Annotated in this window: 70 protein-coding genes, 1 tRNA gene and 1 pseudogene (1 of these 72 cut by a window edge); 25 read left to right on the forward strand and 47 right to left on the reverse strand. The window is 60.6% G+C overall.

The annotated features are described in order from the left end of the window. From AOA60_RS07135 to hutC, 19 genes and pseudogenes are all read right to left on the reverse strand, one after another. Positions 1-796, reverse strand: the 5' portion of a protein-coding gene (locus tag AOA60_RS07135) for an amino acid ABC transporter permease (RefSeq protein WP_099583832.1). It extends 164 nt beyond the left edge of the window; the window shows 796 of its 960 coding nt (coding positions 1-796); it begins with the start codon at positions 794-796; its stop codon lies beyond the left edge, outside the window. A gap of 146 nt (positions 797-942) precedes the next feature. Beyond that, complete coding sequence (locus AOA60_RS07140; RefSeq protein ID WP_034109369.1) at positions 943-1,740, reverse strand: transporter substrate-binding domain-containing protein; 798 nt, start codon at positions 1,738-1,740, stop codon at positions 943-945. A gap of 218 nt (positions 1,741-1,958) precedes the next feature. After that, the gene (locus AOA60_RS07145) at positions 1,959-2,759 is read right to left on the reverse strand and encodes a transporter substrate-binding domain-containing protein (protein WP_099583833.1); all 801 of its coding nucleotides are present in this window, start codon (positions 2,757-2,759) and stop codon (positions 1,959-1,961) included. Between the two features lie 184 nt (positions 2,760-2,943). After that, positions 2,944-5,516: pseudogene (mdoH, locus tag AOA60_RS07150) on the reverse strand (glucans biosynthesis glucosyltransferase MdoH); the annotation flags it as partial. Continuing rightward, a complete protein-coding gene (locus AOA60_RS07155; protein WP_099583890.1) occupies positions 5,509-7,245 on the reverse strand; it encodes a glucan biosynthesis protein G in 1,737 nt (578 codons plus the stop codon). The pseudogene mdoH and the gene AOA60_RS07155, both read right to left, overlap by 8 nt. 267 nt (positions 7,246-7,512) lie before the next feature. After that, entirely contained in the window at positions 7,513-7,950 is a 438-nt protein-coding gene (gene dtd / locus AOA60_RS07160; RefSeq protein ID WP_099583836.1) for a D-aminoacyl-tRNA deacylase, read from the reverse strand. Further along, positions 7,947-8,918 carry a prolyl aminopeptidase gene (gene pip, locus AOA60_RS07165; protein WP_099583838.1) on the reverse strand — a complete coding sequence of 324 codons (972 nt, stop codon included), beginning with the start codon at positions 8,916-8,918 and terminating at the stop codon, positions 7,947-7,949. Before pip ends, dtd begins: the two co-directional genes overlap by 4 nt. 188 nt (positions 8,919-9,106) lie before the next feature. Continuing rightward, positions 9,107-9,907, reverse strand: coding sequence for an N-formylglutamate deformylase (gene hutG, locus AOA60_RS07170; protein ID WP_099583839.1), 801 nt, complete (start codon positions 9,905-9,907; stop codon positions 9,107-9,109). Positions 9,908-9,918: 11 nt separating this feature from the next. Then, on the reverse strand, positions 9,919-11,124 hold the full coding sequence (hutI, locus tag AOA60_RS07175) for an imidazolonepropionase (protein WP_099583841.1): 1,206 nt from the start codon (positions 11,122-11,124) through the stop codon (positions 9,919-9,921). A 15-nt stretch (positions 11,125-11,139) separates the two neighbouring features. Beyond that, entirely contained in the window at positions 11,140-12,549 is a 1,410-nt protein-coding gene (locus tag AOA60_RS07180) for an amino acid permease (RefSeq protein WP_099583843.1), read from the reverse strand. Positions 12,550-12,658: 109 nt separating this feature from the next. Then, positions 12,659-14,191: a histidine ammonia-lyase gene (hutH, locus tag AOA60_RS07185; RefSeq protein WP_099583844.1), complete on the reverse strand. Its 1,533-nt coding sequence runs from the start codon at positions 14,189-14,191 to the stop codon at positions 12,659-12,661. A gap of 41 nt (positions 14,192-14,232) precedes the next feature. Further along, positions 14,233-15,741, reverse strand: a complete 1,509-nt coding sequence (gene hutH, locus AOA60_RS07190) for a histidine ammonia-lyase (protein ID WP_099583845.1) — start codon at positions 15,739-15,741, stop codon at positions 14,233-14,235. Between the two features lie 136 nt (positions 15,742-15,877). Continuing rightward, positions 15,878-16,702, reverse strand: a complete 825-nt coding sequence (locus AOA60_RS07195; RefSeq protein ID WP_016972280.1) for a glycine betaine/L-proline ABC transporter ATP-binding protein — start codon at positions 16,700-16,702, stop codon at positions 15,878-15,880. Next, complete coding sequence (locus AOA60_RS07200) at positions 16,699-17,550, reverse strand: proline/glycine betaine ABC transporter permease (protein ID WP_053140441.1); 852 nt, start codon at positions 17,548-17,550, stop codon at positions 16,699-16,701. The genes AOA60_RS07195 and AOA60_RS07200 overlap by 4 nt, the downstream gene beginning before the upstream one ends. 71 nt (positions 17,551-17,621) lie before the next feature. Next, positions 17,622-18,587, reverse strand: coding sequence for an ABC transporter substrate-binding protein (locus tag AOA60_RS07205; protein WP_099583847.1), 966 nt, complete (start codon positions 18,585-18,587; stop codon positions 17,622-17,624). 68 nt (positions 18,588-18,655) lie between these two features. After that, positions 18,656-20,101: a cytosine permease gene (locus tag AOA60_RS07210; RefSeq protein WP_099583849.1), complete on the reverse strand. Its 1,446-nt coding sequence runs from the start codon at positions 20,099-20,101 to the stop codon at positions 18,656-18,658. 80 nt (positions 20,102-20,181) lie between these two features. Beyond that, the gene (gene hutU, locus AOA60_RS07215) at positions 20,182-21,867 is read right to left on the reverse strand and encodes a urocanate hydratase (protein ID WP_256592805.1); all 1,686 of its coding nucleotides are present in this window, start codon (positions 21,865-21,867) and stop codon (positions 20,182-20,184) included. 342 nt (positions 21,868-22,209) lie between these two features. Further along, complete coding sequence (locus AOA60_RS07220; RefSeq protein ID WP_099583852.1) at positions 22,210-22,770, reverse strand: HutD family protein; 561 nt, start codon at positions 22,768-22,770, stop codon at positions 22,210-22,212. After that, on the reverse strand, positions 22,767-23,477 hold the full coding sequence (hutC, locus tag AOA60_RS07225; RefSeq protein WP_244653868.1) for a histidine utilization repressor: 711 nt from the start codon (positions 23,475-23,477) through the stop codon (positions 22,767-22,769). The genes AOA60_RS07220 and hutC overlap by 4 nt, the downstream gene beginning before the upstream one ends. A gap of 147 nt (positions 23,478-23,624) precedes the next feature. On the opposite strand from hutC, the gene AOA60_RS07230 reads away from it, so the two are divergent. Beyond that, a complete protein-coding gene (locus AOA60_RS07230) occupies positions 23,625-24,989 on the forward strand; it encodes a formimidoylglutamate deiminase (protein WP_099583854.1) in 1,365 nt (454 codons plus the stop codon). Positions 24,990-25,045: 56 nt separating this feature from the next. On the opposite strand, the gene AOA60_RS07235 is transcribed toward AOA60_RS07230, so the two are convergent. From AOA60_RS07235 to AOA60_RS07260, 6 genes are all read right to left on the reverse strand, one after another. Next, a complete protein-coding gene (locus AOA60_RS07235) occupies positions 25,046-25,615 on the reverse strand; it encodes a lipocalin family protein (RefSeq protein ID WP_099583855.1) in 570 nt (189 codons plus the stop codon). A 30-nt stretch (positions 25,616-25,645) separates the two neighbouring features. Then, on the reverse strand, positions 25,646-25,900 hold the full coding sequence (locus tag AOA60_RS07240) for a hypothetical protein (protein WP_099583856.1): 255 nt from the start codon (positions 25,898-25,900) through the stop codon (positions 25,646-25,648). Positions 25,901-26,076: 176 nt separating this feature from the next. After that, positions 26,077-27,087: a class 1 fructose-bisphosphatase gene (locus AOA60_RS07245; RefSeq protein ID WP_003237460.1), complete on the reverse strand. Its 1,011-nt coding sequence runs from the start codon at positions 27,085-27,087 to the stop codon at positions 26,077-26,079. A gap of 109 nt (positions 27,088-27,196) precedes the next feature. Beyond that, positions 27,197-28,549 carry a DUF3999 domain-containing protein gene (locus AOA60_RS07250; protein ID WP_099583891.1) on the reverse strand — a complete coding sequence of 451 codons (1,353 nt, stop codon included), beginning with the start codon at positions 28,547-28,549 and terminating at the stop codon, positions 27,197-27,199. Next, positions 28,549-32,061: a DUF2339 domain-containing protein gene (locus AOA60_RS07255; RefSeq protein ID WP_099583857.1), complete on the reverse strand. Its 3,513-nt coding sequence runs from the start codon at positions 32,059-32,061 to the stop codon at positions 28,549-28,551. Before AOA60_RS07255 ends, AOA60_RS07250 begins: the two co-directional genes overlap by 1 nt. Positions 32,062-32,234: 173 nt before the next feature. Further along, the gene (locus AOA60_RS07260) at positions 32,235-34,685 is read right to left on the reverse strand and encodes a glycogen/starch/alpha-glucan phosphorylase (protein WP_099583858.1); all 2,451 of its coding nucleotides are present in this window, start codon (positions 34,683-34,685) and stop codon (positions 32,235-32,237) included. 239 nt (positions 34,686-34,924) lie between these two features. Here AOA60_RS07260 and AOA60_RS07265 point away from each other — a divergent pair, with 239 nt between their 5' ends. Further along, entirely contained in the window at positions 34,925-35,359 is a 435-nt protein-coding gene (locus AOA60_RS07265) for a YkgJ family cysteine cluster protein (protein WP_024072902.1), read from the forward strand. A 195-nt stretch (positions 35,360-35,554) separates the two neighbouring features. On the opposite strand, the gene typA is transcribed toward AOA60_RS07265, so the two are convergent. After that, entirely contained in the window at positions 35,555-37,375 is a 1,821-nt protein-coding gene (typA, locus tag AOA60_RS07270; protein ID WP_032890153.1) for a translational GTPase TypA, read from the reverse strand. A 139-nt stretch (positions 37,376-37,514) separates the two neighbouring features. Beyond that, positions 37,515-38,969, reverse strand: a complete 1,455-nt coding sequence (gene thiI, locus AOA60_RS07275; protein WP_099583859.1) for a tRNA uracil 4-sulfurtransferase ThiI — start codon at positions 38,967-38,969, stop codon at positions 37,515-37,517. Between the two features lie 334 nt (positions 38,970-39,303). On the opposite strand from thiI, the gene glnA reads away from it, so the two are divergent. The 4 genes from glnA to ntrC all read left to right on the forward strand — a co-directional run bounded on the left by glnA (position 39,304) and on the right by ntrC (position 44,159). Further along, positions 39,304-40,710 (forward strand): type I glutamate--ammonia ligase, encoded by a 1,407-nt coding sequence (glnA, locus tag AOA60_RS07285; protein WP_032890148.1) that lies wholly within the window; start codon positions 39,304-39,306, stop codon positions 40,708-40,710. Positions 40,711-40,851: 141 nt separating this feature from the next. Then, positions 40,852-41,388, forward strand: coding sequence for a chorismate mutase (locus tag AOA60_RS07290; RefSeq protein ID WP_099583860.1), 537 nt, complete (start codon positions 40,852-40,854; stop codon positions 41,386-41,388). A 252-nt stretch (positions 41,389-41,640) separates the two neighbouring features. Further along, positions 41,641-42,726 (forward strand): nitrogen regulation protein NR(II), encoded by a 1,086-nt coding sequence (gene glnL, locus AOA60_RS07295; protein WP_099583861.1) that lies wholly within the window; start codon positions 41,641-41,643, stop codon positions 42,724-42,726. After that, the gene (gene ntrC / locus AOA60_RS07300; protein ID WP_048723367.1) at positions 42,723-44,159 is read left to right on the forward strand and encodes a nitrogen regulation protein NR(I); all 1,437 of its coding nucleotides are present in this window, start codon (positions 42,723-42,725) and stop codon (positions 44,157-44,159) included. The genes glnL and ntrC overlap by 4 nt, the downstream gene beginning before the upstream one ends. A 374-nt stretch (positions 44,160-44,533) precedes the next feature. Here the strand turns inward: ntrC and AOA60_RS07310 are convergent, their stop codons facing one another. Then, positions 44,534-44,974, reverse strand: a complete 441-nt coding sequence (locus tag AOA60_RS07310; RefSeq protein ID WP_099583863.1) for a hypothetical protein — start codon at positions 44,972-44,974, stop codon at positions 44,534-44,536. Here AOA60_RS07310 and AOA60_RS07315 point away from each other — a divergent pair. After that, positions 44,973-45,428 carry a tRNA (cytidine(34)-2'-O)-methyltransferase gene (locus AOA60_RS07315; RefSeq protein WP_010563141.1) on the forward strand — a complete coding sequence of 152 codons (456 nt, stop codon included), beginning with the start codon at positions 44,973-44,975 and terminating at the stop codon, positions 45,426-45,428. The genes AOA60_RS07310 and AOA60_RS07315 overlap by 2 nt on opposite strands. A 126-nt stretch (positions 45,429-45,554) precedes the next feature. On the opposite strand, the gene secB is transcribed toward AOA60_RS07315, so the two are convergent. Genes secB through AOA60_RS07330 form a run of 3 tightly spaced genes read right to left on the reverse strand, consistent with a single transcriptional unit; the run spans position 45,555 to position 46,746 of the window. After that, positions 45,555-46,034 (reverse strand): protein-export chaperone SecB, encoded by a 480-nt coding sequence (secB, locus tag AOA60_RS07320; protein WP_014716520.1) that lies wholly within the window; start codon positions 46,032-46,034, stop codon positions 45,555-45,557. A 42-nt stretch (positions 46,035-46,076) separates the two neighbouring features. After that, complete coding sequence (grxC, locus tag AOA60_RS07325; protein ID WP_033896917.1) at positions 46,077-46,331, reverse strand: glutaredoxin 3; 255 nt, start codon at positions 46,329-46,331, stop codon at positions 46,077-46,079. 1 nt (position 46,332) lies between these two features. After that, positions 46,333-46,746, reverse strand: a complete 414-nt coding sequence (locus tag AOA60_RS07330) for a rhodanese-like domain-containing protein (RefSeq protein ID WP_032890134.1) — start codon at positions 46,744-46,746, stop codon at positions 46,333-46,335. A 151-nt stretch (positions 46,747-46,897) separates the two neighbouring features. Here AOA60_RS07330 and gpmI point away from each other — a divergent pair, with 151 nt between their 5' ends. The 5 genes from gpmI to AOA60_RS07355 all read left to right on the forward strand — a co-directional run bounded on the left by gpmI (position 46,898) and on the right by AOA60_RS07355 (position 53,474). Next, on the forward strand, positions 46,898-48,424 hold the full coding sequence (gene gpmI / locus AOA60_RS07335) for a 2,3-bisphosphoglycerate-independent phosphoglycerate mutase (protein WP_099583864.1): 1,527 nt from the start codon (positions 46,898-46,900) through the stop codon (positions 48,422-48,424). 259 nt (positions 48,425-48,683) lie between these two features. Continuing rightward, complete coding sequence (locus tag AOA60_RS07340) at positions 48,684-49,979, forward strand: murein hydrolase activator EnvC (RefSeq protein ID WP_099583865.1); 1,296 nt, start codon at positions 48,684-48,686, stop codon at positions 49,977-49,979. A 30-nt stretch (positions 49,980-50,009) separates the two neighbouring features. After that, complete coding sequence (locus AOA60_RS07345) at positions 50,010-51,338, forward strand: S41 family peptidase (protein ID WP_099583866.1); 1,329 nt, start codon at positions 50,010-50,012, stop codon at positions 51,336-51,338. 1 nt (position 51,339) lies between these two features. After that, the gene (locus AOA60_RS07350; protein WP_099583867.1) at positions 51,340-52,125 is read left to right on the forward strand and encodes a divergent polysaccharide deacetylase family protein; all 786 of its coding nucleotides are present in this window, start codon (positions 51,340-51,342) and stop codon (positions 52,123-52,125) included. A 71-nt stretch (positions 52,126-52,196) separates the two neighbouring features. Next, positions 52,197-53,474, forward strand: a complete 1,278-nt coding sequence (locus tag AOA60_RS07355; protein ID WP_256592806.1) for a Vps62-related protein — start codon at positions 52,197-52,199, stop codon at positions 53,472-53,474. On the opposite strand, the gene AOA60_RS07360 is transcribed toward AOA60_RS07355, so the two are convergent. From AOA60_RS07360 to AOA60_RS07390, 7 genes are all read right to left on the reverse strand, one after another. Next, entirely contained in the window at positions 53,455-54,210 is a 756-nt protein-coding gene (locus tag AOA60_RS07360; RefSeq protein ID WP_099583868.1) for an ABC transporter substrate-binding protein, read from the reverse strand. The two genes, AOA60_RS07355 and AOA60_RS07360, sit on opposite strands and share 20 nt — an antisense overlap. A gap of 66 nt (positions 54,211-54,276) precedes the next feature. Then, complete coding sequence (gene hisF, locus AOA60_RS07365; protein ID WP_003171107.1) at positions 54,277-55,047, reverse strand: imidazole glycerol phosphate synthase subunit HisF; 771 nt, start codon at positions 55,045-55,047, stop codon at positions 54,277-54,279. A 9-nt stretch (positions 55,048-55,056) separates the two neighbouring features. Then, positions 55,057-55,794: a 1-(5-phosphoribosyl)-5-[(5-phosphoribosylamino)methylideneamino]imidazole-4-carboxamide isomerase gene (hisA, locus tag AOA60_RS07370; protein WP_048723388.1), complete on the reverse strand. Its 738-nt coding sequence runs from the start codon at positions 55,792-55,794 to the stop codon at positions 55,057-55,059. Positions 55,795-55,833: 39 nt separating this feature from the next. After that, the gene (locus AOA60_RS07375; protein WP_028615366.1) at positions 55,834-56,091 is read right to left on the reverse strand and encodes a DUF2164 domain-containing protein; all 258 of its coding nucleotides are present in this window, start codon (positions 56,089-56,091) and stop codon (positions 55,834-55,836) included. Continuing rightward, positions 56,092-56,730: an imidazole glycerol phosphate synthase subunit HisH gene (hisH, locus tag AOA60_RS07380; RefSeq protein WP_099583869.1), complete on the reverse strand. Its 639-nt coding sequence runs from the start codon at positions 56,728-56,730 to the stop codon at positions 56,092-56,094. Further along, entirely contained in the window at positions 56,730-57,323 is a 594-nt protein-coding gene (gene hisB / locus AOA60_RS07385) for an imidazoleglycerol-phosphate dehydratase HisB (RefSeq protein WP_003218037.1), read from the reverse strand. The genes hisH and hisB overlap by 1 nt, the downstream gene beginning before the upstream one ends. A 215-nt stretch (positions 57,324-57,538) precedes the next feature. Beyond that, the gene (locus tag AOA60_RS07390) at positions 57,539-59,200 is read right to left on the reverse strand and encodes an OFA family MFS transporter (RefSeq protein ID WP_099583870.1); all 1,662 of its coding nucleotides are present in this window, start codon (positions 59,198-59,200) and stop codon (positions 57,539-57,541) included. A gap of 325 nt (positions 59,201-59,525) precedes the next feature. Between AOA60_RS07390 and AOA60_RS07395 the strand changes: the two genes are divergently transcribed. The 5 genes from AOA60_RS07395 (at position 59,526) to AOA60_RS07415 (ending at position 63,988) form a co-directional block, all read left to right on the forward strand. Further along, the gene (locus AOA60_RS07395; RefSeq protein WP_099583871.1) at positions 59,526-61,739 is read left to right on the forward strand and encodes an AsmA family protein; all 2,214 of its coding nucleotides are present in this window, start codon (positions 59,526-59,528) and stop codon (positions 61,737-61,739) included. After that, the gene (gene mutY, locus AOA60_RS07400; RefSeq protein ID WP_099583872.1) at positions 61,736-62,803 is read left to right on the forward strand and encodes an A/G-specific adenine glycosylase; all 1,068 of its coding nucleotides are present in this window, start codon (positions 61,736-61,738) and stop codon (positions 62,801-62,803) included. Before AOA60_RS07395 ends, mutY begins: the two co-directional genes overlap by 4 nt. After that, a complete protein-coding gene (locus AOA60_RS07405) occupies positions 62,800-63,072 on the forward strand; it encodes an oxidative damage protection protein (RefSeq protein WP_099583873.1) in 273 nt (90 codons plus the stop codon). Before mutY ends, AOA60_RS07405 begins: the two co-directional genes overlap by 4 nt. Before the next feature lie 103 nt (positions 63,073-63,175). Next, positions 63,176-63,251: transfer RNA gene (locus AOA60_RS07410), tRNA-Phe, on the forward strand. Between the two features lie 416 nt (positions 63,252-63,667). Further along, on the forward strand, positions 63,668-63,988 hold the full coding sequence (locus AOA60_RS07415; protein WP_099583874.1) for a hypothetical protein: 321 nt from the start codon (positions 63,668-63,670) through the stop codon (positions 63,986-63,988). Between the two features lie 53 nt (positions 63,989-64,041). Here AOA60_RS07415 and AOA60_RS07420 read toward each other — a convergent pair whose 3' ends face one another. The 4 genes from AOA60_RS07420 to AOA60_RS07435 form a co-directional block, all read right to left on the reverse strand. Then, a complete protein-coding gene (locus AOA60_RS07420; RefSeq protein ID WP_099583875.1) occupies positions 64,042-65,646 on the reverse strand; it encodes a glycosyltransferase family 39 protein in 1,605 nt (534 codons plus the stop codon). An 87-nt stretch (positions 65,647-65,733) separates the two neighbouring features. Next, entirely contained in the window at positions 65,734-66,699 is a 966-nt protein-coding gene (locus AOA60_RS07425) for an arsenic resistance protein (protein ID WP_099583876.1), read from the reverse strand. Positions 66,700-66,749: 50 nt separating this feature from the next. Continuing rightward, positions 66,750-67,028: a type II toxin-antitoxin system RelE/ParE family toxin gene (locus AOA60_RS07430; protein ID WP_099583877.1), complete on the reverse strand. Its 279-nt coding sequence runs from the start codon at positions 67,026-67,028 to the stop codon at positions 66,750-66,752. Next, positions 66,994-67,209, reverse strand: a complete 216-nt coding sequence (locus AOA60_RS07435; RefSeq protein WP_099583878.1) for an antitoxin — start codon at positions 67,207-67,209, stop codon at positions 66,994-66,996. The genes AOA60_RS07430 and AOA60_RS07435 overlap by 35 nt, the downstream gene beginning before the upstream one ends. 309 nt (positions 67,210-67,518) lie before the next feature. Here AOA60_RS07435 and AOA60_RS07440 point away from each other — a divergent pair, with 309 nt between their 5' ends. Beyond that, positions 67,519-67,932 carry a hypothetical protein gene (locus AOA60_RS07440; protein WP_099583879.1) on the forward strand — a complete coding sequence of 138 codons (414 nt, stop codon included), beginning with the start codon at positions 67,519-67,521 and terminating at the stop codon, positions 67,930-67,932. 72 nt (positions 67,933-68,004) lie between these two features. Here the strand turns inward: AOA60_RS07440 and gabP are convergent, their stop codons facing one another. Both gabP and AOA60_RS32185 read right to left on the reverse strand, forming a co-directional pair. Further along, entirely contained in the window at positions 68,005-69,396 is a 1,392-nt protein-coding gene (gabP, locus tag AOA60_RS07445) for a GABA permease (protein ID WP_099583880.1), read from the reverse strand. 82 nt (positions 69,397-69,478) lie between these two features. Beyond that, positions 69,479-69,832 carry a hypothetical protein gene (locus AOA60_RS32185; protein ID WP_143522392.1) on the reverse strand — a complete coding sequence of 118 codons (354 nt, stop codon included), beginning with the start codon at positions 69,830-69,832 and terminating at the stop codon, positions 69,479-69,481. A gap of 117 nt (positions 69,833-69,949) precedes the next feature. On the opposite strand from AOA60_RS32185, the gene AOA60_RS07450 reads away from it, so the two are divergent. From AOA60_RS07450 to AOA60_RS07470, 5 genes are all read left to right on the forward strand, one after another. After that, on the forward strand, positions 69,950-70,723 hold the full coding sequence (locus AOA60_RS07450; RefSeq protein ID WP_065925764.1) for an ABC transporter ATP-binding protein: 774 nt from the start codon (positions 69,950-69,952) through the stop codon (positions 70,721-70,723). 13 nt (positions 70,724-70,736) lie between these two features. Further along, positions 70,737-71,489, forward strand: coding sequence for an ABC transporter substrate-binding protein (locus AOA60_RS07455; protein WP_003187758.1), 753 nt, complete (start codon positions 70,737-70,739; stop codon positions 71,487-71,489). A gap of 74 nt (positions 71,490-71,563) precedes the next feature. Then, complete coding sequence (locus tag AOA60_RS07460) at positions 71,564-72,256, forward strand: ABC transporter permease (RefSeq protein ID WP_099583881.1); 693 nt, start codon at positions 71,564-71,566, stop codon at positions 72,254-72,256. Then, on the forward strand, positions 72,256-72,945 hold the full coding sequence (locus tag AOA60_RS07465) for an ABC transporter permease (protein WP_099583882.1): 690 nt from the start codon (positions 72,256-72,258) through the stop codon (positions 72,943-72,945). The genes AOA60_RS07460 and AOA60_RS07465 overlap by 1 nt, the downstream gene beginning before the upstream one ends. Next, complete coding sequence (locus AOA60_RS07470; protein WP_099583883.1) at positions 72,926-74,113, forward strand: methyltransferase; 1,188 nt, start codon at positions 72,926-72,928, stop codon at positions 74,111-74,113. The genes AOA60_RS07465 and AOA60_RS07470 overlap by 20 nt, the downstream gene beginning before the upstream one ends. Positions 74,114-74,354: 241 nt before the next feature. Here the strand turns inward: AOA60_RS07470 and bcsQ are convergent, their stop codons facing one another. Next, positions 74,355-75,314: a cellulose biosynthesis protein BcsQ gene (bcsQ, locus tag AOA60_RS07475; protein WP_099583884.1), complete on the reverse strand. Its 960-nt coding sequence runs from the start codon at positions 75,312-75,314 to the stop codon at positions 74,355-74,357. Between the two features lie 267 nt (positions 75,315-75,581). On the opposite strand from bcsQ, the gene lapG reads away from it, so the two are divergent. After that, positions 75,582-76,298 carry a cysteine protease LapG gene (lapG, locus tag AOA60_RS07480; RefSeq protein WP_099583885.1) on the forward strand — a complete coding sequence of 239 codons (717 nt, stop codon included), beginning with the start codon at positions 75,582-75,584 and terminating at the stop codon, positions 76,296-76,298. An 11-nt stretch (positions 76,299-76,309) separates the two neighbouring features. Continuing rightward, complete coding sequence (gene lapD, locus AOA60_RS07485) at positions 76,310-78,256, forward strand: cyclic di-GMP receptor LapD (RefSeq protein WP_099583886.1); 1,947 nt, start codon at positions 76,310-76,312, stop codon at positions 78,254-78,256. Between the two features lie 52 nt (positions 78,257-78,308). Here the strand turns inward: lapD and AOA60_RS07490 are convergent, their stop codons facing one another. Together AOA60_RS07490 and AOA60_RS07495 are read right to left on the reverse strand one after the other, a co-directional pair. Next, positions 78,309-78,647 carry a tryptophan synthase subunit beta gene (locus tag AOA60_RS07490; protein WP_099583887.1) on the reverse strand — a complete coding sequence of 113 codons (339 nt, stop codon included), beginning with the start codon at positions 78,645-78,647 and terminating at the stop codon, positions 78,309-78,311. A 124-nt stretch (positions 78,648-78,771) separates the two neighbouring features. After that, positions 78,772-82,956 (reverse strand): type I secretion C-terminal target domain-containing protein (locus AOA60_RS07495; protein ID WP_143522393.1); only part of this gene is annotated, 4,185 nt, incomplete at its 5' end.

Below are 82,956 nucleotides of genomic sequence, written 5' to 3' on the forward strand. Positions count from 1 at the left end.
CCGAGACCAGCGAGGTGTCTTTCACCAAGCTGATGAACTGCCCTGCCAGGGGCGGCAGTACGCGCTTGAAGGCTTGCGGCAGCACCACATGGCGCATCGACTGGCCGGCACTCAGGCCGAGCGAGCGTGCGGCTTCGTTCTGGCCACGGGTGATGGACTGCACACCCGCACGAACGATTTCCGCCACATAGGCGCCGGTGAACAAAGAGAGCGCGGCGATCCCGGCAAATTCACGGGACAGGTTAAGCACCGTGCCGATAAAGAAATAGAAAATGAAGATCTGCACCAACAATGGGGTGCCGCGTACCAGTTCGACGTAGATCGTCGACAGATCGCGCAAGGTCGGGTTGTTCGAAAGTCGGCACAAACCGGTAGCAAGGCCAATCGCCAAACCGAGAATCCCGGAGACAACAGACAGCCACAGCGTGGTCCACAAACCCCACATCAGCGGGCCCAGGGCCCAATGACGATTCACACCAATAACATCACCTTCGGCGACATCGTCGCCGCGTGACACTTGCAGACTGTTGTCGGCGACCGTCACTTTCTGCTCGGCGCCTGCGTCGTTGCGCAGGGTCACTTCGGCCACGTCACCTTTGCGGACCAGGTCAATGACGGTGGAGATATCCGCTGCCCGCTGGGCTTCTTCGGCCTGGTACGCGAAGTATTGCGGCACGCGGTTCCAGCGCCATTCGTAGGACATCAGCGAAGTGGCGTAGTACAAAGCGCCGGCCAGACCGACCAGCACGACCACGGTCAGCAGGTGCCACGGCCATTGGGCTTTTTTCTGTTTCATTTCAGGTTCCGGGTTATGTGTCGCCTGGCAGGCCGTCATCGGGGGCAAGCCCCCTCCCACATTTTGACCGCATTCTCATGTTGGAACTCGGTCACATGTGGGAGCGGGCTTGCTCGCGAAGGGCGCGACTCGGTACTTCGCCGAACTTATTCCATGTCCTTGAGCCACTCGGAGCTCTTGAACCACTTGTCATGGATGCGATCGTAGGTGCCGTCGTTCCTGATCTGGTGCAGGAAGTTGTTGATGAAGTTGATGCTATCGTAATCGCCTTTCTTCAGGCCAAACGCCAAGGGTTCGAAGGTGAAGGGTTCGTCCAGGAACACCAGCTTGCCGTTGCCGACTTTCTTCTCGGCAACCACGTTGTACGGTGCGTCATACACAAAGGCATCGGCCTTGCCGTTGACCACGTCCAGCACGCCTTCCTGCTCATTGTCGTAGCCGTGGTACTTGGCTTTGGAAATCAGCTTCTTGGCGACCATCTCACCGGTAGTGCCCAGCTTGGAGGTCAGGCGGTATTTTTCGTCGTTCAGGTCTTTGTAGGACTTGATGGTGCCTTCCAATTCCTTGCGGATCAGCAGGGTCTGGCCGACCACGATGAAGGGTTCGCTGAAGTTCAGGCGCAGGTTGCGCTCCTGGGTCAGGGTCATCCCGCTGCCGATCATGTCGAACTTGCCGGTGAGGAAGGCCGGGATAATGCCGTCATAGCCAGTGGAAACCAGCTCCAGCTTGACGCCCATGGACTTGGCCATGGCCTTGAGGATGTCGACTTCGAAGCCGATGATTTCACCGCGCTTGTCCGTCATTTCGAACGGCATGTAAGTCGGGTCCATGCCGACTTTCAGCGTGCCGCGCTTGACCGCATCATCAATGGCACCGGCCTGGGCCGCATTGGCAGCGACCAGCGCCGTGACGCCAAGCAGCAGCATCGATAGATACTTTTTCATCATCAAGTCCCCAAAACGATTCTTATAAGGTCGGCGCGCAAAACGGCTGCACCATTTCGGGGTGCGATCCTACCCCACTCGTTGCCTGTCACAAAGGTTTCACCAGTAATTGTTATCGGCGTATGTCGGATAAGCCCTACAGGCAGCAGTGAAGCGCTGGGATAGACAGGTGCGTGGGCCGTTTCACCAACGGATTGATGTGTAAGAAGGTATGACTTTCAGTCGATGTCCTCCACCCAGGCCGTGTCTTTGAACCACCGGTCATGCAGACGATCGTACGTCCCGTCCTGAGCAACCTGATTGAGGAAATGGTTGATCCAGTTGAGGCTGTCGAAGTCGCCTTTTCTCACACCAAACGCCAGGGGTTCAAAGGTAAACGGCTGCTCCAGGGACAGCAGCGCGCTGTTCTCGGGCCGGCTCAATGCGATCAGGTTGTAGGGCGCATCATGGATAAAGGCATCGGCCACGCCCTCTACCACCTGGCGTACGCCTTCTTCCGGCGTCGCAAAGCTGCTCAGCCGAGCGGCCCCCAGAAACCTCCGCGCTGCAGCCTCGCCGGTGGTGCCTTCGGTGGTAGCGATCCTGTAGCTGGCATCGTCCAGGTCCTCAACGCTGGTGACCTTGCCTGCCAAGCTCGGGTGCAGCAGCACGGTCTGGCCCACCACGATGAAGGAGTCGCTGAAATTCAGCGTCAGATTGCGCTGCTGGGTGACCGTCATGCCACTGCCTATCAAGTCGAATTTTTTCGCCTTCAACCCCGGCAACAGCGCGGTATAGGGCACTGAGACCAACTCAAGCTCCACCCCCAGCGCCTGGCTCATGACCTTGAGCAAGTCGATTTCAAAACCGACGATGCGCCCCTGTTTATCGGTCATTTCAAAGGGGATGTAGGTGGGCGTGGTGCCGACTTTCAGCACGCCACGCCGGACTGCGTCGTCAATTGCGCCCGCGTGTAACTGGCTGATGTGAATCAATGCGGCAGCGCCTATCAGCAATGCCGAACAATACCTTTTGAGCATGAATCCCCCGTGGCCGAGACATATTTGGGGGGCGATCCTAACCCAGTCGCGGGCACGCAAAAACGCCTCGAACGAGGGTCTTTTGTTTCGAAATAACAAGGGGTTAGAAAGACAAAGAAGATACGAAAAACGCTGTAGGACCAGCGTTTGAAACACCCCCGAGGTGTGCCCTCGGGGGTGTCTGAATCAGGCCGGTTGGGCCTGGGACGACAGCGGTTGCAACGGTAGCAACGGCGCGTGCGGGTCGGCCTTGATCGAGTCACGCCAAGCGGCGAGCCACTCGGCATGCCCTTCGCTCCAGACCTGCTCGTGCAGGCGGGCCAAGGCCACCGGGTCACTGAGCAAGGCCAGGCGCTCGCCGTTGTTGAGGCCGGCAGGGCCGACTTTCAACGCATGACGAACACGTTCGGTACGCAGGTACTCGATCGGCTCGGCCTCACGGTGACGCGAGGTCGCCAAGGCACAGGCCAGGGCGTTCTGCTGCGGGTCGACCACCGACCGCACAAACCCGTCATTGAGGGCGTGCCAGCGGTTTTCGTGGGTGTACTTCTCCGTCGACAGCAGCGCTTGCGGCGGGTTGTACTCCTCAGGGATCAGGAACAGGCTCTCGTCGCGGGACTTGAGGCCCAGCTTGACCCGGCTGGAGATCACCGACACCGGGATCGACAGCATCAGCGAACCCACGATCGGCACCAGCCACCACAGGAAGCTCGGGTTCAACCACACCACCAGTAGCGCCCACAGGAAGCCCAGCACAGTTTGCGGACCGTGGCGCTTGACCGCTTCGCTCCATGGCGTGGAGTCGTCGTCACGCTGCGGCGAGTTCCAGGTCGCAGCCCAGCCGAGGAACGCGGCAAGGACGAAACGGGTGTGGAAGATCATCCGCACCGGCGCCAGCAGCATGGAGAACAGCATCTCCAGCAGCATCGACAGGGTCACCTTGAACTTGCCGCCGAACTCTTTCGCGCCCTTGGCCCAGATCAGGATGATGCTCAGCAACTTGGGCAGGAACAGCAGCACGATGGTGGTGGAGAACAGCGCCACCGCCTTGTCCGGATGCCATTGCGGCCACAGTGGGTACAACTGGCGCGGAGCCATGAAGTACTGCGGCTCCATCAGTGTATTCACCGCCAGCAAGGCCGTGGACAGCACCAGGAACAGGAACCACAACGGCGCCGACAGGTACGACATCACCCCCGTCAGGAACACCGCGCGGTGCACCGGGTGCATGCCCTTGACCAGGAACAGGCGGAAGTTCATCAGGTTACCGTGGCACCAGCGACGGTCACGCTTGAGTTCATCCAGCAGGTTCGGCGGCAGTTCTTCGTAGCTGCCCGGCAGGTCATAGGCAATCCACACGCCCCAGCCGGCACGGCGCATCAGCGCGGCTTCAACGAAGTCGTGGGACAGGATCGAACCGGCGAACGCACCTTTACCCGGCAACGGCGCCAGGGCGCAGTGCTCGATGAACGGCTTCATGCGGATGATCGCGTTGTGGCCCCAGTAGTGGGATTCACCCAACTGCCAGAAGTGCAGGCCGGCGGTGAACAGCGGGCCGTACACGCGGGTTGCGAACTGCTGCATGCGCGCATACAGGGTGTCCATGCCCGACGCACGCGGCGCGGTCTGGATAATCCCGGCATCCGGCGTCGCTTCCATCAGGCGCACCAGGCTGGTCAGGCATTCGCCGCTCATCACGGAGTCCGCGTCGAGCACGACCATGTACTTATAGTCACCGCCCCAGCGACGGCAGAAGTCGTCGAGGTTGCCGCTCTTGCGCTTTACGCGGCGGCGACGGCGGCGATAGAAGATCTTGCCGAAGCCACTGGCTTCGCGGCACACGTCGAGCCAGGCTTGCTGTTCGGCGATGCAGATGTCGGCGTCATTACTGTCGCTGAGCACGAAGAAGTCGAAGCGGTCCAGGTCACCGGTAGCGGCCACCGATTCGAACGTCGCACGTAAACCGGCGAATACACGCGGCACGTCTTCGTTGCAGATCGGCATTACCAGCGCGGTACGGGCGTCTTTCGGAATCGGCTCATCACCGGCACTTTTACCGGAGATCCGGTATTTATCGTGACCGGTAAGCAGCTCCAGGAAGCCCATCAACGCCGTCCAGAAACCGGCCGACACCCAGCAGAACAAGATCCCGAACATGATCAGGATGCTGGTTTGCAGAGCGTAAGGCAGTACTTGGGTGGCGGTTTGCAGCAGGGTCTGGTTGCGGATTTCGTCGAAGTCGACCAGCGACCAGCCTTGGTACGGCATGATGCCTTTCATGTACCAGCCGGCAACGATGGTCTGGCCGAGCATCAGCACCAGCAGGATGTAGCGACGGATCGAACCCACGGTACGCCAGCGTGCAGCCGGCAATACGCGTTCATCCTTCGGCGGCGCCGGCGGGTTGCTGCGGCCAGTAATACGGCGCCAGCCGCGCACCAGGATATTGGTACGCCACGGCTCCGGCACCACGCGGGTGCGGCGGATCGGCGGCGTGGCCTTGAGGCACACGCGACCGCTGGCGTCGAGCGCCAGCATTTCGGCGTCTTGCAGCTCTTCGGCGGTGCTCAGGGTCAAGCGGCGGCCAACCGACGCCTGGGCGGCATCGACGGGCGCGTCAAAGGTTGCGGACGACAAACGCTCGTGCAACTCGGTGAAGGATGTGCAGCCCGCCAGTTCGGCGCGCTGCTCAGCGGTCATCGGGAGATGCGCCAGATACTCGGACAGAGTCTCTGGCGTGACTTGAGAATTACTCATCGGCAGGCAACTGATAGCTCAAGGTTTCGGTCAGGACTTGCTCGGTCTTGATCGGCTCCGGCGTGGCTGGGGCAGCTTCTGGCTGCTTGGCTTCCTTGTCCTTGGCGTCTTTCTTGGCCTGTTTCTCGTGTTGCTTGGCCAGGACCTTGTCAGCCTTGAGCACTTGGCTCGACACCTTCTCGGGCTCAGCCTGCGGGATGTCCTGGACCAGGGCCGCACGCATTTCGGTCGGTTTGCCCGCGTCCTTGATCTTCATGCGCAGGGTCAGGCGCCAGCCTTTGGTGTGTTCGTTGTAACGCACGCTGTTTTCTACCAGTTCAGCGTTGTCACCCACGCTCACCTGGCTGCGCACCGGGGCGTCCGGCAGCAGTTTCTTCAGGGACGGACCTTCGAAGTCCACCAGATAGGCAACGCTGCCATCGGGCTGACGGATCAGGTTGGATTGCTTCACGTCACCCGTGGAACGCAGGGTCTGCTTGACCCAGGCGCTGTCCGGCGAGTGGAACGCGGCGTCGTCCAGGGTCCAGTGCAGGCGGTAGGCGACTTCCAGCGGCTCGCCGACTTTCGGCAATTCAGCCGGGCTCCAGAAGGCAACAATGTTGTCGTTGGTTTCATCGGCGGTCGGGATCTCGACCAGATCGACGGAACCCTTGCCCCAGTCACCTTCAGGCTCGATCCAGGCGCTTGGGCGCTTGTCGTAGTTGTCGTCCAGGTCTTCGTAATGGCTGAAGTTGCGACCGCGTTGCAGCAGACCGAAACCACGCGGGTTCTCTACGGTGAAGTTGCTGACCGACAGGTGTTTAGGGTTGTTCAGTGGGCGCCAGATCCACTCGCCGTTGCCGGCATGGATCGACAGACCGCTGGAGTCGTGCAGTTCGCGACGGTAGTTGAGCACCTTGGACGGCTGGTTCGCGCCAAACAGGAACATGCTGGTCAGCGGGGCAACGCCCAGTTTGCTGACCTTGTCGCGCAGGAACATCTGGGATTTCACGTCGACTACAGTGTCGGTGCCCGGACGCAGGATCAGGCGATAGGCGCCGGTCGCACGTGGGGAATCGAGCAGGGCAAAGATCACCAGGTGCTTGTCACCCGGTTTTGGACGCTCGATCCAGAACTCGGTGAAACGCGGGAACTCTTCACCAGACGGCAGCGCGGTGTCGATCGCCATGCCACGGGCAGACAGGCCATACACCTGGTCCTTGCCGACGACACGGAAATAGCTCGCGCCGAGCATGGTCATGATTTCGTCTTGCTTGTCGCTCTTGTTGATCGGGAACAAGACACGGAAACCGGCATAACCCAGTTGTTCGGTGGCTTTAGGATCAAATTTCACATCGCCGAAATCGAAACGCGACGGGTCGTATTTGATTTCCTGGACGCTGTCAGCCGTGACTTCGTTGATTTTCACCGGTGTATCGAAGTGCATACCCTGGTGATAGAAGGACAGCTTGAACGGGGTGTTCTGATCGGCCCACTCGGCTTTTTCATTGCGGAAACGAATCTTCTGGTAGTCCGCGAATTTCATCTCGCGGAATTCGTTCGGCAGATTGCTGCGCGGAGCTTCGTATTTCTGCCCGGCCAGCTCTTTTGCCTTGGCCGACACATCATCCAGACTGAATGCCCACAGTTGACCCGCGCCGAACAGGCAAAACAGGGCAGAGCCCGTTACCAGTGCGTTTCGTAACCGTTTGGCAGACAATTTTGGTGCATTACAGGGACTAACAATCACGAGCAACCCTCGCCGAAAACAGATCAAAAAACCAACGGCCAGCTATCTATATGCCAGGTTGGCGAGCATTGTTCCGACTCCCCTGGGTCAAAATGATTCCCCAATGGATGTCGGACAAGTCTCTACCTAAGTCAAAAATGGACCAAACAACGCTGATCCCCGTAGCGCGCGATTATCTAGTAGCCCGCGACACAACGCATCAGGGGCAGCGAAGTATTTGTAGCGAAATCCTGCGTTTTTAGGCATTAAGCGTCGTTTTTAATACATTCACACCTGTAACAAAAATGTCACAGGGCCATCATTGACTAAATGCACCTGCATGTCGGCGCCAAAACGCCCCGACGCCACCTTGTCATGCAATTGTTGCGCTTGTAACAGCAAGTGATCAAAAAGCGCCGCTCCCAGGGCCGGCGGGGCCGCTGTGGAGAAGCTTGGCCGCAGCCCGCTCTTGGTATCCGCCGCCAACGTAAACTGCGACACCAGCAGCAAACCGCCGCCGATATCCTTGAGAGACAGGTTCATCTTGCCTTCGTCGTCGCTGAATACCCGGTAGTTGAGCAATTTGTGCAGCAACTTATCGGCGCTCTCCGGCGTATCTGAAGGCTCAACGGCCACCAGCACCAGCAAGCCCTGGTCGATGGCGCCGACAACCTCGCCCTCCACCTCGACACGGGCGCCACGCACCCGTTGCAACAAGCCCTTCATGCTTCTTCTGGCGGCAGATCAAGCAGGCGCCGTGCCATCTCGCCGGTCGCGCGGACCAACGCATCGGTAATGCCGGGCTCGGACGCCGCATGACCCGCTTCGCGAATCACCTGCAATTCACTGTTGGGCCAAGCCTGATGCAACTCCCACGCGTTATCCAACGTGCAGATCATATCGTAGCGGCCATGGATGATTACGCCAGGCAGATGGGCGATCTTGTGCATGTCGCGAATCAGTTGGTTGGGTTCCAGGAAGGAATTGTTGGTGAAGTAGTGGCACTCGATCCGGGCGATGGACAAGGCGCGCTGCGGTTCGGAAAAACGCTCCACATGCTGCGGGCTTGGGCACAGGCCCAGCATGCGCCCTTCCCAGCCGGACCAGGCTTTGGCCGCGTGCATCTGGGCGATCTGGTCGTTGCCGGTCAGGCGCTTGTGGTAGGCGGCGATCATGTCGTGACGCTCGTCCGCGGGGATCGGCGCAAGGTAGTCCTGCCAGTAGTCCGGGAACAAGCGGCTGGCGCCAGCCTGGTAGAACCATTCGATGTCCTGCGGACGCGCCAGGAAAATGCCGCGCACGATCAGGCCATGCACGCGCTCAGGGTGGGTTTGCGCGTAGGCCAGGGCCAACGTGGAGCCCCAGGAGCCGCCAAACAGCACCCATTTTTCTATACCCAGGTGCTCGCGGATACGCTCAAGGTCGGCGACCAGATCCCAGGTCGTATTGTTTTCCAGGCTGGCGCGGGGCGTGGAGCGCCCGCAACCGCGCTGGTCGAAGGTGACGATGTGGTAGAGATTGGGATCGAAATAGCAGCGACTCTGGGCGTCGCAACCGGAACCAGGGCCACCGTGAATGAAGACGACAGGCAGGCCTTCGGGGGAGCCACTTTCATCGACATACAGGGTGTGGGTGTCATCGACTGCCAGATCGTGCCGGGCGTAGGGTTTGATCTGCGGGTACCAAGTCTGCATTGCGCGCTCCGTAGGGGGTCGGGTTCATCCCTGGGGGGACGTCTTTTATTGTGCCGTCTGGCACTATAAACCCGAATTGTGCAATGAGCATGTCCTTGAGCGCTTAGACCTGTGTCAGCCCTTCGCCACGTACACAAAACCTGTAGGAACGGGCTTGCTCCCACATTGGTTTTGTGGAGTGTCCAGGTTCAGCTGTAGCGCTTTTGCCCCCAGTTCAGCAGACCTTCCAGCAGTTGCCTCAACACCACCCGCGTCGGCTCGGCCAGATCCGCGCGATACCTAAACGGCTCGACCTCTTCCATATAAGTGCTCTGGCATAACTCCAACTGCACCGCATGGATATCCTGCGCCGGGTCGCCGTAATGCCGGGTGATATGCCCGCCCTTGAAACGCCCGTTCAACACATGGCTGTACTGCGGATACTGCGTGCAGATGGCTTCCAGTTGGCTGGCCAGTTTCGGGTCACAGGCGGCGCCGTTGAAGGTGCCGAGGTTGAAGTCCGGCAGTTTGCCGTCGAACAGGTGCGGGATTACCGAGCGGATCGAGTGCGCATCGAACAGCAACGCGTAGCCGAACTCGGCCTTGAGCCGTGCCAGTTCCTCTTGCAGCGCCCGGTGATACGGGCCCCAGATTTTTTGCAGGTAGCTGGCGCGCTCTGCCTCGCTCGGCTCCAGGCCTTCACGGAACAACGGCACACCCTCGAACAGCGTGGCAGGGTACAGGCCGGTGGTGGCGCCGGCGTACAGGGGTTTGTCGTCGGACGGCCGGTTGAGGTCGATGACAAAGCGTGAGTACTGCGCCGAGAGCGTGCTGGCGCCCAGTTCCTCGGCAAAGTCGTACAGCGCGGGGATATGCCAGTCGGTGTCCGGCAAGCTTTTTGCCTCGTCGATCAACCCGGCTTCCACCGCAGGCGTCAGGCGCAGGCCGGCGTGGGGCATGCTGATCAGCAGCGGCGTGCGGCCTTGTTTGAAGTTCAGAACCTTATCCACAGCAGTGCTCCTTATACGGTGACGTCGACGCCATGGCGCACGACGCGTTTATCCAGGTCGCCGCCCAGCCAGTAGGCCAGGTCGGCGGGTCGATCGATCTGCCACGCCACAAAATCCGCCACCTTGCCCACTTCCAGCGAGCCATGGGTTTCGCCCATGCCCAGCGCAGTGGCCGCATGTTGGGTGGCGCCAGCCAGGGCTTCTTCGGGGGTCATGCGGAACAGGGTGCAGGCCATGTTCAGCATCAGGCGCACCGAGAGTGCCGGCGAGGTGCCGGGGTTGAGGTCGCTGGCGATGGCGATTTTCACGCCGTGTTTGCGCAGGACATCCATCGGCGGCAGTTGGGTTTCGCGCAGGAAGTAGAACGCCCCCGGCAGCAGCACGGCGACAGTGCCCGACGCAGCCATGGCGATGGCATCTGCTTCGGTCATGAACTCCAGATGGTCCGCCGACAACGCGTGATAACGCGCCGCCAGACTGGAGCCATGCAGCGACGACAGCTGCTCGGCATGCAGCTTTACTGGAAGGCCGAGTTGCTGGGCGACCTTGAACACCCGCTCCACCTGCTCGGTGGAAAACGCCAGGTATTCGCAAAAAGCATCCACGGCGTCTACCAGCCCTTCGTCTGCCAGCTTCGGTAGCATCTCGCTGCAGATATGCTCGATGTAATCGTCGGCGCGGTCCTTGTACTCCGGCGGCAGGGCATGGGCCGCCAGGCAGGTGGCGCGCACGCTGACCGGCAGTTCGTCGCCGAGGCGCCGGGCCACGCGCAGCATCTTGCGTTCGTTGGCCAGGTCCAGGCCGTAACCGGACTTGATCTCCACCGTGGTCACGCCGTCGCGCAGCAGGCTGCGCAGGCGTTTTTCAGCACTGGCAAACAGTTCATCTTCTGTCGCAGCGCGGGTGGCGCGCACGGTGCTGGCGATACCACCGCCCTTGGCCGCAATCTCGGCATAGCTCACGCCCTCAAGGCGCTGCTCGAATTCGCCACTGCGATTGCCACCAAACACCGTGTGGGTGTGGCAGTCGATCAGCCCGGGGGTGACCCACGCGCCTTGCAGGTCATGCACCTGGGCGTAGTCCGCCGTCGGCACTTGGCTGCGCGGGCCGATCCACTCGATGAGTGAGCCGGCAGTGACCAAGGCAGCATCCTTGATGATCGAGTAGTGACCACCAGCCATGGTTGCAACGTGGCAGTGTTGCCAAAGGGTTTTCATCAACGCCTCCCTAAGTTATCGATGAGACACAGCCGGGTCGTAATGGACCTTGGCCGCTTGCCCGGCGGCGGGCTTGACCCACAGCAGGTAGGCAACGACCAGCAGCACGATCCACACGGCGCCGACCAGCAAGGCTGCCTGGGTGTCCGGGAAGTAACCCAGCACACCAAATACAAACAGCATGAAGACGATGGCCGCCGCTGGCGCATAGGGCCAGAACGGCACCGGGAATTTCAGCTCGGCGACCTGTTCTTTGGTCATCGAGCGACGCATCGCGACCTGGGTGAACAGAATCATCAGCCATACCCACACCGTAGCGAAGGTGGCAATCGAGGCAATCACCAGGAACACGTTTTCCGGGATCAGGTAGTTGAGCAGCACGCCGCCGAGCAGCGCTGCGCCCATCACCACCACGGTCATCCACGGCACGCCCTGCCTGGACAGCTGGGCAAACCCCTTTGGCGCCTGCCCTTGTTGAGCCAGGCCGTACATCATGCGCCCGGCGCCGAAGATGTCACTGTTTATCGCCGAAACTGCCGCCGAGATCACCACAATGTTAAGGATGGTCGCCGCCGAGCCGATGCCCAGGTTGCTGAAGATCTGCACGAACGGGCTGCCCTGGCTGCCGATCTGCGGCCATGGGTAGATGGCCATCAGCACAAACAGGGTCAGCACGTAGAACAGCAGGATGCGCAGCGGCACAGCGTTGATCGCCTTGGGGATCACGCGCTGCGGATCTTTGGCCTCACCGGCGGTGATGCCGATGATTTCGATACCGCCGAACGCGAACATCACCACCGCGAACGAGGCGATCAGGCCACCGACGCCGTTGGGCATAAAGCCGCCGTGGGCCCAAAGATTGCTAAGCCCGCTGGCCTGGGTCTCGCCTGCCGAGTGGATGCCGAACAGCATGATGCCGAAACCGCCGAGGATCATCGCCACAATGGCGCCAACCTTGAGCAGCGACAGCCAGAACTCCATCTCGCCAAACACTTTGACGTTGCATAGGTTCAGGCCGCCGATCAAAAACACGATGCCAAGCACCCAGACCCAGCGCGCCACCTCGGGAAACCAGAAGCCCATATAAATGCCGAACGCGGTGACGTCGGCAAGGCAGACGATGATCATTTCAAACGCGTAGGTCCAGCCGAGGATAAACCCGGCCATTGGGCCCAGGTAGGTGCTGGCGTACTGGCCGAAAGAGCCGGACACCGGATTGTGCACGGCCATTTCACCGAGGGCGCGCATCACCATGAAGACCGCGGCGCCGCCAATCAGGTAGGCCAGCAGCACGGCGGGGCCGGCCATCTGGATGGCTGACGCGGAGCCGTAGAACAGCCCGGTGCCGATGGCCGACCCCAGTGCCATGAAGCGAATATGTCGGGCGCTGAGGCCGCGTTTCAAACCCTTTTCTTGCTGGTGCATTTCTCGTCCTTAATTATTTTTATCCTGAGAAAATTAAAATCCGCGCTCGGGACAACTGCTTTTTTGGGGTGAGCGGGTTGGCCCGCTCACCACAGAGAGCGAGTGTCGCTTACAGGCTCGGCAACAACTTCGCCGGCACCAGCTCATTCAGACAGCGGCTGGCGAGCAGTTCGCTGGCGGCGATGATGTCCGGGGCGAAGAAACGGTCCTTGTCGTAGAACGCCACTTTGGCGCGCAGAATATCCCGCGCTTTTTCCAGCTTTGGCGAGGTCTTCAGGCCTTCGCGCAGGTCCAGGCCCTGGCACGCGGCCAGCCACTCGACGGCGAGGATGCCACGGGTGTTCTCGGCCATTTCCCAGAGGCGCTTGCCCGCAGCGGGGGCCATGGACACGTGGTCTTCCTGGTTGGCGGACGTCGGGATGCTGTCGACGCTATGGGGATGGGCCAGCGCCTTGTTTTCGCTGGCGAGCGCAGCGGCCGTCACCTGGGCGATCATGAAGCCGGAGTTCACGCCGCCATTGCCCACCAAAAACGGCGGCAGTTGCGACATGTGCTTATCCATCATCAACGAGATACGGCGCTCACTGAGCGAGCCGATTTCGGCGATGGCCAACGCCATGTTGTCGGCGGCCATGGCGACCGGTTCGGCATGGAAGTTACCGCCGGAAATCACATCGCCTTCAGCCGCGAACACCAGCGGGTTGTCCGACACGGCGTTGGCTTCGACCACCAACACGTCGGCGGCCTGGCGGAACTGGGTCAGGCACGCGCCCATCACTTGTGGCTGGCAGCGCAGGGAATAGGGGTCTTGCACCTTGTCGCAGTTCTGGTGCGACTGGGACACCTGGCTACTGTCGCCGAGCAGGTCGCGGTAAGCGGCAGCCGAATCAATCTGCCCGCGTTGACCGCGAGCGGCGTGAATGCGGGCGTCGAACGGCGAGCGCGAGCCCAGCACCGCCTCTACAGTCAGGCCGCCACAGGCCAGGGCGCCGGCGAACAGATCTTCACCTTCGAACAGGCCGCGCAGGGCATAAGCGGTGGACACCTGGGTACCGTTGAGCAACGCCAGGCCTTCTTTGGCGGCGAGGGTCAGCGGCGTGAGGCCGGCAACTTTCAGCGCTTCGGTGGCTTCCAGCCATTCGCCTTTGTAGCGCGCCTTGCCTTCGCCCAGCAGCACCAGGGACATATGGGCCAGCGGCGCCAAGTCACCGGACGCACCGACCGAGCCTTTCAACGGAATATGCGGATAAACCTCGGCGTTGATCAGCGCGATCAGCGCGTCGATCACTTGCCGACGAATCCCGGAGAACCCACGGCTCAGGCTGTTGACCTTGAGCACCATGACCAGCCGCACCAGCGCATCGCTGATCGGCTCACCGACGCCGGCGGCGTGTGACAGCACCAGCGAACGCTGGAGGTTTTCCAGGTCTTCGCTGGCGATGCGGGTCGAGGCCAGCAGGCCGAAACCGGTGTTGATGCCATAGGCGGTGCGGTTCTCGGCGAGAATCTGCTCCACGCAGGCCACACTGGCTTCGATCTGGGCCGAGGCACTGTCATCCAGACTGAGCGTCACCGGCTGCTGGTAGATGGCCCGCAGTTGGGCAAGGCTCAGTTGGCCTGGAATCAGATTTAGCGCAGTCACGTTCGTACTCCTTGTAAATTATTTTTCGAATAAATAGGTGTTCAGTGCAAATTGGGTAACACGGTGTCTTTGAGCAGCTTGGCGGCGGCTTCGATGTCCGGTGCCAGCCAGCGGTCCTGCTCGTAAGCCGGAACCACTTCACGCAGCAATCGCCAGGCGCGGTTGGTGCCTGCGCCGAAACGCTGGCCCTTCAGGAATTCAAATGCCTGGGCCGCCAACAAGTATTCGATGGCGAGGATCTGGGTAACGTTGGCCAACAGTTGATGCAGCTTGAGCGCGGCGTTGGTGCCCATACTCAAGTGGTCTTCCTGCAGGCCCGAGGTGACAAAGTTGTCGAGCACCGCCGGCTGCGCCAGTTGACGGTTTTGCCCACACAGCGATGCGGCGACGTATTGCACGATCATCATCCCGGAGTTGACGCCTGGGTTGCTCACCAGGAAGGCCGGCAAGCCACTGACGTGGGGGTTGATCAAACGGTCCAGGCGGCGCTCGGCCACCGAGCCGATCTCGGCCATGGCGATGGCGAGCAGGTCAGCGGCCAAGGCGACGGACTGGCCGTGCGGGTTGGCCTGGGATACCACGCGGTAGCTGTCCGGCGTGCCGAGCAGCAACGGGTTGTCAGTGGCGCTGTTGAGCTCGGTCTCGATCTGGCGGGTGGCGTGCTCCATTTGGTCCCGCGCCGCGCCGTGGATCTGCGGGATCGAGCGGATGCTCAGGGCGTCCTGGGTGCGAATGCCTTTGCTGCTGGCGATCACTTCACTGCCGTCGAGCAACGCACGCAGGTTGAGGCCAACGCGCTGCATGCCGGGGTGCGGCTTGAGGGCGATGATTTCTTCATCGAAGGCGTCGATCTGACCGCGCTGGGCTTCGAAACTCATGGCACCGATCACATCGGCCCATTGCAGCAGGTGATGGGCATCAGCCAGGGCCAGGCAGCTCAGGCCGGTCATGCACGGCGTGCCGTTGACCAGGCACAGGCCGTCTTTGGCGCCGAGCACTACGGGTTGCAAGCCTTCAGCCTGCAAGGCGGCTTGTGCGGTCACGATCTGGCCGCGATACCTCACTGTGCCGACACCCAACAACGTCACGCCGATATGAGCCATATGGGTCAGGTAACCCACCGAACCCTGGGACGGCACTTGCGGCGTAATGCCGTGATTGAGCAGCGCGAGCAACGCCTGCACTACCTGCGGGTGCAGGCCGGACTTGCCGTGGCTGTAGTTGATGATGGCCGCGCAGATGATTGCGCGGGTCTGCTCATCGCTGAGCACCGGGCCGACACCGCAGGCGTGGCTCAGCAGGGTATTGCGCGACAGTTGGCTGAGTTGCTCGCCCGCAAGCGACACATTGCACAGCGCGCCCAGGCCGGTGTTCACGCCATAGGCGCGTTCGCCGCTGGTAACGATGCGCTGCACGATGGCCTGGGCATTGTCGATCCGTGCCCAGGCCTGGCCGGAGAGTTCGAGGACGGCGCCGTGGCGGGCGACGGCGACGACGTCCTGCCAGTGCAGGAGGGTGTCGGCGATGGTGATTTTTGTTGCCTGGGACATCTTCATACCTTCTTTAATGCTTGTGCAGCCTTACCGGCCCTATCGGGGGCAAGCCCCCTCCCACGTTTGGAATGCGATCCCCTGTGGGAGGGGGCTTGCCCCCGATAGGGCCAGCAGCCTCACCACCAAACCCGGATCAGACCACCGCCGCGCGCCGCTGAACAAACCGGTCCACATACTCATCCGCCGGCGAATGCAGGATTTCCCGAGGCGTGCCGACCTGGATCAGCTTGCCGTCCTTGAGGATCGCAATGCGGTTGCCGATGCGCACGGCCTCATCGAGGTCGTGGGTGATGAACACGATGGTTTTGTGCAGGGTCTTTTGCAGCTCCAGCAACTGGTCCTGCATCTCGGCACGGATCAGCGGGTCGAGGGCGCTGAAGGCTTCGTCCATCAGGATGATGTCGGTGTCGGCCGCCAAGGCGCGGGCCAGGCCCACACGTTGGCGCATACCGCCGGAGAGCTGGTGCGGGTATTTGTTTTCGTAGCCCTTGAGGCCCACGGTTTCGATCCAGTGCAGCGCACGTTCGGCGCACACCTGCTTGGTTTCGCCACGCACCTTGAGGCCGTAGGCGACGTTGTCGAGCACGCTTTTGTGGGGCAGCAGGCCGAAGCTCTGGAACACCATGCTGATCTTGTGCCGACGGAATTGACGCAGGGCGTCCATGTCCAGTTGCAGGATGTCTTCGCCGTCCACCAGGATCGCGCCGCTGGTGGGGTCGATCAGGCGGTTGAAGTGGCGCACCAGAGTCGACTTGCCGGAGCCCGACAGGCCCATGATCACGAAGATCTCACCGGTGCCGATGCTCAGCGACAGGTCGTTCACGCCGACCACGCAACCGGTCTCGGCCAGCACCTGGTCCTTGGTCTTGCCCTGCCCGACCATCGCCAGCGCGTCTTTGGAGCGGGCGCCGAAGATCTTGAAGACGTTTTTGACTTCGATTTTGCTGACAGTCGTCATTTGCTCGCCTCATGCCGTGGACGGCCATAGGCCTGGGTAATGCGGTCGATGACCACTGCAAGAATCACAATCGCCAGGCCCGCTTCAAGGCCACGGCCAACGTTGAGGGTCTGGATGCCGACCAGCACGTCTTCGCCCAAGCCACGGGCGCCGATCATCGAGGCAATCACCACCATCGACAACGCCATCATCGTGGTCTGGTTGATACCGGCCATGATGCTCGGCAGCGCCAACGGCAATTGCACACCAAACAGTTGCTGCCAGCGGTTGGCGCCGAAGGCGTTGATGGCTTCCATGACTTCGCCGTCAACCTGGCGAATGCCCAAGTCAGTCAGGCGAATCAGCGGCGGCGCGGCGTAGATCACTGTGGCGAAAATCGCCGGCACCTTGCCCAGGCCGAACAGCATCAGCACCGGGATCAGGTACACGAAGCTGGGCATGGTTTGCATGATGTCGAGCAGCGGCATCAACACCGAACGCAGGCGATTGCTGCGTGCCGAGAGGATGCCCAACGGAATGCCGATCAGCACCGAGATCACCGTGGCAACCATCATCAAGGCCAGGGTCTGCATCAGCTTGTCCCACAGGCCAACCGCGCCCACCAGGAACAGCAAACCGACGATTACCGCCGTGGTCACTACCTTGCGCGTGGCGTGCCAGGCGACCGCGCCGACGATCGCCAGCATCAGCCACCAGGGTGCTGCGCGCAGCAGGCCTTCGAGGTTGACGATGGCCCACAGCAGCGTGTCGGAAATCTGCCGGAACACATCACCGTAGTTGGTGACCAGTGAATCCACCCAACCGTTGACCCAGTCGGCAATGGAAAACGTAAAACTCTCAGGAAACATAGCGTGCTCTCGATCCAATGGGTTGTGGCCAGTCGCCCGGCCACCCCTGAGGGTAGCCGTGCACACTTGACCTACAAGGCCGCGTCGATTTTCTTGGCTGCGTCTTCGCTTACCCAGGCGTGCCAGACTTCAGGATGTTCCTTGAGGAAGATCTTCGCCAGTTTCGGCGACTCAATGCGTTCCTTGGCCATGCGCCCCAGGTTCTGGTTCAGCAGGTCGATGGGCAGGTTGACCTTTTCCAGCACAGCCACCAGTTCCGGGGCTTGTTCGTGGAAGGTCTTGGACAAGCCGACCTTGATGCTCACGCTTTTATCCACACCGGGTTTTTCTTCGAGCTTGACCAGGTCGACCTGGCCCATCAGCGGCGTCGGCGACCAGTAGTAGAACAGGATCGGCTCACCGCGCTTATAGCTCGACAGCACCGCCGCATCCAGCGCCGGGCCGGTGCCTGGGCGGAAGTTGGTGTAGGTGCTTTCCAGGCCGTAGCTTTTGAGCATTTCGCTGTTGTCCAGCTCACAGGTCCAGCCGGCCGGGCAGTTGTAGAAGCGGCCTTTGGACGGCTCTTCCTGGTCCTTAAACACCGAAGTGTACTTGGCCAGGTCGGCGATGTGCTTGAGGTCCGGCGCCTTGGCTTCCAGCTTGCGCTTGGCGTCGCCTTCGATCACATATCGCGGCACGTACCAACCCTCGATGGCACCCACCACAGGCGCGCCGACGCCGACGACTTTGCCGGCCTTCTCGGCCTTGTTCCAGACTTCGCTGCGGCCGACCCATTCTTCGGCAAACACTTGGATGTCGTTGCTGCTCAGGGCGTTTTCCATGGTGATGGAGTTGCCTGGCAGGCTGTCGGTTTTGCAGTCGTAGCCTTTTTCCAGGACGGTTTGCAGGATGTCGGTGAGCAACATGCCGCTTTCCCAGTTCAGGCCTGCGAATTTCACCGGTTTACCCGACTCACACCAACCGGCCGCCTGGGCGCCAGCGCTGGCCAACAAGCCTGCAGAGAACAACGTGGTCAGCAGGGTCTTATGCATTTTCATTGTGTGACGCTCCCAATCATGAAATGGATTACGGCAGTCAAAAGGCGTCCTGCCTTGTCCACGTCCCATCAGGCCTGTGCAGCCAGCCCGGTTGTTGTTGGTGTAGCGCCCTGCTCTACCGGCAGGATCAATTGATCGGGCACCGTGCCGTGCCATTTTTTCGCACACAGGTAATACAGCGCGGCGGGCAGTACCAGGCCGATGATCCAGGAAATATCCACACCCCCAAGGGCGCTCACCAGCGGGCCGGTGTAGAACTTGGTGGCGATAAATGGCATCTGCACCAGCACACCGAAGACATAGACGCTGATACCCAGTGGGTTCCAGCGCCCGTAGCGACCCTTTGGATCAGCCAGTGCTGGCACGTCATAGCGCTCGCGCGTGATGCAGTAGTAATCCACCAGGTTGATCGCGCTCCAGGGCGTAAAGAACGCCAGCAGGAACAGAATGAAAGACTTGAACGCACCGAGGAACGAATGCTGGCCGAGCAACGCGATCAGGGTCGCCGTACCGACGATGGCCACCACGAACACCAGACGCTGCAGACGCGTAACCTCCAGGCGACCGCGAAAGCCGCTGATGATAGTCGCGATGCACATGAAGCTGCCGTAGGAGTTCAGCGTGGAGATGGTGACCTTGCCGAACGCGATGCTGAAATACAGCAACGCAGCGGTAGCGCCACTGCCGCCCAGGCCGACGATGTACGCCACCTCGTGACCGGCGAATTGCCCGTTGGCCATGGCCGCGGCAAACACGCCGAGAATCATCGCCACCTGTGCGCCAATCACTGAACCTGCGCCGGCGGCAAGGAAGGTTTTCACCGAAGACGTGCTGCTCGGCAGATAGCGCGAGTAGTCCGCCACGTAAGGCCCGAATGCGATCTGCCAGGAGGCGGCGAGGGATACCGCGAGCAAGAAACTGCTCCAGCTGAAATGGCGGATTTGCAGCAACGCACCAATGTCAGCCTGGCCCATCAGGCGACTGAACAGGTAAACGAAGGCAATCACACCAATGACGCTGGCGACGCGCCCGATGAAGTGGATCACCCGATAACCCAGCACCGTGACCAGCACGATGACACTGGCGAAAAGCAGGATGCCGATGCTGTCGCTGACCCCGAACAACTGGCCCAGCGCCTGACCGGACAGAACGGTGCCGGTTGCGGTGAAACCCAGGTACATCAGGCACACCAACACGATCGGAATGGCCGCGCCATACACACCAAACTGCACGCGGCTGGAGATCATCTGCGGCAGGCCCAGTTTGGGCCCTTGCGCCGCATGCAACGCCATGACGCCACCGCCGATCAGTTGACCAATCAACAGACCGATCAACGACCAGAACACATCACCGCCCAGCACCACGGCCAAGGCCCCGGTAACGATGGCCGTGATTTGCAGGTTGGCACCCAGCCACAGGGTGAACTGGCTCAAGAGACGACCGTGTCTTTCCGCTTCCGGGATGTAGTCGATCGAACGTTTCTCGATCAACGGGGTGGTGTCGTTTGCAGCCATGTCGATTCAACCTCTGATGGATTGTTTTGGTGTGCAATACCGTTCAAATGTGGGAGGGGCTTGCCCCCTCCCACATGGGGTTATTTGATCATCGGGAGATTGAGGCCCTGCTCCTTGGCGCAGTCGATGGCGATCTGGTAACCGGCGTCTGCGTGACGCATCACGCCGGTGGCCGGGTCGTTGTGCAGCACGCGGGCAATCCGCTCGGCGGCTTCGTCGGTGCCGTCGCAGACGATCACCATGCCCGAATGCTGGGAGAAGCCCATGCCGACGCCACCACCGTGGTGCAGCGAGACCCAGGTCGCACCGCTGGCGGTGTTGAGCAAGGCATTGAGCAGCGGCCAGTCGGACACGGCGTCGGAACCGTCCTGCATGGATTCGGTTTCGCGGTTGGGACTTGCCACCGAGCCGGAGTCAAGGTGGTCACGGCCGATTACCACCGGCGCCGACAGCTCGCCGCGGCGCACCATTTCGTTGAAGGCCAGGCCGAGCTTGGCGCGCTGGCCCAGGCCGACCCAGCAGATACGCGCCGGCAGGCCCTGGAAGCTGATGCGTTCGCGGGCCATGTCCAGCCAGTTGTGCAGATGGGCGTCGTCCGGGATCAGCTCTTTGACCTTGGCGTCGGTCTTGTAGATGTCTTGCGGGTCGCCCGACAGCGCAGCCCAGCGGAACGGGCCGATGCCACGGCAGAACAGCGGGCGGATGTACGCCGGTACGAAACCTGGGAAGTCGAACGCGTTTTCCACGCCTTCTTCCTGGGCCATCTGGCGGATGTTGTTGCCGTAGTCGAAGGTCGGGATGCCTTGCTTCTGGAACTCCAGCATGGCTTTGACGTGGGCGGCCATCGACTGCTTGGCGGCCTTGATCACGGCAGCCGGCTCGGTCTTGGCGCGGGCGCGGTATTCGTCCCAGGTCCAGCCGGCGGGCAGGTAACCGTTGAGCGGGTCGTGGGCGCTGGTCTGGTCGGTGACCATGTCCGGGCGCACGCCGCGCTTGACCAGTTCAGGCAGGATTTCTGCCGCGTTACCCAGCAGGGCGATGGAAATCGCTTTGCCTTCCTGGGTGTACTTGGCGATACGGGCCAGGGCGTCGTCGAGGTCAGTGGCTTGCTCGTCGACATAACGGCTGGCCAGACGGAAATCGATGCTGACCTGCTGGCACTCGATGTTCAGCGAGCACGCGCCGGCCAGTGTTGCGGCCAGCGGCTGTGCGCCGCCCATGCCGCCGAGGCCGGCAGTCAGGACCCAACGGCCCTTGAGGTTACTGTCGTAATGTTGGCGACCGGCTTCGACGAAGGTTTCGTAGGTTCCTTGGACGATGCCCTGGCTGCCGATGTAGATCCAGCTGCCGGCGGTCATCTGGCCGTACATGGCCAGGCCCTTGGCATCCAGTTCGTTGAAGTGTTCCCAACTGGCCCAGTGCGGCACCAGGTTGGAGTTGGCGATCAACACACGCGGGGCGTTGCTGTGGGTTTTGAACACGCCGACCGGCTTGCCGGATTGCACCAGCAGCGTTTCGTCGTCGTTCAGGTTCGTGAGGCTCTCGACGATCTGGTCGTAGCACTCCCAGTTACGCGCAGCACGGCCAATACCGCCGTATACCACCAGTTCTTTCGGGTTCTCGGCCACTTGCGGGTCGAGGTTGTTCATCAGCATGCGCAGCGGCGCTTCGGTCAGCCAGCTTTTGGCGGTGAGCGTGTTACCGCGGGCGGCGCGGATTTCGACGTCACGGTATTTTGTAGGCCTAGTTTTCGAAAAATCGGTCACTGCTGGACTCCTCGGCATGGTGCGCGGACAGTGATGGTGCGAAGGAGAGTCTTACGCACACATCTTTACTTGTATGTACAAGCATATGCAATCGAGCGGCCAACTTGACGGGAGAGGTGTTGAGATTTTTTTAAAAAGCGCGTGCAAGCCTTGGAAATTAAGGCTTCGGGGCGTGTTGAAATTTCTTGCAGGGGGCTTTGGCAGCGAGTGCGGTTTGTCACGAGAGCATGGTTTTGCGCCACGCTGGGGCATTCGGTAACAAATTGGTGCGAGGGTTGGAAACAGATTTATGAGCGACACAAAAACAAATGTGGGAGGGGGCTTGCCCCCCTCCCATACTTTCTAACCGCGTGCGGTCAGTTCAATGATGCAACTGCGGCCACTGACCGAGATATCCAAAAGCCCAGTGTTACCGTCCACCTGCAGACAATCATGATGCCCGAGCTTCTCGCCCAGCACCCTCACCTCATCGGCAACACTGAACACCAACACCGTCTGCGCCGAACTGAAAAACCGCTGCACACCATCCACCCACTGCAGGCGGGCGTGGTAACGCTCCGGCGAATAGATCAGGTTGAAATCGCGAATCGGCCCGGTGATCAATCGGCACGACACCTGGCTGTCACCCTTGAACGCGAACGGTTGCAGCGGTAACAGGCCGCGCTGCTCTTCACCGTCCACCGTCAACACCATGCCCGCGCCCTTGATCACGGTGATCACGCGCTGGTAGCCGGCGAAGGTCGAGAAGCCACCGGACTCGGCGATATCGGCAATCGACAGGCGCCAGCCGAAGCCATCCAGGCCGTCGCCGGCATCACGGGTGATTTCTTCGGTGCTGCCACCGCCGTTTTTCCACGGCATGCGGACGTAATCGGCGGCGCGCCAGACGGTGACTGCACTCATTTGCTGAATCGTCCTTCGAGGCTGTGACGGGAACCGGGGTGAATCAACCGTGCGGCAGTCACCGGCTGGCGACCGGACCAGGTACGGCGGCGAATCAACAAGCAAGGTTCATTGGGTTCGATCTGCAACAGCTGGCATTCGGCAGCGTCAGCCAGGATCGCTTCAACCACGTGCTCGCCCTCGGTCAGCGGTGCGACCTGGTTGAGGTAGGCGTAGGGCGTTTGCTGGGTGAAATCCTGTTGCAGGTATTCCGGCGCGACCAGGGCGTTGACGAAACGGTCCTCGATTTGCACGGGAATGTCGTTCTCGAAATGCACGATCAACGAGTGAAACACGCGCCCGCCTTCACGCATTTCCAGGGCGACGGCGCGCTCGGAACCGGCGGCCTCTTCGCCCAGGTGGATGACTTGGCAAGTGTGTCGATGACCGCGGGAGGCGATCTCATCGGCAATGTTGTGCACTTCAAACAGCGCCGACTGGCTCTTGGGCTCGGCGACGAAGGTGCCGACGCCCTGCATGCGCACCAGCAAACCTTCTGCAGTCAGCTCGCGCAGGGCGCGGTTGATGGTCATGCGGCTGAAGCCCAGTTGGCTGACCAGTTCGCTCTCCGACGGCACGCGGTAATGGGGTGGCCAGTTGCCGTTGAGGATCTGCTGGCTGATCATCTGTTTGACGCGGGCATACAAGGGCGCCGGACTTTCGTCCATGTGGGCAGCCAGCGAAGACTTGGCGGGCGGAGTCGGCACAGGGAATCCTTGCAGGGGGAAAAGATGCATAGATTGCCGGAGTTTACCGAGCAGGCAAACGTCTGTATATGTATATACAAATAAACACACGACCGGAGTGCTCTGAACATGTCCGCTTTTTTTGCCGAACGCGCACTGCTGCCTAATGGATGGGCCAACGATGTACGTCTTGAAGTCAGCGCCGATGGCCTGCTGACACAGGTGGTGGCCAATGCCAATGCAGAGGGCGCCGAACGGCTGAAAGGCCCGGTTTTGGCGGGCATGCCCAACCTGCACTCCCATGCATTCCAACGCGCCATGGCGGGTTTGGCCGAAGTGGCCGGCAACCCGAACGATAGCTTCTGGACCTGGCGTGAGCTGATGTACCGCATGGTTGGCAAGATCAGCCCGGAGCAGCTGCACGTCATCGCACGCCAGCTGTATATCGAGATGCTCAAGGCCGGCTACACCTCGGTGGCCGAATTTCACTATGTGCATCACGCTGTCAGCGGCCAGCCTTATGCCGACCCCACGGAGTTGTCGCGGCAGATCAGCCTTGCGGCGGCCAGCAGCGGGATCGGCCTGACGCTGTTGCCGGTGCTTTACACCCACTCCGGTTTCGGCGGACAGGCGCCGAATGAAGGCCAGCGGCGCTTTATCAACAGCACCGAAAACTATCTGGACCTGCAAGCGCGCCTCAGCCCCATTCTGGCGACGCAGCCGGCGCAGCAACTGGGCCTGTGCTTCCACTCACTGCGCGCCGTGACGCCGCAACAAATCAATCAAGTATTGGCCGCCAGCGACAAGGCCTGCCCGATCCATATCCACATCGCCGAACAGCAAAAGGAAGTCGACGACTGCCTGGCCTGGAGCGGCAAGCGTCCGCTGCAATGGCTGTATGACAATGTCGACGTGGATGAGCGCTGGTGCCTGGTGCACGCCACTCACGCGGATGCGCAGGAGGTCACGCGCATGGCGGAAAGCCGGGCAATTGCCGGCTTGTGCCTGACTACCGAAGCCAACCTGGGCGACGGGATTTTCCCGGCGGTGGATTTCCTCGCCCAAGGCGGGCGCATGGGCATTGGCTCCGACAGCCATGTGTCACTGAGCGTGGTGGAAGAACTGCGCTGGCTGGAATACGGGCAGCGCCTGCGCGATCAACGGCGTAACCGCTTGTATCGCAATGACCAGCCGATGGTTGGCCGTACGCTGTTCGATGCGGCGCTGGACGGTGGCGCCCAGGCGCTTGGGCAGCCGATTGGTCGGCTGGAAGTGGGTAAGCGTGCGGATTGGATTGTGCTCGACGGCACAGATCCATACCTGGCCACGGCCAGCGAGGACGGCATTCTCAATCGCTGGCTGTTTGCCGGCGGTGATCGGCAGGTGCGGGATGTGTTGGTGAACGGTAAGTGGGTGGTGCGGGATGGGCATCATGCTGGCGAGGAAGAAAGCAGCCGGGCGTTTACGCAGGTCTTAAGGGATCTGCTCGGTTAAAAAATGTGGGAGGGGGGCAAGCCTCCTCCCACATTTCTAACAGTGGCGATCCTGGGTTACTGCGAAGTCTTCGCCATCTGCTTGTCCGACGTCCGGTAGATCAACCGCGTGGTGTCATAGCCCTGCTGTCGCGCCCTGCTCAGCAGGTCTTCGCGGGTGTCAGCGCTGACCGTTGGCGTGCGCGACAGGATCCACATGTAGCGCCGGCTCGGGCTGCCGACAATGGCGGTCTTGTAGTCATCGCTGACGTACAGCACCCAGTAATCGCCCTTGGCGACGCCCGGAAGCAGTGACGTGAACCAGTTGTTGAATTCCACCCAGAGCTTGTCAGTCTTGCCAGCTACTTGCGGCGTGGCTGTGCCCTTGGCTTCTTCCCACTTCCAATCAGTGGTCAGGCAGCGGTTGAACACCGACATGTCGCCATCGGGCAGCAAGCTGTAGCGGGCTTCGGACTGCGCGCAGTTGCGCTGAAAGTACATCGGCAATCGGGCCAACTCATACCAGGTGCCCTGGTAACGCTTGAGGTTGACGCTGCCGGCGGTCTTGGGTTGCAGATCATCGCCAGAATGGCTGGCACAGCCCGCCAAAAACAGGCTGGCACAAAGGCACAAAACAAAACGCATCATTCTTCTTCTCCCGCAGGCTCTCGCCCCGGTTTACTTCAGGCCTTGCCCGGAAAACATCAGAACTTTGTCACCGGCATATTGAACGCTGATAAAGCTGGTTTTATCGCCCCAGGTGCAGCTGGACATGCCCAGTGCGCCGGAACAATCGGTCGGTTTGCCCAACAACGATTCCACATCGGCCTTGGCCATGCCGGCCGACAACTTCGCGTAATTTTCCTGGTTGACCTTGCTGCAAGCGGCCAACAGCACGCAAAAAGCCAGCAAAGCGAGACGGCGTAACGACATGGAATAACTCCTGGAGGGACAAGGCAGCGTGGGTATCTGCCAGAAGCTTAGAAGGGAAAACAGGTGTCTGGTTCCCGACGAGCAAAAACAAAAAAGCCCCGAAAACGCTGAAACGTTTCGGGGCTTCTTTAAGGGTGAACCGGCTCACAACAACGCCGATCACTTATCGCCGCAGCTTACTTCTTGTGATAAGCCGTGACGCGCTCAACTTCTTCCTTCGAACCCAGGAACACCGCCACACGCTGGTGCAGGCCTTCCGGCTGGATGTCGAGGATACGCTGGTGGCCGTCGGTGGACGCGCCGCCCGCTTGTTCAACCAGGAACGACATCGGGTTGGCTTCGTACATCAAGCGCAGTTTGCCCGGCTTGGATGGCTCGCGGCTGTCACGTGGGTACATGAACAAGCCACCACGGGTCAGGATACGGTGCACGTCGGCAACCATCGCGGCAACCCAGCGCATGTTGAAGTTTTTCTTCAACGGGCCTTCTTCACCGGCCATCAACTCGCCCACGTAGCGGGTCACCGGCTCTTCCCAGTGACGCTGGTTGGACATGTTGATCGCGAATTCCTGGGTCGATGCAGGAATGGTGATGTCTTCGTGAGTCAGTACGAAACTGCCCATTTCGCGGTCCAGGGTGAAACCCTTGACGCCGTCGCCCAGGGTCAGCACCAGCATGGTCTGCGGGCCGTAGATCGCGTAACCGGCAGCGACCTGCTCGGTACCTGGCTGCAGGAAGGCCTTTTCGTTCAGGGCTTCGTTCTGGCTCAGGTATTCGTTCGGGCAACGCAGCACGGAGAAGATGGTGCCGACGGGTGCGTTGATGTCGATGTTGGACGAACCGTCCAGTGGGTCGAACACCAGCAGATAGGCGCCTTTCGGGTACTTACCCGGGATCTGGTAGGCATTGTCCATTTCTTCGGACGCCATGCCGGCCAGGTGACCGCCCCACTCGTTGGCTTCGAGCAGGATCTCGTTGGAGATAACGTCGAGCTTCTTCTGCACTTCGCCCTGCACGTTTTCAGTGCCCATGCTGCCCAGGACACCACCCAGTGCGCCTTTGGACACGGCATGGCTGATTTCCTTGCAAGCACGCGCAACCACTTCGATAAGGAAGCGCAGATCGGCAGGCGTGTTGTTGCTGCGGGTCTGCTCAATCAAATAGCGACTCAAGGTAACGCGGGACATGTAAGGCTCCGGAGAATGGGGGGCTTGAAAACCCGCGCAGTTTAACGCGAGTCGGGGCGTATTTCCTCCTATCAGAGGATTTAAACCCAATAGAGTTCATGGACTTTATTTAACGTGCCGCCGGTGGCTTGCGCAGCAAACTGTAGGCCATGCCACCGAGTGCCGCCACGCCGAGCAGCAAGACCGCCCAGAGTCCGAGTTTTTTCCAGTTCGGCCCGTCGTCGACAGCCGCTACCACCGCCGGCGACGCGACCGTCATTTCCCCGGCGACCTTGGCCTGCCCCAACGTGTCGAGGCGCTCCGCGCTGTAATCGGGGATCAGGGTCGACAGCGGCAAGTTTGCGGCCTTAACCGACGCATTGCCCAACGCCAGGCTGAACGGCGGCTCACCCCGTGCCAGGAACACCAACTGCGTAGCGCGCACCGCAAAGCCCAGCGCCGGGGCATCCACCCCCAACCCGCCACCGCGCTCGTCCACCTGCAATTTGAGTTCAGTCACGATCTGGCCCGGCAACTGCAATTCATCCTGCACCACGTCCTGGCCGTTTTGCCTCAGGCGGTACAGCAAGCCATTGCTCAACGGCTGCCACGTTTGTTTGGCATCGCTACGTCCCGACAAGGTCACCGGTGCCAGCGTGTTGGGCTGCTTCAGCTCGATGCGCAGGCGCTCGACACTCAGCCCCGTCGGCAACTGCCAGCTGTACTCCCCGGCCTTGAGTCGCGTGCCCGCCACTGGCTGCGACCACACCAGCGGCATTGGCAGACTGCTGCGCGTAGCGCTCACCAGTTTGGCCGAAGTCAGCAGCGGCGCCGCCTGCCCCTTCCACACCAGGCGCAGGTAGCGCGCCGGGCGCCCTGGCAGGCTGACGTCATGCTGCTCCACCCGTTCGTCGGCGAACGACAAGCGCGCCACTTGCCCCTCGCCCCAAGGCTCCCAACGTTGCAAATCATCGCTGGCTTCAATGCTGAAACGCTGGAAGCCCTCTTGCTCGCGGCTCCAGTCCAGGCTCAGTTGCTGCAACGGCGCCTTGATCGCACTGGCGTCCAGCACCCAGCCGCGCAACACCTGCTTGCCGGGTTTGGCGGCGGATGAAGGTTTGATTTCCACCAGGGTGCCTTCGCTGGTGGTTTTCATCACCACACCGGGCAGGGTTTCCTGAGTGTCGGCGGCGTACAGCGGAAACCACTTCACATCGGCGACGTTGCGACTTTCGGTGCGCTGGGAAGATTGACTCGACAGCGCATACGCCTGGGGCTCACCGGCGGCATTAAACACGCGCACGTCACTGAGGTCGGCCTGGCGTGCGTTGAGTTGCACAGCCAGCGGCAATTCAAGGCGATACCAGGGGCCGTTGCCGCTGACGCTCAGCGGCACACGGTGGGTGAAGTCAGCCGGACCTTCCTGAGCCGATGCCACCAACGCCGCACACATGCCCACCACGGCCACGCTCAACTTACCGATCAAGAGGATGCTCCTTCAGTTTCGATCACAGGTTCGGCCCGCTTGGGCGGCAGCGGCGCGAAATAACCCACCACCAGCAACAGCCCACCCACGCCGATAAACGACACGATCCGCGCCAGCCCGCCACGGTTGCTCAGTTCAACAAAAAACAGTTTGGCCACCACCACCGCAATCAACGCCGCGCCGATCAACCACACTTCGCGACGATGGCGCAGATGGCCGCCGATCATCAGGCCGAGCGCGATCAAGGTCCACACAATCGACAAGCCGGCTTGCACCAGCATCGACTCCAGCAATGCATCCAGCTGGAACGGCACGCCACCCCAGTGGTGCGCGGTGCGCATGACCAGCGCCGTGAAGAACGCAAACAGCGAGAGGCCCGCGACACCCTGGGCGACCGACTCGGCACGCGGCCCGCGTTGCGGTGCCACACTTCGGGACCACAGGTAAATACCCAGCAGCGCGAACAGCAGGCCCAGGTCCAGCGGGTTGAGCAGTGGCACATAAGGCAACGGATTGGCGGTGCCATCGCTGAAGGTATTCGCCAGCCAGAACCAGCCGAGCATCAGCACGGCCAATGGCAACGCGGCCAGGACTCGGTACTCCCTCGGGTACGCCGACACTGGCCACGGCCAGGTGCGCGGCGCCGCAGCCAGCACCAGGTACAGGCTTGGCAGGATCGCCCAGCCCAACCAGCGCCAGGCGTTGTATTCGGCCGACAGCCGCAACAGTCCATAGCGCAACTCCAACGCCAGCACGCCGATCAACATCCAGCAGCCGAGAACGTGGGCAATACTCAGCATCCTGGCCGCAACCACAGGCGCCAAACGGCGTAGCGAGATGAAATGCACCACAAATACCGCCAACCAGGCCAGCCAGCCGTACTGTGCCGCCGGGTGATAGTAAGCGTGGGCAGACACCAGCAACGCCACGCCCGCCGCTGGCATCAGCAAGGTGCACAGCACACCCAGGGATGCCCAGCGCAGTCGCGCCGCGAGCAGCGCCCAAATCGCCACGCTCAACGCCGCAAGACCCAGCAGGAAAGCCCCCAGCAACTCCTGCGCAACAAAGCGCAAGACTTCGCCGCCCAGCGCCAGTGTCCACCACGCCGCCCCCCACACCAGCAACAGGTCGGACAAGCGTTGCAGCTTCAGCACCGCGAACACCGGCGCATGGGGTTCACGTTGCAAGCGCCACGCGCCGATCAAGGCGGCCAGTCCCAACACCATCGGCGTCCAGAAACCACTGTGCGCCATCGGGCTCAAGCCTTCGCCGGTCAACGGTCCGAGCAATTGCGGCACCGCCAGCAGGAACGAACCACCACCGACCAATTGCAGCAGCAACCCGAACACAAAACTGACACGCTGTTGCAAGTACAGGCTCAGCCAGATGATCAACAACCCACTGGCCGCCCAGACGCCGCTGGCGCTTTCCCATGGCAGCACAAACAGCACCGCCAGATTGATCAGCACCAGACCGGCGAGCAGCACCACCGATAACCCACGTAACAGCCGCGCATCGCTGCGCACCATTTCGTCGCGTGCCGCGAGCAGCATGCCGCCAATCAAGGCCAGGCCGATCAGTGAGGCCGTGAGCAAACCACTCCAGCCCGCATTGAATACCGCCGCGCCCTCCCCGCCCTGCAAGCGCAGCAGGAACAACGCGCCGCCCAGCAATTGCACCGCGAACGCAGTGAACAGGAAGGTACGCGAACCGATGCGCAGGCCAATAAACAGGGTCGCCAGACCGGCAATGGCCCAACTGATCGCGGTACCTTGGGTCAGCAACAACAAAGGCGCCAGCAGGTACAAAAAGCTCAGGCCCAGGCACGCCAACACCGGCTGGCCTTTGCGCTCCCAGCCTGCCGCCTGTTCTGCCGATGCCTTGCGCAACTGAGCGAAGCTGAACAGCAACGCTGCGCCAAGCAACAGCGCACCCAGCGGCGCACCGGTAAGCAGGCTGTGTTCGCCAATGCGCAGCTCGCTGAGGAAGGCCAGCGCCGAGCCTAATTGCAGCAACAAGCCAAACGCCCGCGCCAGCGGCCGCTGCTGGCGCAAACCGAGCCAGAAAATCCCGGCGCCTTCCACGGCCCACGCCGCAGCCGTCCAACGCGCATCAAGCCCCAGCGGAATCGCCAGGCTGGCAAAGATCACGCCCAGGGCCAGGCAGGTTTCCGCCAGCAGCAACGCGCGCCCGCCACTGAGCAACCGCGCCAGGCCCATGTAAATGATGCCCAGGCCCAACGCGCTGAAAGCCGCAGCGAATTCCAGGTGCTGCACCAAGGCGAACTGCAAGCCAAAGCCCACCAGCGGCGGGCCAAACAGCATGCTGCCGTCAACGTAATCACCTTTGGCGGCCGACCAGCGCAACAACGCATCCCGGCCCTCGGGCGCGTCGCCCATCTCCAGCAATTTGCGGCGGGCGAACAACAGGCCGATGGCCAGGTACATCAGGAAGAACAGGATCAGGAACGGTTCGGTACTCCACAACAGTTCCGGTGTGTAGGAACGCATGCCCCAGGCGAAGCCGATGCCGAAGGTGCCGACAAAACCGATCAGGTTGAGCAAGCGCCAGGCCTTGAACCAGGCGATGGCGAGGATGCCGGTGTTGAGCAAGGCAAAATAGCTGAACAGCGCGACATGGTTGCCAGCGCCGGTGGACGTGAGGATCGGTGCCGCAAAACCGCCGAGGGCTGCCGCGCAGGCCAGGCCCAAGGCGTCCTGGGTAATCGCCAGGATTGCCGAGAACACCGTGACTGCCACCAACAGCCCCAACGCCGCGCTCGGGTCGATCAGCGGGTGCAGGCGCATCGCGGCAAACACGGTCAAGTACAGCACCGCGATGCCGGTGCCTTGCAGCATCAGCCCGTAATTGCTGTTGCGCAATCTCAGCCACCAGCCCAGGCCCAGCAGGCCGACAGCGGCGCCAGCCACACCGGCGTAACGCAGCTCGATCGGCACCACCATGCCTTCGGTGGCGTAGCGCAGCAGGAAGGCCAGGCCGAGGAACAACAGCACTACGCCGACACGCAGCACGGTGTTGCCGCCAAACAACCAATTGCGTGCGCCAGCGATGGCGCGCTCGATCAGGTTGGGGCCGCGAGGGATAGCAGGTTCTTTAGGTTGTGGGGTTGGAGCGGGCGCCCACACGTCAGCCGGCAGAGGCTGGCTCGGTTCGGCGACGATGGCGACAGGCGCCAATTCCGCCGGCAGTTCCCAAACAAGTTCGGGCGCCTTGGCGACGGGTGTCGGCTCAGAGATGGAGGGCTCGACAATCACAGGGCTGGTCGGCGCGGGCACTTCCAGTTGCCGCAGGCGATCACCCAGAGCGATCAACGCCTTCTGCGTGGTTTCCAGCTGACGCGCTTGCTGATCCGCTTGAGTCGCAAGCTTCGACAGGCGAATCGCCTGGCCAATGCCCAACCCCAGCAGTGCGCCGATGCCTGCGTCATAGAACGACTCATCGAGCGTCCAGCCGAGCACCAGGCCAATCAGCATGAAAATCCATTGCATGGTCGATATTCCCTAAGCAAACCGGCGCTCAGTATATCGACGCGGACCTAATGTGGGAGGGGGGCTTGCCCCCGATAGCGGTGTGCCAGTCGACATATTTAGCAACTGATGGTGCGCCATCGGGGGCAAGTCGAATCGTCGCACCGCCCCTCCCACATTTAGAACAACGGGGCTTAGTCGAGTGCTTTCCAGATTTCGGTCGCGTACTCCCTGATGGTACGGTCCGAAGAGAACCAACCCATCCGCGCCGTATTGAGCACCGCCGAACGCCACCACGCCTTGGAATCATGCCAATGCGCTTCGACTCGTGCCTGGGCGTCCCAGTAGGAATCGAAGTCGGCACACACCAGGAAGCGGTCGTAGTCGATCAGCCCGTCGATCAAGCCCACATAGCGGCCCGGATCATCCGGCGAGAACACCCCGCCACGGATCGCTTGCAGCACATCGTTGAGGCGATGGGACGCGGCGATGTCCAGCCCGGCGTTGAACTCACCCGCCTGCTTGCGCGCTTCCACCTGCTGCGCGCTGAGGCCGAAGATAAACATGTGGTCGGCGCCCACGCGCTCGTGCATTTCCACGTTGGCGCCGTCCATGGTGCCGATGGTCAGCGCGCCGTTGAGGCCGAACTTCATGTTGCTGGTGCCCGACGCTTCAAAGCCGGCCGTGGAGATCTGCTCCGACAAGTCCGCCGCCGGAATGATGCTTTCGGCCAGGCTGACGTTGTAGTTGGGCAGGAACACCACTTTGAGCAAACCGCGCACAGTCGGGTCATTGTTGACGGTGCGGGCGATGTCGTTGGTCAACTTGATGATCAACTTGGCCTGGTGATAACTGGCCGCCGCCTTGCCCGAGAAGATCTTCACGCGCGGCACCCAGTCGGTGCCCGGCTCGGCACGGATCGCCTGGTACAGCGCCACGGTGTGCAGCAGGTTGAGCAGTTGGCGTTTGTATTCGTGGATCCGTTTGACCTGCACGTCGAACATCGCAGCCGGATTCACCGAGATGCCCAGGCGCTCGTGGATGATCTCGGCCAGTGCACGCTTACTGTGCAAGCGCTGGTCGGCGAAGGCTTTGCGGAAGGTCTGTTTCTCGGCGAAGGTTTCCAACTCGCCCAGACGGGTTTCCATGGTGTCGAGAATGTCCGGCCCAAGGGCTTCCACCAGCATCTGGGTGAGCTTGGGGTTGGCCTGGTACAGCCAGCGGCGGAAGGTAATGCCGTTGGTTTTGTTGTTGATACGGTCCGGGTAGAGCTTGTGCAGTTCGGAGAACACCGTGCTGCGCATCAGTTGGGTGTGCAAACCCGACACGCCGTTGACGCTGTGGGAGCCGAGGAACGCGAGGTTACCCATGCGCACGCGGCGGCCGTTGTCTTCTTCGATCAGCGACACGGCGCGCAGCACGTCAAAGTCGTGGATGCCTTTGGCGCGCAGCGAGTCGATGTGCTGGGCGTTGATCAGGTAGATGATCTGCATGTGCCGGGGCAGCATGCGTTCCATCAGCCCTACAGGCCAGGTTTCCAAAGCCTCGGGCAACAAGGTGTGGTTGGTGTAGGACAAGGTTTCGACCGTGACCTGCCAAGCGGCGTCCCAGGCGATGTCGTGCAAGTCCACCAGTTGACGCATCAACTCGGCCACGGCAATGGACGGGTGGGTGTCGTTGAGCTGGATGGCGGCGTGTTCGCCCAGGCTCAGCACCGAGCCGTGCATGTTCTTGTGGCGGCGCAGCAGGTCTTGCAGGGAAGCGGAGACGAAGAAGTATTCCTGGCGCAGGCGCAGTTCCTGCCCTGCTTCGGTGCTGTCAGCCGGGTAAAGCACCCGGGAGATGCTTTCGGCACGGGCCACTTCGGCGACGGCGCCCAGGTGGTCACCGGCGTTGAAGCGCTCCAGATGCAGGTCTTCCACCGCCCGCGCACGCCACAGGCGCAGGGTGTTGACGCTGGCACCGCGCCAACCGACCACCGGCGTGTCGTAGGCCACGGCGCGCACGGTTTCGTTGGGCGTCCACACCTGGATCAGCTTGCCGGCGGCGTCCGGCAGGGTTTCCACGCTGCCGCCAAAGCCGATCGGGTAGATCACCTCGGCGCGCTCGAACTCCCACGGGTTGCCGAAATCCAGCCAACGTTCGGTCTGCTCCTGCTGCCAACCATCGACAATCGCCTGGCGGAACAGGCCGTGTTCATAGCGAATGCCATAACCGTGGCCGGCAATGCCCAGGGTCGACATGCTTTCCATAAAGCAGGCGGCCAGGCGGCCCAGGCCACCGTTGCCAAGCGCCGCGTCGGGCTCCAGCAGGCGGATGCGCTCAAGGTCGACGCCCAGTTCGCTGAGCGCCTCGCGGGCAATCTCCAGCACACCGAGGTTGCTCAGACTGTCGTAGAGCAAACGGCCGATGAGGAATTCAAGGGACAGGTAATACACCCGTTTCTGACCTTTGCGGTAGATACGCCGCGTGTGGTCCATCCAGTGGTCGACCATCTGGTCGCGTGCGGCCAGGGCAATGGCTTCGAACCAATCGTGGTCGAAGGCGTGATCCGGGTCCTTGCCCACCGCGTAGGTGAGTTTGGTCAAGACGGCATCGCGAAATGCGGCTACCTCTGCTTCTCGTGCAAGTGGTTCCTGAGACATCAAATGCGACCTCGGGCGAGATAGAAGGAGTTGCTAGAGCCTAGACGGTCTGACAGACGGTGACTGCTCTGGTTCGGCACTTTTTTAACGCATTTACCTTTGCAGGGTTTTGATGCATTGGCCGTGCCTGCTTTCGCCCAACGCACCGTTGGGGATGAAATACGCAAAATATTGTTCAAAAAACCACCAATCCCGGTATGATCCCGCGCCCGGATACAGCCCCACCTTTTGGAACCTTGATGAAGCCTCAACTGATCGCCGCCGCGGAACTAGACCGTCTTGAGACCTGGCAGAAATATTCCGCCCACATGTGCGGCGGTTGCGTGTCCAGCTGCTGCACGCTGCCGGTCGAAGTGAAGATCAAGGACCTGATCCGCATTGGCATCGTCGATGAGTTCGAACGCGGCGATCCGCCGAAGAACATCGCCAAGCGGTTGCAAAAGGAAGGTATCGTCGAGCGCTACAACAACAAATCCGAGATTTTTACCCTGCAGCGCATGAGCAACAACGACTGCCTGTATCTGGATCGTAAGACGCGCTTCTGCACTATTTATGACAAGCGCCCGGATACCTGCCGCAATCACCCGAAGATCGGGCCGCGTCCGGGGTATTGCGCGTATAAGCCGAAAGAAGTGGTGCGCGAGACCAAATTCAAGACCCTCGACAAGTTCTGATCCAAGATTTGTGGAGCTTTCTAGGGCCTCATCGGGGGCAAGCCCCCTCCCACCTTTGAATGTATTCACAGATCAAAATGTGGGAGGGGGGGCTTGCCCCCGATGGGGCCAGTACAGCCACCACAGAAACTGCAGACATAAAAAAACGCCCCCGGCCTTTCGACCGGGGGCGTTTTTCATTCAGCCTGAGTTAACTCAGTTCTTGGCTTTCTTGGCAGCGCGGGTACGCTCGCCTTCGTCCAGGATCTTCTTACGCAGGCGGATCGACTTAGGCGTAACTTCGCACAGCTCGTCGTCCTGGATGAATTCCAGGGCCTGTTCCAGGGTGAAGCGAACAGGTGGGACCAGAGCGATGGTTTCGTCTTTGCCCGAAGCACGCATGTTGTCGAGCTTCTTGCCTTTGGTTGGGTTGACGCCCATGTCGTTGTCACGGCTGTTCAGACCAACGATCTGACCGTTGTAGATCTCTTGACCGTGTTCAACAAACAGCTTGCCACGCGCCTGGAGGGTTTCCAGGGAGTAGGTCAGTGCCTTGCCGGTTTCTACCGATACCAGAACACCGTTCTGACGGCCGGACATGTCGCCGGACTTCATGGTGTCGTAGCGATCGAAGATCGAGGTCAGGATGCCAGCACCGTTGGTCAGGGTCAGGAACTGGTTACGGAAACCGATCAGACCACGAGCAGGGATGTTGTATTCCAGACGCACACGGCCTTTGCCATCCGGCACCATGTTGGTCAGGTCGCCTTTACGCAGACCCATCTCTTCCATCACCTTGCCCTGGGATTCTTCCGGGGTGTCGATGGTGACGTTTTCGAACGGTTCCTGCTTCACGCCGTCAACCTGACGGATGATCACTTCTGGACGACCAACGCCCATTTCGAAGCCTTCGCGACGCATGGTTTCGATCAGTACCGAGAGGTGCAGCTCACCACGGCCGGAAACCTTGAACTTGTCGGCCGAGTCGCCTTCTTCAACGCGCAGTGCAACGTTGTACAGCAGCTCTTTGTCCAGACGTTCCTTGATATTACGGGAAGTCACGAACTTGCCTTCTTTACCGCAGAAAGGCGAGTCGTTTACCTGGAAGGTCATGGAAACGGTTGGCTCGTCAACGGTCAGAGGCTTCATCGCCTCAACGTTGTCCGGCTGGCACAGGGTGTCGGAGATGAACAGGGAGTCCATGCCGCTGACGCAGACGATGTCGCCGGCGAAAGCTTCTTCAACGTCGATACGGTGCAGACCGTGGTGACCCATCAGCTTCAGGATACGACCGTTACGCTTCTTGCCGTCGGCGCCGATAGCAACAACCGGGGTGTTCGGCTTGACGCTACCACGAGCGATACGGCCAACGCCGATAACACCCAGGAAGCTGTTGTAGTCCAGTGCCGAGATTTGCATCTGGAACGGGCCATCACGGTCAACTTTTGGAGCCGGTACGTTGTCGACGATCGACTGGTACAGCGGGGTCATGTCTTCAGCCATGTCGGTGTGTTCCAGACCGGCAATGCCGTTCAGGGCCGAGGCGTAGACGACTTTGAAGTCCAGCTGTTCTTCGGTAGCACCCAGGTTGTCGAACAGGTCGAAGATCTGGTCCAGAACCCAGTCCGGACGCGCGCCTGGACGGTCAACCTTGTTGATGCACACGATCGGACGCAGGCCGGCTTCGAAAGCCTTCTTGGTCACGAAACGGGTTTGCGGCATAGGGCCGTCCTGGGCATCAACCAGCAGCAGAACGGAGTCAACCATCGACATTACGCGTTCTACTTCGCCGCCGAAGTCGGCGTGGCCCGGGGTATCCACGATGTTGATGTGGTAGCCGTTCCAGTTGATAGCGGTGTTTTTTGCCAGGATGGTAATACCGCGCTCTTTTTCCTGGTCGTTGGAGTCCATCACGCGCTCGTCGTTGAGCTCGTTGCGCTCCAGGGTGCCGGATTGACGCAGGAGTTTGTCTACCAGGGTGGTTTTACCATGGTCAACGTGAGCAATGATGGCGATGTTACGTAGATTTTCGATCACTTGTGTATCTCGATCAGAGGATTCGGTGTGCTGACAGGTCGTGGCAGCGATTAACAGTAGAGTCAGGCCTTGCCGTTACAGCTTGACGGCAGAGTCGGGGGGCCGGTGACGCAGGCCACAGGCAAACAGCCCCGGGCTCTTAGCTCGGTCGATAAACGCGCACATTGGCATGCCCCTCACTGAGCAAATGGTGGGCATGCAGGCGACTCATCACGCCTTTGTCGCAATACAGCAGGTACTGACGGCTGTCATCCAGTTCCTTGAAACGCGCGTTCAATGCATAGAACGGCAGCGTTTGTACGTCGATGCCAGGAATCTCCAGCGGCTCATCTTCAGCGGCATCCGGGTGACGGATGTCGACAACGATCTGACCGGCCAGGGCTTCACTGACTTCTTCGATCTGCACATCCTGGCCCAATTCGTCGATCACTCGATCGATCGGGACCAGCTTGGCGTTCTGGAGCGCACGCTCCAGAACGGCCATATCAAACTGTTGTTCTTCATACTCCACGCGGTTGCGCTTGGCGTGGGTCTTGGGGTTCACCGAGATGACCCCGCAGTATTCAGGCATATGCTTGGCGAAGTCGGCGGTGCCGATTTCTTCTGCCAAATCGATGATGTCCTGCTTGTGGCTGGCGATCAGCGGGCGCAATACCAGCTTCTCGGTGACGCAGTCGATCAGCGACAGGTTCGGCAGCGTCTGGCTGGAAACCTGGGAAATCGCTTCGCCGGTCACCAGGGCGTCGATCTGCAACTGATCGGCAATCCGGGACGCAGCGCGCAACATCATACGCTTCAATACTACGCCCATATGACTGTTATCGACTTTACCGAGAATTTCGCCCAGCACTTCCTCGAACGGTACGCTCACAAATAGCACGCGCTGGGAGCTGCCGTACTTCTTCCAGATAAAGTGCGCGACTTCCATCACGCCCAGTTCGTGTGCACGCCCGCCCAGGTTAAAGAAGCAGAAGTGACTCATCAGGCCGCGACGCATGATCTGGTAAGCCGCCACCGTGGAATCGAAACCGCCGGACATCAATACCAGGGTCTGTTCCAGGGCGCCCAGCGGGTAGCCGCCGATGCTGTTGTGCTGGCTGTGGATCACAAACAACCGTTGGTCGCGAATTTCCATGCGCACTTCAATTTCTGGCGCTTTCAAGGAAATTCCGGCGGCGCCACACTCGCGACGCAGCTTGCTGCCGACGTATTTCTCTACATCCATGGAGCTGAATGGGTGCTTGCCGGCGCGCTTGCAGCGCACCGAAAAAATCTTGCCCTCGATCTCATTGCCGAAGTGCTGCTTGCACTTCTCGGTGATGTCGTCGAAGTCGCCCAGCGGGTACTCGTCCACCTGCAGGAAATGCGCGATGCCCGGCATGCAGCTCAGGCGCTCGGTCATGTCCTTCAAGGCTTTGGCGTCGGTGACACGGGTTTCCAGTTCGAGGTTGTCCCACACACCGTTCACTACCATAGCCGGGTCCAGATCGCGGAGCACGGCACGGATGTTCTTGGCCAACTGACGGATGAAACGCGTCCGTACCGGTCGGCTTTTAATGGTGATCTCGGGGAAGACTTTAACGATTAATTTCATGGAAACAGCGCGCGCCGGGCCTGCTGAAAAAGGGGGGCGCGGATTATAGCGGAAATCGCTCAAGGTTTAACCAGTTAATATGCACAGCACTCAACTCGCACTAAAGCGGTGCATTTGCGAGCGCATGCGCAACATTGCGGTGCGCTAATTTCGGGCTTTTGTCGCAATGCACCTTTATAGGGGCGTTTTTGGAGCAGAAAACCCATGTTGGCGCACTGGCATGCAATTTGCTCTCTTGTGAGGCAGGTTGCCATGGCGGACTATCCGCGCCGGCATCACCCACATTCTAAGGGCTAACTCCACTACCCCAGCCCGAAGCCACCCGGAGGACACTATGTCGAAGTCGGTTCAACTCATCAAAGATCATGACGTTAAATGGATTGATCTGCGCTTCACGGACACCAAAGGCACACAGCACCACGTGACCATGCCGGCTCGCGATGCGCTGGATGATGCTTTCTTCGAAGAAGGCAAAATGTTCGACGGTTCCTCCATCGCTGGCTGGAAAGGCATCGAAGCCTCCGACATGATCCTGATGCCGGACGACAGCACTGCCGTGCTCGACCCGTTCACCGAAGAAGCCACCCTGATCCTGGTGTGCGACGTGATCGAGCCTTCGACCATGCAAGGCTACGACCGCGACCCTCGTGCGATCGCCAAGCGCGCCGAGGAATACCTGAAGTCGACCGGTATCGGTGACACTGTATTCGTAGGCCCGGAGCCAGAGTTCTTCATCTTTGACCAAGTGAAGTTCAAGTCCGACATCTCCGGTTCCATGTTCAAGATCTACTCCGAACAAGGCTCCTGGATGTCCGACCAGGACGTGGAAGGCGGCAACCATGGCCACCGTCCAGGCATCAAAGGCGGTTACTTCCCGGTTCCACCGTTCGACCACGACCACGAAATCCGTACCTCCATGTGCAACGCCATGGAAGACATGGGCCTGGTCATCGAAGTGCATCACCACGAAGTGGCGACTGCCGGCCAGAACGAAATCGGTGTGAAGTTCAACACCCTGGTAGCCAAGGCTGACGAAGTTCAGACCCTGAAGTACTGCGTACACAACACTGCCGTTGCCTACGGCCGTACCGCGACCTTCATGCCTAAGCCGCTGTACGGCGATAACGGTTCGGGTATGCACGTTCACCTGTCCATCGCCAAAGACGGCAAGAACACCTTCGCTGGCGAAGGTTATGCCGGCCTGTCCGACACTGCCCTGTACTTCATCGGCGGTATCATCAAGCACGGTAAGGCCCTGAACGGCTTCACCAACCCGTCGACCAACTCCTACAAGCGCCTGGTCCCAGGTTTCGAAGCACCGGTAATGCTGGCCTACTCGGCGCGCAACCGTTCCGCTTCGATCCGTATTCCTTACGTGTCCAGCCCTCGCGCTCGCCGTATCGAAGCCCGCTTCCCGGATCCAGCAGCCAACCCGTACCTGGCCTTCGCTGCCCTGGTAATGGCCGGCCTGGACGGTATCCAGAACAAGATTCACCCAGGCGACGCCGCCGACAAAAACTTGTACGACCTGCCGCCTGAAGAGGCCAAAGAGATCCCACAAGTGTGCGGCAGCCTGAAAGAAGCCCTGGAAGAGCTGGACAAGGGCCGTGCGTTCCTGACCAAAGGCGGCGTGTTCAGCGACGACTTCATCGACGCTTACATCGGCCTGAAAAGCGAAGAAGAAATCAAGGTTCGCACCTTCGTACACCCACTGGAATACGAGCTGTACTACAGCTGCTGATCCGGTAGCGCTGCTTGACGTAGCGTGATGAAAAGGGCCTCCTTCGGGAGGTCTTTTTTTGCCTGGGGATTGTCAGATGGCCGCTTGGCGGTCGAGCATACGGCTAACCATCAGCGCCCCCCTCCCATAAGGAGATATCCATTGAAACGTCGATTTGTATTCGCTCTGTTATTTGTCAGCGCCAGTGCGAGTGCCGCGCCGCCCACGCTTGAGCCGTTGCTCAACAGCATCGCCGAGCGCCTGGAAATCGCCGACCAAGTGGCCCTGAGCAAATGGGACAGCCACAAACCGGTGGAAGATAAGAAACGCGAACAAGAGGTGATCGCCAGCGTCGTCGCCCAGGCCCCAAGCTACAAACTCGACCCCGCCACCGCCGAACAGTTTTTCTCGGCGCAGATCGAGGCGAACAAGCTGGTGCAATACACCCACCTGTCCGACTGGCAGTTCCAGGGCAAGGCACCCGACGATCCCCGCCCGGACCTGGTAAAGCAGATTCGACCGCAGCTGGACCAATTGCAAAAACGCCTGCTGCAACAACTGGCGGACTTCACGCCCCAGCGCAAAGACCCACAATGCCCGCAATGGCTGGCGGCAGCCGTACACGAACCACTGAATGACCCGCTTCGCCAACTGGCCATGATCCGCGCTACGGCCGAGCTGTGCATCTACCCCGGCTAAAGCTTTTTTCGGCTACCTGAACAGACTGCAGCAAATCGCACTATATTGGTGCGATGAGCTGCACCCTTCCCACCTGTCCAGCCCATTTTGGTTCGAAACTTCCCGCGCAGGCTGGCAGAACGCCACAGTTTCGCGCCTCAAACCCCTATTTCAAGGCTTTAACGCTTCTTTTCGGAGCCTTGGTTTGGTTTTTGCATTTTCCTTGTATCAGCGTGTGCCTCAAGCCCGCGCCTTGCTCCAAAAGAGGTCCTGATGACCATCAGCGATGCACTGCACCGTTTGCTACTCGACAACCTGACCACCGCGACCATCCTGCTCAATGACGATTTGCGTCTTGAGTACATGAACCCGGCGGCGGAGATGCTCCTGGCCATCAGCGGCCAGCGCAGCCATGGGCAGTTCATCAGCGAGCTGTTCACCGAGTCGGCCGAAGCCTTGAGCTCGTTGCGCCAGGCCGTGGAGCAGGCACACCCGTTCACCAAGCGCGAAGCGATGCTCACGGCGCTTACGGGCCAGACGCTGACCGTCGACTACGCCGTGACCCCGATCCTGAGCAACGGCACCACCTTGCTGCTGCTCGAAGTGCATCCGCGTGATCGCCTGCTGCGCATCACCAAAGAGGAAGCACAGTTGTCCAAGCAGGAAACCAGCAAGATGCTGGTGCGCGGCCTCGCCCACGAGATCAAGAACCCGTTGGGCGGCATCCGTGGCGCAGCGCAGTTGCTGGCCCGCGAGCTGCCGGAGGAGCACCTCAAGGACTACACCAACGTCATCATCGAAGAAGCCGACCGCCTGCGTAACCTGGTGGACCGCATGCTCGGTTCCAACAAGCTGCCGTCCCTGGCGATGACCAACGTGCACGAGGTGCTGGAGCGCGTCTGCCAACTGGTCGACGCCGAGAGCCAGGGCTGCATCACCCTGGTGCGCGACTACGACCCAAGCATTCCTGACGTGTTGATCGACCGCGAGCAGATGATCCAGGCGGTGCTCAATATCGTGCGCAACGCGATGCAGGCCATCAGCAGCCAGAACGAACTGCGCCTGGGCCGCATCAGCCTGCGTACCCGCGCCCTGCGCCAGTTCACCATCGGCCACGTGCGCCATCGTCTGGTGACCAAGGTCGAGATCATCGACAACGGCCCGGGCATTCCTGTGGAACTGCAGGAAACCATTTTCTTTCCCATGGTCAGCGGCCGCCCGGACGGTACCGGGCTGGGCCTGGCCATTACCCAGAACATCATCAGCCAGCATCAGGGCTTGATCGAGTGTGAGAGCCATCCGGGTCACACCACGTTCTCGATCTTTCTGCCACTGGAACAAGGAGCCCCTTCGACATGAGCCGTAGTGAAACCGTCTGGATCGTCGATGACGACCGTTCCATCCGCTGGGTCCTCGAGAAAGCCTTGCAACAGGAAGGCATGACCACCCAGAGCTTCGATAGCGCCGATGGCGTGATGAGCCGCCTGGCGCGCCAGCAGCCCGACGTGATCATCTCCGACATCCGCATGCCCGGCGCCAGCGGCCTGGACCTGTTGGCGCGGATTCGCGAGCAGCACCCGCGCCTGCCGGTAATCATCATGACCGCGCACTCGGACCTGGACAGCGCTGTCGCGTCCTACCAGGGCGGTGCGTTTGAATACCTGCCCAAGCCGTTTGACGTGGACGAGGCCGTCGCGCTGGTCAAGCGCGCCAACCAGCACGCCCAGGAACAGCAGAACCAGGAAGCCCCACCGGCCCTGACCCGCACCCCGGAAATCATCGGTGAAGCACCGGCGATGCAGGAAGTGTTTCGCGCCATCGGGCGCTTGAGCCACTCCAACATCACCGTGCTGATCAACGGCGAGTCGGGTACCGGTAAAGAGCTGGTGGCCCATGCCCTGCACCGTCACAGCCCACGGGCGGCGTCGCCGTTTATCGCATTGAACATGGCGGCGATTCCCAAAGACTTGATGGAATCCGAGCTGTTCGGCCACGAAAAAGGCGCGTTTACCGGCGCGGCCAACCTGCGTCGCGGCCGCTTCGAACAGGCCGACGGCGGCACCTTGTTCCTCGATGAGATCGGCGACATGCCGGCCGATACCCAGACCCGGCTGCTGCGCGTACTGGCGGACGGCGAGTTCTACCGCGTCGGCGGCCACACGCCGGTCAAGGTTGATGTACGCATCATCGCGGCGACCCACCAGAACCTCGAAACCCTGGTGCATGCGGGCAAGTTCCGTGAGGACTTGTTCCACCGCCTCAACGTGATCCGTATCCACATTCCACGCATGTCGGACCGCCGCGAGGACATCCCGACCCTCGCCCGCCACTTCCTCAGCCGCGCCGCCCAGGAGCTGGCCGTCGAGCCGAAGCTGCTCAAAAGCGAAACCGAGGAATACCTGAAAAACCTGCCGTGGCCAGGCAACGTGCGCCAGTTGGAGAACACCTGCCGCTGGATCACCGTGATGGCGTCCGGGCGCGAAGTGCATATCAGCGACCTGCCACCGGAGCTGTTGAGCCTGCCGCAAGACTCTGCCCCCGTGACCAACTGGGAACAAGCGCTGCGCCAATGGGCCGACCAGGCGTTGGCGCGCGGCCAGTCGAACCTGCTGGACAGCGCCGTGCCGGCGTTTGAGCGGATCATGATTGAGACTGCGTTGAAGCACACTGCCGGCCGCCGCCGCGACGCTGCTGTGTTGCTCGGTTGGGGCCGTAACACCCTGACACGCAAGATCAAGGAGTTGGGGATGAAGGTAGATGGTGGGGATGATGACGAGGGCGACGACGCCTGATTCTGGACCTCACCACTATCCAATGTGGGAGGGGAGCCCCCTCCCACACTTGTAATCTGGTTTCAGGGCTGTGCACCGCTTCAATGCACCATGAACCGGCATTGGGCACGGGTCAGATACCTGAAACACCGCTATCGCTGAAAAACTCTCGCCAGCCGAAACCACCAAAGCCCCGTATTCCGGGGCTTTGCGCTTTGTGGTGAAATTATTTGGCAAAACTTGACGAGTCTGGCACGCGCCCTGCAATAACCCCAGTACAACCCAGTTTCGGGGACCTTGGTACAGGCAGGCCGAGAATCCCCTCTTTAACACCGAAGCCTTTGGCTTCAACCGTTTTGGGAGCCCTGGTACAGGCAGGCCGGGAACTCCCTCTTTTATTGCTCCTGGAGATGGATCTCCAACCGCCAGCGGTCATCGACCTCCTCCCCCTTCCACTCTCCGCGCAATGGCCGAGCCGCCACCAGGTTCAGCAGCAGGCCGCCATCGGTCTTGCGCACGCGCCAGTTCACGTCTTTGTCGTTGACCTTGAGTTGCCCGGTACCGGCCTTGCCTTGGGCGTCAAACAGCAACGCCACGGTGCCATCGATATGCTCGCCGTGCAGCTTGGGTTCGCTGTTGAACCACACCACGACGCCGTCCGCGGTCGTTTCCACCTGTTGCAGTTCGACCGGGTCCGCCGTGGTCAGGCGGCCGATCATCAGGCCCACCATCAGGCCGGCAATCGCCAGCGAGCCCATGACTCTTGGCAATAGCTTCGGTCTTGGGTCTTCTTCAGGGGTAGAATGCAGCGCATCTTTGCCTTCGGAGCCGTGCATGTTTCACGTCATCCTTTTTCAACCAGAAATTCCGCCGAATACCGGCAACGTTATCAGGCTGTGCGCCAACAGTGGCTGCCACCTGCATTTGATCGAGCCCCTGGGCTTCGACATGGACGACAAGCGCCTGCGTCGTGCCGGGCTGGACTACCACGAGTACGCTACGCTCCAGCGTCACGCCGACTTGGCCAGCTGCCTGGAAAGCCTGGGGCATCCACGGTTGTTCGCGTTCACCACCAAAGGTTCGCGGCCATTCCATGATGCCAGCTTTGCCGAGGGCGATGCCTTCCTGTTCGGCCCGGAAAGCCGTGGCCTGCCGGCCGAGGTACTCGATGCCCTGCCCGACGGCCATCGCCTGCGCCTGCCGATGCGCGAGGGCTGCCGCAGCCTGAACCTGTCCAACACCGTGGCCGTCGCTGTTTACGAAGGCTGGCGCCAGCTCGGCTTCAAGTAACACACATAACAAATGTGGGAGGGGGCTTGCCCCCGATGGCGGAGCGTCAGTCGACATCTATGTGACTGATCCACCGTCATCGGGGGCAAACCCCCTCCCACATTGGGTTCTGCGTCGGGTTCGAGATTACTGAACCGTCGGCGCGCCTTCCTGTTGCATGCGCTGCAGCTCTTGAGCGTACAAGGCATCAAAGTTCACCGGTGCCAGCATCAGCGCCGGGAACGAGCCACGGGTGACCAGGCTGTCCAGGGTCTCACGGGCATACGGGAACAGGATGTTCGGGCAGAACGCACCCAGGGTGTGGCTCATGGACGCTTCGTCCAGGCCCTGGATCAGGAAGATACCGGCCTGTTGCACTTCAGCGATGAAGGCCACTTCTTCGCCGTTCTTGACCGTGACCGACAGGGTCAGCACGACTTCGTGGAAGTCGCCTTCCAATGCTTTTTGACGGGTGTTCAGGTCCAACGCAACGCTTGGGGTCCATTCCTGGCGGAAGATGGCCGGGCTTTTCGGCGCTTCGAACGACAGGTCACGCACGTAGATACGCTGCAGCGAGAACTGTGGGCCTTGAGCTTCTGCTGCTTCGGTGTTCTGTTGGTCAGTCATCGCAGATCCTTCTTGATCTTGGGGTCTTTTAGGGTTTAGGAGTCAGACGAGCAGCAGCGCATCGAGTTTACCGGCGCGCTCCAGGGCAAACAGGTCGTCGCAACCACCGATGTGCCTGGCGCCGATCCAGATCTGCGGCACGGACGTGCGCCCCGCCTTCTGGGCCATTTCGGCGCGCACCTGGGGCTTGCCGTCGACCTTGATCTCTTCGAAGGCAACGCCCTTCTTCTCCAGCAAGGCCTTGGCCCGCATGCAGTAAGGGCACCAATCGCTGGAATACACGACAACCTGGCTCATATCACTTCACCAGCGGCAGGTTATCGGCGCGCCAGCTGCTGATGCCACCGGACAGCTTGGCGGCGGTGAAACCGGTCTTGAGCATTTCGCGGGCGTGGGTGCCGGCGTGCTGGCCCTGGGCGTCGACCAGGATGATGGTCTTGGCCTTGTGCTTTTCCAGCTCGGCCAGGCGCGCAATCAGCTTGTCCTGTGGAATGTTCAGGGCACCGACGATATGGCCGGCAGCGAATTCCTTGGCGGGGCGGATATCCACCACGATGGCCTCATCCTTGTTGACCAGTGCGGTCAGCTCCGATGTGCTCAGGCTGCGGCCACCACGGCTCAATTCGTGAGCGATCAGCAGCGCCAGCAGGATGACGAAGGCACCCACGAGCAGATAGTGGGCAGTGGCAAATGCAATCAGGTGATCAACCATCAAGGAGGTTCCAGGGCGTTAAAATGGCGGTAAGTATACACAGCCGTCAGGGGGGGCCAACCCCCGTAAAGCGGTGACGTGGTCGGAACTTCGCTTTAAACTGCCACTCACTTTTCAATTGCCTTCCTTTATTACCGCCGCGAGAGGATCTATGACTACCACGCCTAAACCTTTGGTCCTGATAATTCTCGATGGCTTTGGACACAGTGAAAGCCACCACGACAACGCCGTGTACGCGGCCAACAAGCCTGTACTGGACCGCCTGACCGCCAGTGTCCCCAACGGCCTGATCTCCGGCTCGGGCATGGACGTTGGCCTGCCGGACGGCCAGATGGGCAACTCGGAAGTCGGCCACATGAACCTCGGCGCCGGACGAGTGGTATATCAGGACTTCACCCGTGTGACCAAAGCGATCCGCGACGGCGAGTTCTTCGAGAACCCGACCATCTGCGCCGCGGTAGATAACGCAGTGGCCGCCGGCAAGGCCGTGCATTTCATGGGCCTGCTATCGGACGGCGGCGTACACAGCCATCAGGACCACTTGGTGGCCATGGCCGAGCTGGCCTTCAAGCGCGGCGCCGACAAGATCTATCTGCACGCCTTCCTAGACGGTCGCGACACGCCGCCGAAAAGCGCGCAATCCTCCATCGAACTGCTGGACACCACCTTCGCCGCCCTGGGCAAGGGCCGTATCGCGAGCATCGTCGGCCGTTACTTCGCCATGGACCGCGACAACCGCTGGGACCGCGTGTCCCAGGCCTACAACCTGATCGTCGACGGCCAGGCCGAATTCAACGCCGCCACCGCCCAGGAAGGCCTGGAAGCCGCCTACGCCCGTGGTGAGAGCGATGAATTCGTCAAAGCCACCACCATCGGCGAGCCGGTGAAAGTTGAAGACGGCGACGCCGTAGTGTTCATGAACTTCCGCGCCGACCGCGCCCGCGAGCTGAGCCGCGTGTTTGTCGAAGACGGCTTCAGCGAGTTCGAACGCGCCCGCCAGCCAAAAGTGCACTACGTCGGCCTGACCCAATACGCGGCCAGCATCCCGGCCCCCGCCGCGTTTGCTCCGGGCAGCCTGGACAACGTACTGGGTGATTACCTGGCGAAAAACGGCAAGACCCAACTGCGCATCGCCGAAACCGAAAAATACGCCCACGTGACCTTCTTCTTCTCGGGCGGGCGTGAAGAACCGTTCCCCGGCGAAGAGCGCATCCTGATCCCGTCGCCAAAAGTCGCCACCTACGACCTGCAACCGGAAATGAGCGCGCCGGAAGTCACCGACAAGATCGTCGACGCCATTGAGCACCAGCGCTACGACGTAATAGTGGTCAACTACGCCAACGGCGACATGGTCGGCCACAGCGGTAACCTGGAAGCCGCGACCAAGGCCGTGGAATGCCTGGACCTGTGCGTCGGCCGCATCGTCGACGCCCTGGACAAGGTCGGCGGCGAAGCGCTGATCACCGCCGACCACGGCAACTGTGAACAGATGTCCGACGAATCCACCGGCCAGGCACACACGGCCCACACCACCGAGCCGGTGCCGTTCATCTATGTCGGCAAGCGCGATTTCAAAGTGCGTGACGGCGGCGTGCTGGCGGATGTGGCGCCGACCATGTTGATGCTGATGGGGCTCGATAAGCCGGTTGAGATGACGGGCACTTCGATCCTGGTCTGACGTCAGCCTCACTGAAAATCAGTGTGGGAGGGGGCTTGCCCCCGATAGCGGAGTATCAGTTCGCAGCTATGTCGACTGGTACACCGCCATCGGGGGCAAGCCCCCTCCCACATTTTGATCCTGTGGGTTTGGTAGATGTCTTTTTGCCATACCACCGCCACTCGGCACCTATCTTGCCCGCCAGCCCGAATTGGGCGTTTTTTTTGCCGCGCTTGGCGGGCATACTAGGCCGTCCATTTCCCTGGTGTCGCCCGCCTCTATGCTTCGCGCCTTGATTACCCTTGCTCTTGTCTGCCTGCTCCAACCGGCGTTTGCCGACGAGCGCGCACAAACCCAACAACAGTTGGACGCTACGCGTCAGGACATTACCGAGCTGAAAAAACTGCTCGGCAAGCTCCAGGAAGAAAAATCCGGGGTGCAGAAAGACCTGCGCGGTACTGAAACCGAAATGGGCAAGCTGGAGAAGCAGGTCCAGGAGCTGCAAAAAGAACTAAAGAAGAGCGAGTCGGAACTGGAGCGACTCGACGCTGAGAAAAAAAAACTCCAGAGCGCACGCGTTGAACAGCAACGCCTGATCGCGATCCAGGCCCGCGCCGCCTACCAGAGCGGCCGCCAGGAATACCTCAAGCTGCTGCTCAACCAGCAGAACCCCGAGAAATTCGCGCGCACCCTGACCTACTACGACTACTTGAGCAAGGCCCGCCTGGAGCAACTTAAAAGCTTCAACGAGACGCTGCGCCAGTTGGTCAACGTGGAACAGGAAATTGCCAACCAGCAGTCGCAGTTGCAGGATCAGAAACTCGCCCTGGACACTCAGCGCGACGAACTCGACAAGGTCCGCAAGGAGCGTCAGCTGGCACTGGCCAAGCTCAACGACGACGTGAAGGCCCGTGACGCCAAGCTACAGGCCCGCGAGCAGGACCAGGCCGACCTGGGCAAAGTCCTCAAGACCATCGAGGAAACCCTGGCACGCCAGGCACGCGAGGCTGAAGAGGCGCGGCAAAAAGCGCTGATCGCCCAGCAGGAAGCCGAAAAAAAGCGCCAGCGTGAGGCCGAACTGGCAGCCACCACAGACGCTCCGGCACCCCGTAAACCGGCGCATGCAGCGCCTGGCCCGCTGGTTTCCAGCGCCGGCGAATCCTTCGGCGGCCCTTTTGCTTCAGCGCGGGGCAAACTTCCATGGCCAGTTGATGGTCGATTACTGGCACGCTTCGGTGAAACCCGTGGTGATGACACCCGCGCCAAGTGGGATGGCGTGATGATCAGCGCCTCCGCCGGCAGCCAGGTCCACGCTGTCCACGGTGGGCGCGTGGTGTTTGCCGATTGGCTGCGGGGCGCCGGTTTGTTGGTGATTCTCGACCACGGTAATGGCTATTTGAGCCTTTACGGCCACAATCAGACTTTACTCAAGTCGGCAGGTGATGTTGTAAAAGCCGGTGAATCCATCTCCACTGTCGGTAACAGTGGTGGCCAGGACACCCCGGCGCTGTACTTCGCTATTCGTCAGCAGGGTCGCCCGAGCGATCCCGCACAATGGTGCCGTTCCCAAGGATAGGGCCGCATCTACATTAGGAGTTCGTTCGACATGCTGCATTTGTCCCGCCTCACTTCGCTGGCCCTGACGATCGCCCTGGTGATCGGCGCGCCTCTGGCTTTCGCCGACCAGGCCGCTCCGGCTGCACCTGCCGCCACGGCCGCCAGCTCTGCCGCGACCACCAAGGCACCGTTGCCGCTGGACGAGCTGCGTACCTTCGCGGAGGTCATGGACCGGATCAAGGCAGCCTATGTCGAACCCGTAGACGACAAGACCCTGCTGGAGAATGCCATCAAGGGCATGCTCAGCAACCTCGACCCGCACTCCGCCTACCTGGGCCCTGAAGATTTCGCCGAGCTGCAGGAAAGCACCAGCGGTGAATTCGGCGGCCTGGGCATTGAAGTCGGCGCCGAGGACGGCAACGTCAAAGTGGTATCCCCCATCGACGACACCCCGGCGTCCAAGGCCGGTATCCAGGCTGGCGACTTTATCGTCAAGATCAACGGCCAGCCGACACGTGGCCAGACCATGACCGAAGCCGTCGACAAGATGCGCGGCAAGATCGGCCAGAAAATCACCCTGACCCTGGTACGCGACGGCGGCAACCCGTTCGACGTGACACTCACCCGCGCGACCATCGTGGTCAAGAGCGTGAAGAGCCAGCTGCTGGAGTCGGGCTACGGTTACATCCGCATCACCCAATTCCAGGTCAAGACCGGCGACGAAGTAGCCAAGGCCCTGGCCAAGCTGCGCAAGGACAATGGCAAAAAACTCAACGGCATCGTCCTCGACCTGCGCAACAACCCAGGCGGCGTGCTGCAGTCGGCGGTGGAAGTGGTCGACCACTTCATCACCAAAGGCCTGATCGTCTACACCAAGGGCCGTATCGCCAATTCCGAGCTGCGTTTCTCGGCCACCGGCAACGACCTCAGCGAGAACGTGCCATTGGCCGTGCTGATCAACGGCGGCAGCGCCTCGGCCTCGGAAATCGTCGCCGGCGCCCTGCAAGACCAGAAACGCGGCGTGCTGATGGGCACTACCAGCTTCGGCAAAGGCTCGGTGCAGACTGTGCTTCCGTTGAACAATGACCGCGCACTGAAGATCACCACCGCGCTGTACTACACGCCGAATGGCCGTTCGATCCAGGCCCAGGGCATCGTGCCGGACATCGAAGTGCGCAAGGCCAAGATCACTAACGAGATCGACAGCGAGTACTACAAGGAGGCCGACCTGCAAGGTCACCTGGGCAATGGCAACGGCGGCGCCGACCAGCCGACCGGCAGCAGCAAGAAAGCCAAGCCGATGCCGCAGGACGACGATTACCAGCTGGCCCAGGCGCTGAGCCTGCTCAAAGGCCTGAGCATTACGCGCAGCCGTTGATATGCGTTTTGCCCTGATCATCGCTGTGCTGTGCAGCCTGGCAGGGGTCGCCCAAGCGGCCCCTGCCAGCGAATCCCACAAAGCCTACCTGACCCTCATCATCGACGACCTCGGGCAAAACCTGCCCCGGGATCGGCGCGTGCTGGCCCTGCCGGGCCCGGTCACCACGGCGATCATGCCCGACACACCCCACGCCGCCGAATTCGCCCGCGAAGCGCACAAGGCCGGCAAAATCGTAATCCTGCACATGCCCATGGACCCAGCCACCGGCCCGTTCGCCTGGCACCCTGAGCTGCCCATCGAAGAACTCGGCAAGCGTCTGGACGCCGCATTCAACGCCGTACCCTACACCGCCGGCATCAACAACCACATGGGCAGCCGCATGACCGCGCAACCGGCCGCCATGGCCTGGCTGATGGCGGAGCTGCAACGGCGCAACAAGTTCTTCGTCGACAGCCGCACCAGCGCGCAGACCGTGGCCGCCGCCGAGGCGCAGAAGATCGGGCTGGCGCATGTTTCGCGGGATGTGTTCCTTGATGACGAACGCACCGAGGCAGCGATCACCACGCAACTGCAAACCGCAATCAGGCTGGCGCACAAGCAGGGTTCGGCGGTGATGATCGGGCACCCTTACCCACAGACCCTGGCGGTGCTGGAGCGCGAATTGCCCAAGCTCAAGGCCCAGGGCGTGGAGTGGATTGATATCAAGTTGATGATCAGTGTGCGCAGTAATCAGGCCATGAGCGGACACGGAAAAAACGGTACCTACCAACCGGTGCGCAAGTAAGTACCACATAGGACGTAGTCGCTCCTGAATAGTAGACCTTTACGGCCTACACTTTCAGGACGCGACACGCCATGGACTCTATCTGCTACTCAAACCTGCTGATCAACTTCACCAGCGAATTCACGCCACTCTGGAACGATAAAGGCGCCGGCAGCACAAAGCCTGTCAGCTTCTGGCGACCCGTAGCGTCGTCGGACTTTTTGAATGGTTTCTACCCCCTCGGGGACTTGGCGGTTGGCAACTACGACAACATCAACCGAAAACGCATCGTCGCAGTGGCCAGTGAAGCGCCACTAATCCCCGGGGCGCCTCGCCTGGAAAAAGCTCTGAGCGCGCCCGTGGAGTATGAATTGGTCTGGAATGATTCCGGCTCCCGCGCTCATACCGATGGTGCCATCTGGCGACCGATTCCACCCGAAGGCTATGTGGCGCTGGGGCTGGTGTGCGGCACCGGCCACGACAAACCATCGCGCAACGCCATTCGTTGCGTACGAGCAGACTTGGTCATCGCCTCCTACATCAGCGACCTGATCTGGAACGATAGGGGCAGCGGAGCCCAGAACGATTTCAGCGCCTGGAGCATTTCACCGCCTGGCGCCGCCTCCGGGGAGGCGTACTTTTCGGCAGGTACCTTTGTCGGCGCCGACAGCTACACCAAACCGTCAACCCATGTCGCCGCCTACTCTCTGCGCATGCAAATCCGGCAGACCGTCAGCTCCGCTCCACCAGCGCCGGCGCTACCCGATTACCGGCAGCCCTCGCCGTTCGAAGCGGCGCACATCACCCATACCTGTGAGATCCCGTGGTTTACGGTGAAGGACCCCAACCTGCGCCCGGCCGAACAGTTGTTCACGTCACCCACCTATCGCCTGGAACGAACGGATCGCTATGTGCTGGTCGGCTTCGGACACAACAAGACGTCAATCAACCAGACCTTCAAATGGACTGCTACCCGTGGAGAGAATGGTGGAAAATCCAAGACACTTACCGAAACAACATCCATCGAAGTTGGCGGTGAGTGGCAGTTCAATCTTTGGGGCACGTCGATCATGTTTTCAGCCAAGTTAAGCAAAGGCCTTACCCACACCGAAACCTCATCCAGCGGCTGGGTCACCTCGACTGCGTTTGAAATTGCTGCGGCTGTGCCGGCCAACAAGGCAGTGGCGGTCTACCTGATCCAGAGTGACTACCGGCTGCTACGTGAAAACGGCACACAGGTAGCAACCGATGTCAGCTACACCGACGGCGACAGCGTCTATTGGAGTGAATACCCGCCCACCAGAGAATGCCAGGTCACCTGCAACGCATTACCTGAGCCAACAACAAGCACTAGAGGTAGCGCGCCATGATCTGATCGACGACACCGTCCTGACGCAACTGATCCAACGCTGCCTGCAGCTTGGTCACAAGTTCGTCCGGTACGTCCTTGTTCAATGCCAGATAGAGCTGGGCACTGTTGAACCGTAACACCGTCTTGAGCCCGGTCACGCCGACCTGACGCGCCAGGTAACGCCCGGCAGGATCACCCGTGGCCCACAGGTCGATCTGCCCATCCAGCAGCTTTTGCGCGTTGTCCTGGTCGCGTAACACCACCACCGGGTTGAGCCCCTGTTTCTCCAGAGTCTCAGCGATGGCATCGCCCTTGTAGGCGCCGATCTTGTAGCGGCGCGCGTGTTCCAGGTCATCCAGTTGGATCTTGCTGTCGGCCTTGGCCAGCAGCACCCAATCATCCGGGCCGATGGGGCCGACCCACTTGAACAGCGCCTCACGATCCGGCAGGCGCGCCATCACGAAGACGCCATAGCCGGGTTTCTCCAGGGCGAGTTTGTAGATTCGCTCCCAGGGAAAACGTAGGGTGAGGTTGTAGGAAATGCCGGCACGCTTGAAGGTTTCGCGCACGATGTCCACGGCGATGCCTTCGATATTCTCTTCCTTGGCGAAGTTCTTGCCATTTTTCGCCATGTTGTACGGCGGGAAGTTTTCCGTCAGTAACACCAGGGAGGCGTCAGACGGTTCGTTGGCTTGGGCGTTACCGACCATTAACACGCAGGTAGTGGCGAGGGCGAGCAGCAGGTGTTTGAACATGAAAGTTACCGGAATCCATGGCAAGCGCAGAGAGTGCCGCGCGCCTGCCATGCTGTCCAGCAACGTTTAGCGAACGACGATACCGCGCGCCGCCATGTAGGCCTTGGCCTCAGGCACGGTGTATTCGCCAAAGTGAAAAATGCTCGCCGCCAGCACTGCGCTGGCATGGCCTTCGATCACGCCGTCGGCCAGGTGCTGCAGGTTGCCGACACCGCCGGAAGCGATTACCGGAATGCCCAGCGCATCGCTGATAGCACGGGTTACGCCCAGGTCGAAGCCGTTTTTCATGCCGTCCTGGTCCATGCTGGTCAGCAGGATTTCCCCTGCGCCCAGGCCTTCCATCTTCATCGCCCACTCCACCGCGTCCAGCCCGGTGGGCTTGCGACCGCCGTGGGTGAAGATCTCCCAGCGCGGGGTTTCGCCCGGCCCGGAAACTTTCTTGGCGTCGATGGCGACGACGATGCACTGCGAGCCAAAGTGCTGCGCGGCTTCGCCGACGAACTCGGGGTTGAACACGGCGGCGGTGTTGATCGAGACCTTGTCCGCACCGGCGTTGAGCAGGTTGCGGATGTCTTGCACGGTGCGCACGCCACCGCCCACGGTCAGCGGGATGAACACCTGGCTGGCCATGCGCTCAACGGTATGCAGCGTGGTGTCGCGGCCATCGACGCTGGCGGTGATGTCGAGAAAGGTAATCTCGTCGGCACCCTGCTCGTCGTAGCGACGGGCGATTTCCACCGGGTCGCCGGCGTCACGGATGTTCTCGAACTTGACGCCCTTGACCACGCGACCATTGTCGACGTCCAGGCAAGGGATGATGCGTTTGGCCAGCGCCATGGTCAGTCCTCAGCCGTTGTAGGCATCGCAGTAAGCCTGGGCTTCGGCGACGTCCAGGGTACCTTCGTAGATCGCACGGCCGGTGATGGCACCGATGATTCCCGGCGCCTTCGCGTCGAGCAGCGACTTGATGTCGCCCAGGTTGTGAATACCGCCGGAAGCGATCACCGGAATCCTGGTGGCCGCAGCCAGCGCGGCGGTGAACGGTACGTTGCAGCCCTGCATCATGCCGTCTTTGGCGATGTCGGTATAAACGATGGCGGACACGCCGTCGGCTTCGAACTGCTTGGCCAGGTCGATCACTTGGATGGTGCTGATTTCAGCCCAGCCGTCGGTGGCGACGAAACCATCCTTGGCGTCCAGGCCCACGATGACTTTGCCTGGGAACGCGCGGCAGGCTTCAGCAACGAAGGCCGGATCTTTCACAGCCTTGGTGCCGATGATCACGTAGCTCACGCCTGCCTTGACGTAGTGCTCGATGGTTTCCAGGGAGCGGATACCGCCACCGATCTGGATCGGCAGGTTCGGGTAGCGCTTGGCGATGGCGGTAACCACTTCGCCATTGACCGGCTGGCCTTCGAAGGCGCCGTTCAAGTCCACCAGATGCAGACGACGGCAGCCCCCTTCCACCCATTTGGCAGCCATGCTCACCGGGTCATCGGAGAATACTGTGGAGTCTTCCATGCGGCCTTGGCGCAGACGGACGCAAGCGCCGTCCTTGAGATCGATAGCGGGGATAATCAGCATCTGGCAAACCTTATTCGATATTCAGCAATGCTTGGGAAATCAGGGTTTCTCAAGCGACCACAGGTCGCTTTCGATGCTTTCGAACCTTTCTTTAAGGAGCGTCTGCGTGTCGAAAATCGCCCTGTTGTAATAGTGCGGAGCCACTTCGGTGGTAAACAGCTCAAGAATCTCGGCGACCTCGAACGAGCCCAGCTTGAGCTCGAAGCGATCCTCCATGAAGCGCTTGATCTTGAGGGTAGCCTCACTCTCCTGCTCGGGCGTGAGATTCAAGATCGGCGGCTTCGGCTTCCTGGCCATTTACCAGCGCCCGTCCCAGGCGGCGAAGTTCTGCAGCAATTGCAGGCCATGGGTATGGCTCTTCTCAGGGTGGAACTGCACGGCAAAACGCGATCCTTCGGCCAGCGCTGCGGCAAAATCCACGCCATAGCGTCCGCCACCCACTACCTGGCCCGGTTTACCGGCGGCAATGTAGTAGCTGTGCACAAAGTAGAAACGCGCCATGTCGGGCACTTCGTGCCACAGCGGGTGATCCACCGTCTGGCGGACTTCGTTCCAGCCCATGTGCGGGACTTTCAGGTGTTCGCCGTCTTCATGCAGGTCCTTGCCGAAGAACTTCACCTGGCCGGGAAACAGGCCGATGCAGTCAACGCCGTCGTTCTCTTCACTGCTGTCGAGCAAGGCTTGCATGCCCACGCAGATCCCGAGAAACGGACGATCCTGGCTGACTTCGCGCACCAGGCTGTCAAAGCCCAGGCGACGGATCTCGGCCATGCAATCGCGAATCGCACCAACGCCGGGGAACACCACGCGGTCGGCTTCGCGAATCACGTTGGCGTCGCTGGTGATCAGCACCTTGCCGGCGCCCACGTGTTCGAGGGCCTTGGCCACCGAGTGCAGGTTACCCATGCCGTAATCGATAACCGCGACCGTCTGCATTACAGAACGCCCTTGGTCGAGGGCATTTGCCCGGCCATGCGGTCGTCCAGCTCTACAGCCATGCGCAGCGCACGGCCGAAGGCCTTGAACACGGTTTCGATCTGGTGGTGGGTGTTGGTGCCGCGCAGGTTGTCGATGTGCAGGCTGACCAGTGCATGGTTGACGAAGCCCTGGAAGAATTCCTGGAACAGGTCGACGTCGAAGCCGCCCACGGTGGCGCGGGTGTAGGGCACGTGCATCTGCAGGCCTGGGCGGCCAGAGAAGTCGATGACTACGCGCGACAGCGCTTCGTCCAGCGGGACATAGGCATGGCCGTAGCGACGGATGCCTTTTTTGTCGCCGATGGCCTTGGCAAATGCCTGGCCGAGGGTGATGCCTACGTCTTCCACCGTGTGGTGGTCGTCGATATGCAGGTCGCCCTTGCTGACGATATCCAGGTCGATCAGCCCGTGACGGGCGATCTGGTCCAGCATGTGCTCAAGAAAAGGTACACCGATATCAAATCGGGCCTTTCCGGTGCCATCCAGGTTGATCGAGGCTTTGATCTGGGTTTCCAGAGTGTCGCGCTCGACGGACGCCTTACGTTCGGCCATCACCAGCTCCGCAAAATCATTGGGCGAAAAAGGCAGCCATTATAGGGGCGCGGGCGCTAAACAGAAACATCGAAGGGGATAAGACTGATGGAGTGTCGGGGATAGACATGTGCATACATGTGGAGGGGGGCTTGCCCCCGACAGCGGCGGATCAGTCATTGCATCATCGACTGAGCCAGCGTTATCGGGGGCAAGCCCCCCTCCCACACTTGATGTTAGTGGAACAACACCGCCGTCTTCTGCAGGGTCACCCACACACCCCACGCCAACGGAATACCCACCACCAGCCAGGCGGCAATCGCCAAAGGCTTGCTGCCGGCGGAGGCTTTCCATTCCAGCACGGTAGTGGCATCAGCGCCTTTGTCATGGCCCAGCGCTTGCTCGGCGGCCAGTTCAGCGTCGGTCATGAAGTACTTGTCCGCCACCGGACGGACCAGCAGGTTGCAGATAAAGCCCAGCACCAGCAAGCCGGCGAGGATGTACAAGGTGATGTCATAGGCCGCAGCACGTTCAACGCCGATGCTCAGTTGATACTCACGCAAGTAGTTCACCAACACCGGGCCCAATACGCCCGCCGCAGCCCAGGCGGTCAAAAGGCGGCCGTGGATCGCGCCGACCATCTGGGTGCCGAACAGATCGGCCAGGTAAGCCGGGACGGTCGCAAAACCGCCGCCGTACATCGACAGGATGACGCAGAACGCCGCCACGAACAGCGCCACGTTGCCCAGGTGACCCAGGTTCGGGATCAGCGCGTACAGGGCAAAGCCCAGGGCGAAGAACACGAAGTAGGTGTTTTTACGGCCCAGGTAGTCGGAGAACGACGCCCAGAAGAACCGGCCACCGATGTTGAACAGGCTCAGCAGACCGGTGAAACCCGCCGCGATTGCCGCGATCGACGCCAACTGCCCGGCGTCCAGCTGACCGAAGGGCACGTCCACACCCAGCAACTTGCCGCCAAACACTTCCTGCAGCAGCGGCGAAGCCATGCCGAGGATGCCGATACCGGCCGATACGTTCAGGCACAACACCAGCCATACCAGGCGGAATTGCGGGGTTTTCCAGGCCACGTTCACGTGCACGTGACGGTGGGTGATCATCGCATTGCTGGCTTTTTTCGCCGGCGCGGTCCAGCCCTCAGGCTTCCAGCCGGTTGGTGGCACGCGGTAGGACAGTGCGCCGCCGATCATGAACACGAAGTAGATCGCCGCCATCACCAGGAAGCTCTGCCATACGCCCACGCTGGTCGGCGAAGCGAAGTGACCCATCAGCGCCGCGGCCAACGGTGCACCGACCATCGCGCCGCCACCGAAACCCATGATCGCCATGCCGGTGGCCATGCCACGCTTGTCCGGGAACCACTTGATCAGGGTCGACACGGGCGAGATATAGCCCAGGCCCAGGCCGATGCCGCCAATCACGCCGGAGCCGATCCACATCAACCAGATCTGGTGGGTATAGATGCCCAACGCCGAGATCAACAGGCCACCGCACCAGCACAGCGCCGATACAACGCCGGCCTTGCGTGGCCCGGCATGTTCCAGCCAGCCGCCCCAGATCGCTGCCGAGCAGCCCAGGAAGATGAAGAACAGGGTGTAGATCCAGCCCAGCATGGAGATGGGCCAGTCGCATTGGGACGAAAAAACCTGCGCGATAAAACTCATGTCCGGCGCGCAGGCCATGGGCGCGGTGATACCCAGCGCCTTGGACAGCGGCAGCCAGAACACCGAAAAACCGTAGGCCATGCCGATGCAGAGGTGGATGGCCAGGGCGGCCGGTGGAACCAGCCAGCGGTTGAACCCGGGCTTGGCGATGATGCGTTCCTTGGACAGGAACGCCGGCTGTGCGGCGGCAGAACCGGCCACAGTGCTAGTGCTCATTGGTGTTTCCCCCAGTTATTGGTATGCGTCCGTCAGGCGCTCTCCCCCTCGGCCTAGCACGCAGAGCGTGGCCGTTTTTGTTGAGTGAAGCTCCATTTTGGCGCGACGATACGTCGCAGAAGGCGGACGAACGCGCAGAGATTAGCACCTGCGGACGCGAGAAAAACCAAACTGATATCACTTTTTCAGGAAATTCTCTTTTATTGACGCCAGAATCCCGCCCTCCGCGCCCGTAGATACAATGTAACGATCGGTGACCTGACGCCGGCCATCGGGCGTTATACTCTTCGGCTAAATTTTGAAATCGACATACAAGGACTCGCCCATGAAAGCGTTCGGCAAAATCCTGGGTCTGGTACTTCTCGGGCTGTTGCTGATCATCGTGGCTCTGGGCTTTGCCCTGACCCATCTTTTCGATCCCAACGACTACAAAGAAGAGATTCGCCAGATTGCCCGCGACAAGGCCCACATCGAGCTGACGCTCAATGGCGATATCGGCTGGAGCCTGTTCCCCTGGCTCGGCCTTGAACTGCACGAAGCCAGCGTGGCGACCCTGACCGCGCCAACTCAGCCCTTCGCCGACCTGCAAATGCTCGGCCTGTCGGTGCGCGTACTGCCGCTGCTGCGCCGCGAAGTGCAGATGAGCGATGTACGTGTCGAAGGCCTCAACCTGCGCCTCAACCGCGACAAGCAGGGCCATGGCAACTGGGAAGACATCGGCAAGAATGTGCCCGATGCCACCGCCAGCACTGCGCCAGCTCCAGCAGAGCCGGCACCCGAAGCCAAGCCGGAGAAACCTGCGCAGCCGATCCGCCTGGACATCGACAGCCTGACAATCAACAACGCCCGCGTTGAATACAACGATGAGCAGACCGGCAAGCAATTCAGCGCCGAAAGCATCCAGCTGAGCGCCGGCGCCGTGCACGAAGGCGCCAGCATTCCGGTGAAGCTCACCGCATTCTTCGGCAGCAACCAGCCGGTGATGCGCGTCAAGACCGAGCTCAACGGCAATCTGCGCATCCAGCGCGCCCTCAAGCGCTACCAGTTTGAAGACATGCGCATCAGCGGCGAAGCCACCGGCGAACCGCTGCAAGGCAAGACCGTGACCTTTTCCACCCAGGGCCAGTTGCTGGTGGACCAGGCGGCTAACATCGCCGAATGGACCAACCTGAAACTCTCGGCCAACCAATTGCGCGCACTGGGTGAGCTGAAGGTCAATGATCTGGACAAAACCCCGCAGCTCAGTGGCGCCCTGTCCATCGCCCAGTTCGACCTGGCCAAGTTCCTCGACAGCGTCGGCAACCCCCTGCCACCCATGGCCGAAGGCAGCCTGAGCAAGGTCGAACTGGTCAGCCGCCTCCAGGGCACGCCGACCAGCCTGGCCCTGGAAGACCTGAACCTGAAGCTCGACGGCAGCACCTTCACCGGCCGCGTCGCCGTGGATGATTTCGCCAAGCAGTCGCTGCGCGTGCAACTCAAGGGCGATACCTTCAACGCCGACAACTATCTGCCGGCCAAGTCCGAATCCGCCAAGGGCGCGACCGCCGCCCGCCAGGCCGAAGTACAGAACAGCGAAGCCGGCGCCATGGCGGCCGGCGGGACCACACCGCTGCCGGATGCACCGACAAAAGGCGCCTGGAGCACTGACAAACTGCTGCCCCTGGCCCATCTGCGCAAGCTGGACGTGAATGCCGACCTTGCGTTCGGCCAACTGATCCTGAGCAAATTGCCGATCCAGGATGCCGTGCTCAAAGCGTCCGGCATCGACGGCCAACTCAAGCTCGACACCCTGAGCGGTGGCCTCTACAACGGCAGCTTCCAGGCCAACGGCACGCTCGATGTGCGCCAGGACATTCCAGTGCTGGCACTGCAAAGCCGGATCAAGCAGGTCCCGGTCGAACGCATCCTGCAAGCCCAGGGGCAAACGCCGCCCGTAAAAGGCCAGGTCACTCTCGACAGCAACCTCAGCGGCCGTGGCAATAGCCAAAAGGCGCTGATCGACAGCCTCAACGGTACCGCCAGCTTTGTGATCAACAACGGTGTGCTGCTCAATGCCAACCTTGAACAGCAACTGTGCACTGGTATCGCCATGCTCAATCGCAAAACCCTGAGCGGCGAACAGCGCGGCAAAGACACGCCTTTCCAGGAGTTGAAGGGCAACCTGAGCTTCCGTAACGGCGTGGCCAATAACCCCGACCTGAAAGTGCGCATCCCCGGCCTGGCGGTCAACGGCAACGGTGATATCGACCTGCGCGTACTGGGCATGGACTACCGCGTCGGCATCATCGTCGAAGGCGACCAGCGCGAAGTGCCGGACCCGGCCTGCGAAGTGGGCTCCAACTTCCGCAACATCGAAGTGCCGCTGCGCTGCCGTGGCCCGCTGGAACTGGGCGCCAAGGCCTGCCGCCTGGACAAGGACGGCTTGAGCCAGGTCGCGATCAAGGCGGCGGGTAACAAGCTCAGCGAGAAGCTGGAAGAGAAGCTCGACAAGGTAAACCCGCAATTGAAAGATGCATTGAAGGGCCTGTTCAAGCGATGAGAAACGAGCAGTTTTCACAGGCGGTGCTCGACTGGTACGACCGCCACGGTCGCCATGACCTGCCCTGGCAGCAGGGCATCACGCCTTACCGGGTGTGGGTCTCGGAGATCATGCTGCAACAGACTCAGGTGAGCACCGTGCTCAATTACTTCGACCGGTTCATGGCGTCTTTGCCAACGGTCGAAGCCCTGGCCGCTGCGCCGGAGGACGAAGTGCTGCACCTGTGGACCGGCCTTGGCTACTACACCCGGGCGCGCAACCTGCAAAAGACCGCGAAGATCGTCGTGGCCGAATACGGTGGCGAGTTTCCCAGGGATGTCGAAAAACTCACCGAACTGCCCGGCATCGGCCTGTCCACCGCCGGCGCCATCGCCAGCCTGAGCATGGGCCTGCGCGCGCCGATCCTCGACGGCAACGTCAAGCGCGTACTGGCGCGCTTTACCGCACAAGAGGGTTACCCAGGCGAACCCAAGGTAGCCAAGCAGCTGTGGGCTACCGCAGAACGCTTCACGCCCCATGATCGCGTCAATGCCTACACCCAGGCGATGATGGACATGGGCGCCACCCTGTGCACGCGCAGTAAACCCAGCTGCCTGCTGTGCCCGCTGGAAAAAGGCTGCGAAGCCCACATGCTTGGCCTGGAGACACGCTACCCGATCCCCAAGCCGCGCAAGACCATCCCGCAGAAGCGCACGCTGATGCCGATGCTGGCCAACGCCGAGGGCGCGATCCTGCTTTACCGTCGCCCCTCCACCGGCTTGTGGGGCGGCCTGTGGAGCCTGCCGGAGCTGGACAACCTGGAAGACCTCGATCACTTGGCCATCCAGCATGCGCTCGAACTGGGCAAGCATCAGGAGCTGCCAGGACTGATCCATACCTTCAGCCACTTCCAGCTGGCCATCGAACCCTGGCTGGTCCAGGTCGAGGAATCAGCCCATCACGTGGCCGAGGCCGACTGGCTCTGGTATAACCTCGCCACCCCGCCGCGCCTGGGCCTTGCCGCCCCGGTGAAGAAACTGCTGAAGCGCGCGGCTGAAGTATTGAACGCAGGAGTGTCGTCATGACCCGCACCGTAATGTGCCGCAAGTACAAAGAAGAACTGCCAGCCCTGGAACGCCCTCCGTACCCAGGCGTCAAGGGCCAGGACATCTACGACCACGTCTCCGCCAAAGCCTGGGGCGACTGGCTCAAACACCAGACCCTGCTGATCAACGAGAAACGCCTGAACATGATGAACGCCGAAGACCGCAAATACCTGGCGGGCGAGATGGACAAGTTCTTTTCCGGCGAGGAATACGCCAAGGCCGACGGCTACGTGCCACCTGCTCAATAATTGATCAAAAACCGGGGTCGACTCGTAAGCGACGGTAATAATTAAATATTTTTTGAAAACTTGCTTGACGACCCCCTGAAAAACCCGTTTAATGCGCCCCGTTGCCCAGATAGCTCAGTCGGTAGAGCAGGGGATTGAAAATCCCCGTGTCGGCGGTTCGATTCCGTCTCTGGGCACCACTAATTAGTTTCAGGTGGTGCAAACGTCATCTGAAACACACAAGAAACCCGCCTAGTGCGGGTTTTTTGTTGCCTGGGATTTAACCCCCTATGCCCTCTCCTGTTGCCCCGCGCACTAGTAGCGCTATGATATGATTCAAAATGTGCCAAGGTAGGCGATTAACAGTATGCGGATGCATCCCTCCTGTAACCCGTCAGCCATTGCCACGTAGCATCGGAACAGGCAACGACGGCGGATCCAGTATCCCCGCGCTCCTCGCCCAAAACGCTGCAACTCCACACCCCCGCTTCGACACCATCTTGGGTCATGCCCAAACGGTGAGAGCGTGCGCGCAAGAGCAGCGGAACAAGGACACATCATCCGGCGACGCGCAGCCCGGCGTATCGCTTACTCATACGGGCACATGGAGAAATAAATGGCATACACATCGATCATTTTCAAAAACCCGAATACGGGCGCGATGAAGGAAGCTCCAGTCGGCTTTTCGTGGACAACCTTCTTTTTCGGTTGCTTCCCGGCACTGTTTCGCGGCGACGTGAAATATGGCTTGATCCAGTTCGTCATTGCGATGATCACCATGGGCGTCAGCAACATCGTCTTTGCGTTCATCTACAACAAGCTCTACATCAAGGATCTGATCGGCCAAGGCTTCAAGGCTCAGTCCATCGCCAGCGGCGACATGAACTTTGCCTCGGCCAAGATCGGCATGCAGATCCCTCAGCTGGAAACCGCATAAACCGTATTCGACAAAAAGCCTGCTGAACGCAGGCTTTTTGCTGACCGGTTGACTCACCTCAACAAAAACACCATCAATGGATTGTCGTTTAACCGACCTTCAAAATCCGGGCCCTGGTGCTCCAACGGCGTCCCCGCCAGCAACGCGGTTTCCTTGCGCGCCACGACCACCCAGGCTGGCCGAGGTACATCGGCTAGTTGCCCAAGCTCATGACCGCCGATGAACACCGGCTGCTCGTCGTGATCCAGGTTCATCATGTAGCGCACCGCCCAGGTATCCCGGCCGAGGTCGATAAACACCAGAGGGCCCGGCTGCGTTGCACGCAGCGCTTCAACCTGGCTGACAAACTGCCGGGTATCGAACTGCAAGTCCTTGGCCGGCTCCACCACAGCCACCAGCAGTAACCACTGCGCCGCCAGTGCAATCAAGCTGAGCGACACCAGCCGCCCCAAACGCCGCCAAGCAATCAACGCAGCGACTTGCAGCACCACCAGCACGCCGACCAGTAACGGCAGCGAAACGTCTGGCCAGTAACCGTGCTTCTGCCACCCATGCCGGCAGACAAAGACTACAACCACGCACAACGCCGGTAGCGCTGCGACAAGCCCTTCGTAGCATCGGCGCACGCCCGTAAGCCACCCTTGCGCCTGAAGGAGCCCATAGGCAGCGACAGCGGCAAACATCGGCACCATCGGCAAGATGTAATAGGCGCGCTTGAAGTGCGGCAGCGACAACCCGAGCAGAATCATCAACCCGCAGGCACCGAGCCGCACAACCAATTGCACGTGCCCATCAAACCGTTCGTGCCAGCGATGACGCAACGCAACCAACGTGGCCAGCGCCAGCGGCACCACAGGGAAGTAGCGATACAAACTCAATTGAAGATAGAAATAGAACGGCTCGCCACTTTCATCCAGGCGCCCGCCCACTTGCATCTTGAACACCGCATCGGCAAATGCATCGCCCCCACTGATGCGCGCCAGCTTTATCAGCAGCCACCAACAGGCCGCCAACAACACCAGACCAACCAGGCCGTGAACCAGCAATTGCCTGACCCGCGCCCCAGGATTGCCAAGCGCCCAATACACACAGACCACGCCGCAGACCTCAATCAAGCCCAATGGCCCACGCACGGCAAAGCCGAGGACGAACAACGGAAACACCGCCAACCGCCTCAGTCGCGAACCCACGCGCTCGCCGCTGTGCAGCAGGTAGAAGCTGCCCACGCAAAGCAACGCGACCATCTGGTCCAGGCACACCGAACGGGACTTCTCCAGCAGTTGAGTGGTGAGCAAGGTCAACAAAACGGCGAGCAGCGCCCACTGTCGACTCGCAGGGACCAGCAAGCGATACAGCAGCGCAACCACCCCGGCGGACGCCATTGCGGTGGGCAGTACATTCGCCAAGTGATTGGGCGCACCGAATAACCGGGCAAACACAAAGCTGAAGAAGGTCGCGGTGCCAGGGTAGTCCGCGTAGGGCTGGCCGTAGGTGGTGGGGAAAAGGCTCGCGCCATGGCGAAACATTTCCTGCAGGAATAGCGCCCAGCGCCCGTCAAAACCCTGGGGCTGCTGATCCCAGATTCCAAAGGTGAACAGCACTAGGGCAAACAGGAAAATGCCCAGGGATTCCAGGCGAAAACGGTTGCGGTGATCCATCGGTAGACCTGTCAGGTGGGGAGCGCCGACTTATGTTGCCGAGCACGCCCCTGAATAGCGCCTGAACAGACCTGAACATTCACCCGGTTATCGACCTGCGGGCCACACCAGCCGAGGAATAAGGCGCACATAGATCAACTCGGCCACCAACTCGACCAAGGTCTGCAGGATCACCGCCGTGGCGGCCAACCCGCGCACGTCTTCGGGCAGGGCCAGGGCCAGCGGCAAAACCACCAACGAATTGCGCGTGGAGGCGCTGAACGTCACCGCCCGCGCCGTGACCGCAGGTAGCGCGAAAAGCCGCGCCGCCAGCATCCCCATCAGCGGCGCCAGCAACACAAAGGCCACATAAATCGGGATCACCGGCATCAGCAGGCCTATATCACGCACCACCGAGGTGATTTGCGAGCCGATCACCACAAACAGCACCATCGCCATCGCAGGCACGGGCAACCAAGCCCATGCGTCATTCCAAACGCTGATAACCGTCGAGCGCCGCGCGAGCGCAGTCGTAAGCACCGCGAGCACCATCGGCAGCACAATCAGCAACACGAACGCCTCGATAAACGGCCCCACCTGCACCACTAACTGCGACTGCGTGCCCAACATCAAACCCAGGTACACCGGCAACAGCGCCAACTGCAGTAACAACAGCAGCGGCGTGGCCGCCAGCATTAATCGCGAGTCGCCCTTACCGATGTGAGTGAACACCACCACGTAATCGATGCACGGTGTCAGCAACACCAGCAACGCTCCCACCAGCAACGCCGGGCGCTCCGCCAGGCCACGGGTCAATACCCACACCAGCACCGGCACCAGAATGAAATTGGCCAGCAACAACGCCGATAGGAAGCGCTTGTTGCCCAAGCCTGTACGCAGGTCCAGAAAGGGGATTTGCAGGAACATTGCGTACATCAGTATCGCGATGACGGGCGTGATCCATACGCTGAGAGTGTGAGCCGATAAAGGCGCGAGCAGGCCAACGACTGCAGCCAGGAGAACGGTGAGGAAATAGAGGGGGATCTGGTGGTGTTCGAGGGTGTCGCGGGTCATGGAATAGGCTCTGGCGTATCGCAAAAGTCCGAGGCTATGTGCCTACTGACTTAAGGTCGAGCGAAATAGTCGACCGAGCCAGAAGGATATTCTTGGCGAGCATGAAGCACAGTCAGTATCTCGATGCGGTCGGTAACTCGGCGCACAACAATTTCACGAATACCCGGAATTCGACCCAACCGATACAGATAAGGGTGCTGGGGAAGCGCGGTAGTTGCGGCCTCAGCTGCTTCATTCAAATCGCTGGCCGCTACAAGATTGCGACCGACGATGTATTCAAGAATCTCCCTGAGTTCAGCTCGCGCCTCGGGCCGCCAATCCACTTGCATCACGCTCTTTACGCTTGGACTCGATCAGCGCGCGCATCTCAGCCATAACCTGATCATGCGGAATACTCGGACGAGGATCATCAATTGAAGCCTGCACCTTGGCCCTAAACCAACGTTCGTAGCTCGCGGCCTGCTCTTCTGTTTCAAACTCCGAAACGATAGGAGAAAGTGGGATGCTCATAGAGACCTCCGTAATGGATGCCTGCCAGTCTAATCTGCGCATGGTTCGCTGTCGTCTCTCTCAGATGTGTGGTTTTTCCAAAGCCGCACGCCGGAACGATCCACGGTCCATCCAACGAGTGGCGCGAGCGTCGGAGGTTAATGACCCAGCAAAAGCTCAGACAAGTGCTGGCAAATCGGTTAACGGTTACTAAAAAATAAAACTGGAGCACAGGGCTGCGCGTGACGAAACACACCCGCAACCCTTGGGATTTGCCCCAACCTGCGCTTCAATACCCACCCAGACCCAGAACCTTAGGACGTTGAGCCCATGGCCTCGCCGAACAAGCAGCAAAAACGTGCCCAGCGGGCAAAGACCAAGGCCAAGCAAAACCGTACTCAACGCGCCGTGGCGACCAAGCCGGATGCGTTTGCAGGTGATGACAGCCGCATTGACCTTGAGTCGGTGGACTTGACCGAGCTGTTTGTGGAGATGCGCACCGCTGGCGAGACCAGCCAACAGGCATTGTGCGCAGCATTCCTGGCACACCCGCTGCTGGCGCTGGTGCTGGAACAGGAAGGCGAAGAAGAAGCCACGGACTTTATCCTGGCGGCGCTGATCGAGTATCGGCAGTGGGCCACGGACAGTGACGATGAAGCGGCGGCACTGGCGTGGATCGAGTCGCCAGAGTTCCAGGCGGATTACCTGGCGGCGTCCCAAGCGCTGACCAACTCGCAAGACTGACGCAGAACCCAATGAGGGAGGGGGCAAGTCGAATCGTCGCACCGCCCCTCCCACATTTTTTATCGCATTTCGTCAGTTAAGCACCGCAGCGCCGGCTCTCTGCGCCTTGCGACGGCTCGCCACAATCAACCCCGCCACCACGACCAGCAAGCTCAAAACCCCCGTCGCGATAATCTCGACCCGGTGCGCTTCCTGGAACAGCATGATGGTCAACGTACCCACGATAAACACCATCACCGCATAGGTCAGGCCAGGGAACAGCCACATCTTGAAGACGATTTTCTCGCCCGCCGCCGTACGCTTCTGACGCATGCGCAGTTGCGACACCGCGATCACCAGGTACACCAGCAATGCGATGGCGCCGGAGCTGGCCAGCAGGAATTCGAACACCGCCGCCGGCGCCACATAGTTGGCAAACACCGCCAGGAACGCAGCACCGGTGGACAGCAACACCGCCCAGTAAGGCGTGCCGCTCTTGTTGGTGCGCTTGGCCACGGCCGGTGCATCACCGCGACGGCCCAAGGAGAACAGCATGCGCGAAGCGGTGTACAGCGCCGAGTTCAGGCAGCTGGTCACGGCAACCAATACCACCAGGTCGACGATCAGCTTGGCATTCGGAATACCCATGCGTTCCAGCACAGTCTGGTAGGAACCTACCGCCGCCAGGGTCGGATCGTTCCACGGCACCAGGGACACGACGATGAAGATCGACAGCAGGTAGAACAAGCCAATCCGCCAGATCACCGAATTGGTGGCCTTGGTGATTTGCTGGCCTGGGTTCTTCGATTCAGCCGCTGCAATGGTGACGATCTCGGTGCCCATGAACGAGAACATGGTGGTCAGGATCGCAGCCAATACGGCGCCCATGCCGTTCGGCATAAAGCCTTGGGTGTCGAACAGGTGTGAAACGCCACTGACCTGGCTGGTCGGCAGGAAGCCGAAAATCGCGGCCAGGCCGAGGATCACAAAGCCCACAATCGCCACGACCTTGATCAGCGCAAACCAGAACTCGAACTCGCCGTAGTTCTTCACGCTGAACAGGTTGGTCGCCGTGAGCAACAAAGTGATGATCAGGGTAAAGGCCCAGATGGCCACATCCGGGAACCAAGCGTGGAGGATGGTCGCGGCGGCGTTGGCTTCCAACGGAATCACCAGCACCCAGAACCACCAATACAGCCAGCCAATGGTGAAACCGGCCCAGTGACCGATCGCACGGTCGGCATAGGTGGAAAACGAACCGGTATCCGGCGACGCCACGGCCATCTCGGCCAACATACGCATCACCAATACCACCAGCGTACCCGCAGCGGCATACGCCAACAGGACAGCGGGGCCGGCGGCAGCAATCGCGTGACCGGAGCCAACAAACAGACCGGCACCAATAACGCCGGCAATCGACAGCATGGTGACGTGACGCGGTTTGAGCCCCTGTTCGAGGTCATTGGAGCTTTGCGTACTACTCATTGACACACCTTTGCGAGGAATTGCGAAAACGGTTCGCCCGGCCTGGGATCTTCCTCGTGAAAAGAAACCAACAGGGCGTTCTTTATTTTTTACGCAAGATCTGCGCCAAAATGTTACGAAGTCGCGATTGACGCAGGCTGTAGGACGATTCGTCGGCCACTGCAACTCGTTGATAATAATGGCATTCCGCTATAGCGTTACCGCGCGACTCACATTCAAGACGAACCAGCGCACCAAAAACACACACAAGAAGTACGCGACGCGCCATAAAGGGGCTGATAGCTACCGTTTGCCCGTTTAACCCTTCCAACACCCGGCCAAAGCTGGCACCATCGCGCCCTTTTTTACGCGAAGCCTGCGGTTTACCGGGATCAAACGGTTGTTCGGTTGTTGATGGCGCGACACGCTGCTGTGCCGATGCGACACCCTGTCGCACACCGTCTGTTTACCCTCCGCGGGGCTGTTGGTGTCGTCCGGGCGCTATGCTAGCTTGGCGCCTCGCCAGGAAGGCGTCCCAACAGCAGGATCGCAACGAACACAATGAGGACCGCACATGGCCGAGGCCACGCCCGCGCTTGAAATCCGCAACTTGCATAAACGCTATGGTGAGCTGGAGGTACTCAAAGGTATCTCGCTGACCGCTCGCGACGGCGATGTGATCTCGATCCTGGGTTCCTCCGGTTCCGGCAAGTCCACGTTCCTGCGTTGCATCAACCTGCTGGAAAACCCACACCAGGGCCAGATCCTGGTGGCCGGCGAAGAACTCAAGCTAAAGGCCGCGAAAAACGGTGAGTTGATGGCCGCCGACGGCAAGCAGATCAACCGCCTGCGCAGCGAAATCGGTTTTGTGTTTCAAAACTTTAACCTGTGGCCACACATGAGCATCCTCGACAACATCATCGAGGCGCCCCGCCGTGTGCTCGGCCAGAGCAAGGCCGAAGCCATAGAAGTGGCCGAAGCCCTGCTGGACAAGGTCGGCATCGCCGACAAGCGCCACGCCTACCCCGCGCAATTGTCCGGCGGCCAGCAACAACGGGCCGCCATTGCGCGCACCCTGGCGATGCAGCCTAAAGTCATCCTGTTTGACGAGCCCACTTCTGCCCTTGACCCGGAAATGGTCCAGGAAGTACTTAATGTGATCCGCGCGCTGGCCGAGGAAGGTCGCACCATGCTGCTGGTCACCCATGAAATGGGCTTCGCCCGTCAGGTATCCAGTGAAGTGGTGTTTCTGCACCAAGGCCTGATCGAAGAGCAAGGATCGCCACAGCAGGTGTTTGAAAACCCGCTTTCGGCGCGCTGCAAACAATTCATGTCCAGCAACCGCTAACGGAGCAACATGCATGCAGAACTATAAAAAATTCCTTCTGGCCGCGGCCGTCTCGATGGCGTTCAGCGCCACGGCCATGGCAGAAACCTTGAAAATGGGGATCGAAGCGGCCTACCCGCCCTTCAACAATAAAGACGCCAGCGGCAACGTCGTCGGCTTCGACAAGGACATCGGCGACGCCCTGTGCGCCAAGATGAAAGTCGAAAAGTGCGAAGTGTACGTGTCCGACTGGGACGGCATCATCCCGGCCCTGAATGCCAAGAAGTTCGACTTCCTGGTGTCCTCGCTGTCCATCACCGATGAACGCAAGCAAGCCGTCGACTTCACCGACCCGTACTACTCCAACAAACTGCAGTTCATCGCCCCTAAAGCCACTGCAGACTTCAAGACCGACGCCGCTTACCTGAAGGGCAAGGTCATCGGCGCCCAGCGCGCAACGCTGGCCGGTACCTACCTGGAAGACAAGCTGCCGGATACCGAAGCCAAGCTCTACGACACCCAGGAAAACGCCTACCTCGACCTGACTTCTGGTCGCCTGGACGGGATTCTCGCCGACAAGTACGTGCAGTACGAATGGCTCAAGAGCAAAGACGGTTCGGCCTACGAGTTCAAGGGTGACCCAGTTGTAGAAAGCGACAAGATCGGTATCGCCGTACGCAAGGGCGACCCACTGCGCGAGCGCCTGAACAAAGCCCTGGCAGAGATCAAGGCAGACGGCACCTACAAGAAGATTAACGACAAGTACTTCCCGTTCAGCATCGAATGACCTGAACGGCCTGACCGGCGCGCTCACCTGAGCGCGTCGGCTTCCAGCAATGCCTGCCGCGATATGAAAACACCATGAATTTCGATCTCTACGGATTCGGCCCCGCACTCGCTGCCGGCGCGCTGATGACCGTCAAACTGGCGCTCACGGCCTTATGCCTGGGGCTGGTCCTCGGCCTGGCCGGGGCCTTGGCCAAGACTTCTGCGTACAAGCCTCTGCAATGGCTGGGCGGGACTTACTCGACCATCGTTCGCGGCGTGCCGGAACTGTTGTGGGTGTTGCTGATTTACTTCGGCACCATCAACGCCATGCGCGAACTGGGCGAGCTGTTCAACATCCCCGACCTGTCCCTGAGCGCCTTCGCCGCCGGCGTCATTGCGCTGGGGCTGTGTTTCGGCGCCTACGCCACCGAAGTGCTGCGCGGCGCAATCATCTCCATTCCCAAGGGCCACCGCGAAGCCGGTGTGGCGCTGGGCCTGTCGAAGTTCCGCATCTTTACCCGCTTGATCATGCCGCAGATGTGGCGCATCGCCCTGCCGGGGCTGGGCAACCTGTTCCTGATCCTGATGAAAGACACCGCGCTGGTCACGGTCATCGGCCTCGAAGAAATCATGCGCCACGCGCAGATCGCCGTCACCGTCACCAAACAGCCGTTCACTTTCTACATGGTCGCCGCGCTCATCTACCTGGGCCTGACCTCACTGTCGATGGTCGCCATGCACTACCTGGAAAAACGCGCCGCCCGCGGCTTCGTGAGGACGACGTAATGGAATGGGAAGTCATCATCAAGTGGCTGCCGAAGTTTATCCAGGGCGCCATCCTGACCCTGGAACTGGTCAGCATCGCCGTGATCCTGGGTTTGATCCTCGCCATCCCGCTGGGCATCGCACGTTCGTCCAAGCGCTGGTATGTGCGCTCGCTGCCCTACGCCTACATTTTCTTCTTCCGGGGCACGCCGCTGCTGGTGCAGTTGTTCCTGGTCTATTACGGCCTGGCTCAATTCGACAGCATCCGCTCAAGCTTCATGTGGAAATACCTGCGCGACCCGTTCTGGTGTGCCACCGCCACCATGACGCTGCACACTGCGGCCTATATCGCCGAGATCCTGCGCGGCGCCATCCAGGCCATCCCGCCTGGAGAAATTGAAGCAGCCCGTGCGCTGGGCATGTCCAGGCCCAAAACGCTGTTCTACATCATCTTGCCGCGTGCGGCGCGCATCGGCTTGCCGGCCTATAGCAACGAAGTGATCCTGATGCTCAAGGCCAGTTCACTGGCGAGCACCGTGACCCTGCTGGAACTGACCGGTATGGCCCGCACGATCATTGCGCGCAACTACCTGACGGTGGAAATGTTCTTCACCGCCGGCGTGTTCTACCTGTTGATCTCGTTCCTGCTGGTACGCGGCTTCAAACTGCTGGAACGCTGGCTGCGCGTCGATGCCTGCCAGGGACGTTGAAGCGCGCTTCCGGGCGCTGGATGCGTTTCTGATCGAGCATCAAGGGCTGTGGCGACCACGGCCCTTTACGCATCGCCAACTGCCCTGGGAACGCGAATACCCCGAGCTGGCCCAGTGGCTGCGCCAACGCTCGTTGGCCGAGGCTGAAGCCAGCCACAACCAGCCCCACGAGCTGCCCGCTCCCGCGCCGTTTCCACAGATTGCCTTGCAAGCGCTGCAACTCGGCACTGTGGATAAGTTACCGACGCAGCCCCTGCATCCCGCCGCGCATCGCCTGAATGTCGATGTCCCCGGCCGCAAATGGCAACAGATCGAAGCCTTCGGCGCGGCGCTGCACTTTGCGCAAACACCCCAGCATTGGCTGGACTGGTGCGCCGGCAAAGGCCACCTTGGTCGCCGCCTGCTGCACACAGACCAACAGCTGACCTGCCTGGAATACGACCCGGCCCTGGTCGCGTCCGGCCAAGCCTTGAGCGAGCACCACGGCCTGCCCGTCACCCATCGTTTGCAAGACGTGATGGCCGATGTCGCCATCAGCGCCGAACATACCCCCGTCGCCCTGCATGCCTGCGGCGATTTGCACGTACGCCTGCTGCAAGTGGCCAGCGCCGCCGGCTGCAAGCAACTGGCATTGGCGCCGTGCTGCTATAACCGAACCCATGCACACACTTACCAGCCGCTGTCCGTAGCCGCCCGCGCTTCCACCTTGCAGTTGTCGGTCGACGACCTCGGCCTGCCCCTCAGCGAAACCGTCACCGCCGGCAAACGCGTGCGCCTGCAACGGGACACGTCCATGGCCCGGCGCCTCGGTTTCGATCAGTTGCAACGCCAGTTACGCGGCTGCGACGACTACCTGCCCACGCCGTCCCTGCCCGCCCACTGGCTGGACAAACCCTTCGCCGACTACTGCCACGAGCTGGCCCGCCTCAAAGGGTTATCCACAGGCAAACAGCATTGGGCGGCACTGGAGGCGCACGGTTGGCAGCGTTTGGCTGAGGTCAGGAATCTGGAATTGGTGCGCGGTCTGTTTCGGCGCCCGCTGGAAGTGTGGCTGGTGCTGGATCGGGCACTGTTTCTCAGCGAGCGTGGCTACAGGGTTGAAGTAGGCAGCTTCTGCGACGCGGCGTTGACACCGCGCAACTTGTTGGTGCTTGCCGAGCGCGATTAAAGGGCGAAATTGTCGCACCCCAGCCTGTGGATAACTCTGTTGATGAATTCTTTACAGAGCCTGTAGCCGTCTACGCTACAGGCCAAAAGCCACGATGTTCATTTTTTACTCACACCATAAAACGCACGTAAAACAGGCAGTTGCAGTGTGTTGAGAACCGCTCCACAAAACGGCTATTTCATGACAACTGCATCCGACCGATTGTGCATAAGCATCTGGCGTCAAGCTTATAACCCGTGCTTTACAGGCGTTTTTTGCGAGCGATCAGTAACCGGCAAAGGTCGTTGATGTCATCACCCGCCAGGCTTGTAACCGCGTTGTCCAGAGGGTCGGTAGAAAAGGCCAGGCCTTCGCTGATCGCCGGATCGCGGTGTATGACTTCCAAAGGGTAATCACTGCGACGCAGCTTGAACGCATCAAGCATGTCCAGGTTGAACGCCGAGTTTTCATCCAGTTGGTTGATCACCAAGTGGCAACGCGGTGGACGTGCACGCTCAAGGTGGGGTGCCAGCAGCGCATCCAGTTGATCCAGCGTGCCGAGACAGGCGGCGTTCGGTTGGGCGACGACCAGCACGATATCGGCCACGCTCAACGCTTGATGCAGGTAGACGTTGTTGCCGGCGGGAGTATCGATGATCACGGTGTGCCGTTCGCTCAGGTCCAATGCCGCCAGGCGCTGGGCCAGCCACTTCGGCTCCCGCGTCAACCAGCGTTGCAGGTTTTCCTGCTGCTGGGTGTCCGCGTCGCCGAAGGGAATCACCTGGCAACCGGCAAAACCCGATTGCAGGATGGTGTTCCATGGTGTGTTGAGCAGGCTGCTGCGGGCCAGGCCGGGAAGCTCATGGTCCACACCGAAGTGCTGGCGCAAAGCGTTCTGGGGATCCAGGTCCAGCGCCACGACCGACTCACCAAGACGCTGCAGACCGCTGCTCAGCGCCGTGGCCAGCGTACTGCGGCCAACGCCGCCATTGACGGACACCAGCGCGACTACCGTCGGGCGCAGCGCGGTCAATGACTCATGGTGGTGATGTTCATTGGCGTGGGAGGCATGGGCCCCAAAGCGCGAACCCTCTTTCTGATTCACCCGTGTGCCATCGTCGAAAGGAATGCTGCCAAAAAAATGCAGGCGGGCGTTTTTTCCCGTGGGGTCGCGGGAAACGCTCTTGCCGAACAGGGCAAATAGATCATCAGTGCGGCTCATGGCCGGAGCTCCTTCACGGCGCCATATAAAGACGTGGAAAGATCAGCAAGGTACGGCTTCACCGCAGGTCTTTTTGTAGGCGTTTTCATTGCTTCATTCTGTGACAGCGCTAGGGAAGTGTCATTATTTTGATGAAAGTCGAGCCAGACTTTCAGACGAGCGGAAATTAGCCAATTTACTGACGGACTATTACTACAATTCAATGGCGGTGATTTCATCGTGCCATTGTTTTTTACCCTATATCACCGCACCATTGCCGCACCTTCAATGCTGCAAGCTTGGGTAATCGCAGTGGCGATACGCTTTAAACTCCCTCGGATTCTGTACGGCCTCGCCATCACGCTGTTGCTGGGTGGCGGCCTGCTGGGCGATTTGCTCGCCGATTGGGATTTCAGCCAGATCAGCCGCCGCGCCGAGTCGCTTTATGGGCCGCTGGGTCCGGGGCGCCAGCGCATTGATGCCTGGCAACAATTGCTGGCGACGCAGAAGCAGGTGAGTGAGGCAGAGCAGCTCAACGTGGTGAATCTGTTCTTCAACCGCCAGTTGCGCTACGAAGAAGACATCGACCTGTGGCACGAAATTGATTATTGGGCGACCCCAATTCAATCCCTGTGGAAAGGCGCTGGCGATTGCGAAGACTACGCCATCGCCAAGTACTTCAGCCTGCGTCACTTGGGGGTGCCCGCCGAAAAACTGCGCATTACCTACGTTAAAGCCTTACGCCAGAATCGCGCACACATGGTGCTGACGTACTATGCCAGCCCCGAAGCCATGCCCCTGGTGCTGGACAGCCTGATGGACGCCATTTTGCCCGCCAGCCAGCGTGCAGACCTGCTGCCGGTCTACGCGTTCAACGGTGAAGGGCTGTGGCTGACCGGCGCAGGCGGGAACAAAAAAGTCGGTGACACCAAGCGTCTGTCACGCTGGTTGGACGTCTTGAAAAAAATGACCGCTGAAGGGTTTCCGGCCAGTTCGGATAATTAACAGGAGCTACGATGTCACTGTTCAAACAATTGCTGATCGCTATCTGCGTGTTCCTGGTGGTCGCGTTCAGCGGTAGCTTCTTCGTCAGCCTGGAAAGTTCGCGTACCCAGTACGTCAACCAGTTGCGCTCCCACGCCCAGGACGCGGCCACAGCGCTGGCCCTGTCGTTGACGCCGAACATCGATGACCCGGCAATGACCGAACTGATGGTCAGCTCGATCTTTGACAGTGGCTACTACGCGAGCATTCGCGTGGTGGACCTGAGCAATGACCAGGTGCTGGTGGAGCGTGCCGCTGAGCCGGACGCCAGCAGCGTGCCGGCCTGGTTCGTCAAGATGATCGGCCTCGCGCCGGCCGGCGGCGATGCCATCGTCAGCCGTGGCTGGCAGCAGGCAGCGCGGGTCGAAGTGGTCAGTCACCCGATGTTTGCCCTGGCCAAACTCTGGCAAAGCGCGCTGGGCAGCCTGGTTTGGCTGCTGGTCTGTGGCGCGGTGAGTGCGGTACTGGGCGCGCTGTTGCTGCGTCGTCAGCTCAGGCCTTTGGACTATATGGTGGAGCAGTCCCACGCTATCGCGCGCCGAGAGTTCCTCAGCTTGCCCGACCTGCCCCGCACCCCGGAACTGCGCCGCGTGGTGCAGGCCATGAACCAGATGGTGGAGAAGCTCAAGGCGCTGTTCCACGAGCAGACCGAGCGCAGCGAGAAGCTACGGGTGGAGTCCTACCAGGACAGCCTGACCGGGCTGGCCAACCGTCGCTACTTCGAGATGCAGCTGCAATCGCGGGTCAGCAACCTGGAAGAGTCCAGCTCAGGCTACCTGCTGATGCTGCGGGTCAACGACCTGGGTGGCCTCAATCAGCGTCTGGGCGGGCAGCGCACCGACCAGTTGCTGCAAGCCGTCAGCCAGCAACTGGTGCGCACCTGCGCCAAATACCCGGAAACCCACAACCTGATCACGCGCAGCCGAGGTGGCGAGTTTGCCGTGCTCGCGCCGGGCCTGGTGCGTGACGAGGCCGTGCAGTTGGCTCAGGAACTGGAAGCCACCTTGCAGAGCCTGCATGAAACCGGCGCCACCGACATGCCCACCGTGGCCTACATCGGCCTGGCCCCTTACAACCCCGGCGACGCCTCGGCAGACCTGCTGATGCTGGCTGACCAGGCGCTCACGCAGGCCGAAGCCAACAACCTGCAAAGCTGGGTGTGCCTGACCCATCAAACCCTCGACACCGTCAGTGACGACCCGCACAGCTGGCACACCCTGCTCGACAACGCCCTGAGCCATGGTCGCTTCCGCCTGTTCTTCCAGCCGGTGGTGAGCAGCAACGATATCCGCCAGGTCCTGCATTACAAAGTGCTGTCGCGCCTGCTCGACAGCCAGGACCAGACCATTGCCGCCGGGCATTTCCTGCCATGGCTGGAGCGCTTCGGCTGGACCGCGCGCCTCGACCAGGTAATGCTCGATCTGGTGATCGCCCACTTGGGCCAGCACAACCAATCGGTCGCGCTGAACCTGTCGGCAGCCACCCTGAACGACCCGCAAGCCCTGGAGCACATGTTCGAACGCCTGGCCCAACACCCGCTGTTGGGCGAACGCCTGACCCTGGAAATCGGTGAAGAACAAGTACCCGAACAGACGCAGCTGGAGCGTTTGATCCGGCGCATGCGCGGCCTCGGCTACAGCCTTGGCCTGCAACGCTTCGGCGGGCGCTTCAGCATGATCGGCAACCTCGCGCACCTGGGCCTGGCCTACCTCAAGATCGACGGCAGTTACATCCGCGATATTGATCAGGAAAGCCACAAACGCTTCTTTATCGAAGCCATCCAGCGTGCAGCCCACAGCATTGACCTGCCGTTGATTGCCGAGCGCGTGGAAACCGAGGGAGAGTTGCGGGTGATCCGCGAGATGGGGATTGAAGGGGTGCAAGGCCAACTGGTCGGTGAACCGGCGCCCTGGAAGTGAAGCTCAGAATAATCACGCCTCCTTGACGCTCACGCCGTGAAGGAGGTGCGCGTCAGATCAGGCCGGTTTCTTCGTCATTGATCAGCTCGCTCAAGCCACCCAGCGCCGCCCGGGCTTGGGTACGCTCCAGGAACTTGGTCTGCGCCGCCGGCGGCAAGTCGGTGATGCTCATCACGTTCTTGGTGATCAGCACCTGGATCAAGTCGTCCAGTACGCGGATCATCTCAAGGTCACTGCTCTTGAGCTGCTTTAGGCTGTTCTCAATCTCATCGTCGGCAAACCACGCCTGGATCTCATGATGGTCAGCCGGTAGCGTCTCAGTGGCTTCTGCGAAGGCCTGCGCCTCGACACGCACCAAAGCGTTGTATTGATCGCGTTGCACGTAGAACATCAGCCCTCTCCCAATAAAAAATCCCTGCAGGCGCCGCACACGGCTCCCACAGAGATTACACACATTTCCCCAAAGCGCATGCCAAAGGGGCGCCAATCCCGAAAGATTGACGCCCCGCTGGTGATCAGTCGTGGTGTTTGACGGTCAAGTCGCCACCGGCGATCAGGCTATTGATCGCAGCGGCGCCACTGCCCCAGCTCGCGCCGTCCACCTTGATCGTCACATCTGCCGTGCCGCCGTTGGTGCCGGTAAACGACCCGGTGCTGCTCACGCTCAGCGTCGAGTTGCCCGCCGAGTCGGTGGTCAACCTCAGGTAGCTCGACAGGTTGGTGTCGTTATTGCCTTGCAGCAAGTCGGACAGGTCCAGCTTGTCGCCTTCGCCGTGCTTGAAGTCAGTGATGCGATCAAAGCCACCGCTGGTGTTGGTGTCGCCTTTGAGCCACACAAAAGTATCGGCACCCGCGCCGCCGGTGAGGATGTCGTTACCCTTGCCACCCACCAGGATGTCATTGCCTGCACCGCCGGAGAGCGTGTCGTTACCGCCCTGGCCGAACAGGATGTCATCGCCGGCGTTGCCGATCAGGTTGTCGCCACCATCGCTGGTGCCGTAGATGTTCGACGCGTTGGCCAGGGCACCGACGTCCTGCACATGCTCAGTGATGTACTGATGCAAGGTGCGGTCGTCGATCTGATCGACGGTGGTCGCCAGCTTCTCGGCAGCGAATGCCTTGAGCGCCGCGCTGCCTTCCTGGCCTTTGTAGCTGATCAGGTCGCCGAAGATGATGTCGTTGCCCGAACCGCCGGAAACGTTGTCGGCACCGGTATCGGCAGTGTGGCCGGTGATGGTATCCGCCAGCTTCGCGGTGTCGATGGTGGAGACCGTCTTGTCGGTATCAAACTGTTTGAGCACGGTGCTATCAATGTCGCTGCCAAGACCGATGGCCTCGACGACAACCTTGCCTGGAACCGCGTTGACCAGATCGTTGTAGGCCGTTTTGCCGTTTGCCAATGCGGTGTTGGAGTTGTTGTAGACCGACGCAACGTCAAAGCCGCCGCTGCTGTTGGCCACCACGTTGCCTTCGTACATCCGGTTCCCGTAGCCATCGTAGGAATAGACTTTGCCATCGCCATCGACAATGAGTTGCGTCGAGCCATTGACCCTCGTATAGAGCGGGTTGCTCTGACCCAAGACGTAGGTAGCGTTGGTGACGACACTGTCAAAGTTAACGTTCGCCCCCCATCCGTAATAGTCTTTCGTCCCCAGGGTAGGGTTGCCCCGCACATCGGTGTACACGTTTGGCGCGCCGTCAGTAATGAAGTACGTCAGGTTGGTTGCGCCCTTGTTGCTCGTGGCTTCGCTGCTCTTGAACCAGTCAGTCGCCGCTTTGAACCCATCCTGATAGTTGGTCATGTCGCTGGAGTTGGACGTCATCTGGGTCAATACCGCCTGCAAGGCTGCTTTGGCGGCAGTTTTGTCAGCCAGGTTGACCGAGACCTGCGCCTCGACCCGAGTGTCGAAATCGACCAGCAACACTTTCACTACGCCCGCATCTTTACTGCCAGCATTGGCGATCAACGTATCGAACACGCTTGCCAGTTGAGCCTTGATCGACTTCATGGCGGTACTACCGATACTGCCCGAGGTGTCGACGAGGAACGCGATGTTGTAGTTGGTGCCCGGCGTGGTGATCCCCCCTTTGTCACCCACCACGACGTTGTTCGCCGAGGTGTTACCCAGGTCGATGGTGTCCACCGCAGCGCCGCCTTCCGTGACGGGGTTGTAGACCTGAGGCTTGACCGTGATGGTGGTCGTTGCCGCCAACGAACTCAGGCTGTTGCCACCCTCATTGTCAGTCACCGAGACATCAATGGTGCGATCGCCCAGCGTCGGGTACTTGCTGGTGCTGGAGTACTGGAACGATTCAAGCAGCGTCTTGTAAGTCGCCGCGTCCGCCGTGCCCGACAGGGTCAGCACGATCTTGCCGCTGACGTCAGTCCCGACGCTGGTCACGGTGATGCCTTTGTACGTACCCCCGACGGCTACCAGGTTGGAGCTCAGTACATCGCCCGAACTGGCGTTTTTCAGGGTGATGGTGGCGCTTTGCATTTGGGTGCTGTCGACGTCAGCGATGGCCACGCTGCCGGTAATCGCAACACCGCTGGTGCTACGTTCGGTGTACGAGGTGCTGAAGCCAGTAGCGACCGAACCGTCGGCAGTGCTCAGGTCCAGGGTTGGGGCGTCGTTGACCGCCGTGATCACGATGCTCACTTTGCCGGTCGTCACCGCCGAAGCGCCGGTGCTCAACTCGGTGGCCGTGGCTTTCACGATGATGTCGAAGCTGGCGGTCGAATCCTTGGCCGGCGTAACTGTCAGGGTCTTCAGGTTCCAGGTGCTGACATCGTAAAGCGTGCCGCTGCCATTGGAGGTGATGCTCGTGGTGCCATCGGTGATCACCGTACCGGCAGGCAAGCCGCTGATTTGCACCTTGTGCGACTCCGAGCCATCGTTGTCGACAAACGTGGTGGTAATCGGGCTGACCTTGATCGCGGTGTCTTCCAGGCCACGGTTGTAGACGTAGCCGGTGTAATAGCCTTCGCCATTGACCACGTGGCTATCGCCGAGCACTGCACCTGCGGCTTTCAACGCTTCCACGCTGGTGTAGGTCTGCAGGCCGCTGTTGCCCAGGGACATCGACACGCCGTTGTTAATCGACACGTTGACGTCGTAGTTGCCCCCGCCGGCCTGGTTGTAGTGGTAGATGTCAAGGGTGTAGTAACCCGACTCGGTCGGCGTGTAGCTCGACCCGCTAATCGCGCTGCCCTTGCTCCAGGTCTCAGTGGCAACCAACTTGCCGCCCACGGTAATGGCCAGGCTGTCGTCGGCCGTACCGGTGAAGGTGTAGCTCTTGCCGGCTTCCAGGTAGATCAGGCCGGAGACCTTGGTCGCGGTGCCATCGACCACATTGCTGTTGCTGACGTTGTTGGTCACACCGGTGGAAGCCGCACTGGCGGCTGTCTTGGCGTCGATCACACGGATCAGATCGCTGGAATTGGCCACACCGTTACCGTTGGTCCCCAAATCATTGCGCAGGGTGCCGCCGGTCCAGGTCTGGATCACCAGGCCTGTCGGCACAGCGCCGAACGCGCCAACCGCCACGACAGGCACGTCCGCCACCGGGTGGATATCCACGGTGATGATCTTGGTGTCGCTGTAGGAATTACCGTCGGTAGCCTGGAATTTCAGCTGGGTGTAATCGCTCTGCTTGTTGCCCACGCCTGTGCCGCTGAAGCTGTTATCGCCCGACTCGTTGGCCGCCGGGGTGTAACGCACGTTGTGACTGTCGAAATCAGCCTGGCTGAACGACTTGCCGGCCGAGGTGGCGGTTTTCAGGTCAGACGCGGTCAGCGCAACCCACACGCCGTTGACGTTGTACTCGATCGAACCCGCCGGCAGGTTGGTGAACACCACTTTAGGGTTTGCGGAGTCTTCATCGCTGACGCCGAAGTTCGCCCAGATCAATTCGATCGAAGTGTCTTCGTTGCCTTGGATGTAGCCATTGTTGGCGATAGGGGTGTCGTCGACCAACGTCACGGTCGGCTGGCCAATGCTGTGTGAGTAGGCGCCGTCAGCGTCGGTGACGGTCAGGTCAATCTTCGGCAATTGATGACCGGAGTTGACGTAGTCCGCGCCCTTCTGCGTCAGCACAACGCTATTGCCGGACAAGCTGTAGTAGCCATCCGCATTGGTGCCGGTGGTGAAGGTGATCTTCAGTTGGGCGGCCGGGGTTTCTTCGTCGCTTGCCGTGAAGGTACCGGCCACGGTGCCGACTTTGGCGGTGTCCTCAACAATTGTGGCAGGCGTGATTGCAATCACTGGCACGTCGTTATGCAAGTTGACGGTCGGTTGGCCACTGTTGTTGGAGTGCGCGCCATCAGGGTCGGTGACGGTCAGATCGATCTTCGGCAGTTGATTGCCGGCGTTAACGAAATCAGCACCTTTCTGGGTCAGCACAACGTTGTTGCCGGAGATGCTGTAGTAGCCATCCGCGTTGCTGGTGCCGGTGAAGGTGACCGTCAGGCCCGAACGTGGGGTTTCTTCGTCTTTGGCAACGAAGGTGCCGGCGACGGTGCCCGCAGTCGCAGAGTTCTCTTCCAGGGTGTTAGCAGCAACCGTGATGACCGGCACGTCGTTATGTAGATTGACAGTCGGTTGGCCGCTGTTGCTGGAGTTCGCGCCTGATGGATCGGTAACGGTCAGATCGATCTTCGGCAACTGGTTGCCGGCGTTAACGAAGTCAGCGCCTTTTTG

Source organism: Pseudomonas sp. 2822-17 (assembly GCF_002742485.1).
Classification (GTDB): Bacteria; Pseudomonadota; Gammaproteobacteria; order Pseudomonadales; family Pseudomonadaceae; genus Aquipseudomonas; species Aquipseudomonas cyclaminis.

Excerpts from the sequence above, each read along its gene's own strand:
- AOA60_RS07140 (WP_034109369.1), bottom strand. The coding sequence starts at position 1,740 with ATGAAAAAGTATCTATCGATGCTGCTGCTTGGCGTCACGGCGCTGGTC.
- AOA60_RS07200 (WP_053140441.1), bottom strand. The coding sequence starts at position 17,550 with ATGTTTCCTGAGAGTTTTACGTTTTCCATTGCCGACTGGGTCAACGGT.
- secB (WP_014716520.1), bottom strand. The coding sequence starts at position 46,034 with ATGACTGACCAACAGAACACCGAAGCAGCAGAAGCTCAAGGCCCACAG.
- AOA60_RS07455 (WP_003187758.1), top strand. The coding sequence starts at position 70,737 with ATGCAGAACTATAAAAAATTCCTTCTGGCCGCGGCCGTCTCGATGGCG.
- AOA60_RS07265 (WP_024072902.1), top strand. The coding sequence starts at position 34,925 with ATGAAGCCTCAACTGATCGCCGCCGCGGAACTAGACCGTCTTGAGACC.
- AOA60_RS07235 (WP_099583855.1), bottom strand. The coding sequence starts at position 25,615 with ATGATGCGTTTTGTTTTGTGCCTTTGTGCCAGCCTGTTTTTGGCGGGC.
- AOA60_RS07440 (WP_099583879.1), top strand. The coding sequence starts at position 67,519 with ATGGCCTCGCCGAACAAGCAGCAAAAACGTGCCCAGCGGGCAAAGACC.
- AOA60_RS07390 (WP_099583870.1), bottom strand. The coding sequence starts at position 59,200 with ATGAGCACTAGCACTGTGGCCGGTTCTGCCGCCGCACAGCCGGCGTTC.
- lapD (WP_099583886.1), top strand. The coding sequence starts at position 76,310 with ATGTCACTGTTCAAACAATTGCTGATCGCTATCTGCGTGTTCCTGGTG.
- AOA60_RS07340 (WP_099583865.1), top strand. The coding sequence starts at position 48,684 with ATGCTTCGCGCCTTGATTACCCTTGCTCTTGTCTGCCTGCTCCAACCG.
- mutY (WP_099583872.1), top strand. The coding sequence starts at position 61,736 with ATGAGAAACGAGCAGTTTTCACAGGCGGTGCTCGACTGGTACGACCGC.
- ntrC (WP_048723367.1), top strand. The coding sequence starts at position 42,723 with ATGAGCCGTAGTGAAACCGTCTGGATCGTCGATGACGACCGTTCCATC.
- AOA60_RS07395 (WP_099583871.1), top strand. The coding sequence starts at position 59,526 with ATGAAAGCGTTCGGCAAAATCCTGGGTCTGGTACTTCTCGGGCTGTTG.
- hisH (WP_099583869.1), bottom strand. The coding sequence starts at position 56,730 with ATGCAGACGGTCGCGGTTATCGATTACGGCATGGGTAACCTGCACTCG.
- hisB (WP_003218037.1), bottom strand. The coding sequence starts at position 57,323 with ATGGCCGAACGTAAGGCGTCCGTCGAGCGCGACACTCTGGAAACCCAG.
- AOA60_RS07375 (WP_028615366.1), bottom strand. The coding sequence starts at position 56,091 with ATGGCCAGGAAGCCGAAGCCGCCGATCTTGAATCTCACGCCCGAGCAG.
- dtd (WP_099583836.1), bottom strand. The coding sequence starts at position 7,950 with ATGAAGGGCTTGTTGCAACGGGTGCGTGGCGCCCGTGTCGAGGTGGAG.
- AOA60_RS07255 (WP_099583857.1), bottom strand. The coding sequence starts at position 32,061 with ATGCAATGGATTTTCATGCTGATTGGCCTGGTGCTCGGCTGGACGCTC.
- AOA60_RS07180 (WP_099583843.1), bottom strand. The coding sequence starts at position 12,549 with ATGCACCAGCAAGAAAAGGGTTTGAAACGCGGCCTCAGCGCCCGACAT.
- gpmI (WP_099583864.1), top strand. The coding sequence starts at position 46,898 with ATGACTACCACGCCTAAACCTTTGGTCCTGATAATTCTCGATGGCTTT.
- AOA60_RS07405 (WP_099583873.1), top strand. The coding sequence starts at position 62,800 with ATGACCCGCACCGTAATGTGCCGCAAGTACAAAGAAGAACTGCCAGCC.
- AOA60_RS07205 (WP_099583847.1), bottom strand. The coding sequence starts at position 18,587 with ATGAAAATGCATAAGACCCTGCTGACCACGTTGTTCTCTGCAGGCTTG.
- AOA60_RS07240 (WP_099583856.1), bottom strand. The coding sequence starts at position 25,900 with ATGTCGTTACGCCGTCTCGCTTTGCTGGCTTTTTGCGTGCTGTTGGCC.
- AOA60_RS07145 (WP_099583833.1), bottom strand. The coding sequence starts at position 2,759 with ATGCTCAAAAGGTATTGTTCGGCATTGCTGATAGGCGCTGCCGCATTG.
- hutI (WP_099583841.1), bottom strand. The coding sequence starts at position 11,124 with ATGAAAACCCTTTGGCAACACTGCCACGTTGCAACCATGGCTGGTGGT.
- thiI (WP_099583859.1), bottom strand. The coding sequence starts at position 38,969 with ATGAAATTAATCGTTAAAGTCTTCCCCGAGATCACCATTAAAAGCCGA.
- AOA60_RS07210 (WP_099583849.1), bottom strand. The coding sequence starts at position 20,101 with ATGGCTGCAAACGACACCACCCCGTTGATCGAGAAACGTTCGATCGAC.
- glnL (WP_099583861.1), top strand. The coding sequence starts at position 41,641 with ATGACCATCAGCGATGCACTGCACCGTTTGCTACTCGACAACCTGACC.
- AOA60_RS07330 (WP_032890134.1), bottom strand. The coding sequence starts at position 46,746 with ATGGTTGATCACCTGATTGCATTTGCCACTGCCCACTATCTGCTCGTG.
- bcsQ (WP_099583884.1), bottom strand. The coding sequence starts at position 75,314 with ATGAGCCGCACTGATGATCTATTTGCCCTGTTCGGCAAGAGCGTTTCC.
- AOA60_RS07435 (WP_099583878.1), bottom strand. The coding sequence starts at position 67,209 with ATGAGCATCCCACTTTCTCCTATCGTTTCGGAGTTTGAAACAGAAGAG.
- AOA60_RS07315 (WP_010563141.1), top strand. The coding sequence starts at position 44,973 with ATGTTTCACGTCATCCTTTTTCAACCAGAAATTCCGCCGAATACCGGC.
- hisA (WP_048723388.1), bottom strand. The coding sequence starts at position 55,794 with ATGCTGATTATCCCCGCTATCGATCTCAAGGACGGCGCTTGCGTCCGT.
- AOA60_RS07470 (WP_099583883.1), top strand. The coding sequence starts at position 72,926 with ATGCCTGCCAGGGACGTTGAAGCGCGCTTCCGGGCGCTGGATGCGTTT.
- AOA60_RS07425 (WP_099583876.1), bottom strand. The coding sequence starts at position 66,699 with ATGACCCGCGACACCCTCGAACACCACCAGATCCCCCTCTATTTCCTC.
- AOA60_RS07220 (WP_099583852.1), bottom strand. The coding sequence starts at position 22,770 with ATGAGTGCAGTCACCGTCTGGCGCGCCGCCGATTACGTCCGCATGCCG.
- AOA60_RS07350 (WP_099583867.1), top strand. The coding sequence starts at position 51,340 with ATGCGTTTTGCCCTGATCATCGCTGTGCTGTGCAGCCTGGCAGGGGTC.
- AOA60_RS07430 (WP_099583877.1), bottom strand. The coding sequence starts at position 67,028 with ATGCAAGTGGATTGGCGGCCCGAGGCGCGAGCTGAACTCAGGGAGATT.
- AOA60_RS07230 (WP_099583854.1), top strand. The coding sequence starts at position 23,625 with ATGTCCGCTTTTTTTGCCGAACGCGCACTGCTGCCTAATGGATGGGCC.
- AOA60_RS07465 (WP_099583882.1), top strand. The coding sequence starts at position 72,256 with ATGGAATGGGAAGTCATCATCAAGTGGCTGCCGAAGTTTATCCAGGGC.
- AOA60_RS07260 (WP_099583858.1), bottom strand. The coding sequence starts at position 34,685 with ATGTCTCAGGAACCACTTGCACGAGAAGCAGAGGTAGCCGCATTTCGC.
- glnA (WP_032890148.1), top strand. The coding sequence starts at position 39,304 with ATGTCGAAGTCGGTTCAACTCATCAAAGATCATGACGTTAAATGGATT.
- lapG (WP_099583885.1), top strand. The coding sequence starts at position 75,582 with ATGCTGCAAGCTTGGGTAATCGCAGTGGCGATACGCTTTAAACTCCCT.
- AOA60_RS07460 (WP_099583881.1), top strand. The coding sequence starts at position 71,564 with ATGAATTTCGATCTCTACGGATTCGGCCCCGCACTCGCTGCCGGCGCG.
- AOA60_RS07420 (WP_099583875.1), bottom strand. The coding sequence starts at position 65,646 with ATGGATCACCGCAACCGTTTTCGCCTGGAATCCCTGGGCATTTTCCTG.
- AOA60_RS07490 (WP_099583887.1), bottom strand. The coding sequence starts at position 78,647 with ATGTTCTACGTGCAACGCGATCAATACAACGCTTTGGTGCGTGTCGAG.
- hutC (WP_244653868.1), bottom strand. The coding sequence starts at position 23,477 with ATGGACGAAAGTCCGGCGCCCTTGTATGCCCGCGTCAAACAGATGATC.
- AOA60_RS07195 (WP_016972280.1), bottom strand. The coding sequence starts at position 16,702 with ATGACGACTGTCAGCAAAATCGAAGTCAAAAACGTCTTCAAGATCTTC.
- AOA60_RS07245 (WP_003237460.1), bottom strand. The coding sequence starts at position 27,087 with ATGTCCCGCGTTACCTTGAGTCGCTATTTGATTGAGCAGACCCGCAGC.
- pip (WP_099583838.1), bottom strand. The coding sequence starts at position 8,918 with ATGCAGACTTGGTACCCGCAGATCAAACCCTACGCCCGGCACGATCTG.
- hutH (WP_099583845.1), bottom strand. The coding sequence starts at position 15,741 with ATGTCCCAGGCAACAAAAATCACCATCGCCGACACCCTCCTGCACTGG.
- AOA60_RS07345 (WP_099583866.1), top strand. The coding sequence starts at position 50,010 with ATGCTGCATTTGTCCCGCCTCACTTCGCTGGCCCTGACGATCGCCCTG.
- hisF (WP_003171107.1), bottom strand. The coding sequence starts at position 55,047 with ATGGCGCTGGCCAAACGCATCATCCCTTGCCTGGACGTCGACAATGGT.
- AOA60_RS07450 (WP_065925764.1), top strand. The coding sequence starts at position 69,950 with ATGGCCGAGGCCACGCCCGCGCTTGAAATCCGCAACTTGCATAAACGC.
- AOA60_RS07415 (WP_099583874.1), top strand. The coding sequence starts at position 63,668 with ATGGCATACACATCGATCATTTTCAAAAACCCGAATACGGGCGCGATG.
- grxC (WP_033896917.1), bottom strand. The coding sequence starts at position 46,331 with ATGAGCCAGGTTGTCGTGTATTCCAGCGATTGGTGCCCTTACTGCATG.
- AOA60_RS07310 (WP_099583863.1), bottom strand. The coding sequence starts at position 44,974 with ATGCACGGCTCCGAAGGCAAAGATGCGCTGCATTCTACCCCTGAAGAA.
- AOA60_RS07360 (WP_099583868.1), bottom strand. The coding sequence starts at position 54,210 with ATGTTCAAACACCTGCTGCTCGCCCTCGCCACTACCTGCGTGTTAATG.
- gabP (WP_099583880.1), bottom strand. The coding sequence starts at position 69,396 with ATGAGTAGTACGCAAAGCTCCAATGACCTCGAACAGGGGCTCAAACCG.
- AOA60_RS07355 (WP_256592806.1), top strand. The coding sequence starts at position 52,197 with ATGGACTCTATCTGCTACTCAAACCTGCTGATCAACTTCACCAGCGAA.